At 66.6% G+C, this 103,679-nt stretch carries 100 protein-coding genes and 1 tRNA gene (2 of these 101 only partly in view); 30 read left to right on the top strand and 71 right to left on the bottom strand.

All coding sequences use genetic code 11. The annotated features are described in order from the left end of the window. The 9 genes from ACP15H_RS03460 to ACP15H_RS03420 form a co-directional block, all read right to left on the bottom strand. Nucleotides 1–212, bottom strand: the 5' end (the start) of a protein-coding gene (locus tag ACP15H_RS03460) for a sulfite oxidase-like oxidoreductase (RefSeq protein WP_425064832.1). Its footprint begins 463 nt before the window's first position; 212 of the gene's 675 nt are visible here — the first part of the coding sequence; it begins with the start codon at nucleotides 210–212; the stop codon falls past the left edge of the window. Nucleotides 213–220: 8 nt separating this feature from the next. Further along, nucleotides 221–1,756, bottom strand: coding sequence for an acyl-CoA synthetase (locus ACP15H_RS03455; protein ID WP_425064831.1), 1,536 nt, complete (start codon nucleotides 1,754–1,756; stop codon nucleotides 221–223). After that, nucleotides 1,753–2,376, bottom strand: a complete 624-nt coding sequence (locus ACP15H_RS03450; RefSeq protein WP_425064830.1) for a TetR/AcrR family transcriptional regulator — start codon at nucleotides 2,374–2,376, stop codon at nucleotides 1,753–1,755. Before ACP15H_RS03450 ends, ACP15H_RS03455 begins: the two co-directional genes overlap by 4 nt. A gap of 56 nt (nucleotides 2,377–2,432) precedes the next feature. Continuing rightward, entirely contained in the window at nucleotides 2,433–3,494 is a 1,062-nt protein-coding gene (locus ACP15H_RS03445; protein WP_425064829.1) for a hypothetical protein, read from the bottom strand. A 1-nt stretch (nucleotide 3,495) separates the two neighbouring features. After that, a complete protein-coding gene (locus tag ACP15H_RS03440) occupies nucleotides 3,496–4,668 on the bottom strand; it encodes an isovaleryl-CoA dehydrogenase (RefSeq protein ID WP_425064828.1) in 1,173 nt (390 codons plus the stop codon). Between the two features lie 26 nt (nucleotides 4,669–4,694). Further along, entirely contained in the window at nucleotides 4,695–5,138 is a 444-nt protein-coding gene (locus ACP15H_RS03435; protein ID WP_425064827.1) for a hypothetical protein, read from the bottom strand. 25 nt (nucleotides 5,139–5,163) lie between these two features. Further along, nucleotides 5,164–6,525, bottom strand: coding sequence for a magnesium transporter (gene mgtE, locus ACP15H_RS03430; protein ID WP_425064826.1), 1,362 nt, complete (start codon nucleotides 6,523–6,525; stop codon nucleotides 5,164–5,166). Further along, entirely contained in the window at nucleotides 6,522–8,804 is a 2,283-nt protein-coding gene (locus ACP15H_RS03425; RefSeq protein WP_425064825.1) for an NADP-dependent malic enzyme, read from the bottom strand. Before ACP15H_RS03425 ends, mgtE begins: the two co-directional genes overlap by 4 nt. Before the next feature lie 86 nt (nucleotides 8,805–8,890). Further along, a tRNA-Leu gene (locus ACP15H_RS03420) sits at nucleotides 8,891–8,975 on the bottom strand. A gap of 89 nt (nucleotides 8,976–9,064) precedes the next feature. Between ACP15H_RS03420 and lipB the strand changes: the two genes are divergently transcribed. Further along, the gene (gene lipB, locus ACP15H_RS03415) at nucleotides 9,065–9,742 is read left to right on the top strand and encodes a lipoyl(octanoyl) transferase LipB (protein WP_425064824.1); all 678 of its coding nucleotides are present in this window, start codon (nucleotides 9,065–9,067) and stop codon (nucleotides 9,740–9,742) included. Here lipB and ACP15H_RS03410 read toward each other — a convergent pair. The 10 genes from ACP15H_RS03410 to ACP15H_RS03365 form a co-directional block, all read right to left on the bottom strand. After that, nucleotides 9,720–10,001 carry an acylphosphatase gene (locus ACP15H_RS03410; protein WP_425064823.1) on the bottom strand — a complete coding sequence of 94 codons (282 nt, stop codon included), beginning with the start codon at nucleotides 9,999–10,001 and terminating at the stop codon, nucleotides 9,720–9,722. The two genes, lipB and ACP15H_RS03410, sit on opposite strands and share 23 nt — an antisense overlap. A 5-nt stretch (nucleotides 10,002–10,006) precedes the next feature. Next, complete coding sequence (locus ACP15H_RS03405; protein ID WP_425069855.1) at nucleotides 10,007–11,959, bottom strand: acetyl-CoA carboxylase biotin carboxylase subunit; 1,953 nt, start codon at nucleotides 11,957–11,959, stop codon at nucleotides 10,007–10,009. Nucleotides 11,960–12,069: 110 nt separating this feature from the next. Next, the gene (locus ACP15H_RS03400) at nucleotides 12,070–12,264 is read right to left on the bottom strand and encodes a hypothetical protein (protein ID WP_425064822.1); all 195 of its coding nucleotides are present in this window, start codon (nucleotides 12,262–12,264) and stop codon (nucleotides 12,070–12,072) included. Between the two features lie 34 nt (nucleotides 12,265–12,298). Continuing rightward, a complete protein-coding gene (locus ACP15H_RS03395; protein ID WP_425064821.1) occupies nucleotides 12,299–13,831 on the bottom strand; it encodes an acyl-CoA carboxylase subunit beta in 1,533 nt (510 codons plus the stop codon). Nucleotides 13,832–14,065: 234 nt separating this feature from the next. Further along, on the bottom strand, nucleotides 14,066–14,323 hold the full coding sequence (locus tag ACP15H_RS03390) for a hypothetical protein (RefSeq protein ID WP_425064820.1): 258 nt from the start codon (nucleotides 14,321–14,323) through the stop codon (nucleotides 14,066–14,068). Beyond that, nucleotides 14,320–15,192 carry a phosphonopyruvate hydrolase gene (locus ACP15H_RS03385; protein ID WP_425064819.1) on the bottom strand — a complete coding sequence of 291 codons (873 nt, stop codon included), beginning with the start codon at nucleotides 15,190–15,192 and terminating at the stop codon, nucleotides 14,320–14,322. Before ACP15H_RS03385 ends, ACP15H_RS03390 begins: the two co-directional genes overlap by 4 nt. A gap of 8 nt (nucleotides 15,193–15,200) precedes the next feature. Beyond that, nucleotides 15,201–15,917: an ATP12 family chaperone protein gene (locus ACP15H_RS03380; protein WP_425064818.1), complete on the bottom strand. Its 717-nt coding sequence runs from the start codon at nucleotides 15,915–15,917 to the stop codon at nucleotides 15,201–15,203. Nucleotides 15,918–15,990: 73 nt separating this feature from the next. After that, on the bottom strand, nucleotides 15,991–16,557 hold the full coding sequence (locus ACP15H_RS03375) for an STM3941 family protein (protein ID WP_425064817.1): 567 nt from the start codon (nucleotides 16,555–16,557) through the stop codon (nucleotides 15,991–15,993). Next, the gene (locus ACP15H_RS03370; protein ID WP_425064816.1) at nucleotides 16,554–18,563 is read right to left on the bottom strand and encodes an AsmA family protein; all 2,010 of its coding nucleotides are present in this window, start codon (nucleotides 18,561–18,563) and stop codon (nucleotides 16,554–16,556) included. The genes ACP15H_RS03375 and ACP15H_RS03370 overlap by 4 nt, the downstream gene beginning before the upstream one ends. Before the next feature lie 37 nt (nucleotides 18,564–18,600). Further along, on the bottom strand, nucleotides 18,601–19,605 hold the full coding sequence (locus ACP15H_RS03365) for an RluA family pseudouridine synthase (protein ID WP_425064815.1): 1,005 nt from the start codon (nucleotides 19,603–19,605) through the stop codon (nucleotides 18,601–18,603). Between the two features lie 35 nt (nucleotides 19,606–19,640). Between ACP15H_RS03365 and ACP15H_RS03360 the strand changes: the two genes are divergently transcribed. Then, nucleotides 19,641–20,531, top strand: coding sequence for a dienelactone hydrolase family protein (locus ACP15H_RS03360; protein WP_425064814.1), 891 nt, complete (start codon nucleotides 19,641–19,643; stop codon nucleotides 20,529–20,531). Nucleotides 20,532–20,566: 35 nt separating this feature from the next. After that, nucleotides 20,567–22,054, top strand: coding sequence for a L,D-transpeptidase family protein (locus ACP15H_RS03355; protein ID WP_425064813.1), 1,488 nt, complete (start codon nucleotides 20,567–20,569; stop codon nucleotides 22,052–22,054). Nucleotides 22,055–22,145: 91 nt separating this feature from the next. Here the strand turns inward: ACP15H_RS03355 and ACP15H_RS03350 are convergent, their stop codons facing one another. Both ACP15H_RS03350 and ACP15H_RS03345 read right to left on the bottom strand, forming a co-directional pair. After that, nucleotides 22,146–23,435, bottom strand: coding sequence for a replication-associated recombination protein A (locus tag ACP15H_RS03350; protein WP_425064812.1), 1,290 nt, complete (start codon nucleotides 23,433–23,435; stop codon nucleotides 22,146–22,148). 20 nt (nucleotides 23,436–23,455) lie between these two features. Further along, nucleotides 23,456–24,829: a Do family serine endopeptidase gene (locus ACP15H_RS03345; protein ID WP_425064811.1), complete on the bottom strand. Its 1,374-nt coding sequence runs from the start codon at nucleotides 24,827–24,829 to the stop codon at nucleotides 23,456–23,458. Nucleotides 24,830–24,965: 136 nt separating this feature from the next. Between ACP15H_RS03345 and ACP15H_RS03340 the strand changes: the two genes are divergently transcribed. Then, the gene (locus ACP15H_RS03340) at nucleotides 24,966–25,967 is read left to right on the top strand and encodes a Bug family tripartite tricarboxylate transporter substrate binding protein (protein WP_425064810.1); all 1,002 of its coding nucleotides are present in this window, start codon (nucleotides 24,966–24,968) and stop codon (nucleotides 25,965–25,967) included. 5 nt (nucleotides 25,968–25,972) lie between these two features. Here the strand turns inward: ACP15H_RS03340 and ACP15H_RS03335 are convergent, their stop codons facing one another. Together ACP15H_RS03335 and ACP15H_RS03330 are read right to left on the bottom strand one after the other, a co-directional pair. Then, nucleotides 25,973–29,413 carry an LAGLIDADG family homing endonuclease gene (locus ACP15H_RS03335; RefSeq protein ID WP_425064809.1) on the bottom strand — a complete coding sequence of 1,147 codons (3,441 nt, stop codon included), beginning with the start codon at nucleotides 29,411–29,413 and terminating at the stop codon, nucleotides 25,973–25,975. A gap of 44 nt (nucleotides 29,414–29,457) precedes the next feature. Beyond that, nucleotides 29,458–30,192 (bottom strand): lysophospholipid acyltransferase family protein, encoded by a 735-nt coding sequence (locus tag ACP15H_RS03330; protein ID WP_425064808.1) that lies wholly within the window; start codon nucleotides 30,190–30,192, stop codon nucleotides 29,458–29,460. 33 nt (nucleotides 30,193–30,225) lie between these two features. On the opposite strand from ACP15H_RS03330, the gene ACP15H_RS03325 reads away from it, so the two are divergent. Further along, entirely contained in the window at nucleotides 30,226–30,984 is a 759-nt protein-coding gene (locus tag ACP15H_RS03325; RefSeq protein WP_425064807.1) for a DUF3426 domain-containing protein, read from the top strand. 23 nt (nucleotides 30,985–31,007) lie between these two features. Then, on the top strand, nucleotides 31,008–31,562 hold the full coding sequence (gene hpt, locus ACP15H_RS03320) for a hypoxanthine phosphoribosyltransferase (protein ID WP_425064806.1): 555 nt from the start codon (nucleotides 31,008–31,010) through the stop codon (nucleotides 31,560–31,562). Here hpt and ACP15H_RS03315 read toward each other — a convergent pair. From ACP15H_RS03315 to argH, 3 genes are read right to left on the bottom strand one after another with little or no spacing between them, the layout of a single operon-like run. Next, nucleotides 31,559–34,165 carry a TIGR02302 family protein gene (locus ACP15H_RS03315; RefSeq protein ID WP_425064805.1) on the bottom strand — a complete coding sequence of 869 codons (2,607 nt, stop codon included), beginning with the start codon at nucleotides 34,163–34,165 and terminating at the stop codon, nucleotides 31,559–31,561. The genes hpt and ACP15H_RS03315 overlap by 4 nt on opposite strands. A gap of 13 nt (nucleotides 34,166–34,178) precedes the next feature. After that, nucleotides 34,179–35,453, bottom strand: a complete 1,275-nt coding sequence (gene lysA / locus ACP15H_RS03310; protein WP_425064804.1) for a diaminopimelate decarboxylase — start codon at nucleotides 35,451–35,453, stop codon at nucleotides 34,179–34,181. A 2-nt stretch (nucleotides 35,454–35,455) separates the two neighbouring features. Continuing rightward, entirely contained in the window at nucleotides 35,456–36,904 is a 1,449-nt protein-coding gene (gene argH, locus ACP15H_RS03305) for an argininosuccinate lyase (protein WP_425064803.1), read from the bottom strand. A 35-nt stretch (nucleotides 36,905–36,939) separates the two neighbouring features. On the opposite strand from argH, the gene ACP15H_RS03300 reads away from it, so the two are divergent. From ACP15H_RS03300 to nadC, 4 genes are all read left to right on the top strand, one after another. Next, the gene (locus ACP15H_RS03300; RefSeq protein ID WP_425064802.1) at nucleotides 36,940–37,527 is read left to right on the top strand and encodes a TlpA disulfide reductase family protein; all 588 of its coding nucleotides are present in this window, start codon (nucleotides 36,940–36,942) and stop codon (nucleotides 37,525–37,527) included. Nucleotides 37,528–37,569: 42 nt separating this feature from the next. Beyond that, nucleotides 37,570–38,502 carry an NUDIX hydrolase gene (locus tag ACP15H_RS03295; RefSeq protein ID WP_425064801.1) on the top strand — a complete coding sequence of 311 codons (933 nt, stop codon included), beginning with the start codon at nucleotides 37,570–37,572 and terminating at the stop codon, nucleotides 38,500–38,502. 72 nt (nucleotides 38,503–38,574) lie between these two features. Next, nucleotides 38,575–39,564 (top strand): quinolinate synthase NadA, encoded by a 990-nt coding sequence (gene nadA / locus ACP15H_RS03290; RefSeq protein WP_425064800.1) that lies wholly within the window; start codon nucleotides 38,575–38,577, stop codon nucleotides 39,562–39,564. Between the two features lie 7 nt (nucleotides 39,565–39,571). After that, on the top strand, nucleotides 39,572–40,423 hold the full coding sequence (gene nadC, locus ACP15H_RS03285; RefSeq protein WP_425064799.1) for a carboxylating nicotinate-nucleotide diphosphorylase: 852 nt from the start codon (nucleotides 39,572–39,574) through the stop codon (nucleotides 40,421–40,423). A gap of 131 nt (nucleotides 40,424–40,554) precedes the next feature. On the opposite strand, the gene ACP15H_RS03280 is transcribed toward nadC, so the two are convergent. From ACP15H_RS03280 to ACP15H_RS03225, 12 genes are all read right to left on the bottom strand, one after another. Beyond that, on the bottom strand, nucleotides 40,555–41,016 hold the full coding sequence (locus tag ACP15H_RS03280) for a hypothetical protein (RefSeq protein ID WP_425064798.1): 462 nt from the start codon (nucleotides 41,014–41,016) through the stop codon (nucleotides 40,555–40,557). A gap of 28 nt (nucleotides 41,017–41,044) precedes the next feature. Next, nucleotides 41,045–42,145, bottom strand: coding sequence for an NADH:flavin oxidoreductase (locus ACP15H_RS03275; protein WP_425064797.1), 1,101 nt, complete (start codon nucleotides 42,143–42,145; stop codon nucleotides 41,045–41,047). Next, nucleotides 42,142–43,626, bottom strand: coding sequence for a M81 family metallopeptidase (locus tag ACP15H_RS03270; RefSeq protein ID WP_425064796.1), 1,485 nt, complete (start codon nucleotides 43,624–43,626; stop codon nucleotides 42,142–42,144). Before ACP15H_RS03270 ends, ACP15H_RS03275 begins: the two co-directional genes overlap by 4 nt. 16 nt (nucleotides 43,627–43,642) lie before the next feature. Continuing rightward, nucleotides 43,643–44,515, bottom strand: a complete 873-nt coding sequence (locus ACP15H_RS03265; protein ID WP_425064795.1) for a 3-hydroxybutyryl-CoA dehydrogenase — start codon at nucleotides 44,513–44,515, stop codon at nucleotides 43,643–43,645. A 21-nt stretch (nucleotides 44,516–44,536) separates the two neighbouring features. After that, nucleotides 44,537–45,472 carry an electron transfer flavoprotein subunit alpha/FixB family protein gene (locus ACP15H_RS03260; RefSeq protein WP_425064794.1) on the bottom strand — a complete coding sequence of 312 codons (936 nt, stop codon included), beginning with the start codon at nucleotides 45,470–45,472 and terminating at the stop codon, nucleotides 44,537–44,539. Between the two features lies 1 nt (nucleotide 45,473). Beyond that, nucleotides 45,474–46,223: an electron transfer flavoprotein subunit beta/FixA family protein gene (locus ACP15H_RS03255; RefSeq protein ID WP_425064793.1), complete on the bottom strand. Its 750-nt coding sequence runs from the start codon at nucleotides 46,221–46,223 to the stop codon at nucleotides 45,474–45,476. 154 nt (nucleotides 46,224–46,377) lie between these two features. Continuing rightward, entirely contained in the window at nucleotides 46,378–46,974 is a 597-nt protein-coding gene (locus ACP15H_RS03250; RefSeq protein ID WP_425064792.1) for a cob(I)yrinic acid a,c-diamide adenosyltransferase, read from the bottom strand. Between the two features lie 3 nt (nucleotides 46,975–46,977). After that, a complete protein-coding gene (locus ACP15H_RS03245) occupies nucleotides 46,978–47,190 on the bottom strand; it encodes a twin transmembrane helix small protein (RefSeq protein ID WP_298310613.1) in 213 nt (70 codons plus the stop codon). Between the two features lie 6 nt (nucleotides 47,191–47,196). After that, the gene (locus ACP15H_RS03240; RefSeq protein WP_425064791.1) at nucleotides 47,197–48,636 is read right to left on the bottom strand and encodes a flavin monoamine oxidase family protein; all 1,440 of its coding nucleotides are present in this window, start codon (nucleotides 48,634–48,636) and stop codon (nucleotides 47,197–47,199) included. Then, nucleotides 48,621–49,274, bottom strand: a complete 654-nt coding sequence (locus tag ACP15H_RS03235) for an HAD family hydrolase (protein ID WP_425064790.1) — start codon at nucleotides 49,272–49,274, stop codon at nucleotides 48,621–48,623. Before ACP15H_RS03235 ends, ACP15H_RS03240 begins: the two co-directional genes overlap by 16 nt. 12 nt (nucleotides 49,275–49,286) lie before the next feature. After that, the gene (locus ACP15H_RS03230) at nucleotides 49,287–50,171 is read right to left on the bottom strand and encodes a TauD/TfdA dioxygenase family protein (RefSeq protein ID WP_425064789.1); all 885 of its coding nucleotides are present in this window, start codon (nucleotides 50,169–50,171) and stop codon (nucleotides 49,287–49,289) included. Between the two features lie 9 nt (nucleotides 50,172–50,180). Next, a complete protein-coding gene (locus ACP15H_RS03225) occupies nucleotides 50,181–51,149 on the bottom strand; it encodes a Bug family tripartite tricarboxylate transporter substrate binding protein (protein ID WP_425064788.1) in 969 nt (322 codons plus the stop codon). A 99-nt stretch (nucleotides 51,150–51,248) separates the two neighbouring features. Between ACP15H_RS03225 and ACP15H_RS03220 the strand changes: the two genes are divergently transcribed. Then, nucleotides 51,249–51,977 (top strand): helix-turn-helix domain-containing protein, encoded by a 729-nt coding sequence (locus ACP15H_RS03220; protein ID WP_425064787.1) that lies wholly within the window; start codon nucleotides 51,249–51,251, stop codon nucleotides 51,975–51,977. A gap of 26 nt (nucleotides 51,978–52,003) precedes the next feature. After that, nucleotides 52,004–53,533, top strand: a complete 1,530-nt coding sequence (locus ACP15H_RS03215) for an arylsulfatase (protein WP_425064786.1) — start codon at nucleotides 52,004–52,006, stop codon at nucleotides 53,531–53,533. A 39-nt stretch (nucleotides 53,534–53,572) separates the two neighbouring features. Here the strand turns inward: ACP15H_RS03215 and ACP15H_RS03210 are convergent, their stop codons facing one another. The 6 genes from ACP15H_RS03210 to ACP15H_RS03185 form a co-directional block, all read right to left on the bottom strand. Beyond that, complete coding sequence (locus ACP15H_RS03210; protein ID WP_425064785.1) at nucleotides 53,573–54,856, bottom strand: PepSY-associated TM helix domain-containing protein; 1,284 nt, start codon at nucleotides 54,854–54,856, stop codon at nucleotides 53,573–53,575. 13 nt (nucleotides 54,857–54,869) lie between these two features. Beyond that, nucleotides 54,870–57,248 carry a TonB-dependent siderophore receptor gene (locus tag ACP15H_RS03205; protein ID WP_425064784.1) on the bottom strand — a complete coding sequence of 793 codons (2,379 nt, stop codon included), beginning with the start codon at nucleotides 57,246–57,248 and terminating at the stop codon, nucleotides 54,870–54,872. Between the two features lie 205 nt (nucleotides 57,249–57,453). After that, nucleotides 57,454–58,479: a FecR family protein gene (locus tag ACP15H_RS03200; protein ID WP_425064783.1), complete on the bottom strand. Its 1,026-nt coding sequence runs from the start codon at nucleotides 58,477–58,479 to the stop codon at nucleotides 57,454–57,456. A gap of 42 nt (nucleotides 58,480–58,521) precedes the next feature. After that, nucleotides 58,522–59,064 (bottom strand): RNA polymerase sigma factor, encoded by a 543-nt coding sequence (locus ACP15H_RS03195; protein WP_425064782.1) that lies wholly within the window; start codon nucleotides 59,062–59,064, stop codon nucleotides 58,522–58,524. Nucleotides 59,065–59,170: 106 nt separating this feature from the next. Continuing rightward, complete coding sequence (locus ACP15H_RS03190) at nucleotides 59,171–59,887, bottom strand: SDR family NAD(P)-dependent oxidoreductase (protein WP_425064781.1); 717 nt, start codon at nucleotides 59,885–59,887, stop codon at nucleotides 59,171–59,173. After that, the gene (locus ACP15H_RS03185) at nucleotides 59,871–60,173 is read right to left on the bottom strand and encodes a hypothetical protein (RefSeq protein WP_425064780.1); all 303 of its coding nucleotides are present in this window, start codon (nucleotides 60,171–60,173) and stop codon (nucleotides 59,871–59,873) included. The genes ACP15H_RS03190 and ACP15H_RS03185 overlap by 17 nt, the downstream gene beginning before the upstream one ends. Before the next feature lie 156 nt (nucleotides 60,174–60,329). On the opposite strand from ACP15H_RS03185, the gene ACP15H_RS03180 reads away from it, so the two are divergent. Beyond that, nucleotides 60,330–60,542: an HIG1 domain-containing protein gene (locus ACP15H_RS03180; RefSeq protein WP_425064779.1), complete on the top strand. Its 213-nt coding sequence runs from the start codon at nucleotides 60,330–60,332 to the stop codon at nucleotides 60,540–60,542. 52 nt (nucleotides 60,543–60,594) lie between these two features. On the opposite strand, the gene ACP15H_RS03175 is transcribed toward ACP15H_RS03180, so the two are convergent. Both ACP15H_RS03175 and ccrA read right to left on the bottom strand, forming a co-directional pair. Next, nucleotides 60,595–62,235 carry an acyl-CoA dehydrogenase family protein gene (locus tag ACP15H_RS03175; protein ID WP_425064778.1) on the bottom strand — a complete coding sequence of 547 codons (1,641 nt, stop codon included), beginning with the start codon at nucleotides 62,233–62,235 and terminating at the stop codon, nucleotides 60,595–60,597. Between the two features lie 141 nt (nucleotides 62,236–62,376). Continuing rightward, the gene (gene ccrA, locus ACP15H_RS03170) at nucleotides 62,377–63,666 is read right to left on the bottom strand and encodes a crotonyl-CoA carboxylase/reductase (protein ID WP_425064777.1); all 1,290 of its coding nucleotides are present in this window, start codon (nucleotides 63,664–63,666) and stop codon (nucleotides 62,377–62,379) included. Between the two features lie 209 nt (nucleotides 63,667–63,875). On the opposite strand from ccrA, the gene ACP15H_RS03165 reads away from it, so the two are divergent. From ACP15H_RS03165 to ACP15H_RS03155, 3 genes are all read left to right on the top strand, one after another. Next, nucleotides 63,876–65,150, top strand: a complete 1,275-nt coding sequence (locus ACP15H_RS03165) for an LLM class flavin-dependent oxidoreductase (protein ID WP_425064776.1) — start codon at nucleotides 63,876–63,878, stop codon at nucleotides 65,148–65,150. A 4-nt stretch (nucleotides 65,151–65,154) separates the two neighbouring features. Beyond that, entirely contained in the window at nucleotides 65,155–65,946 is a 792-nt protein-coding gene (locus tag ACP15H_RS03160) for an alpha/beta fold hydrolase (RefSeq protein ID WP_425064775.1), read from the top strand. A gap of 83 nt (nucleotides 65,947–66,029) precedes the next feature. Beyond that, on the top strand, nucleotides 66,030–66,629 hold the full coding sequence (locus ACP15H_RS03155) for a hypothetical protein (protein WP_425064774.1): 600 nt from the start codon (nucleotides 66,030–66,032) through the stop codon (nucleotides 66,627–66,629). Nucleotides 66,630–66,686: 57 nt separating this feature from the next. On the opposite strand, the gene ACP15H_RS03150 is transcribed toward ACP15H_RS03155, so the two are convergent. The 4 genes from ACP15H_RS03150 to ACP15H_RS03135 are packed head-to-tail and all read right to left on the bottom strand — an operon-like array spanning nucleotide 66,687 to nucleotide 68,481. Continuing rightward, the gene (locus tag ACP15H_RS03150; protein ID WP_425064773.1) at nucleotides 66,687–66,968 is read right to left on the bottom strand and encodes a DUF427 domain-containing protein; all 282 of its coding nucleotides are present in this window, start codon (nucleotides 66,966–66,968) and stop codon (nucleotides 66,687–66,689) included. Nucleotides 66,969–66,984: 16 nt separating this feature from the next. Beyond that, nucleotides 66,985–67,677, bottom strand: coding sequence for a DUF899 domain-containing protein (locus ACP15H_RS03145; protein WP_425064772.1), 693 nt, complete (start codon nucleotides 67,675–67,677; stop codon nucleotides 66,985–66,987). Next, the gene (locus ACP15H_RS03140; RefSeq protein ID WP_425064771.1) at nucleotides 67,674–68,138 is read right to left on the bottom strand and encodes an SRPBCC family protein; all 465 of its coding nucleotides are present in this window, start codon (nucleotides 68,136–68,138) and stop codon (nucleotides 67,674–67,676) included. Before ACP15H_RS03140 ends, ACP15H_RS03145 begins: the two co-directional genes overlap by 4 nt. Next, the gene (locus tag ACP15H_RS03135; RefSeq protein ID WP_425064770.1) at nucleotides 68,116–68,481 is read right to left on the bottom strand and encodes an ArsR/SmtB family transcription factor; all 366 of its coding nucleotides are present in this window, start codon (nucleotides 68,479–68,481) and stop codon (nucleotides 68,116–68,118) included. The genes ACP15H_RS03140 and ACP15H_RS03135 overlap by 23 nt, the downstream gene beginning before the upstream one ends. 152 nt (nucleotides 68,482–68,633) lie before the next feature. Here ACP15H_RS03135 and ACP15H_RS03130 point away from each other — a divergent pair, with 152 nt between their 5' ends. Continuing rightward, a complete protein-coding gene (locus tag ACP15H_RS03130) occupies nucleotides 68,634–69,407 on the top strand; it encodes a thioesterase family protein (protein ID WP_425064769.1) in 774 nt (257 codons plus the stop codon). A gap of 139 nt (nucleotides 69,408–69,546) precedes the next feature. On the opposite strand, the gene cysS is transcribed toward ACP15H_RS03130, so the two are convergent. Continuing rightward, nucleotides 69,547–70,878 (bottom strand): cysteine--tRNA ligase, encoded by a 1,332-nt coding sequence (cysS, locus tag ACP15H_RS03125; protein WP_425064768.1) that lies wholly within the window; start codon nucleotides 70,876–70,878, stop codon nucleotides 69,547–69,549. 334 nt (nucleotides 70,879–71,212) lie between these two features. Here cysS and ACP15H_RS03120 point away from each other — a divergent pair, with 334 nt between their 5' ends. Beyond that, nucleotides 71,213–71,929, top strand: a complete 717-nt coding sequence (locus tag ACP15H_RS03120) for a dienelactone hydrolase family protein (RefSeq protein WP_425064767.1) — start codon at nucleotides 71,213–71,215, stop codon at nucleotides 71,927–71,929. 28 nt (nucleotides 71,930–71,957) lie between these two features. Next, entirely contained in the window at nucleotides 71,958–72,932 is a 975-nt protein-coding gene (locus ACP15H_RS03115) for a Bug family tripartite tricarboxylate transporter substrate binding protein (protein ID WP_425064766.1), read from the top strand. A gap of 9 nt (nucleotides 72,933–72,941) precedes the next feature. Here the strand turns inward: ACP15H_RS03115 and ACP15H_RS03110 are convergent, their stop codons facing one another. The 5 genes from ACP15H_RS03110 to ACP15H_RS03090 form a co-directional block, all read right to left on the bottom strand. Next, a complete protein-coding gene (locus tag ACP15H_RS03110; protein ID WP_425064765.1) occupies nucleotides 72,942–73,379 on the bottom strand; it encodes a hypothetical protein in 438 nt (145 codons plus the stop codon). 9 nt (nucleotides 73,380–73,388) lie between these two features. After that, nucleotides 73,389–74,003: a hypothetical protein gene (locus tag ACP15H_RS03105; RefSeq protein ID WP_425064764.1), complete on the bottom strand. Its 615-nt coding sequence runs from the start codon at nucleotides 74,001–74,003 to the stop codon at nucleotides 73,389–73,391. 71 nt (nucleotides 74,004–74,074) lie between these two features. Then, a complete protein-coding gene (locus ACP15H_RS03100; protein WP_425064763.1) occupies nucleotides 74,075–75,763 on the bottom strand; it encodes a long-chain-fatty-acid--CoA ligase in 1,689 nt (562 codons plus the stop codon). 86 nt (nucleotides 75,764–75,849) lie between these two features. Continuing rightward, nucleotides 75,850–76,275, bottom strand: a complete 426-nt coding sequence (locus tag ACP15H_RS03095) for a phasin family protein (RefSeq protein ID WP_425064762.1) — start codon at nucleotides 76,273–76,275, stop codon at nucleotides 75,850–75,852. Between the two features lie 15 nt (nucleotides 76,276–76,290). Beyond that, nucleotides 76,291–77,550, bottom strand: coding sequence for a DUF445 domain-containing protein (locus ACP15H_RS03090; RefSeq protein ID WP_425064761.1), 1,260 nt, complete (start codon nucleotides 77,548–77,550; stop codon nucleotides 76,291–76,293). Nucleotides 77,551–77,719: 169 nt separating this feature from the next. Here ACP15H_RS03090 and ACP15H_RS03085 point away from each other — a divergent pair, with 169 nt between their 5' ends. Then, nucleotides 77,720–78,610 (top strand): NAD(P)-dependent oxidoreductase, encoded by an 891-nt coding sequence (locus tag ACP15H_RS03085; protein ID WP_425064760.1) that lies wholly within the window; start codon nucleotides 77,720–77,722, stop codon nucleotides 78,608–78,610. Nucleotides 78,611–78,683: 73 nt separating this feature from the next. On the opposite strand, the gene ACP15H_RS03080 is transcribed toward ACP15H_RS03085, so the two are convergent. The 9 genes from ACP15H_RS03080 to ACP15H_RS03040 form a co-directional block, all read right to left on the bottom strand. Next, a complete protein-coding gene (locus ACP15H_RS03080) occupies nucleotides 78,684–79,286 on the bottom strand; it encodes an alpha/beta fold hydrolase (protein ID WP_425064759.1) in 603 nt (200 codons plus the stop codon). Then, nucleotides 79,283–79,936, bottom strand: a complete 654-nt coding sequence (locus ACP15H_RS03075; RefSeq protein WP_425064758.1) for a glutathione S-transferase family protein — start codon at nucleotides 79,934–79,936, stop codon at nucleotides 79,283–79,285. Before ACP15H_RS03075 ends, ACP15H_RS03080 begins: the two co-directional genes overlap by 4 nt. 25 nt (nucleotides 79,937–79,961) lie before the next feature. After that, nucleotides 79,962–81,221, bottom strand: coding sequence for an Nramp family divalent metal transporter (locus ACP15H_RS03070; protein WP_425064757.1), 1,260 nt, complete (start codon nucleotides 81,219–81,221; stop codon nucleotides 79,962–79,964). A gap of 144 nt (nucleotides 81,222–81,365) precedes the next feature. Beyond that, nucleotides 81,366–82,160: a phosphodiesterase gene (locus ACP15H_RS03065; protein ID WP_425064756.1), complete on the bottom strand. Its 795-nt coding sequence runs from the start codon at nucleotides 82,158–82,160 to the stop codon at nucleotides 81,366–81,368. Beyond that, a complete protein-coding gene (locus tag ACP15H_RS03060; RefSeq protein ID WP_425064755.1) occupies nucleotides 82,160–82,531 on the bottom strand; it encodes a hypothetical protein in 372 nt (123 codons plus the stop codon). Before ACP15H_RS03060 ends, ACP15H_RS03065 begins: the two co-directional genes overlap by 1 nt. Then, nucleotides 82,528–84,204 carry an NAD+ synthase gene (locus ACP15H_RS03055; RefSeq protein ID WP_425064754.1) on the bottom strand — a complete coding sequence of 559 codons (1,677 nt, stop codon included), beginning with the start codon at nucleotides 84,202–84,204 and terminating at the stop codon, nucleotides 82,528–82,530. The genes ACP15H_RS03060 and ACP15H_RS03055 overlap by 4 nt, the downstream gene beginning before the upstream one ends. Before the next feature lie 8 nt (nucleotides 84,205–84,212). Next, complete coding sequence (locus ACP15H_RS03050) at nucleotides 84,213–84,983, bottom strand: gamma-glutamyl-gamma-aminobutyrate hydrolase family protein (protein ID WP_425069854.1); 771 nt, start codon at nucleotides 84,981–84,983, stop codon at nucleotides 84,213–84,215. Nucleotides 84,984–85,329: 346 nt separating this feature from the next. Then, nucleotides 85,330–85,638, bottom strand: coding sequence for a hypothetical protein (locus ACP15H_RS03045; protein ID WP_425064753.1), 309 nt, complete (start codon nucleotides 85,636–85,638; stop codon nucleotides 85,330–85,332). A 20-nt stretch (nucleotides 85,639–85,658) separates the two neighbouring features. Continuing rightward, a complete protein-coding gene (locus ACP15H_RS03040; RefSeq protein WP_425064752.1) occupies nucleotides 85,659–86,045 on the bottom strand; it encodes a RidA family protein in 387 nt (128 codons plus the stop codon). Between the two features lie 48 nt (nucleotides 86,046–86,093). Here ACP15H_RS03040 and trmFO point away from each other — a divergent pair, with 48 nt between their 5' ends. The 9 genes from trmFO to ACP15H_RS02995 all read left to right on the top strand — a co-directional run bounded on the left by trmFO (nucleotide 86,094) and on the right by ACP15H_RS02995 (nucleotide 97,372). Then, on the top strand, nucleotides 86,094–87,464 hold the full coding sequence (gene trmFO / locus ACP15H_RS03035) for a methylenetetrahydrofolate--tRNA-(uracil(54)-C(5))-methyltransferase (FADH(2)-oxidizing) TrmFO (RefSeq protein WP_425064751.1): 1,371 nt from the start codon (nucleotides 86,094–86,096) through the stop codon (nucleotides 87,462–87,464). 13 nt (nucleotides 87,465–87,477) lie between these two features. Then, nucleotides 87,478–88,443, top strand: a complete 966-nt coding sequence (locus ACP15H_RS03030) for a hypothetical protein (protein WP_425064750.1) — start codon at nucleotides 87,478–87,480, stop codon at nucleotides 88,441–88,443. Between the two features lie 110 nt (nucleotides 88,444–88,553). Then, complete coding sequence (locus tag ACP15H_RS03025; RefSeq protein WP_425064749.1) at nucleotides 88,554–88,838, top strand: acyl carrier protein; 285 nt, start codon at nucleotides 88,554–88,556, stop codon at nucleotides 88,836–88,838. Nucleotides 88,839–88,904: 66 nt separating this feature from the next. Further along, nucleotides 88,905–90,254 (top strand): MATE family efflux transporter, encoded by a 1,350-nt coding sequence (locus tag ACP15H_RS03020; protein ID WP_425064748.1) that lies wholly within the window; start codon nucleotides 88,905–88,907, stop codon nucleotides 90,252–90,254. Between the two features lie 78 nt (nucleotides 90,255–90,332). Continuing rightward, nucleotides 90,333–91,472, top strand: coding sequence for a zinc-binding dehydrogenase (locus ACP15H_RS03015; protein ID WP_425064747.1), 1,140 nt, complete (start codon nucleotides 90,333–90,335; stop codon nucleotides 91,470–91,472). Nucleotides 91,473–91,660: 188 nt separating this feature from the next. Continuing rightward, on the top strand, nucleotides 91,661–92,557 hold the full coding sequence (locus ACP15H_RS03010; RefSeq protein WP_425064746.1) for a polysaccharide deacetylase family protein: 897 nt from the start codon (nucleotides 91,661–91,663) through the stop codon (nucleotides 92,555–92,557). A gap of 256 nt (nucleotides 92,558–92,813) precedes the next feature. Then, nucleotides 92,814–94,007 carry an efflux RND transporter periplasmic adaptor subunit gene (locus ACP15H_RS03005; RefSeq protein WP_425064745.1) on the top strand — a complete coding sequence of 398 codons (1,194 nt, stop codon included), beginning with the start codon at nucleotides 92,814–92,816 and terminating at the stop codon, nucleotides 94,005–94,007. A gap of 4 nt (nucleotides 94,008–94,011) precedes the next feature. Further along, entirely contained in the window at nucleotides 94,012–97,143 is a 3,132-nt protein-coding gene (locus ACP15H_RS03000) for a multidrug efflux RND transporter permease subunit (RefSeq protein WP_425064744.1), read from the top strand. Nucleotides 97,144–97,150: 7 nt separating this feature from the next. Further along, nucleotides 97,151–97,372, top strand: a complete 222-nt coding sequence (locus ACP15H_RS02995) for a hypothetical protein (protein WP_425064743.1) — start codon at nucleotides 97,151–97,153, stop codon at nucleotides 97,370–97,372. Between the two features lie 56 nt (nucleotides 97,373–97,428). Here the strand turns inward: ACP15H_RS02995 and ACP15H_RS02990 are convergent, their stop codons facing one another. Genes ACP15H_RS02990 through ACP15H_RS02980 form a run of 3 tightly spaced genes read right to left on the bottom strand, consistent with a single transcriptional unit; the run spans nucleotide 97,429 to nucleotide 100,238 of the window. Then, the gene (locus ACP15H_RS02990; RefSeq protein WP_425064742.1) at nucleotides 97,429–98,661 is read right to left on the bottom strand and encodes an LLM class flavin-dependent oxidoreductase; all 1,233 of its coding nucleotides are present in this window, start codon (nucleotides 98,659–98,661) and stop codon (nucleotides 97,429–97,431) included. Between the two features lie 10 nt (nucleotides 98,662–98,671). After that, nucleotides 98,672–99,556, bottom strand: a complete 885-nt coding sequence (locus ACP15H_RS02985) for an alpha/beta hydrolase (RefSeq protein ID WP_425064741.1) — start codon at nucleotides 99,554–99,556, stop codon at nucleotides 98,672–98,674. Nucleotides 99,557–99,578: 22 nt separating this feature from the next. Next, nucleotides 99,579–100,238, bottom strand: coding sequence for a squalene/phytoene synthase family protein (locus tag ACP15H_RS02980; RefSeq protein ID WP_425064740.1), 660 nt, complete (start codon nucleotides 100,236–100,238; stop codon nucleotides 99,579–99,581). A 107-nt stretch (nucleotides 100,239–100,345) separates the two neighbouring features. Between ACP15H_RS02980 and ACP15H_RS02975 the strand changes: the two genes are divergently transcribed. Continuing rightward, nucleotides 100,346–100,942, top strand: a complete 597-nt coding sequence (locus tag ACP15H_RS02975; protein WP_425064739.1) for a hypothetical protein — start codon at nucleotides 100,346–100,348, stop codon at nucleotides 100,940–100,942. Between the two features lie 61 nt (nucleotides 100,943–101,003). Here ACP15H_RS02975 and ACP15H_RS02970 read toward each other — a convergent pair whose 3' ends face one another. The 3 genes in view from ACP15H_RS02970 to secD are tightly spaced (at most 9 nt apart) and all read right to left on the bottom strand, a layout consistent with a single transcriptional unit that may run on beyond the window. Further along, nucleotides 101,004–101,408 (bottom strand): Mth938-like domain-containing protein, encoded by a 405-nt coding sequence (locus ACP15H_RS02970; RefSeq protein ID WP_425064738.1) that lies wholly within the window; start codon nucleotides 101,406–101,408, stop codon nucleotides 101,004–101,006. Next, nucleotides 101,405–102,598, bottom strand: coding sequence for a protein translocase subunit SecF (secF, locus tag ACP15H_RS02965; protein ID WP_425064737.1), 1,194 nt, complete (start codon nucleotides 102,596–102,598; stop codon nucleotides 101,405–101,407). Before secF ends, ACP15H_RS02970 begins: the two co-directional genes overlap by 4 nt. 9 nt (nucleotides 102,599–102,607) lie before the next feature. Then, nucleotides 102,608–103,679 carry the 3' portion of a protein translocase subunit SecD gene (gene secD, locus ACP15H_RS02960; RefSeq protein ID WP_425064736.1) on the bottom strand. The gene runs 599 nt beyond the window's last position, so 1,072 of the gene's 1,671 nt are visible here — the last part of the coding sequence; its start codon lies beyond the right edge, outside the window; it ends in the stop codon at nucleotides 102,608–102,610.

The following is a 103,679-nucleotide window of genomic DNA, read 5'->3' as shown; positions in this document are numbered from 1 at the left end:
ACGAACAGGCGCCAGGCGTGCGTCGGAATCTCGGGCTTGATGCCGAGGTCGAGCACCGGCCAGGTCTCGACCTCGCGCTGGCCGGGCGGCAGGCGTTCCGACGGTGCCGCGGTCTTGCCGGTGAGCAGGCGGCCTTCCTCGGCCCACTTCTGCTTGCTGTCGACCAGCTTGCCCTTCAGTTCGCCGGACAGGGTGACGTCGTCGTCGGCCATGGAACTCCTCAGATGCTGCGACCCGCTTTCTCCCAATATGGCGCGCGCAGCTTGCGTTTGAAGATCTTGCCCGAATCCTCACGGGGAAGTGCGGCGGTGAGCTCGACCACCCGGGGCACCTTGTAGCGCGCCAGGTGCTCGGACAGATAGGCGCGCACGGAAGCCGCATCCAGGGAAGCGCCGGCAGCCGGTTCGACATGGGCGCAGATCTGCTCGCCGAACTCCTCGTCGGGAATGCCGAACACGGCGCAGTCGCGCACGCCCGGCATCTGGATCAGCACCCCCTCGATCTCCGCCGGGTAGATGTTGACGCCGCCCGAGATGATCATGTCGCGCTTGCGATCGCACAGGAACAGGAAGCCGTCGGCATCGACGTAGCCCACGTCGCCCACCGTGACGAGCTGGCCGAGCGAAATCTCGCGGCGCTTGGCGTCGTCGTTGTTGTAGGTGAACTCCGAAAGATGAGGCCCGCGCAGGTAGATCTCCCCGACCTCGCCCTGCTTCACGTCCTGCCCATCCTCATCCACGATTCGCAGGACGCCCCCGGGCACCAGGCGGCCGACCGTGCCGGGCTTGCGCAGCGCCTCTTCCGAGCCGTGCCAGACCACCACCCCGGTCTCGGTCGCGCCGTAGTACTCGTTGATGACCGGGCCCCACCATTCGATCATCTGGCGCTTCACGGCCGGCGCGCAGGGGGCGGCGCCGTGGCTGACGAAGCCGAGCGACGAGACGTCGTAGCGCGCCCGGACGTCCGCCGGCAGGCGCAGCAGGCGCACGAACATGGTCGGCACGATGTGCATGTGGGTGACCCCGTGCCGCGCAATCAGGCGCAGCATGTCCTCGGCCTCGAAACGCGGCTGCAGCACCATGTGCAGGCCGAGCCGCGCGCTCGCCATGCCATAGGCGGCTGGAGCGGAGTGGTACATCGGGCCGTTCATCAGCACGACGATCGCGGGATCGGGCTTCAGGCCCCAGAACAAGGCGGCTTCCTGGGCCCCGGCCGCCTGCTGCTCGGGCGTGCTCGGCTGGCGCCGCACGCCCTTGGGCCGCCCCGTCGTGCCGGACGTGTAGATCATGCTGCCGCGCGACGGACGCGGCGGCTCGGTGCGAGGCGCGGAGGCCGCGAGGAAAGCGTCCCAGGCCTCGGCGCCGGCCGGCATGCGCAGCTTCTCGGCAGGCACGCCGTAGGCGGCGGCGATCTCGTCCGGCGTGGGGACGGCGAAGACCTTCACGCCCTCGGGCACGCCGCCAGCGATCTGGGCCAACAGGTCGGTATGGGCCACCAGCACGCTCGCGCCGCTGTCGCGCAGGATGTAGTTCGCTTCCTCGGGAGTGAAGTGCCAGTTGATCGGCACGGCATAGGCGCCGAGCTGGCTCGCGGCCATGTTGACTTCGAAGGTCGCAAAGTCGTTGCGCAACATCAGGGCGACGCTGCCATTCTCGCCGACGCCCAGCGCCTCGAGCCCGCCGGCCGCGCGCGCGGCATTGGCCTGGATCTCCGCCCAGCTCCGGAATCTCTCGCCCGCCGTAACGCCTGCATTCATTTTTTTCCTCCCTTCTTTTTGGGCGGCACGAGTGCGCCCTTGAACATCAGCGCCCCGTGATAGCCGGCCAGCGTCCGGATATCGGGCGCGTGATCGAGCATGCCCGCCTGTTTCAGCATGACCAGTCCGTGGGTGGCGGCCCACATCGACCAGCCGAACAGCAGTGGATCGGCATCGATCAGGCCGCCCTTGACCATATCCTCGGCCTGCTGGGTCACGAAGGTGCGGGCACGCTTCGACTCGCGCAGCAGGTCGGGATGCTCGTCGCCGATCGGCTGGTCGATCTCGAACATGATGCGATAGGCATGCGGATGCTCGTCGGCGAACCGCAGATAGGCGTCGCCCACGCGGCGGGCCTTGTCGAGTGGCCCCTCGCCGTCCGCCGCCGCGGCTTCGAGCGTGTCGGCGAAGCGGGCGAAGGCCTCGGCCCGCACGGTCGCCAGGATGTCGGCCTTGTCCTTGAAGTAGCGATAGGGCGTCTTGGGGCTGCAACCCAGCGCCTCGGCCAGCTGGCGCATGGTGACGCCCTCATAGCCGAAGCGCGCGAACCGCTCGGTGGCAACCCGGCACAGCGCGGCCCGGAAATCGGCGATGTCTTGTTCGGTAAGATAACGCGGCATGGTTTACGTACACAGTGTGTACGCATGCGCCCCTTACGTCAAACGACTGTTTCAGCCTAAGGATTGACCTTCCAGATCACCCGGATCGAGGGCCCCCCAAGCAAGACCACCACAGTATCCCTTTCAGGATCGACCAAAGCCAGGGACCGAATTTCCTTCGAGTCATCGTGGAGCGGGTCAATTGGATCGTATTCAATCACTTTGCCCATGTACTCGATCGAGCCGGCAATCAGATGGCGCTTGTCTCGGCGGATCGTTCCAAAGCCAACGACATCCGCCTGATCCACCAGCGTCAACCTGTAGGACGTTTCAGGCCTGTCGATGTAGTCCGTGGTGCCAACAAAGGGGTCGTCCGCGCGCCACATATTGCCGCCGCGGTAAACAAGGTCACCGCGCAATCTTGCGCCGGGCAGTGTTTCGAATCGCGTCAACATAACTCCATCGATGCCGATCACGGCGGGCTTCGTGAGCTTACCTATCAGGGGGCCAAACAAAGGGTCGGACCGAAACGCCGACGTTTGCAGAAAAGTCGCACTCAGCTTAGCGAACAGCATCGGCTTCGGAAGCGTCCAGCCGAACTGGCGAATTTCTTCGTATCTGGCAGGTCCACGACGAGCCCACAGATTACCGCCGGCCTGAACGGCACCGATGTCAACCAGTCCGTCTTGGAGGCGGGTCACCTGAGCCGTAACCTTGCAATCACGAATGGGTTGATCGATTGGACAGCCTCGCCCTCCTTGAGCAGGCATGCTGTAGCTCGTCAAAATCATCGGCTCGTCCAACGAATCGAGGAGATGATAAACAACACGCGACCAATCGCGTGGATACAGGAGCAAGTCTCCAAGCCATTCATACTCGACGCCGAGTGCCTCTCCACCAGGCAGTCTCAGATAGACGGTATCAAACGGCGATTGGACGCTTCGAAGCCCGGCTCCGGGGCGGAAATCCCAACGCCAAACGGCCGGCAATATCCATTCGGAGGATGTCTGCTTTCCATCGACCGTCGTTTTGATGTCCACTCTGATACGAGGAACGACGCCGCCTTTCTGATCGATGGCAAAGAAAAGGAAAGCCACCGCGAAGAACGCGCAGATGGCGATGGCTCCCCTGCCGAGCAAGTCAGGCCGTCTCGGCGAACAGCTCGCGGCCGATCAGCATGCGGCGGATTTCGCTGGTGCCGGCGCCGATCTCGTAGAGCTTGGCGTCGCGCAGCAGGCGGCCGGTCGGATAGTCGTTGATGTAGCCGTTGCCGCCCAGCAGCTGGATTGCGTCGAGCGCCACCATCGTGGCCTTCTCGGCGGCATAGAGGATCGCACCGGCCGAGTCCTTGCGTGTGGTCTGGCCGCGGTCGCAGGCCTTGGCGACGGCGTACACATAGGCCTTGCAGGCGTTCATCGTGGTGTACATGTCGGCCAGCTTGCCCTGCACCAGCTGGAACTCGCCGATCGCCTGGCCGAACTGCTTGCGCTCGTGGACATAGGGCACGACGATGTCCATCGCCGCCTGCATGATGCCGATCGGCCCGGCCGCCAGCACGGCGCGCTCGTAGTCGAGCCCGCTCATCAGCACGTTGACGCCCTTGCCCACTGCGCCCAGCACGTTCTCCTCGGGGATCTCGCAATCCTCGAACACGAGTTCGCCGGTCGAGGAGCCGCGCATGCCCATCTTGTCGAGCTTCTGGGCGACCTTGAAGCCCTTGCGATCGGTCTCGACGATGAATGTCGTGATGCCGCGCGAACCCGCCGCCGGATCGGTCTTGGCGTAGACCACGACCAGCTGCGCATCGGGGCTGTTGGTGATCCACATCTTGGTGCCGTTCAGGACGTAGCGGTCGCCCTTCTTCTCGGCCCGCAGCTTCATCGACACGACGTCGGAGCCCGCGCCCGATTCGCTCATGGCGAGGCTGCCGACATGCTCGCCGGAGATCAGCTTGGGCAGGAAGCGCTTCTTCTGCTCGTCGGTGCCGGTGCGGCGGATCTGGTTGATGCAGAGATTGGAGTGGGCGCCGTAGCTCAGCCCCACCGCGGCCGAGGCGCGGCTGATCTCCTCGACCGCAATGACATGTTCGAGGTAGCCGAGGCCCGATCCGCCGAACTCCTCCTCGACGGTGATGCCGTGCAGACCGAGTTCGCCCATCTTCGGCCACAGCTCGCGCGGGAACCGGTCGGTCTTGTCGATCTCTGCCGCGATCGGCGCGACCTCGGCCGAGGCAAATCGCTGGACCTGCTCGCGCAACGCGTCGGCGGTTTCGCCCAGGCCGAAATCGAACGGCGGCATCGCATTCGGGATCATTTTGTCTTACCTGTTGATGGACTGGATCAGGACTTGGAGCCCAGCTTGACGTGGATCCGTATCAGTTTCCACTCGCCGTCCGACGGGATGAACTCCAACTCGAAGAGCAGGCGCGACGGCTCCGTGGGAAAGCTGCCCTTCACCACCAGCTTGCCGTCCTCGTCGACCACGGGCCTGGGGTCGTAGGTCGGCGGCATGGCTGCAATGATGTCGAAGTCGGCGTTGCCCTGGCTGAACTCCTTGAACGTGTCCTTGAGTTTCTCAGGTGGGAATTGCTCCCGAAACGGTTTGGACAGCTTGGCGTGCAGGACGGCGTAGTTGCCGGTCACGTTGGCGTCGTTGAGGCTGAGCAGCGAACTCTTGACCAGCGCTTCCAGCACGCGGTCGGACGGGACCTTGTTCTGCGCCTGGACCGCGGAAGCGCAAAGCAGCAGGAGAAATGCGGCAACGAGGCGAAGGACAGTCGACACGGAAACCTCCGCTGGAGACGTTACCTCAAAGCAGGAAAATCGTCGCCAGCCCGAGGAAGGTCAGGAAGCCGGTCACGTCGGTGACCATGGTCAGGAACACCGTGGAGGAGACGGCCGGATCGACGCCGAATTTCTGCAGACCGAGCGGAATCAACGAGCCGGCCAGCGACGCGGCCATCAGGTTGCAGACCATCGAAGCTGCAATGACCGCGCCCAGCCGCCAGTCGTGGAACACGAGAACGACCCCGACCGCGAGCAAGGTGGCGAACAACAGCCCGTTCAGGCTGCCGACCACCGCTTCCTTGCTGATGAAGCGCAGCGCGTTGGCCGCCGTCAGTTCGCCCATTGCCAGCGCACGGACCGTAACGGTGACGGTCTGGATTCCGGCATTGCCGCCCATCGATGCGACGATCGGCATGAGGGCCGCCAGGACCACGATCTTCTCGATCGTGTCCTCGAACCGGCTGATGACGAATGACGCGACAAGGGCGGTCGCGACGTTGACCAGCAGCCAGGGCGCCCGGAGGCGCGCCGTGCGCACGGTGTCGGCGTGCATGTCGTCGGAGCCGACGCCGCCCATCTTGAGCAGGTCTTCCTCCGCCTCCTCGTCGATCACGTCGACCACGTCGTCGACCATGATCACGCCGAGCAACCGCCCGTCATCGTCGACGACCGGGCATGAGACCAGGTTCTTGTCGCGGAAGACGTGCGCCACCTCGGCCTGGTCGGCCATCACCGGCAGCGACGGGATATCGGGATCGACGATGTCGAGGATCGGCACGGGGCGCTTGGTGCGCAGCATGCGGCCGAGCGGCACCGAGCCACGCAGATGGCCGCCCGCATCGACCACGAAGATGTCGTAGACGTCGTCGGGCAGGTCCGTGGCCTCGCGACAATGGTCGATCACCTCGCCCACGGTCCAGGTGTCGGCCACCTTGACCAGAGACCGCTGCATGAGGCGGCCGGCGGTGTCCTCGGGATAGGCCAGGGCGCGTTCGATGTCGGCGCGTTCGTCGGCGGGAATCTCCGCCAGGACTTCCTGCCGTTCCTCTTCCGTCAGGTCCTCGAGGATGGTGGCCGCATCGTCGGCCTCGAGTTCGCGCGCGGCGGCCGCGATCTCCTTGCTGTCGAGCTGGTCGAGAACGTCCTCGAGGACTTCCTCGTCGAGCTCGGTCAGGGCCTCGGGATCGAGGTCGCCCTTGAGGATGCCGACCAGCTTGTCGCGTTGATCCTCGGAGATCTGCTCGAGGATGGAGGCCTGGCCGGTGGCGCTGAGATTGTTCAGCAGCGCCCGCGCATCCTCGTGCCTGTCTTCGGTGAGCGCCGCCTCGACGCGCCGGACGAGTTCCGGCGTCACTTCGTCGAGATGGTCGATCTCCACACTCATCCACGCGCCTCGGCGAGGCGTTGCGCTTCGACCACGGCCAGCGCGGTCATGTTGAGGATTCCGCGGGCGGTGACCGACGGCGTGAGCACATGTGCCGGCAGATCGGTGCCGAGCAGGATCGGGCCGATATGCAGCCCGTCGGCCGCCTCCTTCAGCAGGTTGAAGGAGATGTTGGCGGCATCGAGCGACGGGCAGACCACGAGGTTGGCAGTTTCCTTGAGCCTGGAGCGCGGAAAGACGCTGTTGCGGATATCGACGTTCAGCGCGGCGTCGCCATGCATCTCGCCGTCGACTTCCAGGGTCGGCGCCCGCTGGTGCAGGATCTTCACCGCGGCAGCCATCTTCTTGGCCGAGGCATGCTCGGAGCCGCCGAAGCTCGAATGCGAGATCAGCGCAACCTTGGGCTGGATGCCGAAGCGCAGGACCTCGTCCGCGGCCAGCAGGGTGATCTCGGCCAGCGTCTCGGGATCGGGATCGTAGTTCACGTAGGTATCGGCGATGAACAGCGCGCGGGTCGGCATGACCAGCAGGCTGAGCGCCGCCATGTTCTTCGCCCCCTCGCGCAGGCCGATGACGTCGCGCACATGGGCAAGATGCGTGCGGAAACGGCCATAGGCGCCGGCGATCATCGCGTCGGCATCGCCGAGCTTCACCGCCAGGGCCGCGATCAGGGTCGGGCTGGACCGCACGAGGTTGCGTGCCGTCGGCTCGGTGACCCCTCGCCGTGCCATCAGCTCGTGATAGGCGCCCCAGTACTTGTCGTAGCGCGGGTCACTGGACGGATCGACCAGCTCGACATCGACGCCCGGCTGGAAGCGCAGGCCGAGCCGCTCGGCGCGCCGGCGCACGATCTCGGGCCGGCCGATCAGGATCGGCTTGGCGATGCCCTCGTCGAGGATGATCTGCGCGGCGCGCAGGACGCGATCGTCCTCGCCGGCGCTGAAGATCACCCGCTTGGGATCGGAGCGCGCCTGCGCGAACACCGGCCGCATGACCAGACCGGACTTGAAGACGAACTGGCTGAGCTGCTGGCGATAGGCGTCGAAATCCGTGATCGGCCGCGTCGCCACGCCGCTGTCCATGGCGGCCTTCGCGACGGCCGGGGCCAGCTCGACGATCAGGCGCGGGTCGAAGGGCTTGGGAATGATCTGGGTCGGGCCGAAGCCGCCGGCCTGCTCGCCGAAGGCGCGGGCCACGACCTCGGAGGGCTCCTTGCGCGCCAGCGCCGCCAGGGCGCGCACGCAGGCGATCTTCATCTCGTCGTTGACGGTCGTGGCGCCGACGTCGAGGGCGCCGCGGAAGATGTAGGGGAAGCAGAGGACGTTGTTGACCTGGTTGGGATAGTCGCTGCGGCCGGTCGCCATGATGGCGTCGTCGCGAACGCCCGCGACATCTTCCGGCGAGATCTCGGGATTGGGATTGGCCAGCGCGAAGATCAGCGGCCGGGCGGCCATCCGGGCCACCATCTCGGGCTTCAGCACGCCAGCGGCCGAGAGGCCGAGGAACACGTCGGCGCCGCCGATCACCTCACCCAGGGTGCGGGCCTGCGTGTCGCGGGCATAGCGCTCCTTCCACGGGTCCATCTGCTCGTTGCGGCCCTTCCAGACCACGCCGGCGATGTCGGTGACCCACATGTTCTCGCGCGGCAGGCCGAGCTTCTCCAGCACGCCGAGGCACGACAGGGCCGCCGCGCCCGCGCCCGACACGACGAGCTTCACCTTGGCGATGTCCTTGCCGACCAGCGACAGGGCATTGAACAGCGCGGCGCCGACGATGATGGCGGTGCCGTGCTGGTCGTCGTGGAACACCGGGATCTTCATGCGCTCGCGCAGCTTCTGCTCGACGTAGAAGCACTCCGGCGCCTTGATGTCCTCGAGGTTGATGCCGCCGAAGGTCGGCTCGAGGGCCGCGACGATGTCGACCAGCTTGTCCTGGTCGAGTTCGGCCAGTTCGAGATCGAAGACGTCGATGCCGGCGAACTTCTTGAAGAGGACGCCCTTGCCCTCCATCACCGGCTTGGCCGCCAGGGGTCCGATCGCCCCCAGCCCCAGCACGGCGGTGCCGTTGGTGACGACGGCGACCAAGTTGGCGCGGGCCGTGAGTTCAGCGGCCATCCCGGGATCGCGCACGATCTCGTTGCAGGCGGCGGCTACGCCGGGCGAATAGGCCAGCGACAGGTCGCGCTGGGTCGCCAGCGGCTTGGTCGGGACGACCTCGATCTTCCCGGGTCGAGGCAGGCGATGGTAACGGAGGGCACTTTCGCTGAGATCGTCGGCCAAAGCACTCTCCCACCTGCAAACAAAAAGGGCCGCCCGTTGGCACTTGCCAACAGGCGGCGACCTTACCTTTTCGTTCGAACCGGCGATGGTGCGGCCAAGAAGACTCGAACTTCCACGCCTCGCGGCACTAGCACCTCAAGCTAGCGCGTCTACCAATTCCGCCATGGCCGCGCCGGTTCGATGGCGCGGGGGATACCAAATCGCTCCCGCAGTGGCAAGGCGGGCTTGCACGAACGAGCAGAAGTGCCGATTTTGCCACAATGAAAAGGCTCGAATGGCGCATCTCCGACGACGCCGTCCCCTATGACGAGGCTTTGTCCACCATGGAAGCGCGCGTCGCCGCCATCCGCGCCGGCACGGCGGGCGAAATGGTGTGGCTGCTGGAGCACCCGCCGCTCTACACGGCCGGCACCAGCGCCCGGACGCAGGACCTGCTGCAGCCCGCACGCTTTCCGGTCCATGTCGCCGGCCGCGGCGGGCAGTACACCTATCACGGCCCCGGCCAGCGGGTGGCCTATGTGATGCTCGACCTCCGGGCGCGCCGCCAGGACGTGCGCCGCTATGTCTCCGACCTCGAGGAATGGACGATCCGAACGCTCGGCCGCTTCAACGTCAAGGCGGAGCGGCGCGAGGGCCGTGTCGGCGTCTGGGTCGTGCGGCCGGACAAGCCGGCGCTGCCCGATGGCAGCCCGCGCGAGGACAAGATCGCGGCCATCGGTGTGCGCATCCGCCACTGGGTGGCGTTCCACGGCATCTCGATCAACGTCGAGCCCGACCTGTCGCACTATGCGGGAATCGTTCCCTGCGGCATCGCCGACCATGGCGTCACATCGCTGGTCGATCTCGGCCTGCCGGTGACGCTGGCCGATCTCGATGCGGCGCTGACCGAAACCTTCCAGGAAGTGTTCGGCGAAATCAGGCCGTCGGCAGCCGCGTAAAGCCCGACGGCAGGACGTCGAGGTCGATCAGTTCGACGTCGACGGCGTCGACGCGCGCCAGTGAAGGGCCGCGGCGGCAGGCTTCGATCATCCGGCCCACCGCCTCATCGTCGCCGACCACCAGCGCTTCGACCGAGCCGTCGGCGCGGTTGCGCACCCAGCCGCTGAGGCCGAGCCGCTGAGCGGTCGCCAGCGCCCAGTCGCGGTAGCCCACGCCCTGGACCCGGCCGGTGATCGCGAGACGCGCCTGCAAGGCCATCCGGTTCAGGCGAACTCGATGATCTTCTGGTCGACGCGCAGGCTGTCCCCGGCCTTGGCGTGCAGCGTCTTGACCGTGCCGTCGCGCGTGGCGCGCAGCACGTTTTCCATCTTCATCGCCTCGACCACGGCCAGCGCCTCGCCAGCCTTGATCTCCTGCCCTTCGCTCACCGCCACGGAGGCCAGCAGGCCCGGCATCGGCGACAGCAGGAACTTCGAGGTATCGGGCGCCGCCTTGACCGGCATCAGCGCGTAGAGCTCGGCCTGGCGCGGCGTGAGCACCAGCACGTCCGCCTGCCCGCCTTCATGCGTCAGGCGCCAGCCGGAGCCCAGCGTATCGACCTGCACCACGACCGGATGCTGATCGACCTTCGCCCGCAACAGCGGCTCACCCGGCATCCAGGCGGTCTCGATCTCGATCCTGCGGGCGTCGATGTCCACGGCGAATTCGAGGCCGCCGCCACTCACGGAAACCGGCATCGCGGTGCGATTGAGCATGACGACGCGCTCGGACTGAGGTGCCCCTGCCCGATGAGCATGAATGCGATCGACCACGGCCGCGACCGCCGCCAGCACCGCCGCGTCCTTCGGCGGCAGATGCTCGGCCGTGAAGCCGCCCTTGAACTCCTCGGCGATGAAGTTCGTGGTGAGCTTGCCCGCCCGGAACCTCGGATGGGCCATCAGGGCCGCCAGGAACGGGACGTTGTGCGACACGCCGCGGACGTAGAACTCGTCCAGCGCGCGGCGCATGCGGTCGATCGCCTCGTCGCGAGTCTTCCCGTGCGTACACAGCTTGGCGATCATCGGGTCGTAGAACATCGAGATCTCGCCACCCTCGTAGACGCCGGTATCGACGCGGACGTCGGGTCCCGCCTCGGGCTCGCGGTACTTCACGAGCCGTCCGGTGGACGGCAGGAAGTTGCGGAACGGGTCCTCGGCGTAGAGACGCGCCTCGACGGCCCAGCCCTGCAGCTTCACGTCCTTCTGCTGGAACGGCAGCTTCCCGCCCGCCGCCACGCGGATCATCAGCTCGACGAGGTCGAGGCCGGTGATCAGCTCGGTCACCGGATGCTCGACCTGCAGGCGCGTGTTCATCTCGAGGAAGTAGAACTTGCGATGCTTGTCGACGATGAACTCGACGGTGCCGGCGCTCTTGTATTTTACCGCCTTGGCGAGTGCCACGGCCTGCTCGCCCATCGCCTTGCGCGTCTTGGCGTCGAGGAACGGGCTCGGCGCCTCCTCGATCACCTTCTGGTGGCGGCGCTGGATCGAGCACTCGCGCTCCCAGAGATAGACGCAGTTGCCGTGGCCATCGGCGATCAGCTGGATCTCGATGTGGCGCGGTTCCTCGACATACTTCTCGATGAACACGCGATCGTCGGCGAACGAGGCCTTGGCCTCGTTGGTTGCCGAACCGAAGCCTTCATGCGCTTCGGCATCGTTGTAGGCGATGCGCATGCCCTTGCCGCCGCCGCCGGCCGAGGCCTTGATCATGACGGGGTAGCCGATCTTCTGGGCGATCTTCACGGCCTCTTCGGCATTGGGAATCGCCGCGAGATAGCCGGGAACCGTGCTGACGCCAGCCGCCTGCGCGAGCTTCTTGGATTCGATCTTGTCGCCCATGGCGTAGATGGCGTGGGCATCGGGACCGATGAAGGCGATGCCGGCCTCGGCCAGCGCCTTCTGGAAGGCTTCCTTCTCGGACAGGAACCCGTAGCCCGGATGAACGGCCTGGGCGCCGGTCGCCTTGCAGGCCTCGACGATCTTGTCGATCAGCAAGTAGGACTGCGCCGAGGGCGGCGGTCCGATCAGCACCGCCTCGTCGGCCTCGCGCACATGCAGCGCGTCGGCGTCGGCTTCGGAGTAGACCGCCACGGTCTTGATGCCAAGACGCTTGCAGGTCCGGATGACCCGGCAGGCGATTTCGCCGCGATTGGCGATCAGGATCTTGTCGAACAGCGGTCCGTCGGCGGCCGGCTTCGCGGCCGGCGCCTTCTTCGCAACCGCGACTCTCTTGGCGGGCGCGCTCTTGGCGGCGACCTTGGCGACCTTCTTCTTGGCGGCCATGCTCAGATTCCTTCTTTTCTGCGATCGAAGAAGCCCCTGGCCCACAGTGAGTGAGCGCCGATCAGGGGCAGCCAGACGATGAGGACCCAGAGCCACCACGGATACTGGCGGCTCACGATGAAATTCAGCGGAATGATCACGAGCAGCGCGAGAAGCCCGACCATCAGGTGCTTGCGCACGATCCGGCCGCGCCTCATGCGCTCCTCGGGAGACAGGTGCACGGCGTCGCCGTCACAGAGGCACGTTGCCGTGCTTGCGCCACGGATTCTCGAGCTTCTTGGTCTCGAGCGTGGCCAGCGCCTTGCAGATCCGGCGCCGCGTGCCGTGCGGCATGATCACGTCGTCGATGAAGCCGCGGTTGGCCGCCACGAACGGGTTGGCGAACTTCTGGCGGTATTCCTCGGTGCGCGCCGCGATCTTGCCGGCGTCGCCGACGTCGGAGCGGAAGATGATCTCGACCGCGCCCTTGGCGCCCATCACCGCGATCTCGGCGCCCGGCCAGGCATAGTTCACGTCGCCCCGAAGGTGCTTCGACGCCATCACGTCGTAGGCGCCGCCATAGGCCTTGCGGGTGATCACCGTGACCTTCGGCACGGTGGCCTCGGCATAGGCATAGAGCAGCTTGGCGCCGTGCTTGATGATGCCACCGAATTCCTGCGTCGTGCCCGGCAGGAAGCCCGGCACGTCGACGAAGGTCACGATCGGGATGTTGAAGGCGTCGCAGAAGCGCACGAAGCGCGCCGCCTTGCGCGAGCTGTCGATGTCGAGGCAGCCCGCCAGCACCATCGGCTGGTTGGCCACGAAGCCCACCGTGCGGCCGGCCATGCGGCCGAAGCCCACCACCATGTTGGCGGCCCATTCCGGCGACAGCTCGAAGAAATCGCCCTCGTCCACGACCTTCAGGATCAGCTCCTTGATGTCGTAGGGCTTGTTGGGATTTTCCGGCACCAGCGTGTCGAGCGAGAAGTCGTCCCGATCGGTCGGATCGAGCGTCGCGCGGACCGGCGCCTTCTCGCGATTGTTCGAGGGCAGGAAGTCGACGAAGCGGCGAAGCTGCAGCAGCGCTTCGATGTCGTTCTCGTAGGCGAGATCGGCCACGCCCGACTTCTGCGTGTGCGTGAGCGCGCCGCCGAGCTCTTCCTGCGTCACCGTCTCGTGCGTGACGGTCTTCACCACGTCGGGGCCGGTGACGAACATGTAGGAACTGTCCTTCACCATGAAGATGAAGTCGGTCATCGCCGGCGAATAGACGGCACCGCCGGCGCAGGGGCCCATGACCATCGAAATCTGCGGGATCACGCCGGAGGCCAGCACATTGCGCTGGAACACGTCGGCATAGCCCGCGAGCGAGTCGACACCCTCCTGGATGCGCGCGCCGCCCGAGTCGTTGAGGCCGAGCACAGGCGCGCCGACCTTCATGGCCATGTCCATGACCTTGCAGATCTTGGTGGCGTGCATGCCGGACAGGGCGCCGCCGAACACCGTGAAATCCTGGCTGAAGACATAGACCAGCCGGCCGTTGATCGTGCCGTGGCCGGTGACCACGCCGTCGCCCGGGATCTTCTGGTTCTCCATGCCGAAATCGATCGAGCGGTGCTCGACGAACATGTCGTATTCCTCGAACGACCCGGGATCGAGGAGCGCATCGATGCGCTCACGCGCCGTCAGCTTGCCCTTGGCGTGCTGCGCCTCGATGCGGCGCTCGCCTCCACCCAGACGCGCCGCTGCCCGCCTGCGCTCGAGTTCTTCCAACATTTTCTGCATTCACTTCACTCCGGCTCGCCGGCCCGTTTTCAGGCAAAATCTTCGGGGCGTCCAGTTCACGAATTCGGCTTTTCGCGCGGCGGGCAGATATCCTCGAGCCGGCCCGAGGCCGTATCGGGAAGATCGCCGGTGCGCCGAAGGGCGAAACTCGTGGGTTCCCGGTGCCCTGCCGCATCGCGGTTGTAGCATACGAGCGACGAACCGCCCGATGCGGTGCAGATGAAGCGGTCGGGGCTACGCCCGGGAAGCCGCCACCTTGGTGAAGACGATCTCGACGCGCTCGACGTCGATGCGAACGAAGCCGCATTGAGCATATTCCTGTACCGGGCCGCGGGCGGTGCTGCGCGCGTCGTCACCTTCGATCACGACGATGCCGGCATGACGGCCGTTATGCCCCTGCCGCTCGAATTGCCACACACCCTGCAAGCTTTGCGCCATCGCTGGAGAGGCCAGGATTGCCAGAGGGATGACGAGCCCCGGCAGGCCGATCATTTCAGGAAGCGCTTCTCGTTGTCCTTGACCGTTCCCATGCCCTGCAGATCGAACACCTCGTCGACCGTGGCGATGCTGCCTTCGACGCCGTGGATGCCGCCATCCTTGCGGATCTGGGCGAAGGTCGCCCGCATGGCGCCGACGGCAGCCCTGATGGCATGGTTGCCCCAGATGAGCAGCCCGACCTTCTTCAGTTCCTTCACCCGCGCCACCGTCATCTGCGGATAGGCGGTCGGCACCAGCGCGATCGGCACCTTGCCATCCCAGGCCTTGATGAAGGCCTCGATCTCGTCCGGCGTCTTCTGCTTGGAATGGACGAGGATCAGGTCGGCGCCGGCGGCTTCGTAGGCCCGCGCCCGCTTCAGCGCCTCGTCCTGGCCGAGGCCGGCGATCAGCGCCTCGGTGCGCGCCACGACGACGAGGTCCGGATCGCGCCGGGCCGAACGCGCGGCCTCGATCTTGCCCTGGAACTCCTCGATGCGGACCATGTCCTGCCGGCCGCCGGCGATCAGGCTGGTGACCTTGGGGAAGCTCTTGTCCTCCATCACGATCGCGCCCACGCCGGCGCGCTCGTACTGCTCCACCGCATAGAGGACGTTGATGGCATTGCCGAAGCCGGTGTCGATGTCGGCCACCACCGGCAGGCCCGACCGGTCGACCATGGCGCGCGTCATGTCGAGATGCTGGGTCATCGATACGATGCTGACGTCGGGCACGCCGTAGAGCGCCGACAGCTCGAAGCCCGAGGCCCAGATCGCGTCGAAGCCCGCCTCGGCGGCAAGCATCGCCGACAGCGGGCTGTGCGCCGCCATCGCCTCGACGAGTCCCTTGTCGGCCATGATCTTCCGCAGCCTGGTGCCCGCTCCCATGATCCCTCTCAGCCGCGCAGACGCGCGTTCTCCAGCAATGAAAGAAAACGGGCGCACGCCTCGATGTCCCGGCGCACGCCTTCGCGATGCTTCTCCGCCAGCGGATCGTCGCCCCAGCGATCGACCTGGTAGAGCTCGTCCATCTGGGCGGCAGCAAAGGCGCCGGCCGCATCGAGCCGCCCCTCCGACACCGCCAGCCCGATCACCACCGATCCCGCCGTGTGCGTGAGATTGTAGAGCGCCGACAGCGCCAGATCGCCGTGTGCCGACACCGCCGCGTGAAGCCGCGCCTTCGCCTCTTCGGGCTGATCCACGAAGCCGATGCCTTCGGCGGTGACCAGCCGGGCGCCATGGCGCTCGGCCGCCCAGTCGAGCAAGGGCTGCCACAGCTCCAACTGCAGCTTCACCAGGCTCTCCGGCGCCGTCGCGCGATAGCACAGGAGATCCGAGCCGGCATACTTGGCCGTATCGGCGATCACCTCGTCGCGCCGCGCCACGACGCGGTCGATGGCGGTTGCGGCCAGGCGCGTCAGCGGCAGGTGGGCGGCGTTGATCTCGGCCTTGTCGGGCACGCCCGCCCATTCGGCGGCGATGGCCTCGGCAAGCGCCCGCGTCGGCACGACCAGAGTGGCCTTGGCGGGCGTCCGCATGGGCTTGCCATCGAGCAGGACGCGAAAGCCGCCCTCGCCCTCATCGACGCCCGTATCCTTGTAGAAGCGCTTCATTCAGCTCCCGAGCCGGGCAAGGCGTCCACGATACGAAACTCCCGGATCGCACCGTGCGACCTGCGCGAAGGGCTTACATGGGAGATGGGCCGGGCGACAAGGCCCCCGATTCGGTCCGTTTCGCCTCCGAAAAGAACATTCGGACGATTTGCAGGAACTCGGCGGGGTCCGCCTGCAGCGAACCGCTGGTGAAGGTGACGGGACTTCCCGACAGGCGCCAATTGATTGTCTTCGCCAACCGCTGAAGGCCATTGCCACGTGAGATGTACTTTTGAGGATCGCGCAGCCTGATCGAGAGAAAGGCTCCGCCCCTCCCCAGGCCTTCCCTGATTTCGGTCACGTCCGCCCAATCGACCCAGCCGAAGGCGAGGCCGGTCGGCCGAAAAAAGAACCCCTGTCGATTGATGACGAACCCTGGCTCTTTCGCTGTCAGGGTTCTCAGATGGCCATAGGCAAGCAGCAGGAAGAAAAAGATACCGAATCCCAGGACGAACTGGTGGAACGAATTCGATCCGACACCCGGCGCCGCCAGCAGCATCCAACCCGCCGCCACCGCCATCGCGAGACTGGCAATCGCGAGAAAGCCGACCTTCGACCGGCTGACGGGGATCGCGACTTCGGGACTCTTTTCTCCACTCACGGCCGGCTCTGGCCGCGCTGCGGAGCCGGCGTCTGCCCCTGCGGCCGCGACGCCCGCTGACGGATATCCGACGTCGGCGCTGGCATTTGCGCCCGAAGCCCCGGCCGCAGCGCTTCGACCCGCGGCGCCAGCACGGCGCAGGCGTTGGCGCCGGCCTGCCGGCCGGACTGCGCCACCTGGGCGACCAAGCTCGGGATCGGGCCGCCGCCCACCAGCAACTTGGAGAGGTTGGGATCGACCGCGCTCGCCGTGGCCTTGCCGGCGCCGCCCTTGATGCGCATCGGCGTGGCGAGCGAGGCGTTCTGATGGTCGCGTGCCTCGGGGGCGACGATGAACTCCCAGCCTTCGGTGCGCAGATGCAGGTAGCCGCCGCCGACCAGCACGCCGCGCGGCGTGTCGACGACCAGGCGCCGCAGGTTGGCGACACCGCCGCTCACCTCGAACCGGCCGGCGATGCAGTTGAACGGCACGCCGGCCTCGGTGCCGCCGAGGAGCCGCTGGGTCTCGGGCGGCCAGTTGGCGAGCTGGCTCTGCGGCCACATGCCCTTGCCCATGGCGACGTCGATCGAGCCGTTGGCCGTGTTCAGCGCGTCGCGCGTGGTGCGGCCACCGCCGCGCAGGCGAAGGTCGACATCGGCGACACCGTCGCGCAGGCCGAGATCGAGGCCGAGAAGGGTCGACAGCTCGCCCAGGGAGACACGGTTGGCGGTGGCCGTCAGCGTGGTCTGGCCGATGCGCCCGGCCGGGTCGTAAACCAGATCGACGCCGGCCGAGCCGCCGCCGACGGTCGCCGCCGCGCGGAAGGTGAAGCGCGTTTCACCGGACACCAGCGTGACCGATGCGTTCTGCATCTTGGCACCGAGGCCCACGACCTCGCCCAGCCGCACCGTGACGGAAAGCGCCGACCGGCCGAGCCAGCTTGCGGAGAACGGCAGGGCCGGAATGAGGCGCGGCTGCTGCATCGGCGCCGTTGCCGGTGCCGCGGGCGCGGCGCTCGCGGGCGGCGCCTTCAGCTCGGAGACATCGAGGCGCGTGATGTCGGCATTCACGATGATGGTGGGCGTGCCCTTGCGATCCACGCGGAACAGCGCCTCGCCGGCCGCCTCGCTCGAGCCGACCTTCAGCGCCGTGACCTCGACCTTGAAGCCGTTGCGCTGGGTCGATGCCTTCGCATTCATCACGTACGGACCGCCCGCCGGGACGGGAAGGCGAATGTAGGGTCCGAGGACCGAGACGTCGGCGCCTTCGGAATTGACCTGCAGCGACGTGCCCTTGGCGTTGATGCTGCCCTTGATCGAAATCTTGCCGTCGCCGAACCCGCCCTGAAGGTCGATGTTGCCGGGCAGCCCGGCCATCCAGCCGTTGAACGAGCCGGCGGTGCCCGTGAGGTCCATCGGCACGCCCTGCGCCACCCCGAACCGCCCCTCGACCTGCAAGGTCTGGTTCGGGGCCTGCGCCTTGAAGGTCGCATTCGGCACGTCGATTACCACCGGCGGGCGGCCGGCTCCTTCCGAGACGGTCAGGACGGAGTCGCGGACTTCGACCGTGCTGATCCAGGGAAAGGCCGAGGCCGTGCGGAGCCGGAGCGACCGGTTCTCGCCGGGATGCGGGCCCGACCCGTCGGGCGGCGGCAGCATCTCGAGGCTGGAGTCACCCACCTCGTTGCGCTCGACCAGGATGTCGGCGCCTTCGAGCAGGATCCGTCCAATCTTGACGTCGCCCAGGAACAGCGAAAACGGGTCGAGAAACAGCGTCATGCGGCGCACGCGCGCCAGATCGGGCCGGGACCCCCAGGCTGCATTGGAGAGCGTGACGCCTTCGGCGACCATCGCGGGCTCGCTGCCCAGCCTGACGCTGAGCGGCACGCGGGCGGCCAGTTCGCGCCCCGTGACCTTGCGGACCTGCTCGGTCAGCCGCGCCTGATAGCTCGACAGGTCGCGCGTGGCCGCCCAGATGACGCCGACCACGGCGGCGACCGGCACCGCCACCGCCGTGATCACGGCCACTCGCCTCCAGGGAATCCGCATCCTGACCGATTCTCGCTCAAACACCGTCCGTCGAGAAGCCAAATGCCTCGACGGTGCGGCGGAAGTGAGGAGGCAGCTCGGCCTCGGCCTTCAGCTCCCCCCTGCCCGACGGATGCGGCAGCGACAGGCGGCGGGCATGGAGATGCAGCCGGCGCCCCTCGGCGACCGCCGACAGCAGCGCTTCCTCGCCGCCATACTTGCGATCTCCCAGGATCGGGCAGCCCATTTCCGCGCAATGAACGCGGAGCTGGTGAGTGCGCCCGGTCCGCGGCCACAGCGCCAGCAGCGCGGCGCGCCGGCCGGCGCGATCGACTTCGCGAAAATGGGTGATCGCCTTCAGCCCGTTCTCCTCGTCGACCTGCATGAGTTCGCGATCGCGGGCGCCGGGTCGCTTGGCCAGTGGCAGGTCGATCGTGCCTTCCTTCTTCGGCGGCACGCCCACCACGATCGCCCAGTAGAGCTTCTCGGTCTCGCGATCCCTGAAGGATTCCGTCAGGCGCTTGGCGGCCTGCCCCGTTCGCGCGATCAGCAGCAGGCCGCTGGTGTCCTTGTCGAGCCGGTGGACCAGGCGCGGCCGCTGCTCGAAGCCGAACCGCAACGCGTCCAGCATCCCGTCGATGTGCTTGTCCGTGCCGCTGCCCCCCTGCACCGCCAGTCCCGGCGGCTTGTTGAGCACGATCACGTGGTCGTCGCGATGGATCACCATGCGCTGGATCTCGGCGGCGTCGCGATCGGAAACCGCCGGCTTCGCCTCCGTTCGCGGCTTGGGCGCCGGCGTATTCGTGACGCCGGGCGGCAGGCGGATCGACTGCCCGGGCTCGACCCGGTCCTTGCCCTCGGCGCGCTTGCCGTCGATCCGGACCTGCCCGGTGCGCAACAGCTTCTGCAGCGCGCCGTGGGTCAGTTCGGGGAAGTGGCGCTGGAACCACCGGTCGAGGCGCATGCCAGTCTCGTCGTCCGTGACGGCGCGATTCTGGACCTTGGTCTGTTGGCTACCACCACTGGCAGGGCTGTCACTCATGGCGCACAAACTACGGGACAAGCTACACAGGGTCCATGGAATCGGTGTCCTTCGACACGCTGACGTTCGACCATCCGACCGCCTCCCGGCCGGCGCGAATCTCCGCGACCCTGCACATTCCTCCCGACCGGCCGGAGCCGGTGCCCTGCATGGTCATCCTCACCAGCAGCGCCGGCGTCCAGCGCCATCGCGAGCACTATTACGCCGACCTGCTGAACGCCGCGGGCGCGGCTGCGCTGATCGTCGACAGTTTCAGAAGCCGTGGGGTCCGACGCACCGTGGCAGACCAGAGCCTGGTTTCGGCGGCCCAGATGGAGGGCGACGCCTTTGCAGCCCTCGCGCTGCTCCGCGCCGACCCCCGCATCGATCCGGCACGGATCGGCATCATGGGCGTCTCCAAGGGCGGCGTGGCGACGCTCAATGCCGCCCTTGCCGTGCGCCAGCGCTGGCGGCGCGGCTTCCCGCACCTGTTCGACATCCACGTCGCCCTCTGCCCCGGTGCGACCGCCCAGCATCGCGACGCCACCACCCACGGCCGGCCGATATTCTTCATGCTGGCCGCCCGGGACGACTACACGCCGGCCGAGCTGGCGATCGAATACGCCGAGCGCATGCGGGCGGCCGGCAACGACCGGATCAAGGTCAAGGTCTATGGCGGCGCGCATCACGGATGGGAATCGCTGGGGCCCGTCTTCGACATCAAGGATGCCGAGAACTGGTCGTGCTGCCGCAACATCATCGAGGATGACGGCCGCCATTTCGTGCCCTCGCTGGGACAGGCGTTGGACGAGCCCGAGTTCCAGGCCTGGGCGCGACAGCACTGCGTCACCCGGGGCGCCCGTGCCGGGGGCGGGACGGCCGATCTGAAGCAGCGCGCCAGCGCCGACCTGATTGCTTTCCTGGCCGTTCACGGATTCGTGCGCTGATGGACGAATCGGCCGGTTCTCCCTATACTTCCGGTGTGATTCGAATCAATTTTTTCGCCGCTTTCCTGGCGCTCGCACTCTCCTTCTCGGGAGCATCGTCCTCCTACGCCTCGGGCGTCTTGTGGACCGGATCCGGCCTCGCGACGGCACGTGCCGAGGCCTTGCTGAAGGCACTCCGCAGTGCCGGCGATCACGGGCTGGATCCCTCCTGGTACAACCTCGCCGAGGTAGAGAAGGCGATGGCGCCGGGCGCCGATCCGAGCGCGGCCGAAGCTCTGATGTCCGCCGCCTTCGTGGCCTATGCCAGCGACGTCTCGACCGGCCGCGTCCGCGCCAACAGGGTCGACAAGGAAATCGACATCATCCAACGCAAGGTCGACAAGGCCGAGCTGCTGCAGGCTGCGGCCGACGCGCCCGACTTCGCGGCCTACCTCGCCTCGCTGCCGCCCAAGGGCGACTACCCGGCGCTGCAGAAGGCGCTGGCGGCCTGGCGGGAGAAGAAGACCCGCACGACCTACACCGCGATGCCCGAAGGCAGCGCGCTGAAGCCCGGCATGATCGACGCCCGCGTGCCCATCTTGCGCAAGCGCCTGGCCGAACTCGACTTCACGGTGCCGCCGGCCGGCGCCGTTGCCGATCTCTACGACGAGCCGCTGGTCGGCTTGGTCAAGTCGTACCAGGAGATGAAGGGCCTGACGGTCGATGGCGTCATCGGCGCCAAGAGCGTCCGCTCGCTCAACACCACGATCGACGAACGGATCGAACAGATCGTCGCCAACCTCGAGCGCCGCCGCTGGCTGCCGGAGGATCTCGGCAGCCGCTTCGTCTACGTGAACACCGGCGACTACTCGATGGTGTTCGTGAACGAGGGCAAGATCGCCTTCCAGAGCCAGGTCATCGTCGGCACGCCGAAGGACCCGACGCCCGAGATTCAATCGACCATGCGCGGCTTCCAGACCAACCCGTACTGGACGGTGCCGCCGTCGATCGCCGGCGAGGAATATCTGCCGATCCTGCGCCGCGACCCCAACGCGCTTTCCGGTAGCGGCTTCAAGATCTTCGCGAGCTGGAGCAACGACGACGAGATCGACCCCAACACGATCGACTGGAGCTCGATCCATCCCAAGGCCTTCCCGTACCGCATCCGGCAGGATTCGGGGGCGTCGAACGCGCTGGGCTACATCTTCTTCCCGTTCAACAACAAGTACGGGATCTACATGCACGACACAGCGAGCCGCTGGCTGTTCACCGAGGGCAGCCGCAACTTCAGCCATGGCTGCATCCGTCTGCAGAACCCGCTCGACTTCGTCGAGAAGGTCTTCAACGGCAAGAACGGCTTCAACAAGGACCGGGTCCAGCAGGTGATCAAGGACGGCCAGCAGGCCCACTACACCTTCCCCGAGCCGATCACGCTCTACGTGACCTACCGGACCGTCAGCGCCAATGCCGACGGCGTGCCGACCTTCCGCGACGACGTCTATGGCCGCGACCGCCGCGTCGTGCGCGCGATGGCGAAGCCGTAAGACGAACGGCTCAATGGAGCACGCCACTCCAGTGGCGCTCTAGCTCGGTCGACAAAGGCATGAGCGCCACTGGAGTGGCGCACTCCAATGATTAACGCTTCTTGTCCCTGAGCTTTTTCCAGTACTCGAGCCGCTTCACGATCTCGCGCTCGAAGCCGCGCTCGACCGGCTGATAGAACTCTTGGCGGTTCATATTGTCGGGGAAGTAGTTCTGGCCCGAGAAGCCGTCGGCGGCATTGTGGTCATACTCGTAGCCCTTGCCGTAGCCGATCTCCTTCATGAGCTTTGTCGGCGCATTCAGGATGTGCATCGGCGGCGTCAGCGACCCGTGCGTCTTGGCGGCACGCTTGGCGGCCCCGAAGGCGACATAGGCGGCGTTCGATTTCGGCGCGGTGCCGAGATAGATCACCGCCTGGGCGATCGCCAGTTCGCCTTCCGGTGAGCCCAGCCGCTCATAGGTCTCCCACGCGGCCAACGTCTGGGTCAGCGCCTGCGGGTCGGCCATGCCGATATCCTCGACGGCGAAGCGCACGAGGCGGCGGGCGATGTATTTCGGATCCTCGCCGCCATCCAGCATGCGCGCGAACCAGTAGAGCGCGGCATCGACGTCCGACCCGCGCAGCGACTTGTGCAGCGCGCTGATCAGGTTGTAGTGCGCCTCCTGGGCCTTGTCGTAGAGCGGCGCGCGCTTCTGCAGGAGCGTCGCCAGCCGCGACGGCGGCACCGGCCCCTTGTCCTTCAGTTGCGCGAGCTGTTCGGCGAGCCCGATCATGTAGCGGCCGTCGCCGTCGGCCATGGCGAACAGGGCCTCACGGCCGGTCTCGTCGATCGGAAGCGGCCGGCCGAGGGCTTCCTCGGCACGCCCCAGCACGGCTGCCAGCGCCGCGTCGTCGAGACGGCGCAGCACCAGAACCTGGCAGCGCGACAGGAGCGCGGCGTTCAGCTCGAAGGACGGGTTCTCGGTGGTGGCGCCGATCAGCGTCACCGTGCCGTCCTCGACATAGGGCAGGAAGCCGTCCTGCTGGGCCCGGTTGAAGCGATGGATCTCGTCGACGAAGAGCAGCGTGCCCTTGCCGTCCTTGCGGCGCTGGCGCGCCGCCTCGAACACGCGGCGCAGGTCGGCCACACCGGAGAACACCGCCGACAACGGCTCGAAATGGAGGTCCACGGCCTCGGCGAGCAGGCGGGCGATGGTGGTCTTGCCGCAGCCCGGCGGTCCCCAGAGGATCAGCGACCCGAGCTTGCGCGCCTCCAGCATGCGGCCGAGCGGCCCCTCGGGGCCGAGCAGATGGTCCTGCCCGAGGATCTCACCCAGCGACTTGGGACGCAGGCGTTCGGCCAGCGGCGTCGGAGCGAGCGAGGCGAAGAGTTCAGCCGGCACGGCCCGACGCTTTCATGGGGTCAGCGGAACTGGACGGGAAACACCACGCCGTCGCGGCCCACGTTGATGCTGTTGATGCCGCTGGCGACGCGCTTCTTGAGCTCGGCAACGCTCTTCACTTCCTGGCCGTTGACCGCCAGGATCATGTCTCCGGGGCGCACGAAGCGCCCGGCATAGGCGCCGTTCTTCACGTCGACGATGACGATGCCGGGACGCCATTCGGCCAGTCCCATCTCCTCGGCGACGGCCGGCGACATGTTGACGACGGAGGCGCCGGACAGAGGCTGCCGGCCTTCCAGCACCGACAGGTCGCGCGGCGGATCCTCGGGCGGCGCCGCGAGCTTCAACTCCACGACCACTTCCTTGCCGCCGCGCATGACCTTCACCGGCACGACCGAACCGACGTTGAGCGTCGACAACCGGAACCGCAGTCCCGCCTCGTCGTCGATCACCTGTTCGCGAATGCCGACGATCACGTCGTTGCGCTTCAGCCCCGCATCCGCCCCCGGACCGCCGGCGAAGACATCCTTCACGACGAGGCCCGCCGGCCGTGACAGGCCGAAGCCCGAGGCGAGGTCGGGTGTCACGCGCTGCATGCTGACGCCCAGCCACGGCCGCACGATGCGACCGCCCTTCGTGCCGGTCGAGATCATGCGCTCGACGATGTTGGAGGGCGTGGCGAAGCCGATGCCCACCGAGCCGCCGCTCTGCGAGTAGATCGCCGTGTTGATGCCGATCAGCCTGCCGTCGAGCGCGACCAGCGCGCCGCCCGAATTGCCCGGATTGATGGCCGCGTCGGTCTGCAGGAAGAAGTTCGAATCGTTGATCCCGCCGGCGCTGCGCGCCACGGCCGAGACGATGCCGCTGGTGACGGTCTGGTTCAGGCCGAACGGATTGCCGATCGCCAGCACGACGTCGCCGACCTCGATCGAATCGGAGTCGCGCAGTTCGAGGAACGGGAACTTCTCGTCTGAGCTCTCGATGCGCAGCAGCGCCAGGTCGTAGCGCTCGTCCTGCGTGATGAGCTTCGCCTCGTACTCGCGGCGGTCGGCCAGCACGACGCGGATCTCGTCGGCGCCCTTCACGACATGGGCGTTGGTGACGATCAGACCGTCCGCGCCCACCAGGACGCCGGACCCCAGCGAGTTCTGCACCCGCTCACCGCCCTGCTGGGGCACGCCGGGAAACGGGAACGGCAGACGGCGCTGCACGCGGGCCGTGGTGGTCGTGTAGATGTTGACCACGGCCGGGGAGACGCGCTTGACCAGCGGCGCGAACGAATAGGCGAGCTCGCTGCGCGAGTTCGGAAGCCCCTGCGCCATGGCGGCCGGGGCCACGGAAGTCGCCGCACCGCATCCCACGAAAACCGCCGCCAGAACCAGCCGCCGCATCATATAGACATCTCCTTGCTCGGCCCGGATTTGCGGACTCTCTTGCGGCAAATCAAGGGCGGATATCCGCTGGCATATCGATTGCAGGGCTTCGGCACAACACGCCAGCCATTGGCGTGAGAGGAAACCGGAGCGCTTCATGAAACTGACCCGCCGTACCGTCCTGGCCGCATCGGCCGCCACCCTGGGCTCTTCGCTGGCCGCCCCCGCCGTCAAGGCAAGCCCCGGCTGGCCGACCAAGCAGCCGATCAAGCTGATCGCCACCTTCCCGCCGGGGGGCACGGCCGACACGATTTCCCGCATCCTCGCGCCGAAGCTTTCGGCCGCACTCGGCACCCAGGTGGTCGTCGAGAACCGGCCCGGCGCCGGCGGCACGATCGGCTCCGACCTGGCGGCCAAGGCCGCGCCGGACGGCTACACGCTCGTCATCTCGCATGCTTCGCCGCTCGGCATCGCGCCGGGAATCTACCCGAAGCTTCCGTACAACGTGGTGACCGACTTCACCCACGTGACCCTGATCGGCCACACGCCCAACGTCCTGATCGTGCCCGGCGATTCGCCCTACAAGACGCTGGCCGACTACATCGCCGCCGCCAAGGCCAAGCCCGACGAGATCGCCTTCGGCAGCTCCGGCATCGGCTCCAACACCCACCTGATGGGCGAGCTGCTGGGCAGCCTGGCCGGCATCAAGCTGAAGCATGTCCCCTATCGCGGCTCGGCGCCGTCGCTGCAGGACATGCTGGCCGGCGCCATCCCCTCGATGTTCGACCCGATCACGACCAACGTGCCGCACATCAATTCGGGCAAGGTCCGGCTCCTGGCGGTCAGCTCCGACAAGCGCCTCGACATGTATCCGAATGCCCCGACCTTCGCCGAGCAGGGCTTTCCCAAACTCACCACCTCGACCTGGGTCGGCGTCTCCGGTCCCAAGGGCATGTCGCCCGACGTCGTGGCGCGGCTCTACGACGAGCTGCAGAAGGCCTACAAGGCCCCCGAGGTCGTGGAGCGCTTCAAGGACGTGGTGCTGCTGCCCGGCGACAAGCCGATGACCCCGGCCGAATACACCGCCTTCGTCGGCGACTTCGCCACCCTGTGGGCCGGCGTCAGCAAGTCGGCCGGCATCGAACTCGAGCTGGGCTGAGCGCCTCACCCGCAGCGGGAATGGCCGCAGTTGAGGCAAACGTCGCAGCCTTCCTGGTGGGTGAGCGCCGCGGCACCGCAATTGGGGCACTGCCCCATCGACTTGGCTGAACCACCGCCGGCCGCCGGCTCCTTCGCGCCGGCGGCGAGGCGCATGCGCTCTTCGATCGCGTCGATCAGGCTGGGCTGCTCGGTCGGCGCCAGGAAGCCGATCTCGACCAGGTGCCGCTCGATCACGCCGCCGATCGCCGCCAGCAGCGACGGCACGTAACGGCCCCCCATCCACTGGCCGCCGCGCGGATCGAACACGGCCTTCAGCTCCTCGACGACGAACGACACGTCGCCACCGCGGCGGAACACCGCCGAGATCATACGCGTGAGCGCCACCGTCCAGGCGTAGTGCTCCATGTTCTTGGAGTTGATGAAGATCTCGAAGGGCCGGCGGCGGCCCTCCTGCACCACGTCGTTGACGGTGATGTAGATGGCGTGGTCGCTGCCCGGCCATTTGATCTTGTAGGTCCGGCCCGGCAGCTCCTCCGGCCGGTCGAGCGGCGGGGCGAGATAGACGACGTCGCTGTCGCGTGGCGCCACTGCCGGGACCGGCTTCTCGGTCTCCGCCGGCTTTACCTCCAGAACCGCGCCGGTCACGTCGTTGGGACGGTAGGTCGTGCAGCCCTTGCAGTTCTGCGCATAGGCCTCCTCGTAGACGCCCTTGAAGGCGTCGAAGGAAATGTCGCGCGGCAGGTTGATGGTCTTGGAGATCGAGCTGTCGACATGGTCCTGCGCCGCGGCCTGCATCGCCAGATGATCGGCGGGCGACAGGGTCTGGGCATCGACGAAGACGTCCGGCGGCGGCGCCTCGTTGCCTTTCATCTCGCGCCAGACACGGAAGGCATAGTCGTCGACGCTCTCCTCGCGCTTGGACCCGTCCGGCTGCAGGACATGACGGACGTAGCTGAAGGCGAAGACCGGCTCGATACCGGACGAGACGTTGTCGGCCAGCAGGGAGATCGTGCCGGTAGGCGCGATCGAGTTCAGCAGCGCGTTGCGGATGCCGTAGCGGCCGATCGCCGTCCGGGCCTCTTCAGGCAACGCCTTGATCGTCTCGCCCGCCAGGTACTTGCCGCGCTCGTAGAGCGGGAAACTGCCCTTCTCCGCCGCGATGTCGGCCGACGCCATGTAGGACAGACGCTGCACGGCGCCCAGCCATTCGCGGGTGAGCCGTACCGCCTCGGGCGAGCCGTAGCGCACGCCGCAGAAGATCAGCGCATCGGCGAGCCCGGTCACGCCGAGCCCGATGCGGCGCTTGGCCTTGGCCTCCTTCTCCTGCTCAGGCAGCGGAAAACGCGACACGTCGATCACATTGTCGAGCATGCGCACGGCCAGCGGCACCAGCCGCTCCAGTGCCTCGTCGTCGAGCTTCGCCTCGGGTGTAAACGGCGCCTTCACCAGCGCCGCGAGATTGATCGATCCCAGGAGACAGGCGCCGTACGGAGGAAGTGGCTGCTCGCCGCAATTGTGAACGTAAAGTCCGTTGGCATCGAAGGCGTTGATACCCGGAACCTGCACGTCGTAGACCTCGGCCACACCACCGGCCTCGACGCTCTCGATTTCGACGACGAAACGCTCGCGATTGAGGGCCCGGCGATAGCCGGCCAGGGCAGACTGCAACCGCAGCATCTTATTACGGTCGGCAAACCCGATCCGCTCGGCAAACACGCCGACGTTGTCGCCGGCAACCACCAGCTCGTGCTGGGCTGCGCAGTCATAGAGACGCAGCCCCCCGGCCCCGTCGGGCATCGGACGCTGGCCGGCCGGCCGCCGGTCGCGATAGATCGTGGCCGCAATTCCGAAGCGCAACAGCATGCGCTGCACCGCCTCGAGCAGGGGCAGGTCGCTCTGGCTCAGCCGGACGCTGATGCCCTTCGCCTGCGTCCCCTGAATTGACCCGTCGCTGTCGAAGAGGCCACGCAGCAGCCCACGATGGAAGTCCGACGAGGTCTTCTCCATCGTCGGCGCCACGGTCTTGTGGCCTGGCGAAAGGCCCATCACCTCCGCAAGCGCCTTGACCGCCGCGAGCGACAGGCGCCACTCGTTGCGCCCCTTCACATGAACCCAGCCCGTGAAGTCGGCCCGATGCGGCAGGGTCCGCGCCGCGGCCAGCGCCGCTTCCATGACGCCTTCCGGTCCAGCCATCTGCGGGCCGCCATGGGCGACCTGCGCCGGCTTCCAGACGCTGAGCACCGCCTTGTCCTGCTTCAAGGTGCCATCGCCCACCAGAAGGCCGAGCAGGTAGCCCTCCGCCTCGGTGTGACGGCCTTCCCAATGCGGTGCGGTTCGATGATCGTGCAGGACGATATGGTCGCCCGGCGCAAGGTCGCCGGCGGCCACCCACTCGACATCGCGCGACCAGCGTGTGAAGCGCGTCACCTTCCTCACGAGATGATCTGCGGTCAGGCGCAGTTCGTGGCCTGCCCGCGTGCGCAAGCGGCGCACCTCTTTCGTACCGGTAGGGAAGAAGCCGGCCTCGCCGCTGGCGAAAGCCTTGCCATCGACCAGGGCCGTGAACGGCCGGCCGATCAGGTCGGCCACCTGGCGCGGTCCGTCGGCCGTGTGGACCCAGGTCTCCGCGGTCACGCAAGGGTTCGTAGCCTGGATGGTTTCGCAATAACGCAGGTTGTTCCGGCGGTTCACGCGGTCGATGAAGATCACGCCGGGCTCGGCCACATCGTAGGTGGCGCGCATGATGCGTTCCCACAGCGCCTTGGCCTTCACCGTCCGGAAGGTCCTGCCGCCGAACACCAGCGGCCAGTCGGCATCGCTCTCGACCGCCTTCATGAAGGCGTCGGTGACCAGCACCGAGACGTTGAACATGCGCAGCCGCTTCGGATCGCGCTTGGCGTCGACGAAGGCCTCGATGTCGGGATGGTCGCAGCGCAGCGTCGCCATCATGGCACCGCGCCGCGAGCCCGCGCTCATGATGGTGCGGCACATCGAGTCCCACACGTCCATGAACGAGAGCGGTCCCGACGCGTCGGCGCCGACACCCACCACGGGCGCGCCCTGCGGACGAAGGCTCGAGAAATCGTGCCCGATGCCGCCACCCTGCTGCATGGTGAGGGCGGCCTCGCGCAGGTTCTCGAAAATGCCCGACATGTCGTCAGGGATCGTGCCCATCACGAAGCAGTTGAAGAGGGTCACCGTACGGCCGGTGCCGGCGCCCGCGATCACGCGCCCGGCCGGCAGGAACTTGAAGCCCGACAGCGCCTCGTGGAAGCGCCCGGCCCAGAGCTCCGGGTCGCGTTCCGGCACCGCCAGCGCTCGCGCCACACGCCACCAGGTCGCGTCGAGATCGGCATCCGGCGTCGCCGTGGCGCTGCCGCCGGGTGCACTCTTGAAGCGATATTTCATGTCCCAGATCCGCTGGGAGACGGGAGCCCATTCCATTCCGAAAAACTAGGCCCAAGGCCGGTCGATATCAACAGATCGTTCTATTTTTGTTCGCGCCTGCAGGCTGCGGCAACGAGCCGGCCCGTGGCGCCCTCGATGCGCTCGCGCAAGGTGTCCATGAACACCTCGCGGCCCAGGCCTGGCGGAATGGCGGGCAGGATTTCCACGTCGATCACGCCCGGCCACTTGATGAACTTGCGGCGCCCCCAGAACACGCCGGAATTCAGCGCGACCGGAACGACGGGTACGCCAAGCTGCCGGTAGAGCGCCGCCGTCCCCACCTGGTAAGGCTTCTCGTCGCCGACGGCGACGCGCGTGCCCTCGGGGAAGATCAGGATCGACCGTCCTTCGGCCAACGTCGACTTGGCCTGCTTCACCAGCCCGCGCAATGCCTTGGCGCCGTCGCCGCGTTCGACGGCGATATTGCCGGCCCGCGCCATCGCCCAGCCGACGATCGGAATCAGCACCAGCTCGCGCTTCATGACGGTGGCGGCGCCGGGAAACAGGCGCGAGAAGGCCAGCGTCTCCCACGAGGACTGGTGCTTGCAGGCGAAGATGACCGGCCCCGTCGGCATGTTCTCCAGCCCACCGACGCGATGCGTCAGCCGGCAGGTGATCCGCAACCACCACAGGCAGAAGTCGATCCAGACCAGCGACCAGGCGACCACGAAGCGCCGCGGCATCAGCAGGATCGGCGAACCGACGATGGCGAGGATCGTGGTGCCGACATACCAGCCGACATTGAAGAAGAACGAGCGCAGCCGGAGGCCAATCATCTCAAAAGTATTCACGTGCGACGTGTTGCTTGTATGCCAACTTGTAGTGGCCTAGTGTCGCCCCGCAAAGGACATCTGGTGGGGTATACCCCGCTCATCATGCAGCTTACCTGTTCCAACTGCGGCGCTCGATACGCCGTCGACCCCATGGCAATCGGCCCGACGGGTCGCACTGTCCAGTGTGTCCGCTGTAGCCATCGCTGGTTCCAGGAGCCGGCTGTCACGCCGGTCACCGAGACTGCGTCGCAAGCGCCGCCTGCGCCGGCCGCTGCCGCGCCCGTCCCCGACGTCGTCATCCGGCCGTCCACCTCCGGTGCCGGCCTGCCGGCCCTGACCACGCCTCCTCCGCCCCGGAAGAGAAACTGGGGCACCTGGATTGCCTATGCGATCGTCCTGATCGTGCTGCTGGGGGGCGCGGCCTACGCCTATCGCGACCAGCTCATGTCGCGCCTGCCCGCCTCCTGGCGCACTCTGCTCCATCTCGACGCCGCGCGGGCAAAAACCAACGCGCCTCAGGTGGCGCAAGCGCAGGTCGGACTCGACATGACGACGACCAAGATCAACGTCATCGACGGCCGCTACGTGGTGGCGGGCGAATTGATCAATACCGGTACCGCCCCCGGCTCTACCCGCCGCCTGAAGATTGTCTTCCGGGCCGGCGACCAGATCCTGGCCGAGCGCGAGATGCCGCTGGTCGAGGGGCCGATCGCGCCCGGCGCGCGCCTGAGTTTCAGCCTGCCGCTTGAAGAGCCTCCCTCCGGTGCGACCAGCATCGTGCCGACCGTCGACTAGCGACCCACTGACGAGAGTTTGCATTGCCCGACCGCACCACTTCCGACCGTCCGGTCGTTTCGATCCGATTCTCGGCCGCCGAGATTGCCGCCCGCGTCGAGGAGATGGCGATCGACCTTTCCGACAAGCTCGAGTCCGACACGCTGGTCGTCTCCGTCCTCAAGGGCAGCTTCGTCTTTGCCGCCGACCTGATCCGCGCGCTGAACCGCGCCGGCGCCGACTGGTCGATGGATTTTCTCACCCTCTCGAGCTACGGCAGCGGCACCGAGACGAGCGGCAATGTCCGCGTCGTACGCGACATCGTCGACGACGTGCGGGGTCGCGACGTGCTGCTGGTCGACGATATCCTCGAGTCGGGCCTGACGCTCAGCTTCGCCAAGAAGCTGCTCGAGGAGCGCGGCGCCCGCCGCGTATCGATCTGCACCCTGCTCGACAAGCCCGCCAAGCGGCGAACCGACCTCAAGGCCGACTTCGTGGGCTTCGAGGCGGGTGACGAGTTTCTCGTCGGCTACGGGCTCGACTGGGCCCACCGCTTCCGCGGCCTGCCCTATATCGGCGTGGTCGAGAAGACGGCTTAGTACGTCTTCAGCAGACGATCGATGTAGTCGAGCTCTTCCTTCGGGCGCAGCTGGTCGCCGGCGCGGCGGCGCAGTTCGTCGAGGATTTCGCGACTGCGCTGGCGGTCGAGTTCGAGCGGCACCTTGTCGGCGCCGGAGTCGATCGCGTCGCCGTAATTGCCGTCGGACCGGCCCAGCGGATCGCGATCCTCGCTGCGGCGCTCGCGCTCCTCGATTTCGGCGATGTCCTGGTTGTTGCCCGGACCGCGCTGCTGCCGCATCTGCTCGGCCATGTCGCCCATGCCCTGCTGCAGGTTGTCGAGCGCCCGGCGCTGGGCACGGGACGCCTCGCGCGGGTCGCCGCGGCGGAGCGCCTCCTCGGCCTCACGCATCGAGCGCTCGGCCCGTCCCAGCGATTCCGGCATCTGCAGGCCGTTCTCGTCGAGCTTCTTCATAAAGTCGCCAAGCCGGCCGCGCAGGCCTTCCTGCTGGCCGCGCTGCTGATCGCCCCACTGGCCCTGCCCCTGGCCCGGCTGTCCCTGCTGCCCGGGTTGGCCCTGCTGACCCTGCTGTCCTTGCTGGCCCTGTTGTCCCTGCTGGCCGCGTTGACCCTGCTGTCCCTGCTGGCCACGCTGTCCCTGCTGCTGACGACCCTCGCGCTCGGACTCGCCCAGAAGCTGGTTCTGCCGGCGCGACAGCTGGTCGAGCTGGTTCATCATCTCGCGACCCTGCTGGCTGCCCTGGCCCTGCTGGCCGCGCTGTCCCTGCTGCTGACGCTGCTGCCCGTTGGGGTTCGCCATCATCGGGGTGGCGTTCTCCATCATCTTGCGCAGCTCCTCGAGCATGCGCTTGGCTTCCTCGCGCTGGCCGTTCTTCGCCATCTCGCGAATCTTGTCGAGCATCTTCTGCAGATCGTCGCCGGTGATGGTGTTGTTCGGATCCATCTTCTCCGCCTGCTCTTCCATGCGGCGGCGCTCGTCGGGATCCTTCATCTTCTCGGCCAGCTCGCGCTGCCACCGCGCCATGGCGTCGTAGAGCTGCTGGATCAGCTTCTCGATTTCCTCGTCGCCCGCCTGGCGCTGCATGGCGTCCTGCAGCTGCTGCCGCGCCTGCTCGACGGCGCGCTCGGCGTCGGACGTGGCGCCGCTTTCGAGGCGCATGGCGAGGTCCCAGAGGAGCTTCTGCGTGTCGGTGATCGTCTCCTTGTTGTCGTTCTGCGCGAGCCGCACCGCGCCGATGCGCAGGCCGAGCTGGACGACCGGGTCCTCGCGATAGCTCGACGGGTTCGCATGGATCATGCGCATGCCGTCTGCGACATCGATGCGGTAGCCCTTGGGATCGCGGGTCAGCGCCTTGCGCAGCACGATCAGGGCGCGCGCCGTCGGATCGTTGAAGACCCGCTCGGGCAGCAGGAAGGTCTCGACCGAGCTGCGGCCCTTCTGGCCCAGCGCATCGGTGGCGAACAGCATCACGGTGACCTTAAGGCCGGCCCAGGGATGGCTGGTGAGGTCGCGCACGAAAGTGTCGGCGATCTTCTTGGCATTGCCCGCGACCGGCAGGTCGACGCGCAGCACCTCGGGCTCCTCGTCGCTGCTCAGCGCATCGTCGCCCAGGACGCTGCCATGGAGGCGCATCTGGAGCTGGACGCCGGTCACGCCGAAATCGTCGCCGGCGACGTAGTCGATCTTGGTCGACCACTTGTCGACGCCGATCGGGCGGGTGAAATCGATGGTCGGAGCGAGGTCGGGAATGACGTGGAGCGTCCAGTGCGCCTGCTCGTCGCCGCGCGCCTGTAGGGTGATCTGCTTGCCCTCGGTGATGACCTCCTCGACCTGGTACTTGCCCTTGCTGACGGTCGAGAATTCGGTGGCCTTGCCGTCGATCAGCAGCTGCGGCGGCTTGCGGCCCCGCACGTCGTCGACGAAGCCCGCGATCTTGCTGCCGACAGGAACGCGCAGCACCTTGTCGTGCTCGGCCATGTCCAGATAGACCGGCGGCTTGCCGGTATAGGCCGGCGGCGCGATCCACAGGTTGGCGACGACCGGCGGCGGCGGCGGGAAGGCCGGCGTCACGGCGGCGGCAAGGCGGTCGCTGCGCCAGCCGCCTGCAATCGCGATGGCGACGACGAGGGCCAGCAGCGGCACGAAGCGCAGCGCCCAGGTGTCGAGGACGGCGAGGCCCGGATGGGCCGGCCGGTTGGTCAGGCCAGCGAGGCGCTCGGCCTCGCGGCGGCGATGGGCCTCCCAGAGGGCCACGGCCATCGGGTCGGCGTTGCCGGCGGCCAGATGATCCTGCACGGCGATGAGCGGACGGTGCGGAATGTCGCTGTCGCGCTCGAGCCGGCGGATCGACGCGTCCCGCGTCGGCCAGGAAAAATCACGCAGGCGCCACCAGGCGAGACCGGCGAAGGCGACCGCAATGGCCGCCAGGATGCCGGTATGCACCCAGGGATCCAGTCCGGCGAAAAGGTCGAGATGGGCGGCGGCAACGAAAAGCGCCACGAACGACAGCAGCGGCACCAGACGTGGCCAGAGGCTTTCCCATGCCAAGGCCGCCCGCGCCAAACCGATCTTGCGTCCGAGCCCGGGGGCCTGGATCGTCGGGGTGGTCTGGCTGGCGTCCATCGACGTCCTTTCGTTAGGCCTTTTGCGGCTCCATCCAGGGCGGGAACCGCTCGGCGGAGATCATCTCTTCGACGGTAGGCCTCGGCCGCGTAACCGCAAACCTCGTGCCATCCACCATCACTTCGGGCGCCAGCGGACGGCTGTTGTAGCTGGAAGCCATCACCGCCCCATATGCGCCCGCCGACCGTACCATCACGAGGTCGCCCGCCGCCAGCGGCGGCAGATCACGATTCTGCGCAAGGAAGTCACCGGATTCGCAGATGGGACCGACAATGTCGCAACGGATCGTGGCGGCATCGGGGCGTGGCTGGCGGACCGGCAAGATATCGTGCCAGGCCTCGTAGAGTGTGGGGCGGATGAGGTCGTTCATCGCCGCATCCACGATGACGAAAGTCTTGGCGGAGCCGGGCTTCACGAGGATCACCTCGCCCACCAGCACGCCCGCCTCGCCGACCAGCCGACGCCCCGGCTCGAAAGCCAGTTCGCAGCCTAGCCCCTCGGTTTCGCGCGCCACGACGGCCATGAATTCGGCGATCGAGGGTGGCTTCTCGTCGGCATAGACGATCCCCAGCCCGCCACCGATGTCGAACCGGTCGATCGTATGTCCATCCTGGCGCAGCTGCACGATCAGTTCGCGCACCCGCACGATGGCGTCGCTATAGGGCGTGAGCGACGTGAGCTGCGAGCCGATATGCATGGCCACGCCGACGACATTGAGGTTGGGCAGGCGGCCGGCCAGCGCGAAGGCCTCGCGCGCCAGGTCGATGTCGATGCCGAACTTGTTCTCCTTGCGGCCCGTCGTGATCTTGGCGTGCGTCTTGGCGTCGACGTCGGGATTCACCCGGATGGTGATGTCGGCCTTGAGGCCAAGCTGGCCCGCCACCGCGTTCAGCGTCTCCAGCTCGGCCGAACTCTCGACGTTGATCTGGCCGACGCCCGCTTCGAGCGCCGCCATCAGCTCCGACGGCTTCTTGCCGACGCCGGAATAAATGATGCGCTGGGCCGGAATGCCGGCCGCCAGCGCCCGCTTCATCTCGCCCACCGAGACGATGTCGGCACCGGCGCCCATCTCGCCGAACAGGCGGATGACGGCCAGGTTGCTGTTGGCCTTCATCGCGTAGGCGACGCTGGCGTTCATCCCCTTGATGGCGTCGGCGAACTCCTGCCAGCCGGCGCGCAGCGCTCCGGCCGAATAGCAGTAGAACGGCGTGCCGACCTGGGCCGCGATGGCCGCGAGCGCGACGCCCTCGGCGTGCATCTCGCCGCCCTTGTAAGCGAAGAAGCTCATACTCAGCGCCCCCCGGCCTTGCCGAGGAAGCGACGCCGCGCTTCGGCCACGGCCCGCGCGACATTGGCCGGCGCGGTGCCGCCCAGGCTCTTGCGGGCGTTGACCGAGGCCTCGACGGTCAACACGCGATAGACGCTGCGGTCGATCTTGGGCTCGACCGCCTGCATCTCCTCGAGCGACAGCTTGTCGAGGTCGATGCCCTTGTCGGCGGCGATGCCGACCAGACGGCCCGTCACGTGATGGGCCTGGCGGAACGGCAGGCCGACCTTGCGCACCAGCCAGTCGGCGAGATCGGTCGCCACGGAATAGTCCGCCGAGGCCACGGCACGCATGCGTTCCGGATTGGCCTTGAGGTCGCGGATCATGCCGGTCATCGCCGCAATGCCGAGTTCCAGCGAATCGGCGGCGTCGAACAGCGGCTCCTTGTCCTCCTGCATGTCCTTGCCATAGGTCAGCGGCAGGCCCTTGAGGATAGTGCACAGCGCCACGAAGGCGCCGACGATGCGGCCGACCTTGGCGCGCGTCAGCTCGGCGGCGTCGGGATTGCGCTTCTGCGGCATGATCGAGCTGCCGGTCGTGAAGGCATCCGACAGCGCGATGAAGCGGAACGGCGCGGAGCACCAGATCACGATCTCCTCGGAGAGGCGCGACAGGTGCACGGCGGTCGTCGAGGCGGCGGCGATGAACTCGACCACGTAGTCGCGATCCGACACGGCATCGAGCGAGTTGGCCATCGGCCGATCGAAGCCCAGCGCCCTGGCGGTCTTGCGCGGATCGATCGGATGCGGCGAGCCCGCCAGCGCCGCGGCGCCCAGCGGCGATTCGTTGAGACGCGCGCGGCAGTCGGCGAAGCGGCTGCGGTCGCGGCCGATCATTTCGACGTAGGCCATCAGGTGGTGGCCGAAGGTGATGGGCTGGGCCGTCTGCAGGTGGGTGAAGCCCGGCATGATGGTCGCCGAATATTCGTCGGCCCGGTCGATCAAGGCGGCCTGCAGGTCGCGCAGCATCTCCTCGAACTTGTCGATCGTGTCGCGCACCCACAGGCGCACGTCGAGCGCGATCTGGTCGTTGCGCGAGCGCGCGGTGTGCAACCGCCCGCCGGTCGGCCCGATGATGTCGGTCAGCCGCTGCTCGACGTTGAAGTGGATATCCTCGAGCTTGGTCGAGAACTTGAACTTCCCGCTCTCGATCTCGGCCTTGACCTGGGCGAGCCCGCGCTTGATGTCGCGTCCGTCCTTGGCCGTCAGGATCCCCTGGGCCACCAGCATGTCACAGTGCGCGACGGAGCCCGCGATGTCCTGCGCATAGAGCCGCCGGTCGAAACCGATGGAGGCGTTGATCTTCTCCATGATTTCCGCGGGCCCGAGCTTGTAGCGGCCGCCCCACATCGTGTTGGAGCGACGATTGGAGCCACCTTTGGCCGCTCGCGCAGTCGTGTTCTTCCGTGCCATGAATTCAGCCATATATCCCTGTAGGAACGCGGCTTATGGCACATCCTGTCCCCAATTTCCTCCTTGGCCGGCGCTACATTCTTTGCGGCGCCCTGGCGGCCGCCGCGCTCCCCGCCATGGCCACGCCGAGCCTGGCCGGCGTGAAGCCGGACATGGCCAGGGGCGCCATGGAGCGCTTCAAGGTCGCCAAGACGCCGAAGCCCCTGCCCGATCTCGAGATCCAGAACGCCGACGACAAGCCGCTGAAGCTCGGCGACTTCAAGGGCAAGGTCGTGCTGCTGAACTTCTGGGCGACCTGGTGCGCGCCCTGCGTAAAGGAAATGCCGAGCCTCGACCGCCTGCAGGCGGCGCTGCCCAAGGACAAGTTCCTGATCGTGCCCCTGTCGATCGACGGCCCGTCCAAACCCAAGGTCGCGCCCTTCTACAAGGATCAGAAGCTGGCCAACCTCGGCATCTATTTCGACAAGGGCCGCAAGACCATGCAGGGGCTCGACGTCACCCTGCTGCCGACCTCGATCCTGGTCGATGCCCAGGGCCGCGAGCTCGGCCGCATCGAGGGTGACGCCGACTGGGACATGCCCGAATCGATCGCCCTGATGAAGGCGGCAATGGGCAAAGGCTGACGGGCGCGAAGCCGCCCTGCATTCGTGCATAATGCGGCCGACATGACGCCGCCTCCTGCGCCTTCCGACGCCGTTGCCATCGAACTCAATGCGGTGCTGGTCGCCCTGACGGCGGACCAGCCGCTGGTGCTGACCCTGGAAGACGGCACTCTTTTGCCATCGGGGCCCTTCGCGACCGGGCATCCGACCCTCCAGAGCGGCCTGCGGGCCTGGGTCGAACGGCAGACCCATCATCCGCTCGGCTATGTCGAGCAGCTCTATACCTTCGCCGACCGCAACCGCCTTGGCCTGGACGGCCGGCAGCGCGTCGTGTCGATCAGCTATCTCGGCCTCACCCGAGAGCGGCTGGCCGCCGGCGCGCGCGATCCGGAATGGCGTAGCTGGTACCGCTATTTCCCCTGGGAGGACTGGCGGACGGGCCCCTCCCCGATGGTCGCTGAGGTCATCCTGCCGAGGCTCGCAACGTGGGCGGAGGCCGGCGGTGATGCGGCGAGCCGGCGCGAGCGGCAGCAGCGGGTCGAGGTGAACTTCGGCGACGGCGTCGAAAACTGGAACGAGGACCTGGTCCTGCAGCGCTACGAGCTGCTCTACGAGGCCGGTCTGGTGCCCGAGGCGAAGCCGCCGGCGGCCGATCCCGTGCCGGGCATGCCGATGCGCCACGACCATCGCCGCATCCTCGCCACTGGCATCGCGCGGCTGCGGGCCAAGATCAAATACCGGCCGGTCTTCTTCGAGCTGATGCCGCCCGAATTCACCCTGCTGCAGCTCCAGCGCGCCGTCGAGGCACTGGCCGGCCGCCCCATGCACAAGCAGAACTTCCGCCGGCTCATTGATGCGCAGGGGCTGGTCGAGCCGACCGGCGCGTCGACCGCCGAGGCGCGGGGCCGCCCGGCGAAGCTGTTCCGCTTCCGCCGCGAGATCGTCCTCGAACGCGCCGTCGCCGGCAGCAAGCTCCCGATCTCCCGCCCGATCTGAAACCTTGACCTGATTAATGCTCATTCTTAGTATAAATAATTAATACTCCCATTGAGCATAATGAGGTTGGAGATGTCCCTGTCCTTTGCGCCGGACCTGATGGCCCGCACCGCACCGCTCTATGACCGCGTGAAATCGGTGATCCCGTCGATCGAATGGCCGGCCTTCGCCGAGGACATCGACGCCATCCTGGCGCTGAAGCGCGAGCGGGACGCCGTGATCCTGGCGCACAACTACCAGACGCCCGAAATCTTCCACTGCGTGGCCGACATCGTCGGCGACAGCCTGGCGCTGGCCCGCGAGGCCATGAAGGTGGATGCCGGCACGATCGTCCTGGCCGGCGTCCATTTCATGGCCGAGACGGCCAAGCTCCTCAATCCGGCAAAGCGCGTGCTGATCCCCGACCTTGACGCCGGTTGCTCGCTCGCCGCCTCGATCACCGCCGCCGATGTCCGGCTGCTGCGCCAGCGCTATCCCGGCGTGCCCGTCGTCACCTACGTGAACACGTCGGCCGCGGTGAAGGCCGAGAGCGACGTCTGCTGCACCTCCGGCAATGCCCGCAAGATCGTCGAGAGCCTCGGCGTCCCGAAGGTCATCATGCTGCCCGACGAATATCTCGCGCAGAACATCGCAGCCGAGACCGGCGTCGAGATCGTCACCTGGGCCGGCCATTGCGAGGTGCACGAGCGCTTCACGGCACAGGACATCCGCCAGCTGCGCGCCGGCCATCCCGGCATCGTGGTGCTGGCCCATCCGGAATGCCCGCCAGAGGTGGTGGGCGAATCGGATTTCACCGGCTCGACCGCGGCGATGATCGACTATGTCGACGTCCGACGGCCGGCACGGGTCGTCCTCGTGACCGAATGCTCGATGAGCGACAACGTCGCCGTCCAGCATCCCGAGGTCGAGTTCATCCGGCCGTGCAACCTCTGTCCGCACATGAAGCAGATCACCCTGCCGAAGATCCGCCGGACGCTGGAGACGATGCAACACGAAGTGACCATCGATCCCGCCGTGGCCGAGCCGGCCCGGCGCGCGGTCGAACGCATGCTGGAAATGTGAGGCCCCGATGATGATCCCCTCCCTTCCCCCTCTCATGGTCGAACCCGTGGTGCGTGCCGCCCTCCTGGAGGATCTCGGCCGCGCCGGCGACCTGACGACCGACGCGATCGTGCCGGCGACGGCGCGGGCCAGGACGGCCCTGGTCGCACGCCAGCCGGGCGTCGTAGCCGGACTCGGCGCGGCTTCGATGGCCTTCCGGCTGGTCGACCCGTCGATCGAGATTGCGATCGAGCGGCCGGACGGCACGCCTCTGGTGCCCGGCGACCGCATCGCCACGATTGCCGGTCCGGCGCGCGGCATGCTGACCGCCGAGCGTGTCGCGCTGAACTTCCTCGGCCATCTCAGCGGAGTCGCCAGTGGCGCGGCCACGCTGGTGGCGGCCGTGCGCGGCCACAAGGCGCGCATCTGCTGCACCCGCAAGACGATGCCGGGACTGCGGGCCTTGCAGAAATACGCCGTTCGCGTGGGCGGCGGCATGAACCACCGCTTCGGCCTCGACGATGGCGTCCTCATCAAGGACAACCATGTCGCCGTGGCCGGCGGCATCCGGCCGGCGATCTTCGCGGCGCGCCGCGGCGTCGGCCATCTCGTGAAGATCGAAGTCGAGGTCGATACGCTGGATCAGCTCGAAGAAGCGCTGGCGACCGGCGTCGACGCGGTCCTGCTCGACAACATGACGCCCGAGCAGCTCGCCATCGCGGTTCGCATGATCGACGGACGCGCCCTCGCCGAAGCCTCCGGCCGAATCACGCCGCATACGGCGCCGGCCATCGCGGCCAGCGGCGTCGACCTGATCTCAGCCGGCTGGCTGACGCACAGCGCCAGCGTCCTCGACATCGGCCTCGACTGGGAAAGCTAAGCCACCCTCACCCTGAAGAGCGCTCCGCAGGAGCGCGTCTCGAAGGGTGGGCACGAGCACCCGCCTGTTGCCTATCCTTCGAGACGGTCGCTGCGCGACCTCCTCAGGATGAGGTCGTGGAGGTTCTTCGATCAGTTACTGACTTCGCAGTGCTTGCCCATTTCCTTGCAGACCCGCAGCACAGCCTGAACCACCAGCGACGCGGTCGAGCTTTCGCCCGCGCCGGCATGGCCTGCGATCATGAGCTGCGAGACGTCGTCGTTGAACGGGACGACGTTCAGGGTAGCGGTGCGGTCGCCCTCGGCGATCTGGATGCGGCGCGCGCCGGGATCCTGCATCAGGATGCGGACCGAGGGATTCTTCCGCGCGAGGTCGAGCGCGGTCGAGAAGATCTTGTCGGCGTGGGCATCGAGCAGGACAGTCGCGAAATCGTAGCCGGGCCGGCCGTCCGGCTGGCTGCCTTCGGTCATCTGGTGGATGCGGCCCAGCGCCTTGCGGGCGACGAACACCCATTGCGCCTCGGCCGGCGCGAAGGGCAGCGCCAGGCTGGCGAGCACGGCCCCCGCGACGAAAGGCTTGATGAACTGGCGCATGCAACGACTCCCTTTTGGGAGCGGCATTTTACGCAAGTGTCGCCAGCGATGAAGCCGAGAATGGCGCCAGGTCGCTGAAGCGGCCCTCGCGCACCTTGGCCGCCCAGTGCGGATCGGCCAGCAAGGCGCGGCCGACCGCCACGAGATCGAATTCCTCGCGCTCCAGCCGGGCCTCGAGTTCGCCGAGATCGCCGATCTCGGAATCCTCGCGCGTCCGGAACGTCTGCACGAAATCCGCCCCCTTGAGGCCGACCGAGCCCACGGTGATGGTGGGCTTGCCGGTGAGCTTCTTGGTCCAGCCCGCGAGGTTCAGCGTCGAGCCCTCGAATTCGGGCTCCCAGAAACGGCGCGTCGAGCAGTGATAGATGTCGGTGCCGGCGGCGGTCAGCGGCTCGAGGAACCGCGCCAACTCGTCGGGCGTCAGCGCCAGGCGTGCGGTGAAGTCCTGCTGCTTCCACTGCGAGAAGCGGAAGATGATCGGGTAGTCCGCGCCGACGCGCGCGCGGATCGCCTTGACGATCTCAGCGGCAAAGCGCGTGCGCTGGACGAAGTCGCCGCCCCAGGCATCGCCGCGCTTGTTCGCCCCTTCCCAGAAGAACTGGTCGATGAGGTAGCCGTGCGCGCCGTGGATTTCGACCGCATCGAAACCGATCTCCTTGGCAGCACCGGCCGCACGGGCAAAAGCGTCGATCGTGTCGGCGATGTCGGCCTCGCTCATCGCCGGGCCGACCTGCTTGCCCGAAGCCGACAGGCCCGACGGACCGTCGGACGGTGCCTCGGGGTGCTGGCCGGTCCCCGTCTTGCGCATCATGCCCTGGTGCCAGATCTGCGGGGCGATCTTGCCGCCGGCGTCATGCACTTCCTCGACCACCCTCCGCCAGCCCGCGAGGCTCGCGGGGGAGTGAAAGTCCGGCACGTTGGTGTCGTTGGAGGCGGCCGGCCGGTCGACGGTGGTGCCTTCGGTAATGATGAGGCCGACGCCGCCTTCCGCGCGGCGGCGATAATAGGCCGCGACGTCGGCGCCCGGGATGCTGCCGGGGCTCTTGGAGCGCGTCATCGGCGCCATGACGAGACGATTGGGCAGCGACAGCGACTTGGTCGCGAAGGGGCGGAAGAGCGGGCTGGTCATGGACGTCTCGCTTGCGGGAATTCTACGTCGCCGTAGGGATAGAAATTCTTCAGATCGACGTTGCGATACGGCAATCCATCGAGCCGCACGGTGCCGAGGAAAGGCTCGACCGGTTCGACCAGCAGGATCGTCCTGGCAAAGCCGCTATCGTCGAAGCCGCGGCGGAAGTGCACGCGCGACTTGATGGCGATCGCCTTGAACTGCGCGAGGTCGAAGGCCGGGCCCGCAAGTTCCGAGGGCTCGACGATCTGTGTGAGATAGCGGCTGATCAGCACGACGTTGCCGCGGCCGAAGGCGACGCTGACCCACAGGGTGCCATGGGCTTCGTGTGCGCCGATCACCGTACCGGTGACGCGGACCGGCTGGCCCGCGGATTCGTCGGCGAGGCCGCCGATCTCACGGTCGAACGCATCGCCCACCTTCACGCCCTCGGCCTTCAGCGCATCGATGACCTTGGCATCGGCGATGGTGGCGATCAGCACATCCGACAGATCCTGCTCGATCACTTCCTTCAGGATCCAGGTCGCGTAGCCCGACCGGTCGCTATGGTCGGCCAGCACGACCGGCGTCTCGCCGCGCGCCATCGCCTCCTTGGCGAGCCGGACACCCTCAGGAATCGGATGGACCTTGGCTGTGTTGAGCAATGCTTCGCGCCGCCGCCACGCCCAAGACGCCATGTCGTCGGCGACCTTCTGGGCCAGCGCCGCATTGCCGTTGGTCATGACCTGGAAGCAAAGGCCGACATCGGGCACGTCGGCGAAGGGAAAGCCGAAGAAGACGTTCACATAGACATCGGGCTCGCGCGCTTCCCAGACGAGGGCGCGCTGCACCAGGTCCATCCACGGCGAGGCGCCGGTCCATTGCAGCACGGTCGGCGTGATGATCGGCACTTTCACCGTCACCGTGGCGGGGACGTAATCGCCGCGGATCGCGCGCACCAGCATGCGCGCCGCGCGCTCGCCCTGCAGGTGGCTGTCGTAGTGAGGGAAGTATTTGACCGTGAAGCCCATGTCGGCCTGGGCGAGGAACTCCGCATCCTCGTTGCCGTGCGGATCGAAGGTGCCGACGATGAAGGCCTTGCGCCCGACCACCTCGCGGACGCGGCGGGCGATATCGGCCTCCGGTCGCGCGACGCCGCGCACGCCCATCGCCCCGTGCAGGCTGAGATAGACGCCGTCGAACGGCCCCTGCTCCTTAAGGCCGGCGACCATCCGGCCGACAAAGGTCTCGTAGGCTTCTTCGGTGATCCAGCCCGAGCCCGTGCCGGTCCGCGGCCAGAGCGGCGATTCGATGCCGACCAGCTCGACGCCGTCATACTCGCGCGCCACCTTCACGAACCCGCCCATGTAGGACCTGGGATCGTGCGCCAGCAGCGCTTCGCCGCTGGCGGGCGAGCCGGGATATGTGAAATCGGCGAGCGTGGTGTCGTTCGGAAGGAACGTCACCGTCTCGTGGGCGAACTGCAGGACGGCGATACGCATCGCGCCGCCCGCCCCGTCAGCGCGTCGGGACCGGGCGCTCGCCGGAATAGTCGTAGAAGCCGCGCTTGACCTTGCGGCCGATCCAGCCGGCCTCGACATACTTCACAAGCAGCGGGCACGGCCGGTACTTCGAATCGGCCAGACCCTCGTGCAGCACCTGCATCACCGACAGGCAGGTATCGAGGCCGATGAAGTCGGCCAGCTCGAGCGGGCCCATCGGATGGTTGGCGCCCAGCTTCATGCCGGTGTCGATCGCCTCGACGTTGCCGACGCCCTCGTAGAGCGCATAGACCGCCTCGTTGATCATCGGCAGCAGGATGCGGTTCACGATGAAGGCCGGGAAGTCCTCGGCATTCACCGGCTTCTTGTCGAGCTTGACCACGACCTCGCGCACCGTGCGGAAGGTCTCCTCCTCCGTGGCGATGCCGCGGATCAGCTCGACCAGGCCCATCAGCGGGACCGGGTTCATGAAGTGCATGCCCATGAACTTGCCCGGCCGGTCGGTGACCGCCGCAAGCCTCGTCACCGAGATCGACGAGGTGTTGGTGGCGAGCAGGACGTTAGCCGGCAGGCCCTCGCAGACCTTCTTGAAGATCTCGCGCTTCACCGCCTCGTTCTCGGTCGCCGCCTCGACAATGAGGTCGCAATCGGCGAACGGCTTGTAATCCGTGGCGGTCGAGATGCGCTTGAGCGCCGAGTCCTTGTCCTCCGGACGGATCATGCCGCGGCCGATCTGCCGATCCATGTTGCGGCTGATCGCGTCGATGCCCTTGTCGAGATGAGCCTGGTCGATATCCGCGAGCCGGATATCGAAGCCCTTCAACGCGCAGACATGGGCGATGCCGCTGCCCATCTGGCCGGCACCGATGACTCCGATGCGCTTGATCATGATGGGTACCCTCGGGTTACTTTACTTTTTCTCGATCGCGGCGGTGAGCTCGGGGACGATCTGGAAGAGATCGCCCACGAGGCCGTAGTCGGCCACCTGGAAGATCGGGGCCTCCTCGTCCTTGTTGATCGCCACGATCGTCTTGCTGTCCTTCATCCCGGCGAGATGCTGGATGGCGCCGGAGATGCCGATGGCGATGTAGAGATCGGGCGCGACCACCTTGCCGGTCTGGCCGACCTGATAGTCGTTCGGCACGTAGCCCGCATCGACCGCGGCGCGGCTGGCGCCGAGGCCGGCGCCGAGCTTGTCGGCCAGCGTCTCGAGCATCTTGAAGTTCTCGCCGCTCTGCAGGCCGCGGCCGCCGCTGACGACGATCTTGGCGCTGGTCAGTTCGGGGCGCTCGCTCTTGGAGAGCTCGGCGCCTGCGAAGGACGAAAGGCCCGCGCTGCCCGTGCCCTCGATCTGCTCGATCGCGGCCGAACCGCCGCCCGCCGCCGCCTTGAAGTTGGTCGGGCGGACCGTGACGATCTTGATCTTGTCGGTGCTCTGGACCGTCGCCATCGCGTTGCCGGCGTAGATCGGGCGCACGAACGTATCGGGCGAGACGACCTGGATCGCCTCGGAGACCTGCGCGACGTCGAGCAGCGCCGCAGCCCGCGGGGCCACGTTCTTGCCGACCGAGTCGGCGGCCATCACGATGTGGCTGTAGTTCGGCGCCAGCTTGACGACCAGCGGCGCGATGTCCTCGGCCAGCCAGTTGGCGTAGGCCGCGTCCTCGGCCTGCAGCACCTTGGCGACACCCTGGATCGCGGCCGCCGACTTGGCGGCCTCGCCGGCGTTGCTGCCGGCCACAAGCACATGGACCTCGGGGTCCATCTGGGCCGCAGCGGCTACGGCGTTGGCGACATTGGCGCGAACGGTCTTGCCGTCATGCGCGGCGACAACGAGGACGGCCATCTCAGATCACTCCCGCTTCGTTGCGCAGCTTCTCGACCAGCTCCGCGACGGTCTTCACCTTGATGCCCGACTTGCGCTTGGGCGGCTCCTCGACCTTGAGCGTCTTGAGGCGCGGCGCGACGTCGACACCCAGCGCGTCCGGCGCCAGCGTCTCGATCGGCTTCTTCTTCGCCTTCATGATGTTGGGCAGCGACGCGTAGCGCGGCTCGTTCAGGCGCAGGTCGGTGGTGATCACCGCCGGCATCTTGATCTTGATGTTCTCGAGGCCGCCGTCGACCTCGCGCTTCACCTCGACCGAGCCGTCGGCGACGTTGAGCTTGTTGGCGAACGTGCCGATCGACCAGCCGAGCAACGCGGCCAGCATCTGGCCGGTGGCGTTGGAATCGTCGTCGATCGCCTGCTTGCCGACGATCACCAGACCGGGCTGCTCCTTGTCGACCACGGCCTTCAGCAGCTTGGCGACGGCCAGCGGCTGCAGTTCGGCGTCGGTCTGGACCAGGATACCGCGGTCGGCGCCCATGGCGAGCGCGGTGCGGATCGTCTCCTGGCACTGGGCCGGGCCGGCCGAGAAGGCGATGATTTCGGTAGCGGCGCCCTTCTCTTTCATGCGGATCGCCTCTTCCACGGCGATCTCATCGAAGGGATTCATGGACATCTTGACGTTAGCCGTCTCGACACCCGTGTTGTCGGCCTTTACGCGGATCTTGACGTTGTAGTCGATGACCCGCTTGACCGCGACCAGCACTTTCATCGCGTTGCGCCTATCGGTGAGTTGCGGCCGGACTGACCCGTCCGGCGAAGGGGTTTTCGTGTAGGGGTGTTGAGCCGATCATGTCAAGGCTATGGCGCACTGCACAAGACCGCAGGGTGGAAGCTTTTTCCTCAATTTTTCAACAGCTTGACGGCTAGCGCGCCGCGCCCGGTACCCACAGCACATCTGCCGCACCATTGTCGTTGACCCGGCGGGCCAGCACGAACAGGTGGTCCGAGAGGCGATTGATGTACTTGATCGCCTCCGGATTGATCTCCTGCTCGGCTGCCAGATGCGTCATGCAGCGCTCGGCCCGCCGCGCCACGGTGCGGGCGAGATGCAGCCACGAGGCGGTTTCGCTGCCGCCCGGCAGGATGAAAGACTTGAGCGGCTGCAACTCGGCGTTCATCGCATCGATCTCGCGCTCGAGGCGCTCGACCTGCGAGGCCACCATCCGCAGCGCCGGCTCGTCGCGCTTGGTCTTGCCTTCGGGCGTGCAGAGGTCGGCGCCGAGGTCGAACAGATCGTTCTGGATGCGGGCCAGCATGGCGTCGGCTTCGGCGAGGCGCGGATCGGCACTGCCGGCGCGGGCGATGGCGCTGCGCGCCAGTCCGATCACCGAATTGGCTTCGTCGGTCGTGCCATAGGCCTCGACACGGATATCGTGCTTGGCCACGCGTTCGCCGCGGCCGAGCGACGTCATGCCGGTGTCGCCGCCGCGCGTGTAGATGCGGTTGAGGGTGACGGCCATCGCCTAGCTCCTGCTCGCCAAGTACCAGAGGATGATCAGCACGACGGTGAGGAGCTGCAATCGCACGCGCCACCACATCATGCGGTTGCTGCGGCGGCTGCCCTCGATGTTGCCGTCCTGGTTGCGGCTCATGTTGATCAGGCCGGCGAACAGTGTGCCCAGCGTCGCAAAGGCAGACACCAGCACGAGGACGAAAAGAACGTTGGCGAGAGTCATGAGGGCTTATCCCGCATTGTGCCTGCCCGCGCCAGTCCGGGCGCCCGCCCAGGGTCGCGCATCGCGCGAGGCTGCCGTGCCGGTGGCGAGGCGGAAGATCGTCTCGGCGGTCTGCTCGGCAGACCAGAGGGCCGCATGCACCGTGCCGTACTCGACCGGCTCGGTCGCCTCGCCGGCAAAGAACACGCGATTTCCCAGCGGCCGCGCATGTTCGGTGCAGTCGTCGGGATCGCTGCCGACACCGGGATAGGAATAGCCGCCGCGCGACCAGGGATCGCTGAGCCAGCGCGGAAAGGCCATCGCCTCGGGCTCCGGAATGTCGTCGCCGAACATCGCGCGCAGGGATCGAATGGCAACAGCGGTCACCTCCGCGTCGCTCGCCTCACGGTCGAGATGGATCGCGGTGTGGCCGTTGCAGAAACTCAGCAGAATCGGCAGGCCGGTCTCCTGCTCGTGACTGACCCACGTGTTGAAACCGCCGCGTCGCTCCGGCGAATCCGGAAGCCGCCCGAACCACTTCGGCGAGGCCGGCCAGAAGCGGTGCGGAAAGCGCAGATAGATCTTGCCGAGGACGCCGGCGCCGTAGCCGATCCGGCCGATCGCCGTGCGCTGCACCTCCGGCGGGAGGGGATCGAGTGCCGGCAGGCCGGCGCGCAGCAGCCCCACCGGCACGGCGATCACCGCGCGATCCGCGTCGATGCGCTCGCCGTCCCGCAGGATCGCCGTGACGCCCTCACCCGTCCACACGATCCGCTCGACCGCCGCGCCCTGGCGAATCTCGAGCCCGTGCGCGACGTCTTCGACCAGGGACCTGTAGCCGCCCCTTGGCTGGGCGTTGCGTTCGAGTCCTTCGGTCGGGAACCACTCCTCTGCGGCGACCGCGTCCCAGGGCGCGCTCTGCACGCCCTCGCTCATTTCGACGAAGGTCGCCACCACCAGCCGGTCGATCTCCGGCAGCCATGACGCCGTCAGCAGCGGCTCGACGGCGTCACGCACCGAGATCGAGCGCGGACCGCGGACGCGGGTCAGCGCCTTGCTTTTCCAGCCCGCCCATTCGATGGCCGCCTTGAAGGCGAGCCGCCCCATCACCGCACGCCGACGCTGACCCTCGCGAGTCGGCGAGGTCGCCCGCTTGTCGATCAACAGGCGCTCGCCCTGCGATTCGACCAGTTGAATGCCGAGCTTCTCGCACCAGAGCGTGAGCGGATTGCCATCGACACCGTGCACCCACGAGCCGCCGAGATCGACCGGCGCACCGACGCGATCGTCCGTCCAGGTCCGGCCGCCGATACGTCCCCGCGCCTCGAGCACGGTGACGCCAAAGCCCGAATCCTGCAGCAACCTGGCAGCAACCAGACCCGCCATCCCCGCACCGACGACGACGACGCGCTCGCCGTTGCCCGATCCCATCGACCAAGAACCCGTGCGGCTCACCGTCCGGCCCATGCGAGCATCGGCAGCAATGACATGGAATCGAACGTCCGACCGCCCGCAGCGCGCAACGCCTCGGCATCGCTGTACGGGGCGCCGACATAGGCGAGCGCGCGCATGCCGGCGGCACGGGCCGCCTGGATACCCGGCAGCGAATCCTCGACGACGACGCTGTCGAAAGGCTGCTCGTTCATCTCGATCGCGGCGTGAAGGAAGAGGTCCGGGAACGGCTTGCCACGGGACACCTGGGTCGAACTGAAGATGCGGCCCTCGAAGCGAGACCACAGGCCAGTGATGCCGAGCGTGACCCGCATCTTGTCCAGGCTGCCCGAGCTGGCGACGCAGGTCGCGATTCCCGCCGCCTCGATCGCATCGATCGCCTCGACCACGCCGGGGACGGTGCGCAGCGGCGCGTCCCGGAAAGCCTGCATTGTGTCGGCCTGCAGGCGGTCGACGAAATCCGCCGGCAGGGCGCGGCCGAGTTCGCCTTCGACGATCTCGACGCACGACTTCATCGAGCGGCCCATCAGGCGCTGCATCGTGTCCTCGACATTCCAGTCGAGACCCTCGCGCTGGAGCGCGCGGGCAAAGCAGGTGTTGGCGAGGGGCTCGCTGTCGACCAGCACCCCGTCGCAATCGAATATGACCAGCACCCCGCAGGAGTATCAGTAAGGCTTGTCGCCTGCCACCGTGACCCGGTTGCCGCTGCGGGTGTGCGGCCAGTAGTCCCACATCGCGCGATGCTGGACGCAGCGATTGTCCCAGAAGGCGATGGAATTCTCCTGCCAGCGGAAGCGGCACTGGAACAGCGGGTTTTCCATGTGTTCGTAGAGATAGCGCAGGATCGCGTCGCTCTCGTCGCGCGGCAGGCCGACCAGCGAGCGGGTGAATCCGCGATTGACGTAGAGGCTCTTCTTGCCCGTCACCGGATGGGTCCGCACCACCGGGTGGATGGCCCGCGGGTACTCCGGCTTGTCGACGACGTTGTAGTTCTTGTAGAGGCCGCGATAGACCGACTCGCCGTCATGCACGGCGGTCAGCCCGTCGAGATAGGTCTTCATGCGATCCGACAGCGCCTCGTAGGCGGCATACATACTGGCGAACAGCGTGTCGCCGCCCTTCGGCGGGCACTTCTTGATGTAGAGAATGCTGCCCATCGGCGGCTCGAGGTCGCAGCTCACGTCGGTGTGCCAGCCCTCGCCGTTGGCGCGCGGCGAATCCTTGTCGGCATGGATAATCATCAGCTCGGGCTTGCCGGGTTCGCTCGGCGCCGCGGGATGGGTGTGCAGATCGCCAAACAGGCGGCCGAACGCCAGGTGCTGATCCTGGCTGATATGCTGGTCGCGGAAGAAGATGACCAGGTTCTCGGCCAGCGCGCGATGGATCTCATCCTGCTGGCGGTTGGACAGCGGCTGGCTGAGGTCGATGCCGCCGATTTCGGCGCCCAGGATCGGCGTCAGCTTGTCGAGGGTGATCGTCTCGTAGGGGGCGCTCTCGTCGGCTGTGTGCCGGTAGCGCGGGCCGGCATTGGCGTTCAGGGATCCTTGCATCGGTCTCTCCTATTCAACCTTGATGTTGGCTCGACGGATGATCTGCCCCCAGCGTTCCTTCTCGGCGCTAGCAAAGGCCGCGAACTCGGCCGGACGCATGAGCTTCGGGGTGCCGCCCAGCGCCGTCAGGCGCTCGATGACCTCAGGCATCGCCGACACGGTGTAGAGGTCCGCGTTGATCCTGTTCACGATCTCCGGCGGCGTTCCCTTCGGCGCATAGAAGCCCGTCCAGGTCGTCAGCAGAACCTCGGGAAGACCCGCTTGCGCCGCCGTCGGCATCTCAGGCACGGCGGCGTAGCGTTCGCTGTCGGTGACGAACAAACCCTTGAGCGCGCCACGGTCCATCGCGATCTTGGCGTTGACCGTGTCGATCATCATGAAGGTGAGCAACCCGCTCTGTACGTCGGGGATCGCCTGCGGGTTGCTCTTGTAGCCGACATAGACCGCGTCCACGCCCGCCGCCATCTTGTAGAGTTCGGAGGCCACGCGGGCCGGCAGCGATCCCGCGCCGTAATTGTACTTGCCGGGCTCTGCCTTCAGCTTCGCCGTCAGCTCCGCCGCGGTGTTGATCGGGCTGTTCTTGTCGACCAGCAGCACGAAGGGCGAGGTGCCCATGCGCGAGATCGGTGCGAAGTCGGCGATCGGATCATAAGGCAGCTTGTCGTAGATCGCCGGATTGACGACCTGCGTCATCGCCGAGGTGGCGAACAGCGTCAGCCCGTCCGGCCTGGCGCGCGCCACCGATTCGGCCGCCGGGATGCCATTGCCGCCGCCCTTGTTGTCGATGACCACGGGCTGGCCCCACAGCGCGGAGAGGCGCTCGGCATAGACGCGGGCGCTGATGTCGGTCGCCGCCCCCGCCGGAAACGGGACGACCATGGTGACGCGACCGGCGGGAAATTTCTGCGCGCGCACGATGGAAGGCGCCGCGAAGGCCGCAACGCCCAGCCCCATCCCGAACTGCCGTCTGCCGATCATGTTTCCTCGTCTTTTTTCGTCTGCTGCCTATAGACCCTTTTGTCGCCGGGTGCGGGGCCCAAGTCGACAGAGTCCGTATTACGGAATAACGTCGTGCCCATGGCCATCGAGCCCGTTCGCCGCAGTTTTGCAATTCTCGAAGCGCTCAGCCGGCGTCCGCACGGAACCATCGCGGCGCTGGCGAACGAGACGGGCCTGCCCCGCCCCACCGTTGCGCGCCTGCTCGGTACGCTGGTCGAACTGGGATACGCGACCCAGGTCTCACGGCTGCTGGGCTATCGCCTCACCGATCGCGTTCTTGCCCTCGCGCAGGGCATTCGTTTCATCGATCATCTCGTCGACATCGCCGCGCCGCACATGCAACGGTTCACGCAGGAGCACGGCTGGCCGCTCTATCTCGGCTCGATCAGCCACCGCGCCATCACCATCCGCTATTCGACCGCCGCCGAGAGTCCGATGTCGTTCGAGCGGATGGCCCTCCAGCGCCGCAGCCCGATCCTGTCGGGCGCCCTGGGACGCGCCTGGCTGGCCTTCTCGACGGACGATGAGTGCCGCGCGATCCTGCGCGATCTCGGCGTGCGCTACGATGCGAAACTGGCAGCGGCCTTTGCGCGGATCCGGCGAGACGGCCACGCCTTTTCGGTCGTGACGCGTACGGCGCGCCTGCAGGGTATCGCCGTCGCCATTCACAGGAATGATCGCGTTCTCGGCTGCATCTCGATGCGATTCACGCGCTCTGCCATGACCGAAGCCGAGGCCGGCGCGCGCTACGGGATGCCGCTGACTGCGCTCGCACGCGCCATCGCAATCGACGTGGCAAGCGAGTAGCCTGCGCGCAAATCAACGGAGGAAACATGCCGGCTTTCGACGCCATCGCAACGCAGACCGTACGCAAGGCGAACCATCTCGAACCCGCTTTCGTGCACAAGGAAGACGTCGAAGCCGCAGCGCGAAAACTCGCCGCCCGCAAAAAGAAGCCCAACATCCTGATCTATCTGATGGACGATGTCGGCTGGGGCGATTTCGGCTGCTATGGCGGCGGCGTGGCCGTCGGCGCACCGACGCCGAACTTCGACAGGATCGCGCGCGGCGGCCTGCAGCTCACCTCCTGCTATTCCGAACCCTCCTGCTCGCCCTCGCGCGCCACGCTTCACACCGGCCGCGTTCCGAACCGCCACGGGTTGCACCGTCCGCCGATGTACGGCGAACCCGGTGGGCTCCAGGGCGAGATCACGTTGCCGATGCTGCTCGGCCAGGCCGGCTACACGACGCAGGCGGTCGGCAAGTGGCATCTCGGCGAGAATGTCGAGAGCCAACCGCAGCATGTCGGCTACGACGATTTCTACGGCTTCCTCTCCGTCTCCGACATGTACACGGAATGGCGCGACCCGCACTTCTTCCCCGAGATCGTCTATTCGGACGCGCGGACCGAGTGGATCAAGAACATGCCCTTCAACCGCTGCTTCGTGCACGCGACCAAGGGCAAGGAGCTGACCAACGTCGAGGAGGTGACCATCCCGGTCCTCTCCGAGCTCGACGAGAAGTGGTGCAAATACTCCGAGGCGTTCATCGAGAAGCAGGCCAAGTCGGACAAGCCGTGGCTGCTCTATCACTGCACGCGCGGCGCCCACTTCGATAATTATCCAAGCGAGAAGTTCCTCGGCAAGTCGCCGGCCAAGCATCCCTACAAGGACACGCTGCTCGAACTCGACGAGATCATGGGCCGCCTCGTCGAGGCGCTGCGCAAGTCGGGCCAACTCGAGGACACGCTGATCTTCATCTCGTCCGACAACGGGCCGCACATGGAGACCTGGCCGGACGCCGCCTTCACGCCGTTCCGCTGCGCCAAGGGCTCGACCTGGGAAGGCGGCGTGCGCGTCCCCGGCCTGATGTACTGGCCGGGTACGATCGAAGCCGGCCGCCAGAGCGACGGGCTGTTCGACTTCAACGACATCGTGCCGACCGCGCTCGGCCTCGCCGGCGCGTCGGATCTGCTGCCGTCCGACCGCTACATCGACGGCGTCGACCAGAGTTCGTTCCTGCTGGCGCCCGACGGCCTCTCGAACCGCAAGTATCACTACTACTGGCTCAGCCAGACCTTCTCGGGCATGCGCTGCGGCGAATACAAGATGGTGCTGTCGGCCACCAGCGACAACGCGACGGACGCGTTCGGCACCGGGGGCTTCACCGGCGTGCTGGAGCGTTACACCTATCCGAAGCTGTTCAACCTCTATCTCGACCCGAAAGAGCAGCACAATTACCTGACGCGCAAGCTGGCCTACATCGAGGCCTTTCAGCTCGGCATGCGCAACCATCTCGGCACCTTCAAGAAGTACCCGGCCAAGAAGATCATGGGCATCAAGGTGGACGACAAGCGCGAGTAGTCTCGGCAGGCACGGCGCCGGGGCGCGAAGCGATCCCCGCTAATCCCCCGCCGTCAGGCCGGCAAGACCGGGCGCATGCCGACGGATGGCGAGGCGCGCCCGGCGTTTGCGATACCAGATCACGACGCCGGTCACGGACAGGGCAGCGACCACGACGCCCATGACCGAGATCAGGATGCGGCCCGGCAGGCCCAGAATGCGACCGGAATGCAGGGGGAACTGCGCCTGCACGAAGATGTCGGCCGCCGTGCCCTTCCAGGGTTGGCGGTCGCCGACCAGGCGGCCGTCCTTGCCATCGAAGTATAGGCGTGCCGGTCCCACGCCCGCGCTGCCGTGATCGTCGCCGGGATGGAAGAACATGGCGCCATAGATCCCGTAGTGCTGGGCGTAGAACACGCCTCCGACCGGCTCCGCCCAGCCGCGACGTGCCCCCTCCGCCCGCGCAAGGTCGATCACTTCGGCGAAGCCGACCTGCGGATCGAGGGGCCGATGCTTGTCGGCCATGGTTCGCAGTTCGAAGGGGCCCGGAGTCACTTTCGAGATCAGCGACATGATCGGATAGAAGGCTTCGCGGTAGAGGTTCAGCGAGAACCCCGTGAAGGCCAGGATGAACAGCAGGAGCCAGGTCCAGAGCCCGAACGCCCGATGAATGTCGAAATTGATGCGATAGGCGCTACCATTCGTCTTGATCCTCCATGCAGGCTTCCAGCGCGACCACCAGCCGCGTCGCAGAGCGCGCTCGACGACCGCGGGCCGTCCCGGGCGAGGCGGATGACGAACCGGCAGCGTCAGATAGAAGCCGATGAAGCAGTCGATGGCCCAGATGGCGGCGACGACGCCCAGCAGCCACAAGCCCCAGCGGTCGATGCCCCACATCTCCGGGATGTGCAGGCTGTAGTGCAGCTTGTAGAGGAACGAGACGAAGGTTTCCGACGTGATCGGCCAGGCCTGGCCCCATTGACGCCTGCCCAGTTCAGTGCCGGTCGCCGGATCGAGGAAGATCTGATTGTAGCCCGGTTCGTACAGGCGGCCCGTGGCGGCATCCACCCGCGGCTGTACGCTGAACGACAGCGATTCGCCCGGCTCGGCGGCCAGCGGCACATAGGTGACCCGCACGCGCGCATCACGCGCTTCGATCTGCCGTGCCAGTTCAAGAGATGGGATTGCGGGACCGTTGCCGACCGCCTCGTGAAGATGCGCGTTCAGCAGATCGTCGAGTTCGTGATCCCACGAAATCACCGCGCCGGTCAGACCTGAGAGGAATAGAAAGGCCGCGATCGCGAGGCCGATCCATCGGTGAATGAGCGTGAAGGCATGGCGCATGGTGCCGTCCCGATCAGAAGTCGGCCGTCAGGGAAACGTAGATGGTCCGGGGAGTGCCACGATAGACGATGCCGCCGGTATAGGCCGACTGCCATGAACTCTCGTTGAACAGGTTCTCGACATTGGCCCGCAAGGCGAGCGGCTTGTGGTCGACTTCGAAGCGATAGCGCGCACCGATGCCGACCAGCGTATAGGCGGAGATGGCCTGGGTATTGGCTTCGTTGATGTACTGACCGCTGAAGAAGTTCACCCGGCCGGTGAGGGTCAGGGCCTTCATGAACGGCGTGTCCCATTCCGCACCCAGCTTGACCGTGACGTCGGGCGATGCCGGGGCCTTGCGCCCGTCGTAGGTGCCGCCCGCGGTCTGGGTCAGACGGGCATCCAGCAGCATCAGCCCTCCCAGGATCCGAATGCCCTCGATGGGTTCACCGAATACGTTCAGTTCGATGCCCTTGTTGACCTGCTGTCCGTCCACCGAGAAGACGTTCGTCGAAGGATCGGTGATCCCCGCCGGCCTGGTGATCTGGAACAGGCCCAGGGTGGTCGACCATTTTCCGAAGTCGACCTTGGCGCCGGCCTCGATCTGCCACGATTGCGTCGGTGCGAAGATCTGCCCCGCATTGGCCGCCGTGGTGGGTGCCATCGGACCCTGCTCCAGCGCCTGGATGTAGTTGCCGTAGATCGAGACGTTCTTCCACGGCTTCACGATCACCCCGACGGCGGGCGAGAGGGCGCTGGCAAAGTAGCTGCTCGAGAGGGCGCCGGTCGTCGTGAAGTTGTCGTTCTGAATCGACTGGTTGCGCGCGCCGAGCATGAGCTGCACGCGCTCGTCGAAGGCCGACAGCGTGTCCGTCAGGGCGAACGAGCCGAGCGAGGTCGCCGAGGCTTTCGGCGGGTTGTAGTTGAACGCGCTGCTGGCCGGCGCACTCGTCATGACGGGATTGTAGAGGCTGGTCGACTGGGAGAAGGTGAAGGGCAGGAACGTGCTGCCGACGACTTCCCAGTAACCGGTGGCCACCATGGCCAGCGAATGGCTGATCGGGCCGGTCTCCATCTTGCCCCGGACGCCGACCTCGCCGGTCTGCTTCCAGAAGGTCCGGGAATATTGCTGGCCGGACGCCAGAAAGTTGCCCTGCGCGGTCATGTTGCGGCCGATGGTGCGCAGCCAGTTTTCCCGGAAGTAGGACTGGCCATAGGCGGCGAAGGCCGTCCAGTCGTTGGCGAGATCGACTTCGCCCCGCGCCATGCCGTAGACGAATTCGGTATCGATGGTCTCCCAGGGCTGCTGCACGGCCGACATCGCATTCGGTGCGGCAGGAACCTGCTGGTTGGCCGACATGACGAAGAGCTGGTTGCCGCCCATCGTGTCCTGCTTCGTGTAGCCGAAGTACGTCGCGAGGCGGACGCTGGGGCCGGCATAGTCGAGCGCGAGAGCCGCGTTGCCGATCCGCTCCTTGTTGTTCTGGAGCGGCGTGTAACCGTCGCGATAGAGCCCGTTGAAGCGAATGCCGAACGCGCCGTCCTTGCCGAAGCGCCGGCCGACATCGGCCAGCGCACCGACCTGACCGTTGGTGTTGTAGCTGGTGCCGGCGGACGTGATCGGTTGGGCACCGGCCTTCTTCGGCGCCAGGTTGATCGTGCCGCCGATGGCGCCGACATAGCCGTTCAGGAAGGCGCTCGGCCCGCGGAAGACCTCGACGCGCTCGAATGCCTCGACGGGCACCCGGTCCTCCTGCACCAGGCCATACAGGCCATCGAACGAAACGCCGCCGGCCCCGAGCTCGAAGCCGCGGATGCGGAACTGGTCGAACATCGACAGCCCGTACTTCGTGGCCGCCGCGTCGTTGGCGACGACGTCCGCGATCGTCCGGGCCTGCTGGTTCTGAACCAGCGTCGAGGTGTAGCTGGTGCTGGTGAACGGCGTGTCCATGGTATCGCGGTTGCCCAGGAAGCCCTCGCGGCCACCGGTTGCAACCTGCCCGCCGGCATAGGGCGGCGGCAGGTTGTCGATCGTCGATTGCGCCACGCCCGCGCCTTGCACCTGGACGGCATCGAGCTGTACGGCTCCCGCACCCGACTCCGGCGCCTTGGTGAGCGTCACGGTGTTCGCGCCGGTGAAGGCATACGATATGCCCGTGCCGGCCAGCAGCTGCTGCAACGCCTCGCGCGGCGTGAGCGTGCCGGTGACTCCGGGCGAGCGTATCGCGGACAGATCCCCCGTCCTGTAGGCAAAGGAAACACCGGCCTGATCTGCGAACCGGTCAAGCGCCGAAGCGAGAGGCTGGGCCGGAATGGCGAAGCTGCGCGGCTGGCTCGCCTGTGCGACCTGCTCGCCCGCCACAGGGGGAGCTAGGTGATCGTCCGCCCGCGCCGATGCCTGCACAATCAGCACGGCACTCGCCGCCATCGCGCCGGCCAAACGCCAATGCCTCTTTTTCTGCGACCTGATTTCGATCTCACGCATTGTCGTGCCCTCAACGCTTCACGCCGGGGCCTCGACGCAAACAAGTCGAATTCGCGCGCTCCCCATCTCTAGATCGAGCGAGGCCTGAACAATCGGTGCCGACTCAGTGATTTTTTTGACGCCTCTGGCGGCGTCAGCGCACGATCATCAGATAGTTGGTAACACGCGTCACCGAGAGACCGTGAGTGGCGGCGATCGCATCGATGCCTCCGTTGAGATCGGCCAGAGCCACCCGCGCCGTCACCGCACCGTAGCGCGACGGATCTCCCATCAGCACGATCCTGCCATCGTGGTAGCGACCGATTTCCGCCAGGGCCTCGGCCAGGGGACGACCGCGGATGACGATGGCGCCATGACGCCAGGCCGTTGCCGCCGTCGGATCGAGCGTACGGATGGGCCCGGGTGCTTCGCCGCGGCGATAGCTGACCTGCTGCCCCGCTTCGACCGTCGCGCCACCTGGCACCGGGGCCGCACCGGAGCCCGTATCGGGAGACGTCACGCGCACAGTGCCTTCCGTGACGGTGACGGTAGCCCCTCCGTCCACGTCCTTCACTGCGAAGGCCGTGCCGACGGCGGTTGTCCGGCCATCCGCCGCCACGACATCGAACGGGCGGACCGCATCCTTTTGAACCTCGAACAAAGCCTCGCCATGGAGCAGCTTCACGCGGCGGCGCTCGCCGGTATAAGCGACGTCGATGGCCGTATCGGTGTTCAGCCAGGCGATCGATCCGTCGGGCAGGGATACCATGCGCTGTTCGCCCGCCGCCGTGCTGTGGTCGGCCAGCAACCTCGCGGGCAGGCGCGAGGCTGCTGGCCCAAAGACGAACAGTAGAAGGCAAGCTGCCGCCAACCCGCTGACGAGCGAACCAGCCCCCAGCCAGCCCCGCCGAGGCCGCCGTCGCGGCGGCGTCTCGAGCCGCCGCTCGCGGCCCTTCGGCGCGAAGGCGGGTTCGAGCGGGCCAAGATCCGACCAAAGGCTGCCGAGTTCTTCGTAAGCAGCGCGATGACGCGGATCCGCGTCGCGCCAGGCCCTGAAGCAGGCATCTTCTTCCGACGAGAGATCGCCGGCGCCGCGACGCAGAAACCAGTCCTGAGCGGCGGCGTCGATGTCGTCGACAATGCTGTGGTCGTTGCCGGGCGGGTTCACTTGTCGCTGCACGTCTCTTCGCTATCGTCCTCATCTTATAGACGAGTGAGGCCGCTACTTCCCGTGCGTCCCGCCGTCGGAATCCGGTTCGGCGGCGCGAAAGCGCCGGCGCGCCCGCAGCAGCGTATCCATCACCAGCTTCAGATCCCGATAAACGGTCGTTGCCCCTAGCCCGAGAATGTCGGCGATCTCGGCCTGCGACCTGTCTTCATAGCGATGGAGATGGAAGACCTGCCGGCAGCGCTCGGGGAGACCGGCAATCGCGGCTTGGAGATACCGCAGCTCGTCTCGCGCCAGCGCATGACGCTCTGGTGTGAGTTCGTCACTCTGGTGCCACGCCGTACCGCCGGATTCGGCCAGGATCACGCCGCGACGGCCTTCCACGCGCAGGTGGTCGGTCGCGAGGTTGGCCGCCACGCCGAATACATAGGCCTTGCGATCCCGGATTTCTGAATGATCGGCGACACCCATCAGCTTGAGGTACAGATCGTGGGCGATGTCCGAGGCGAGTTGCACGGAGCCGAGGCGTCTGGCGAGAAAGCGCTGCAACTCCCACTCATGCTCGCGATATGCCTGCAACAGCGCTGATTCCTGCATCTGCCTCCGCCCCTGCCTCTGGCGTCGGCACGCAAATTAGCCTAATTGCGAATTACTATCAATTGCGCAACTTCATCGTGCCCTGTACGGGGATGAACTCAGCAGGTCACCAAGGCACCGGATCGCCGCGGTAATCGAAGAAACTGCCGCTGCTGCCGGGCGGCAGGCGGTCGATCACGTCGAGCAGCCGTCCGGCCGCCTGGTCGGGCGTCTGCACGTCCAGACCTGCCTTGACGAAGGGGGACGAGAGCGGTGTGGCCACCGTCCCGGGATGGAGCGCTACGCAAAGGGCGGCCGGCTGGCGGCGGCCGAGTTCGATGGCCGCCGTGCGCACGAACTGGTTGAGCGCCGCCTTCGACGCGCGATAGCTGTACCAGCCGCCCAGCCGGTTATCGCCGATGCTGCCGACCCTCGCCGACAAGGTGGCGAATACCGAGCGCCCCTGGCGCGGCAGCAACGGCAGGAAGTGCTTCATCAGCAGAGCCGGCCCGATGGCATTCACGGCAAAGGCCTTGGCCATCTGCGCCGCATCGAGATCACGCCAGCTCTTTTCAGGGGAGAGCCCATCATCGTGAAGGATTCCGCTCGCATCGATGATCAGGCGGACGTCTCGCCCGAGCCCGGCAACATGGCGGGCCGCTCCAGCAATGCTCTCTTCGTCCGTCAGGTCGAGGGGCGGTGAGCTTCTTCGACCCAATCCCAACACCGCGCCGAAGCGGGATTGCGCCGAGAGGCGTTCATGCAATGCGCTGCCGATGCCTCCCGACGAGCCGACAACGATGGCGATGCCTCCCGGGAGGTGGGCGTCAACCGCCCCAGACATCGTCGTAGCGGGCAGTGCCGTCCTTCAGGGGGAAATGACGGTAGGTGCGATAGGCGGAAGTCATCGAGGCCTGCCGGAAGACGAGCCCCGTGATGATGACGCCGGCCGCGACGAGGACATGGAACACAATCAGTTCGCCGTACCAGATCCATGCCCCCGCACTGAGGCAGAAGATGTTGGTCCACATGACGCTGAGGAACAGCATGAGCTGGAATCGCTGAGCCGCCGGCAGCGTTCGAAGCGGGTTGACGCTGGAGTCCATGACGGCGCGATAAAGAGAACTCATGTTTTGATCCTTGTGAACACTGCAACCAGTACGCGTCGGGAGCGGTGGCGGATCATGCGTGCGACATGGCAGCCCCGGCCATCGTGAGGACTTGCCGCCGAACGCTTGCACAACCAACTGTCAGGCAACCGACCGCCGCGTCGGTCTGGAGCCCTCATGACACTGGCAAACGTCCTCTTCGTGCTCGTCCTCGTTTCTGCATTTGCAACTCTGGTCGTCCTGTTCGTCGGCGTGCTCTCGATGGGGCGCGCTGAAGCCGACGCGACGGCCGGCGCAAGCCGCAGCAACCGCCTGATGGTCTGGCGCGTCCGTCTGCAGTTGATCACCGTCCTGCTGATACCGCTTTGGTATCTGGCCAGCCGCGCCTGAGGCAAAGCTCGGGCTGCACGGCCCGACCGGCCAGCCCGGAGCGAGCGGATGTCTAGTTGCGGCCCTCGATCAGGCCTCGGCAGACGACCTGGGCCTGGATCTCGGCCGCACCCTCGAAGATGTTGAGGATGCGGGCGTCGCACAGGACGCGGCTGACGGGATATTCCATCGCGTAGCCGTTGCCGCCGTGGATCTGCAGCGCATTGTCGGCATTGCTCCAGGCGACGCGGGCGGCCAGCAGCTTGGCCATGCCGGCCTCGATGTCGCAACGCCGGTCGGAATCCTTCTCGCGCGCGGCGAAGTAGGTGAGCTGGCGGGCGATCATGGTCTCGACGGCCATCCAGGCGATCTTCCCGGCGACGCGCGGAAACGCGTAGAGCGGCTTGGCGAACTGGACTCGGTCCTTGGCGTAGCGGAGGCCGAGTTCGAGCGCGTTCTGGGCCACGCCGACGGCGCGCGCCGCGGTCTGGATACGCGCGCTCTCGAAGGTCGCCATGAGCTGCTTGAAGCCCTGCCCCTCCTTCTCGCCCAGCAGGTTGGCGGCCGGCACCTCGAACCCGTCGAAGCCGATTTCGTATTCCTTCATGCCGCGATAGCCCAGCACCCTGATCTCGCCGCCGCTCATGCCCTTGGCGGGGAACGGCTCGGCATCGGTGCCGCGCGGCTTCTCGGCGAGGAACATCGACAGGCCCTGATAGCCGGGCTTGGAGGCATCGCTGCGCGCCAGCAGGGTCATGATGTCGGCGCGCGCGGCGTGGGTGATCCAGGTCTTGTTGCCGTTGATCTTATACGTGTCGCCCTCGAGCACGGCGCGGGTGCGCAGGCTCGCCAGGTCGGAACCGGTGTTCGGTTCGGTAAAGACTGCCGTCGGCAGCAGCTCGCCCGAGGCGATGCGCGAAAGGTACTTCTGCTTCTGCGCCTCGGTGCCACCGGAGCGGATCAGCTCGGCCGCGATCTCGGAACGCGTGCCCAGCGAGCCGACTCCGATATAGCCGCGCGACAGTTCCTCGGTGACCACGCACATGGCGAGCTTGCCCATGCCGAGCCCGCCCCACTCCTCGGGGACGGTGAGGCCGAAGACTCCGAGATCGGCCATCTGCTGGACCACCGGCAGGGGGATCAGCTCGTCGCGCAGATGCCAGCCATGGGCGTGCGGCGCCACCTCGGTATCGACGAAACGGCGGAACTGGCGGCGCACCTCTTCCAAAGCCTCGTCGTCGAGCCCGAGCGCACCGAAGCCGCCGGTGTCGAGACCGTCCGAAATGAGTTCGGCGATGCGGCCGCGCAGCGAAGGCGTGTTGCCGGCGATCAGCTTCGCGACGGCGGGCGTCTCGAGCGCCGAACCGTCTAGCCCGAAGTCGCCCGGGCGCACGATCTCGACCTGGCTGATGGCAATGCCGCCCTTGAGCTGGGCGAGGTACTCGCCGTAGGCCGACTGCAGGATCAGGCTTTCGAGTTCTCCGCCCGCGCCCGCTTCGGCCCAGCGCCGCATCTGGCGCAGCGCCGCCACATAGGTCGCGATCCAGGCAAAGCCATGCGCGGCGAATTGCTCGCGCTCCAGCAGCTTCGCATCGACCTTGCCCTGCGGCGCCACCATCGCCCGCACCGCTTCTCGCACAGCGGTCTCATGGCGGCCGGCCGCGTCCTCGGCCTCGGCGCAAAGCGGGAGAAGGTCAGCGAAAATCAGGGACATGGGAGGCTCAAATCATATCCTCCCCCGTCTCACGGGGGAGGTGCCCCGGAGGGGCGGAGGGGAAATCAACAAAAACCGGACGGGGGCTTTCCCCCTCCGGCCTTCGGCCACCTCCCCCGCGGTGCGGGGGAGGCAGAACTCTTACTCGTCCAGCGCGTCCTCGAGGGTGCGCAGGCCGGGACGCTTGGCCGAAACCAGCACGGCCATGTTTCCGGGCTTGTGCTGGTTCTTCCACATCTTGGTGTGGGCCTTGGGAATGTCGGCCCATTCGAAGACTTCGCTCATGCACGGATCGATGCGACGCTCGATCACCAGCTGGTTGGCCTGGCTGGCCTGCAGCAGGTTGGCGAAGTGGCTGCCCTGGATGCGCTTCTGGCGCATCCACACGAAGCGCGCGTCCATCGTGAGGTTGAAGCCGGTGGTGCCGGCGCAGAAGACGACCATGCCGCCGCGCTTCACGATGAAGCAGGAGACCGGGAAGGTCTGCTCGCCGGGATGCTCGAACACGAAGTCGACGTCGTTGCCCTTGCCGGTGTGCTCCCAGATCGCGGCGCCGAACTTGCGGCACTTCTTCATGTACTCGGCATAGCCCGCCTGGTCGTCGACGTCGGGGAGCTGGCCCCAGCAGTCGAAGTCGTTGCGGTTGATGACGCCGCGCGCGCCGAGCGACATCACGAAATCCTTCTTCGACGGATCGGAGATCACGCCGATGGCGTTGGCGCCGGCCGTGGCGATGAGCTGGATCGCCATCGAGCCCAGGCCGCCTGCCGCGCCCCACACCAGCACGTTGTGGCCGGGCCGCAGGATGTGCGGGCGGTGGCCGAACAGCATGCGATAGGCGGTGGCGAGGGTGAGCGTGTAGGAGGCGCTCTCCTCCCAGGTGAGATGCGCCGGGCGCTTCATGAGCTGGCGCGCCTGCACCTTGCAGAACTGGGCGAACGAACCGTCGGGCGTCTCATAGCCCCAGATGCGCTGGCTGGTGGAGAACATCGGATCGCCGCCGTTGCACTCCTCGTCGTCGCCATCGTCCTGGTTACAGTGGATGACGACCTCGTCACCGACCTTCCAGCGCTTCACCTTGGCGCCGACCGCCCAGACGATCCCCGAGGCATCGGAGCCGGCAATGTGGAAGGGCTGCTTGTGCACGTCGAACGGCGAGATCGGCAGGCCGAGTCCGGCCCACACGCCGTTGTAGTTCACGCCCGCCGCCATCACGAGGACCAGCACCTCGTCCTCGCCGATCGCGTGAGTCGGCACGACTTCGAGCTGCATCGACTGCTCCGGCGGCCCGTGCCGGTCGCGCCGGATGACCCAGGCGTACATGTTCTTGGGCACGTGTCCGAGCGGCGGAATTTCCCCGACTTCGTAGAGATCCTTCTTCGGCTGGTTGGCCGTGGGATGAGGGCGAGCCGCGAAAGCGACGACGGACATGGCAAATCCTCCTGCGTTGCGGCGAAACTATTGCTGCATTCGCGAGAGTGCAATGCACAAATACGAATCGGAACGGTTGGCACGGGGGAAAAACAACAAAATTACCCACGCCCTGCGGAAATTCCGCATTGCCGGCTCCCCGAACTCGCGGCAGGCTTGCGAGGTAAACGGTTGTTTACCAAGCAGCTCGAGTTTAGGGAGAGCGCACGATGAAGCTCATGTGGTTTCACCTGATGCCGTACACGGAGCTTCCGGAAGACTTCAACCGGAAGCACCCGTCGGTATGGGTCGACATCCATTCCTCGCTGTTCGACCCCAAGCGCGCGCATCACATGTACAACGACTTCATGGACGAGCTCGAATACGCCGCCGAGCTCGGCTACGACGCGGTCTGCGTCAACGAGCATCATTCCAACGGCTACGGGCTGATGCCCTCGCCCAACCTGATCGCCTCGTCGCTGGCGCGTCGCACCACCGACACCGCGCTCTGCGTCATGGGCAACTCGCTGGCGCTCTACAATCCGCCGACGCGCGTCGCCGAAGAGTTCGCCATGATCGACGTAATCTCGGGCGGCCGGCTGATCGCGGGCTTCCCGGTCGGCTCGCCGATGGACACCTGCTACGCCTATGGCCAGAATCCCAGCCTGCTGCGTGAGCGCTATCTCGAGGCGCATGACCTCGTGAAGCGCGCCTGGACCGAGAAGGATACCTTCGCCTTCAACGGCCGCTACAACCAGCAGCGCTACGTCAACATCTGGCCGCGCCCCATCCAGAACGACCCGCATCCGCCGATCTGGATTCCCGGCGGCGGTTCGGTGGAGACGTGGCGCTGGTGCGCGGAGATGGACTACGTCTACTGCTATCTCTCGTACTACGGCTACAAGGCCGGTCTCACGACGATGCAGGGCTTCTGGAACGAAATGGAGAAGCTCGGCAAAGACCGTAACCCGTACCGCGCGGGCTTCCTGCAGTTCGTCGGCGTAGCCGAGAGCCGCCAGCAGGCGCTCGACCTCTACACCGAGCCGGCAGAGTATTTCTACGGCCGCTGCCTGCACGTCGATGCGCGCTTTGCGACGCCGCCCGGCTACACGACCGAGGCCACGCAGCGCGCCGGCATCCAGAGCATGGTGAGCAAGGCGGCCAATACGGCGAGCTACTCCAGCAAGCTCAGCATGAAGGCCACCAACATGAAGGACATCGTGGATGGCGGCTACGTCATCGTCGGCTCGCCCGACGAGGTGGTGGAGCAGATCCGCCACGTCGCGACCAGCCTCAACGTCGGCCATCTCATGCTGCTGCTGCAGTACGGCAACATGAGCAAGGACACCACCAAGTACAACACGCGCCTGTTCGCCGAGAAGGTGATGCCGAAGGTCAAGGACCTGTTCGGCGACTGGGAGGACAAGTGGTGGCCGAAGCCCATGGCCAAGGGCCAGCGCGCCGCCGTTCCCGCCTTCCGCCCCCAGACCGTCGCCGCGGAGTAGTCGCGTGTCCCAGCCCGCTACGACGACCGTCGAGGTCAACGGTCATCCCTGCCGCGTCTGGACCAAGGGCACCGGCCCGAAGCTCGGCTTCCTGGCCGGCCTCGGCGGCCTGCCGCGCTGGCTGCCCTTCCTCGACAGGCTCGCCGAGACCCGGACGGTGATCGCGCCGTCCCTGCCCGGCTATCCCGGCGCGACCGGCCATACCGAGCTCGACAGCCATCTCGACTGGGTGCTGGCCGTGCGCCAGATCGTCGACGGAGCGGGCCTTGCGGGGGCCGACCTGGTTGGCGCCTCGGTCGGCGGCGCCTTCGCGGCCGAAATGGCCGCGATCTTTCCCGGCCATGTTCGCCGGCTCGCGCTGATCGCCCCCTTCGGCCTGTTCGACGACAGGGAGCCGGCGGCCGACCCCTGGGCGCAGCGCAAGGACGTGCTGCCGGGCCTCATGTGCGCCGCTGCCGCCAACTGGAACGAACTGGTCGCCCCGCCCGAGGGCGCCAATTCTGTGGAATGGCCGATCGAGATGACCCGGGCCTCCGAAGCCGCCGCGCGGGCCTTCTGGCCGCTCGGCAACACCCGCCTGGAAAGGCGCCTGGGATTGATCGCGGCGCCCACCCTGATCCTGTGGGGCGATCGCGACGCCATTCTGCCCCCCAGCTATGCCGGCAAGTTCGCCCAGGCAATAAAGATGGGGACCAACGCCCCGACTCGGGTCGAAACCGTGCCCAATGCCGGCCATCTGGCCTATCTCGACCAGCCCGATGCGGTCGCGCGGGCGATATTGGCCCATTTTGCCTGAGAGGCTCACGCCCTTGGTGGTTGCTTCGCCGGTTCGGATCGCTATTGTCCGGCGCGTTAGGGGTTTTGCGAGGTAACACGGCAATGACGATCCGTTCGATGAAGATGACCGCAGGCGTCTCCTTGTTCGCGGCGGTCCTGGCGATCGGTGCCAGCCTGCCCGAGCGGCAGGCGTCGGCCCAGGTGAGGCCTGTGCCGCGCGAAGGCGTGGCCTTCAACGACGTGGTCACGCAGCGGGTCAAGGTCGAGTCTGCGGACCCGGAGAGCCGCACGGTGGCCTTCACCCTGCCGAACGGCCAGCTCCTGATTCTTCCCGTGGCCGACAGCGTCAAGAATCTGGATTCGATCGACGACGGATCGATGGCCAACGTCACCTATTCCGAGGTGATCACCATGCTGAACCTGCGCCAGAAGGGCCCCGGTGCCCAGCTCGCCCGCAAGGATCAGATGGGCCAGACAGCGAACCAGACCGACGTCGAGGCCGGCCGCTTCACGCTGACGGTCGTGGGCGTCGACCTCGCCAAGAACACCGTCTCGGTCATCGACGGTCGCGGCGGCGCGGTCCGCACCTACGCGGCCAACTCGATCGCCAAGCAGGACATGCTGAAGAAGATCAAGGTCGGCGATGTCGTGATCGGCATGACGACGCCGCTGACGATCACGGCGATCTCGCCGGCGCGCTGATCTCTCCTCACAGACGTTCAAACGGCCGGCATTCGCCGGCCGTTCTCTTTTGGACTGTCAGCGAACGGCGACATCCTCCCAGAAGCCGATCCAGTGATCGACGGGCTGCATGCGCGCCTGCGGGGCTTCATAGGACCAGGCGGCGCGCGGGCTGAGCGCCTCGCCCTCAACGAGGTCATAGAACTGAACCCCATGCGGACATTGCAGGTCGCTGCCCGTCCGGGGCGTCTGCTTCAGCAGGTCCATGCGCACCGCTTCGCGCGGAAAGTAGTGGTAGCCATCGACTTCGAGCGTACGGTCGCTCTCGGCGATCACCTTGCCCTGCCACACGGCCTTCATGGCTGCCTTTCCTTTCTCAATACTGGTCGCGACGCTTCACCCAGCTCATCGTGAAGGGAAGTCCCGACTCGTCCCGGCCCTTCGAGGTCAGATCCAGCAGGTGGTAAGCGCCGTTGAGCATGTCAACGCCGCGCGCGTAGGTCGAATAGGTGTGATAGATCGCGCCGTCGTCGTCGCGGCGGAAAGCGCTGAACCCCGGCATCTCCCCCGGGCCGACCTTCATCGTCCCGAAATTGTAGTCCAGCGCATCCTCGCCGGGCCGCGAGCTCACCTTGTAGTCGAAGTTGAAGTCGCCTTCTCCCGACGATACCCAGCGGAAGCTCCAGCCCATCCGCCTGGCGTAGGCTTGGAGCGTGGCGAGCGGGGCCCGCGAGACGGCGACCAGTGCCGTGTCGCGATGCGCCAGATGAACGTCGACGCCGTTGAAGTTGTCGGCCCAGAATGAACAGCTCTTGCACGCCTCGGTCCAGTCCGGACCGAACATGAGATGGTAGACCAGAAGCTGGCCGTGTCCGCCGAACAGCTCGGCCAGGTCCACGCGGCCTTCGGGCGCCTCGAAGAAATATGCCTTCTCGACCCGCTCCCAGGGGAGCGCCCGGCGTTCGTTCGAAAGCTCGTCCCGCAACCTCGTGAACTCTTTCTCCTTCGCGAGAAGTTCGCGGCTGGCGGCGAGCCACTCCTGGTGGGAAACGACGGGATGGGCAGTCATGCCGGCCTCCCGAGAAAGGCGATGAGCTTGTCGAAGCTGCCGGCCCAACCCTCATTGTGGCAGGCGAAGTCCTCGGTATCGGCAAACGGACCGTGGATCAGGATCAGTTCGGTGCGATCGCCCAGGGCGCGCAGTTCGACCCTCACCGTCGTCTCGTGGCCGCGCGCCCGGCTGTAATCGCCATCCGCATGATGGGCCCAGGTGAACACCAGCCGCTCGGGCCGGGCAACCTCGAGATAGACGCCCGACGAGGAGAAGACTCCGCGCTCGTTGCGTCCATCGATGCGCCAGGCGCCGCCGCGCCTCGCATCGACCTCGCACAGCGTGATTTCCACGCCGGGTGGGCACATCCAGCGCACGAACTGGTCGCGGTTCACCCAGGCGTCGAACACACGTTCGCGCGGGGCGTCGAAGATCCGGCTGAGATGCAGCGTGTTGCTATCGAGCCTTGCGTCGGGCATCTGACTTTCCTTTCGTCGGCTTGGAATCGGCTTCGGTACTCTTCAGGAAAGCGTCGAGGCGGTCGAAGCTCGCTTCCCAGAACTTGCGGTAATGCTCGATCCAGTCGGCCGCCGCGCGCAGCCCCTCGCCGCGCAGCTCGCAGCGCCGCCACTGCGCTTCGGTGTGGCGCTCGATCAGCCCGGCCTCGGTCAGCACCTTGAGATGGCGCGACACCGCCGGTAGCGACATGTCGAACGGCTCGGCCAGCTCTCCGACCGTGGCACCGCCGCTGGCGAGCCGCGCGAGAATGGCGCGCCGTGTGGGATCCGCGAGTGCGGAGAAGGTCTGGGAGAGAGCATCCATATTTAACGTATATGTTAAATACACAAGATCGTCAAACCGTTACCTCCCGCGTCGTCGCCCCGCGGGATTGCCCGTGCGCATCATCGCGGCCCCAGATTGCAGCTCGTGGCGTCGACTTCTATGAAAGCGCGCCCTACACGGAGTTGAAGCGAATGGAGTCGATCTACCGCGTCGAAGGTGCCATGGCCGAGACGAGCGCGTTCGCCGGCGGGCCGTGGAGCCCGAAGCTGCAGCACGGGGCTGCGCCCTCTTCGCTGATCTGCTGGGCGGTCGAGAACCTGCCGTCACCGGTGCCGATGCGCGTCGCCCGCCTCACCGTCGACCTGATGCGGCCGGTGCCGGTGGCGCCGCTCACGATCGCGACCGAGATCGTTCGCGAAGGCCGCAAGATCCAGCTTGTGTCGGTGCGGCTGCTGGCCGACGGCGCCGAAGTGGTGCGGGCAAGCGCGCTGCGCATCCGCATCGCTCCCAAGGAGATGCCGGCGATCGCCAACGGGCCATCGGTCGAGCTTCCGATGCCCGAGCAGTGCAGCCCGCCCGACTTCTTCGCGACCGAGACGCCCTTCCTCAAGGGCATCGAGATGCGCACGGCCAACGGAGGCTTCCGCATCCCCGGCCCGGCAGCCGTCTGGTACCGCGCGACGCGGCCCCTCGTGGAAGGCGCGGAGATCTCGCCGCTGATGCGGGCGGTCATCGCCGCCGACTTCTGCAACGGCACCTCGTCGGTCTTCGACATGAACGAGTGGACGTTCATCAACGCCGACCTGACCGTCAGCCTCGGCCGCGAGCCGGTCGGAGAGTGGGTGCTGCTCGACGCCGAGACCTGGATCGGGCCGGACTCGGTTGGCATCGCCGCCGCACGGCTCGCCGACCGCCAAGGCTATTTCGGCCGGGCGGTGCAGAGCATCATCTTCGAACAGCGGTGAAGGGTCTCTCCCATCCTCCCCATTCAGATGCGAAAGTGCCCGCGTCAGCGCGGGCGGAGGCGTCAGCCATGCCTTTTCTGCACCATGCGGGCTCATGCGCCTCAGAAGGCGCTGCCGCCCGCCAGCGCATCAGAATGCGCTAACCCCGCTTCCAGCTCGTGCCCTTCGGGCCGTCCTCGAGGATCACGCCCTTGGCTTTCAGGTCGTCGCGGATCCGATCGGACTCCTTGAAGTCCTTGGCCTTGCGCGCCGCCTGACGGGCCACGATGGCGGCCTCGATTTCAGTATCGGAAGGACCGTCGGCAGCCGCCGCCGGCGTCCAGCGGAACCAGGCGTCAGGATCCTGTTGCAGGAGGCCGAGTGCGGAGGCGCCCGCCTTCAGCTCCGACGGATCGCGCAGCTGGTGCAGCGCGCTGATCGCAAGCGGCGTGTTGAGATCGTCCGACAGCGCCTCCTCGACCGGAGCCGGAATGGGCTTCGGCTCGATCGCCTTGCCGCGCAACAGACCATACCAACGATCCAGCGTGCCCTTGGCCTGGGCCAGCCCCTCGGGTGTGAAGTCGAGCGGCTGGCGATACTGCGCCGACAGCAGCAGCAGGCGGATCACCTCACCGGGATACTGGTCGAGCAGCTCGTGCACGGTGAAGAAGTTGCCGAGCGACTTGCTCATTTTCTCGCCGGAGATGTTCAGGAAGCCATTGTGCATCCAGTACTTCGCCATGATGGCGTGTCCGAAGGCGCTGCGGCTCTGCGCGATCTCGTTCTCGTGGTGCGGGAAGATCAGGTCGAGGCCGCCGGCATGAATGTCGAAGGTCTCGCCGAGCAGCGCGCCGCTCATGGCGGAGCACTCGATATGCCAGCCCGGACGGCCGCGGCCCCACGGGCTTGGCCAGCCCGCCTGCGCATCGGTCGACGGCTTCCACAGCACGAAGTCGGCGGCGTCCTTCTTGTAGGGCGCGACCTCGACGCGGGCGCCCGCAATCAGCTCGTCGTGCGAGCGGCGCGACAGCCGGCCATAGTCTTCCATGCTGGGCACGTCGAACAGCACATGACCTTCCGCTTCATAGGCATGGCCGCGGGCGACCAGTCGCTCGATCAGCGCGATCATCTCGCCCACATACCTGGTGGCGCGCGGCTCGACGTCGGGCGACAACGCCCCGAGGCGACCCATGTCACTCTGATAGGCGGCGGCCGTGCGCGCCGTCAGCGCGTCGATCGACTCCTTGTTCTCGGCGGCGCGCACCATGATCTTGTCGTCGATGTCCGTGATGTTGCGGACATAGGTGACGCGCGGATAGCGGCGCTTCAGCAGACGGTACAGCACGTCGAATACGACGACCGGCCGCGCATTGCCGATATGGACATAGTCGTAGACCGTCGGGCCGCAGACATAGAGGCGCACATGGGCCTCATCGAGCGGCACGAACGGCTCTTTCTCGCGCGACAGCGTGTTGTAAACGACGAGGGACATCGCCCCTATCTCCCGACTCAAAAACGAACGAAGGCTACTGCGGCCCGCTGGGCCTCAGGCCTCGATACATCGCGCGAGGGACGCGCCGGGAAGAAAGAACTGCGACATGGCGATAATCTATACGAGGGGTTCTTGCCGCGCAATTCGCCGCCCATGGCAACACTTTCCAGGCCTCTTGCCCGTGAAGCCGGTCGGTCGCGCGGGCGCGGCTGCGAAAACGGACGACAGGCTGGGACGCGGGCGTGACCATGGCGGCGCCTTGTGGCCGGCCGGTCGTTGGCGGGTCAAGCCGGCTCCGCTACTCTCCAGCCCCCAAGCGGAGGAAACCGACGAGATGCGCACCGAGGACATCGAGTACCGGGCCGATGGAGTCCGCATGGTCGGGCAGTATGTGGTCGACGACGGCAAGCCCGGCCGCCGCGCCGGTGTGCTGGTCTGCCACGAGGGGCCGGGCCTCACCGACCACACGAAGCGGATCGCCGCCCGGCTCGCGGGCCTGGGCTACGCTGCCTTCGCGATGGACTATCACGGCGACGGCAAGCCGCTCGCCGATCCCAGCCAGACGATGTCGCGGCTGCAGCCGTGGATGGCCGACCCGACCGGCATCCGCACGCGGGCCCTGGCAGCGCTCGACGTGCTGAAGGCCCAGAAGGAGGTCGATCCGGCGCGGCTCGCGGCCATCGGCTACTGCTTTGGCGGCACGACTTCGCTCGAGATCGCCCGTAGCGGCGCCGATGTGAAGGCGGTCGTCGGCTTCCATTCGGGCCTCGCGACGGCGCGGCCGCAAGATGCGACGAACATCAGGGCCAGGGTGCTGGTCTGCATCGGCGCCGACGATCCGATCATCCCGGCCGAGCAGCGTCTGGCCTTCGAGACGGAAATGAAGTCGGCCGGCATCGACTGGCGCCTGCAGCTCTTTGGCGGCGCCGGTCACAGTTTCACCAATCCGGCGGCCGATTCGCGCGGCATGAAGGGGTTCTTCTATCATGAGGCCACCGACCGCCGGTCGTGGAACGCCATGATCGAGTTGTTCGACGAGACACTGAACTAAGAACTGGAAACACCAGGGAGGAAAGAAGATGAAACGCCGCCAACTGATCGTCGCCGGGGCTGCGGCGCTGGCCGCCCCGTCCATCGCCCGTGCCCAGGGCAAGTATCCCGACAAGACGATCCGCTTCGTCATTCCCTTCGCGCCGGCCGGACCGACCGACATCATCGGCCGCATGGCCGCGGAGAAGCTCACCGCGATCCTGGGCCAGCAGGTCATCGTCGACAACAAGGCGGGAGCAGCCGGCTCGATCGGGGCGGTGGACGTGAAGAACGCCAAGCCCGACGGCTACACGCTGCTCTGTGCCCCTTCCTCCACCCATGCCATCAACCCGACGGCCTTCGTGAAGCCGGCCTACGATGCAGTGAAGGATTTCACGCCGATCGCCTCGATCTGCGTCAACCCGCTGGTGCTGGTGGCCCGGCCCGACATGCCCGGCACGGTGATGGGCCTGGTCGAGCTGATGAAGAAGAACCCCGGCAAGTACTCGTACGGTTCATCGGGCGCCGGTTCGATCATCAATCTCGCCGGCGAGTACTTCAAGCGCGAGGTCGGCGGCATGGACGTCGAGCACATCCCCTACAAGGGCTCGATGCCGGCCCTGCAGGACATGATGGGCGGACAGACCGCCTGGATGTTCGAGACCTTCAGCACGACGCTCCAGCTCCACAAGGCCGGCAAGGTCCGCATTCTCGCCTACGCCTATTCCAAGCGTGCGCCGATCGCGCCGGAGATCCCGACGATGATCGAAGCCGGCGTGAAGGGCTATGAGGCCTATACGTTCAACCTGATCCTGGGCCCGGCCAACGTGCCGAAGCCGGTGGTCGACGTGCTCGACCAGGCGGCGCGCCAGATGATGAAGGATCCCGCCACCATCAAGTTCCTGGAGGACATCGCCGCGGTGCCGACGACCGACACCTCGCCCGAAGTCACGGCGAAGTTCATCAAGGACGAGATCGCGAAATGGGCGCCGGTCATCCGCGAGGCCGGCGTCAAGATCGAATAGGGAGAATTCCTACCGGTAGCCGGCCGGCGGCGGCACATTGCCCGGCGCCGGCGCGATCGGCGCCTGCTGCGGCATCTGGGCGGGCGTCGGCACGTTCGCCGCGCCGGGCCCGGTTCCTACGCCCGAGCCCGCCCCTTCGCTCGGAGAGGCCACGCGGCCCGGGGCATCCGCGCCGATGTTGCTGATGTAATAGCCGGCGACGGCATTGGAATTATCCCCCGCCGTCTTGGCCGGGACGTCGATGATGCCCACGCGGGCACCGCTCTTGTCGATCCGGTAGCCTTCCGGATCCATCTGGAAGCCCTCATTGTCGACGCGGACGCCCCCCGGCTGGACGCGATAGGCCGGGGGCGGCGTCGTCTCACCGTAGAGGGGCTGGGGCAGCGGATCGCAGGCGGCGAGCATCGAAACGCCGAGCGTCGCGGCCATAAAACGTCTCGCAGCCATCAAGCCCCCTCATCGTGTGGTCGACTGCGGGCTGATGATGTTGCCGTTGCGGTCGAGCCTGTTTCCTTGGCCATCATAGCGGAAACCATACTCGTCACGGAAGGCCTCAACGCCGGCCGACGGGGTCGGCTGGGCGGCGACCGGCGGGGTGCTGTAGGTAGTGGTCGATACGGTCGTGGCCGGGCCGTAATAGGTCGGGGCGGCCGGCGCTGTCGTGTAGTAGGTGGTCGTCGAGGAGCCGGGAGCCGGCGCCGGGACCGGGTTTCCGTAGGCCTGATCGCGGTAACGCCGGGCGTCGATCTCACGCCCCACGCAACGGTCGTAGGTCGAGCTGCCGGGCGTCAGACCGTAGGAATAGCAGGCATTGCGGGCGTCGGCGTCGAGGGTTGCGACGGTGTAGCCCACCGGCACGCGGCCCTGGGCGCGGGCGGCGGCCTCGCGGGAAACGCAGCGATTGTAGTTGTCGGTGCCGGCGCGGAAACCGTAGTCCACACAGGCCTGCTCGGAGCTGGTGACCGCGTAGCGAGCACCGGCCGGGCGGGCTTCATAGGTGGTGCTGGTGCTGCTGCAGGCGGCGGCCGACAGGACGAGAGCTGTCGCGGCGAGAATCTTGGGGGCGTTCATGCGGTCCTCCGGGGGAATTGGTGGCCACAGAACGTGGCTGCCCCGCGAGGGTTGCAGGTTCCCTGCAGGAGTTACGCCGGCTTCCGGGCGACGCCGTCCCGCAATTCGCGGCGCAGGATCTTGCCGACGTTGCTCTTGGGCAGCTCGGATCGGAACTCGATGTACTTCGGCCGTTTGTAGCCGGTGAGCTCCTGGTGACAGTACGCCGCCAGCGCCTCCTTGGTCAGCGAAGGGTCCTTCCTGACCACGAACAGCATCACCGCCTCGCCGGAGTTGGTATCCGGCACGCCGACGACCGCGCATTCGAGCACGCCGGGATGGGCGGCGACGACCTCTTCGACCTCGTTGGGATAGACGTTGAAGCCCGAGATCAGGATCATGTCCTTCTTGCGATCCACGATCCTGGTGTAGCCGCGTGCGTCCATGATGCCGATGTCGCCGGACTTGAAGAAGCCGTCCGGCGTCATGACCTTCGCGGTCTCTTCGGGCTGCTGCCAATAGTCCCGCATGACCTGCGGACCGCGGATCGCGATCTCCCCCGCCTGCCCGATCGGGACTTCCTTGCCGCTCTCGTCGACGATGCGGATCTCGACGTTCGGCAGCGGCAACCCGATCGTCCCCGTGTAGGCCTCGGAGTCGGTGGGATTGCAGGTGACACCCGCGGACGTCTCGCTGAGCCCGTAGCCTTCGCAGATCGGACAGCCGGTGATGGCCAGCCACTTCTTGGCGACCGCCTCCTGCACCGCCATGCCGCCGCCGTTGGAGATGACCAGCTCGGAGAAATCGAGCCTGGAGAACTCCGGATTGTTGGCGAGCCCGTTGAACAGCGTGTTCACCGCCGGAAAGACGTTGATCTTGTACTTGGCCAGGTCCTTGATCGTACCGGCCAGGTCGCGCGGATTCGGGATCAGGACGTTCAGCGCGCCGGTGCGCAGGCCGAGCAGGCCGCAGGTCACGAAGGCAAACACGTGATAGAGCGGCAGCGCACAGGCGATCGTGAGCTGGCCGCTGATCTTCCTGCGATGCAGGCCGGGCTGCATCCAGGCCTCCGATGCCAGCAGGTTCGCAACCAGGGTGTGGTGCAGCAGGGTCGCGCCCTTGGAAACCCCGGTCGTGCCGCCCGTGTACTGCAGGACCGCGACGTCGCTGGGGCCGAGCTGCGGCTTCGCCAGCACCATGCCGCGCCCCGCCCTGAGTGCGTCGTTGAACTTCACATGGCCCGGCAGCGACCAGGCCGGCACCATCTTGCGCATGGTGCGGACGACGAAGTTGACGATCAGGCCCTTGGGGAATCCCAGCAGGTCGCCCATCGAGGCAACCACGACATGCTTGATGCCGGCCTGCGCGATCACCCGCTGCAGGGTCGTCGCGAAGTTCTCGAGGATGATGATGGCCTCGGCGCCGGAGTCCTTTAGCTGGTGCTCGAGTTCGCGCGCCGTGTAGAGCGGGTTCACGTTGACGGCGACGAATCCCGCCCGCAGCACGGCGGCGACCGCCACCGGATACTGCAGGACGTTCGGCATCATGATCGCGACGCGCGCGCCGCGCTGCAGGCCGCGCCCCTGAAGCCACGCGCCGAGCGCCGTCGACAGCGAATCGATTTCGCCGAAGGTCAGGGCCTTGTCCATGCAGACATAGGCCTTCTTGTCGCGATGCCGGGAGAAGCTCTCCTCGAACAGCGACACCACGCTGGGATAGGCCGACGGATCTATATCCGCCGGTACGCCCGGCGGATAACTCTTTAGCCAGAAGCGGTCCACGTCGTCTCTCTCCCAGAACCCTTTGAGGCCAGTGAGGCGGCGCGCTTCCGGAAAGACGGCGCTACCTCCGGCTCAGGTCGCGCGCGCTACGATTTCTTCTCGACCGAAGTGCGAATCTCTTCGTACGACTCCTTCATCCGATCTTGCACGATCTTGAAGGCCTCGGTGCTCGACTTCTGGACCAGCTCGGCGATGTCCTTGGTATTGGCGATCGCCGCCTCCATGGCCTTCTTCGCGAACTCGGCCTGCTTGGCCATCACTTCCTGAGGATTGCCGCCCGGCTTGTAGGACTGCGCCATCTCGGCCATGTCCTTCATCGCGGCCTCGAAGATTTCCTTCTGCTTTTGCGCAATCCCGCTCGCGCCTTCCGCCATCGCCTGCCACGACTTGGTCATCGCTTCCAGGTTCTTCTGGTGATGCTCCATGATCTTCGTCATGTCGAAAGGCTGGACCTTGAGCTGCTCGCCGAATTTCTTGAACATGTCGGTGAAGCCCTGTGCTGGGTCGGCCATGCGAACCTCCTGTGGTTACAGGCCCAGCTTCAACCCCTGCTCCAGCGCGTGCAAGGCCAAACCGGCAAGCCCGCCGATCATGGCGCCATTGAAACGGATATATTGCAGATCGCGCCCCACCGTCAGTTCGATGCGGCCGATCAGCACGTCGATGTCCCAGGATTTCACCTGGTCGGCGATGAAGCGGCCCACGCCGCTCTTCTGACTCTGCACGAAATCTGCGAGGACGCGGACCATGCCGCGATTGATCTCGGCGCGAATCGCCGGATCGCGCGCCAGCTGGCTGCCGACATCGACCAGCATCGCTTCGAGCTGCCGTCGAACCTGACTGTCGCCGGCTTGGGCATCCGTTTCGAGAAACGAGCGCACGCTCTCCCACGCGCCCTCGGCCATGGTCGCGATTTCCGGCCGGGCCAGCAGGTCGCGCTTCAGCCCCTCGGCACGGCGGGCGAAGGACTCGGAGGTACGCAGTTGCTCGATGAAATTCGCAACGAAGCTGTCGAACTCCCGCCGCAGCGCATGGTCGGCATCCTCGCGCGCATCCTTGATGAAGGCCGTGGTCGAGGCGACGATCTTGCGTAACAGGTAGGCGTCGGCCCGGTAGAGATTGAACAGCGCCGGCAACTCTCTGCGAATCTTCTCGCGCATCGCGGCCAGCGTGTCCTCGTTCGCCAGCACCTTTTCCAAGGCCACCAGCAACTCGTCGAGAACGCGTTGGTGCCGTCCTTTCTCGGTGACGGCGCTCAGCAGCCCCGCCGCCAGCGGCGCGAGCTCGATGCGCTCCAGCTCGGCCATCGCGCGTTTGCCGAGAAAGCCCTTGAGTCCGGATTGCTCGACCGCGGCCAGGGCCTGCGGCACCAGCCGCACCATGAAGCCGGCGAGGGCAGCACTGCGCTCGCGGTCACTCAGCCAATCGGCCACCAGGGCAGCGAAGTCGACGTCGCGCAGACGCGCCTCGACCGGCTCGGGTGCCAGGAAGTTGGTCTCGATGAACTCGCCGAGATTCTCCGCGATGCGATGGTGATTGCGTGGCACGATCGCAGTGTGCGGGATCGGCAGGCCGAGCGGCCGGCGGAACAGGGCCACGATGGCGTACCAGTCGGCCAACCCGCCCACCGTGGCCGCCGCGGCAAACGCCGCGACGTACCCCCAGGACCAGTGAAGCGGCTCGTAGTGCCGGGCCACTACGAACAGCGCGGCGGTCGCCACGAGCAACAGCGTGGCCGCGAGCTTGATCCTTCGCAGGGACCGGGCGCGTTCGGCATCGCGGGTCAAAGGCGCCCCCGCACGCCGTTCTCCGGTCGGCGTAACCGCATCGGGACAGAATCGGACGGCTTGTTTCGCGGCATGAGGCGTCGGGTCTCCCGGTGTCGTGGTGGTTATAGCAAGGGCAGGCTGTTTCTGTCGTATAGTCGCGGCAACTGCATGTTCCCGGGAGGAAGCGATGAAGGTCGGATATATCGGTGTCGGCAATATGGGCGGTCCCATGTGCCGCAACCTCATCAAGCGCAGCAATCATTCGGTCACGGTATTCGACCTGAACCCCGAGGCGGTGAAGACCTGCACCGATCTCGGCGCCAGCGCCGCGAAGTCCGTCGCCGAGGTGACCAAGGGCGCCGACATCGTCATGACCTCGCTCCCGATGCCGCGCGACGTCGAGGCCGTGACCCTGGGCGACGATGGCATCCTGGCCAATCTCGGCAAGGGCCAGACCTATATCGACCTCAGCACCAACGCCCCGTCGATGGTGAAGAAGATCGGCGCCGCGATGGCTGCCAAGGGCATCGCCATGCTCGATGCGCCGGTAAGCGGCGGCACGGTCGGCGCCGAGGCCGCGACCATCGCCATCATGGTCGGCGGCGACAAGAAGGTGTTCGACGACGCGCTGCCGGTGCTTCAGTCGTTCAGCGCCAACGTGATCCACATGGGCGAGCTCGGCACCGGCACGGTGGCGAAGCTGGTGAACAACATGATGGCCTTCTGCAACGCCGCCGCGGCGGCCGAGGGCCTGATGCTGGGCGTCACCGCCGGCCTCGATCCGCAGAAGCTCGTACAGGTGATCGCGAGTTCCAGCGGCAATTCCTCGGTGTTCAAGGCCTTCTCCGAGCGTGCCCTTTCGGGCCAGTTCTCGCCGCCCTCCTTCGCGCTCAACCTCGCCCACAAGGACCTGCACCTCGCGATGGAACTGGCCGACGAACTCGACGTGCCGCTGCCGCAGGGATCGGCCACCCACAATCTGCAGCGCATGGCGCGTCGCATGGGCCTCGGCAACAACGACAGCTCGGCGATCCTGCAGGTCTACGAGTCGGTGCTGAAGAAGACCGTGAAGCCTTAGGCAACATACGATTCCGTCGTCTCGACTGGAGCCGATCGCAGCGCGGCGAAGAGGAGAGACGACGGGATTTCTTTCAAGTCAGATGTTTGGCGATCAGACGCGCGACGAGGTCGGCATGGGTGCTGGCCACGTCGTGATCGCCGCCCGGCACGATCTCGAGCCGGGCCTGCGGCAGGCGTTCCTCGAGATGGCGGCCGACGGCGACGGGGCTGATCGGGTCCGCGTCGCCCCAGATCAACAGGGTGGGTGCCGCGATCTTCTCGATCTGCAGTGGCGGCGTCGGACTCCCGTCGGTGATCCACGCGGCGGCCTTCGGGAACGAGCGACGATAGTCGGCACGCCACTCGGAGGCGCCGAGGCCCGCCATGTCGACGCCGCCCGACGTCACGCAGAGAACGAGGCGACGCACCAGTTCCGGATGCTCCAGCGCGATCCGCGCCGCGATCACGCCGCCCATCGACTGCGCCACCAGATCGACCGGCTCGTCCATCCTTGCCGTCACCAACCGCTTCAGGTCGTCGAGGCCACGGATTGCCGGATCGTGCGGCTGTGCGCCCAGGCCCGGCCAGCCGAAATGCTCCTTGGGCCAGGTCGCAGGCAGGGCCTCGGCGACGGGCCTCCAGAAGTGCGGCGAGCCGCCGGCCCCCGGCAGGAACAGAATCCGCGGTCTGGTCATTGAGCCAGCCCCAGCTTGCCCATGAAGGGCGGCAGGGTGCGGCCGATCGACAGGAGATAGCGCCCCATGGCCCCGGCCACCTGTCGCACCGCCGGACGGGCGCTCATGCGGTCGCGCCAGGCGTGCAGACGCGTCAGGCCGGCCGGAATCGGCGCCCCCATCCGCTCACCGAAGAGCTGTGCCATGTAGAAGGCGATGTCGACATAGCTGTAGGCGCCGGCGATCCACTCCTGCCCGTCGATCGTGCGCTCCATCTCCTCGTAGAAGCGCGCCGCCGCGTCGTGCGCTCCCGGAGCCGCGGGATCGCTCATCAGACGGACGATGTGCGGGAAGTAGACCTCGTCCGATTTGTGCTCGAGCAGGCGCGCCCGGGCACGCGCCCGCGGTTCCGCCGGCCATAGAGCGGGATTGCGTTTGAGCGTCTCCAGGTACTCGAAGATCTGCGTCGAATCGAACAGTTCGAGGTCGCCATCGATCAGGACGGGAACCTGGCGCTTCGGATTGATACGCACGACCTCGGGGTGCTTGGGCTCGTAGAGCGTCTTCATCTCGAAGGGCACCATTACGAGTTCGAAGGCAATGCCCTTCTCGCGCAAGGCGATCTCGGCCTTGGCGCCGAACATGCTGAGCGGCCCGGAATAGAGTTTCATGGCGCCAGCTTACGCAGGCGCCATCCTACATCAAGACGAACATGCCCACGGCAGCCGCCGCCATCAGCACCAGCGTGAGCCAGCCCAGGATGCGTTGCCAGAGATTGGCCGTGAACTCGCCCATGATCTCGCGACGGGACGCCACGATCATCATGGCGCCGATGATGGGCACCACGATGACGCCATTGAGGACCGCGCTCCAGATCAGCGCCTTGATCGGATCGATCGGCAGCAGCACCACACCGAGACCCGCCAGGATCGCCGCCGTGATGGTGATGTAGAAAGGCCTGGCCTCGCCGAACGCGTGCTCCAGCCCGATCCGCCAGTTCCGCACTTCACCCAGCGCATAGGCCGCCGATCCGGCCAGCACCGGAACGGCCAGCAGGCCGGTGCCGATGATGCCCAGGCTGAACAGCAGGAAGGCCGCGTCGCCCGCGATAGGCCGCAACGCCTCCGCCGCCTGCTGCGTGCTCTCGATGTCGGTCTTGCCGGCAGCATTGAGCGTGGCGGCCGTCGTCAGGATGATGAAGAACGCCACGAGATTCGATACGCCCATGCCGATGCCGGTTTCCCAGCCGATGCGCGTCAGCTCGCGCGGCGCCTGCTCGGGATTGTCGGTCAGGGGCCCCGCCTCGTCATCCCCCTCCTCTTCCTCGACTTCCTGGGAACTCTGCCAGAAGAAGAGATAGGGGCTGATCGTGGTGCCCAGAATCGCGACCACGAGCATCAGCGTGTCCTTGTCGAGGGCGAACTTCGGCACGACCGCGCCGATGCCGACCGCGCGCCAGTCGATGTGAGCCGTGAACACCACGCCGACATAGGCGAACAACGAGAAGGTCAGATATTTCAGGAAGCCGACATAGCGGCTGTAGGGAATGAACACGATCGCCAGCACAGAGGCGAATGCGAAGACGAAGGTGAAGAAGATCTGGCCCCAGCCGACCAGCATCGCCACCGCTGCGCCCATCGCGGCGAGGTCGGCCCCGATGTTGATGGTGTTGGCGACGAACAGCAGCATGACCGCCCCCAGAACCACAGGCCGGGGAAACGCCCGGCACATGTTGGCGGCCAGGCCGCGACCGGTGACTCGACCGATGCGGGCGCTGACCGATTGCACCGCGACCATCAACGGCCAGGTCAGCACGACCGTCCAGAGAAGCCCGAATCCCGCATGGGCGCCCGCCTGGGAGTAGGTCGCGATACCGCTTGGATCGTCGTCGGCAGCACCCGTGATCACGCCGGGACCGAGCCTCTTGATCAATCCCTGTGTGTTTGTCGCGACCATCCTGCCTCCGAAACGGAAGAACACCCCGCGAGTTCCACCTGGATGAGAAACCGGCAGGCAAGCGGCGATAACGTCCGACAGCGATGGGCTGACCCGACGCGAGAGTCCACCTGCATTCCCCTTCCGACCGACTGCAACAGACGGTCAGCTGAACGGGCGCGGTCCTTCATAGGAGCCGACATAGCTCACATGGGTGATCAGACCCGTGGTGGGCCGCCACAGATGGAGGGCCACGCCCGGCGGATCCATGGTCATGGTGAGCTTTGCCCCCTCACGCAGATCCAGCGTGGCCTGATGGGCCGTGCTGGGGGCGATCGACGCCATCGTGCCCGCCCAGCGCACCTGGATCGGCCGATGCACGTGGCCGCACAGCACGCGTTCGATATTGCCGTGGGCGCGAACCAGCGCCTCCAGCCGTTCGCCGCCTTCGAGGAGGCGCGCTGCATCGAGCGGCGCGATCCCGACATCGAACGGCGGATGATGCATGAAGAGCAGCGTCGTGCGGTCGCTCTCCGCCAGGCACGTCTCGAGCCAATCCAGCCGTTCGCCACACAGCGCGCCATGGCCCTTGCCTTCGACGAGCGTATCGAGGGCAATCAGGCGCAGCGGCCGGTCTTCCACGACATACTGCAGGAAGCCGTCCTTCGGCAGGTAGGCATGCTCTGGAAAGGCCCCGCGCAGCGCGTCCCGCGCATCGTGATTGCCAGGGATCAGGTAGAAAGGACTTTCGAGCTTCGACAGCAGGCGCTTCAGGTTGGCGTATTCCGCGGGCGCGCCCTTGTCGACCAGATCGCCCGTCACCAGAGCGATGTCGGGCCTCGGATCGAGGCCGTTCACATGCGCCACCGCCCGCTCGAGAAAGCCCTGCGTGTCGATGCGACCATAGAGCAGCTCGCCCTCGCGCTTCACATGCGGATCCGAGATCTGCGCGATCAGCATCACGACGCATCCTTGAGGTGGAAGGGCAGCGATGCCAGCTCGGGCGCCACATCCTTGATCTCGTCGAAAAACACGATGAAGTGGCGCGCAACCAGTCGCTGGAGATCGCCACCGGGTTGATCGTCGCCATCCGCCGTCGTCATCTCCATGCCCTCCCTGGTTCGCACCCAGAGGAGCGCACTGCGCGGCGCGTCGGGCAGCTCCGCGAAGCTCAGCAGGCCGAAGGCGACGGCTTTCCGCCGGCGGGCATGCTGGGCCAGCGCATTGTCCTTCGCGAGATCGCACAGCGCGAAGGCGAGCCTCCCCTTCGTTCCGTCCGGCAGGGTCACGTCATATTCGCGGGTGGCCAGACGCCCGAGTTCGTCGCTCACGTCGTGACTCCTGCGCCCTGCCCCCTGAACCCGTTCACGATCGGATAGCGGCGCTCGCGGCTGATGTTGCGGGAGGTGATCTTCACGCCGGGCGGGGCCTGGCGACGCTTGTATTCGGCGCCTTCGAGCAGGTGCCAGACCCGGTCGACGGTCGCCGGATCGAGGCCTTCCTTGGCAAGGGCCGCCGTGTCGAGATCGCGCTCGATCAGGCCCTTCAGGATGGCGTCGAGCGTCGGATAGGGCGGCAGCGAGTCTGAATCCTTCTGGTCGGGCCGCAGTTCGGCCGAGGGCGGCTTGTCGACGATGCGCGGCGGGATCACCACGCCGGCACGCCCCAGCGCGCCCGCCGGCAGATGCGCGTTGCGCCAGCGGCAGAGTTCGAAGACCGTGGTCTTGTAGACGTCCTTCAGCACGTTGAAGCCGCCGCACATGTCGCCGTACAGGGTGGCGTAACCGACGGCCATCTCCGACTTGTTGCCCGTCGTCACCACCATGCCGCCCAGCTTGTTCGACACCGCCATCAGGGTGACGCCACGGGCGCGGCTCTGGATGTTCTCCTCGGTCACGTCCTCCGGCCTGTTGCCGAACAGCGGCGCCAGCATCCCGCGGAACGCCTCCATCGCCGGTCCGATGTCGACGATGTCGTAGCGCACGCCGATCGCCCGCGCACAGGCCTCGGCGTCCTCCAGCGACTCGCGGCTGGTATAGGGCGACGGCATCATGATCGCGTGCACGCGTTCGGGGCCCAGCGCGTCGGCCGCCACCGCCGCCGTGATCGCCGAATCGACGCCGCCCGAAAGACCGATCACGACCGAGGGAAAGCCGGTCTTGTTCACATAGTCGCGCAGCCCCAGCACCATCGCCTGATAGATGGATTCGATTTGGTCGAGTTCGCGGGCGATCGGACCGGGCTGGCACTCCCAACCGCCGGCGCCGCGCCGAAACTCGATCGTCGCGACCTCTTCCACGAAAGAGGCGAGCTTGGCCTTGAGCGAGCGGTCGGCGCCCAGCGCGAAGGAGGCGCCATCGTAGACGACCTCGTCCTGGCCGCCGACCTGGTTGAGGTAGACGAAGGGCAGGCCGCTCTCGATCACGCGCTTGACGCCGAGCTGCACGCGCACGTCGGTCTTGCCGGCCTCATAAGGCGAACCATTGGGCACCAGCAGGATTTCGCCGCCGGTCTCGGCGATGCATTCGACGACATCGGGTGTCCAGACATCCTCGCAGATCGGCACCCCGATGCGCACGCCACGAAAAACCAGCGGTCCCGGCATGGGACCGGGCGCGAAGATGCGCTTGTCGTCGAACACGCCATAGTTCGGCAGGTCGACCTTGAAGCGCTTGCCGATGATCTCGCCCTTGTCGAGCGCGATGATCGCATTGTGCAGCTTCTCGCCCTCGCGCCACGGCGTCGTGACGAACAGCGCCGGACCGCCGTCATTGGTGTCGGCGCGCAGGGCTTCGACCGCATCGTGGCAGGCCTGCTGGAAGGCGGGCTTCAGCACCAGGTCTTCGGGCGAGTAGCCCGCAAGCACCAGTTCCGTCGTTAGCACGAGGTCGGCGCCCTGCCGGGCCGCTTCCGCGCGGGCGGCCCGCACCTTGGCGAGATTGCCTGCCACGTCGCCGACCTTGGGATTGAGCTGGGCCAATCCCACTTTCAGTTTGTCCGTCATCATAAGCCTCAGGAGGAGCGCATACGCTCGCGGAGAGCCTGGCCGAAGGCCTGGAACAGGGCGCGGTTGATCGGGTTGCTCTGCGGGTCGTACTCGGCATGCCACTGGACGCCGACCGCAAAGGCCGGAGCCTCCGAAATGCAGATCGCCTCGATCGTGCCGTCCTCCGCGACGCCTTCGATGGCCACGCGCCCGCCCGGATCGAGGATCCCCTGTCCATGGAGGGAGTTCACGCGGATACACTCGCAGCCGAGCAGCCGGGCGAAATAGCCATCCTTCACGAGCTGCACCTCGTGCCGGTCGGCGAACACCACGGTGGGATCGGGATGGACCTCGCCGTTCTCCAGCCGCGGCATGCGATGGTTCATGCGGCCCGGGATCTCGCGGATCTCGGGATGGAGCGAGCCGCCGAAGGCCACGTTCATTTCCTGGAAGCCGCGGCAGATGCCGAAGATCGGCACGCCGCGCTCGACACAGGCGTCGATCAGCGCCAGGGCCATCGCATCGCGCTCCTGGTCGTAGGGTTCGTGGGCGGGATGCGGCTCGGCCCCGAAGCGCGTCGGATGGACGTTGGCACGGGCCCCGGTGAGCAGGATGCCGTCGACCGCGGCCAGCAGCGACTCGATGTCGGTGATGTCGGGAGTGCCCGCAAACATCAGCGGCAGTGCTTCGGCGACGTCCGCGACCGCCCGCATGTTGCGCTGTCCGACGAGCTGGACGTTGTGGCGGTCGTTGATCACGCCTGAATTGCCGATCACCCCGACCACGGGCTTCTTGATGCTGGGAACCAACGCGCGCCTGCCTCGACTTCGAAGAAACGATAATGGCACCGCATTCACCGCCCGGCGAGTCTGGCGTCACGAATCTCCGTTGACAGCCGCACCCTCCGGTGCGTGAATCCATCATCACGTTTGGCAGGGAGGTTTTGATGAATCCACCCAAGCAACGTGCCGCAGTGATTGTCGAGGCAATCGTTCGGGCATCGGCATAGCGGCAGACGCGAACGGCACGGCGGGAGCGGTCACTGCGGGTCGCATCAGTTGGGCATGACCCCGACCAGGCCGCTCCCGACGTTCCTTTCACAGACTTCCAGACGACTTCGAACACCCTGTGCAGGAACGGCGTTCACTGGAACGGCGGCACCTCACGGCGCAGGTCGCCGTTGCCCTGGGTGAAGAACAGGGTCAGGCGTACGGCGATCTCCTTCGGGCTGTTCGACGGCTCGCCAGGAAGCTCTGTCTTCAACCCGCGCACCTCGAGCTCGTCCACCAACTCGCGCAGGCGGTCGCCGGGAATCTCGAAATTGAGGACCGCCATCGCGTCGGAGAGCAGCGAATGGCCGGAGACCCAGCCACCCGCCCGCATGATCGCTTCCGACGCGGCGTTCACGCTGGCATGAAACGCGTCACGGGCGACGACTTCGAGGCGAAGCATCCTCCCCTCCGATCAGCAGCTTACTTTGCCGCCACCACTTCGACCTCGACCAGCATCGAGGGATCGGCGAGGCCCGCCACGACCAGCAGGGTCGACGCGGGATAGGGTTCCTGCCCGACATACTTGCCGCGGACCTCGCGGAAGGCCGGAATGAACCGGCTGTCGGTCAGGAAGACCGTGAGCTTGACGATGTCGCGGAAGTCCATGCCGCCGGCCTTCAGCACCTCGCCGATGTTCTTCCAGACCTGCTCGCTCTGCGCCTCGATACCGTCCTGCAGTTTGCCTGCGGAATCGACGCCGACCTGGCCCGAGACGTAGAGCACGCGCGCCTCGGGCGGGACCTCGACGCCAAGACTGTATTTGCCGGCGACGGACACGGATTTGGGATTGTGGAACTTGATGGTCATGCCGGGCACTCCATTGTAAGGGAGGCGCACGGTTTCAGGTCGGAGAGCATGACGTCAAGCACCAAGCCCGTACACGTCGTCGGCGGCGGTCTCGCAGGTAGCGAGGCGGCCTGGCAGCTCGCGCAGGCGGGCGTGCCGGTCGTCGTGCACGAGATGCGGCCGGTGCGCGGCACCGAGGCGCATCTGACCGACACGCTGGCCGAGCTGGTCTGCTCCAACTCCTTCCGCTCCGACGATGCCGCCAACAACGCCGTCGGCGTGATCCACGAGGAGATGCGCCGCGCCGGCTCGCTGATCATGCGGTCTGCCGACACGAACAAGCTGCCGGCGGGCGGTGCACTCGCGGTCGACCGGCATGGCTTCTCGGCCGCCGTGCAGGAAACCCTGCTCGCCCATCCGCTGGTGACGCTCGAACGCGAAGAGGTGGCGGGCCTGCCGCCCGAGGACTGGGACAGCGTCATCGTGGCGACCGGTCCCCTTACGTCGCCCGCGCTCGCCGACGCCGTCGCGAAACTCACCGGCGAGGACTCGCTCGCCTTCTTCGACGCCATTGCGCCGATCGTCCACCACGAGAGCATCGACCAGTCGATCGCCTGGAAGCAGTCGCGCTACGACAAGGTCGGCCCCGGCAATGTCGAGGGCAGCGATGGCGCGGACTACTTCAACTGTCCGATGGACAAGCCGCAGTACGAGGCGTTCGTCGCGGCCCTGCTGGCCGGCGAGAAGACCGAGTTCAAGCAGTGGGAGCACAACACGCCTTACTTCCAGGGCTGCCAGCCGATCGAGGTCATCGCCTCCACCGGTCCGCAGAGCCTGCGCTTCGGGCCCATGAAGCCGGTGGGCCTGCGCGATCCGCGCACCGGCCATCGCCCCTGGGCCGTGGTGCAACTGCGCCAGGACAATGCGCTGGGCACCTTGTGGAACATCGTGGGCTTCCAGACCAAGCTGAAGCACGGCGAGCAGACGCGCATCTTCCGCACCATCCCCGGCCTGCAGAACGCCGAGTTCGCCCGGCTGGGCGGCCTGCACCGCAACACCTTCCTCAACAGCCCGCGTCTGCTCGACGGCACCCTGCGCCTGAAGGCGATGCCGCGGCTGCGCTTCGCCGGCCAGATCACCGGCTGCGAGGGCTATGTCGAGAGCGCCGCCGTCGGCCTGATGACCGGGCGGTTTGCCGCGGCCGAGAGACTGGGCCGCACGCAGGCGCCACCGCCGCCCACCACCGCGATGGGCGCGCTGCTGGGCCACATCACCGGCGGCGCCGACGCCACGACCTTCCAGCCGATGAACATCAATTTCGGCCTGTTCCCGCCGATCCCCGGCAGCTTCAAGGGCAAGGAGCGCAAGCAGGCCATGGCCGTGCGGGCGCTGCGCGACTTCGACGAGTGGCTGAAGCCCACCCCGCTCGCCGCGGAGTAAGACGGAGACGTTCATGCGCCTGATGCAGCCGGAGCCCGCCGCCGCCCTCCTCGGACTGCGCGCCATGAAGACGGTCGCCTCGGTCGCCGGCGCACCCGGCAAATCGCAGCTCGCACTGATGGAAGCGGCGCGGCGAGTCCTCCTCCATATCGATGCCGACATCACCACTCTGCCGCCCGTGACTCCCACGGAACTCGCCGCAGGATTCCCGTCGGGCGACCTCCGCCACCAGTTCGTCAACGGCCTGCTGGTCCTGTCGCTGGCCGACGGCGTGCCGTCGCGCGAGACCGTGGCCAAGGTCGAGGCATTCGCCGAAGCGCTGGGCATTGCCACCCCCGAACTCACCAACCTGCGGCGGCTGGCCGAGCAGCACATGACCCTATTCAGGATCGACCTGCTGCGCCGGAGCCAGGTCGGCGACATCATGAAGAACCAGCTCGACCAGCACGGCGTCGTCGCCCTGGCCAAGAGCGTCCTGGGCATGCGCGGGCTGATCGAGGACACCGAGCTCGCCGCGCGCTACCGCGCCTGGGAGAAGCTGCCGGCCGATACGGTGGGCCGCTCGATGTGGGACTATTTCCAGACCAACAGGTTCGGCATGCCGGGCGAGCGGTTCGGCTTCCCCGAGGCCGGCCTCTATCACGATTTCTGCCACGTGCTGGGGGGCTACGGCACCGATCCGCAGGGCGAGCTGCAGGTCGCCTCCTTCACTGCGGGCTTCAAGCAGACGCGGCCCTTCTACCTGATCCTGTTCGCCGTGCTGATCTTCAGCGCCGGCGTGAACGCCCGGCCGACCGCCGCTGGCTACACGACCATCGGCGTGCTGGGCGAGCCGGGCGCGGCCGAAAGGATGTTCGCGGCGGTCGAACGCGGATCGCTGGTGAACACCGATCTGTCCGACAAATGGGACTATTGGCCCATCGTCGAACGGCCGATCGACGAGGTGCGGCGGCAGCTCAACATCGTTCACCCGGGCTGAACGGCGGAAACATTCCGTAACGTCCCGCAACAGTGGGTAACCAAACGTTATTTCACATGCGGCCGTCATCAGGACGAGAATGGCTCACCCCCCCTTTCGAGGAGTGACTCATGCAGGCCGTTCAGGAACTGGTCGCCCCCGCCGCGCTTTCGCTGCAGTACGACGTGATGCGCGAGATCTTCACCCTTCTGGCGCCGTACAATGTCGGCGCCAAGCCGATCACCCCGCAGACGGTGATCTCCAAGGGACTGACCGTCGATTCGCTCACGATCATGGATGTGATCATGGAGCTCGAGGACCGGTTCGACGTCACCATCCCGATGCACGTCGCGGCCGACATCGTGACGATCGACCAGCTCGCCGAGGCCGTCGTTTCGCAGCGCGCGAAGCGCTGACAAAACTCCCTACCCCATGAGATAAGTTAGCGAGCACGCGGCGCGACGCGTGCTAAATCGCCTGCAATGACTCCTGCAGAACGCCGGCAGATGATGCTGGCCGGGCCGATCGTGCCCACCATCCTCACCCTCGCCACCCCGAACGTGCTGAACGTGGCCATGCAGAGCCTCGTCAGCATCACCGACGGCTATTTCATCGGACAGCTCGGCGTCGTCGACCTCGCGGCGCTGGCGCTGGTATTCCCGACGCAGATGACGCTCGGCATGATGTCGGCGGGCGCCATGGGCGGCGGCATCTCCTCCTCGGTGGCCCGCGCCCTGGGCTCGGGCAACAAGGCGGCCGCCGAGGCGGCGGCGGCGCATGCGCTGGCCATCGCGATCGGCATGGCGGCACTTTTCGGCATCCTGTTCGTGGGCTTCGGCCGACAGATCTATGGCGCGCTGGGCGGCAGCGGCGCGGCGCTCGATCGCGCCGAAGCCTTCGCCACCATCCTGTTCTCGGGCTGCGTCGCCCACTGGGTCGCCAACTCGATGGCCTCGGTCCTGCGCGGCACCGGCGACATGAAGACGCCCGGCCTGGCGCTGGTCGTGACGGCGGCGATCCAGATACCCCTCACCGGCGCACTGACGCTGGGCTGGTTCGGCCTGCCCGCCTTCGGGATCCGCGGCCCCGCCATCGCGGCCGTGGTCGCCTTCGCCCTCGCCGCCCTCTGGATGCTCTCGAAACTGACGGGCGCGAAGGCCCCGCTCAGGCTGCGCTGGCCGATCGACGGGTTCCGCTGGCGGGCCTTCCGCGACATCCTGAAGGTCGGGCTGATCGCCTGCCTCGTGGTCATCCTGACCAACGGCACCGTACTGGTCGTCACCGGGCTCATCGGGCGCGAAGGCGACGCCGCCATCGCGGGCTACGGCATCGGCTCACGGCTGGAATACATGCTGATCCCGATCAGCTTCGGCATCGGCGCGACGCTCACGGCGCTGGTCGGCACCAATATCGGCGCCAGGCAATATGCCCGCGCACAGCGCATGGCCTGGACCGGCGCCTTCATGGCGGGCGCCGTCGCCGCCACCATCGGCATCGTCGTGGCACTCTGGCCCGACCTGTGGCTGGGTCTCTTCACCACCAATCCGGCCGCGCTGACTTCGGGTCGTCATTATCTAAGCATCGTCGGGCCGGCCTACGGCTTCTTCGGCCTGGCCATGGCCCTCTACTTCGCCTCGCAGGGCACCGGCGAAATGATCTGGCCGGTCGCCGCCAACCTCACGCGCATCACCATCGCGGGCGGCGGCAGCCTGCTCGCCCTCGACCATTTCGGCTGGGGTGTCTCGGGCCTCTACACCTGCGTGGCGCTGGGAATCGTGGCCTTCTCCGCCGTGCTCGCCTTCTCGACCACGCGGCGGGCCTGGACCGGCTGACCCTTCACGCCGCGATTGAGCTTGTTCGCCCCGGTGGCGCTTGGCATCGTGCGCGCCTTCAAAAACAGGAGATCTGAGATGAGCGACACCAACAAGCTATCGGGCCTGCAGCTTCGCTCCCTGATCTCAACCGAAGGTCAGCTCGAACTGTCGCTCGCCCGGGTCGACGTGCCGGAGCCCGGCCCCGATCAGGTCGTGGTGAAGGTCGAGGCGACCCCGATCAATCCGTCCGATCTCGGCCTGCTGACAGGCCCGGCGGAGCTCAGCAAGGCGACCTCGACCGGCAGCGGCGACGCGGTGAAGGTGACGGCCCCCGTACCGGCCTCATCCCTGCCCTTCCTGTCGACGCGCCTGGGCGAGTCCCTCCCGGTCGGCAACGAAGGCGCGGGTACCGTGATCAAGGCGGGCTCATCCGACGCCGCGCAGGCACTCAAGGGCAGGCTCGTCTCGATGGTAGGCGGCTCTATGTACGCCCAGTACCGTGTACTGAACGCGCGCGACTGCCAGCCCCTGCCCGCCGGCACCACGGCAGCCGAAGGCGCCTCGTGGTTCGTCAATCCGCTGACCGCGCTCGGCATGACCGAGACCATGAAGCGTGAGGGCCACAAGGCGCTGGTCCACACGGCAGCAGCCTCCAACCTCGGCCAGATGCTGGTCAAGATCTGCAACGAGGACGGGATCGGCCTCGTGAACATCGTACGCAGCGCCGAGCAGGCGAAGCTGCTCAAGGGCATTGGCGCCAAGCATGTCGTCGATTCGAGCGCGGCAAGCTTCAACGACGATCTCGTGCAGGCGCTGGTCGAGACCGGCGCCACCATCGCCTTCGACGCGATCGGCGGCGGCAAGCTCGCCAGCCAGATCCTCACCGCGATGGAAATCGCCATCAACAAGACCGCCACCACCTACAACCGCTACGGCTCCTCGGTGCACAAGCAGGTCTATGTGTATGGCAGCCTCAGCACCGGTCCGGTCGAGCTGTCTCGTAACTACGGCATGGCCTGGGGCGTCGGCGGCTGGCTGCTGACGCCGTTCCTGCAGAAGATCGGCCGCCCCGACCAGCAGCGCCTGCGCGAGAGGGTCGTGAACTCGCTCAAGACGACCTTCGCGAGCCACTACACGAAGACCATCTCGCTGCAGGAAGCGCTCGACCTCCAGAACCTCACCGCCTACGCCAAGCGCGCGACGGGCGAGAAGTTTCTGATCAATCCGAACAAGTGAGTGACAGCCTCCCCCTGCCGTTTCAGGGGGAGGCTTCGTCCCGAGCGTTGCCCGGCCCGCCGATGACACCGATGCCAGCGTCAGGCGCCGAGCCCGCCCGTCTTTCCGCCACGAAGCGAGCCAAACGGCGCGGATTTTGCTGCAGTCTTGCGTGAAATACGCACTCCTTCGTTGGAAAGCTCGAGTCGATGTCTTCAGAAGTTGGTCGTAGCGTCCGCGGGCGCACGCCGTACCTGCCGATCCACAAGCGGCCGAAGCTCACCCTGCCAGGCGATGCGCGCGTCGCCGTCTGGACGATCGTGAACGTCGAGAACTGGAGTCCGGCCGGGGCGATGCCGCGCACCGTCCTGCCGCCGCCGATGGGCGTGCCGCTTCTGCCCGACGTGCCCAACTGGGCATGGCACGAGTACGGCATGCGCGTGGGCTTCTGGCGCTTCCTCGAGACGCTGAACGCGCGCAAGCTCAAGGCGACCTTCGCCGTGAACGGCACGGCCTGCGAACTCTATCGCGAGGCCTGTGCGGCTGCGCACGACGCCGGCTGGGACTTCATGGGCCATGGCTGGGTGCAGAAGCCGATGCACAAGGTCGAGGACCAGAAGAGCGCGATCGCCGATACGATCCGCGCCATCAAGGACTTCACCGGCAAGCCGCCGCGCGGCTGGGAGAGCCCCGGCCTCACCGAGACCGACGAGACGCTCGACCTGCTGGCCGAAGCCGGCATCGAATACGTCGCCGACTGGGTGATGGACGAACAGCCGCTGCCCTTGAAGACCAAGCACGGCGAGATCGTCTCGGTGCCCTACACGGTCGAGATCAACGACGTCGTCATGAGCGCCGTGCAGCAGCAGCCCTCCGACGAGATCTTCCGGCGTGGCCGCGACCAGTTCGACCGGCTCTATCTCGACGGCAAGACCGCGCCGCGCGTGATGGCGATCTCGATCCACCCCTATCTCACGGGCGTGCCGCACCGGATCAAATATCTGGAGATGCTCTACGACTACATCCTCGGCCACGAGGGCGTCGTCATGTGGACCGGCGCGGAGATCCTCGACTGGTACAGGACGCAAGTGCCCGCGAAGCCCTAATTGTCATCTTGAGCGCAGCGAAGGACCTGTCCGAGCGACAAGAGCCCTCTGTAGCTTGAGTGAGATCCTTCGCTGCGCTCAGGATGACAATGCCCACCGTGTGCGATTGCAGTGAGCAGAAATGCAATCCCGCCTGCGTCAAAGAACATGACCTAGTCAGCTTCCTGTAAGCGCAGGGCCGCGTTGCAGCCCACTTTGAAGCGCCCACTCACCTTCCTGGTCGCTCGAGTGCGTGACGACAGAAGGCCGTTCAGAGATGAAGAAATCGACACTGACCAAGCTCGCAGGCACAGGCTTCGCGATCGTCTTGGCCGTTTCGGGTTATCTGTTCCTCCATCAGTCGGGCAATACCAGCGCACGCGCCTCTGCCTCGCCTCCCCCCGTACCGGTATCGGCAGGCGTCGCCGAGACGAAGGACGTTCCGGTTCTCGTGCGCGGGCTCGGCACCGTGCAGGCCTTCAAGACGGTGACGATCAAGGCGCGCGTTGACGGCCAGATCGTCAAGGTCCTGTTCAAGGAAGGCCAGGACGTCACCGCCGGCACACCACTCTTCCAGATCGATCCCCGCCCCTACCAGGCGACGCTCGATTCGGCGACCGCCGCCAAGTCACGCAACGAAGCGCTGCTTCTCGGCGCACAGCTCGACCTCGAGCGCTACAGCAAGCTGACCGGCTCGGGCTTCCAGTCGCGCCAGAGCGTCGACCAGCAACAGGCCACCGTCGACGGATTGAAGGGATCGATCGCGGTCGATCAGGCGGCGATCGACACGGCCAAGCTGAATCTCTCCTACACCGACATTCGCGCGCCGATCGACGGCCGCACCGGCCAGCTTCTCGTCGACCTCGGCAATCTCGTCCAGTCCTCGCAGAGCACGAGCCTGGTCAGCATCACCCAGATCAAGCCCATCTTCGTGAACTTCACCGTTCCGCAGGATTATGCGGAGGCGATCCGCCACAACCAGGCCGCCACGCCGCTGGCGGTCTATGCCTATGCCAGCGACGACAGGACTTTGCTGGCCAAGGGCGAGGTCTCGCTGATCGACAACCAGATCGATGTCGCGACCGGCACGCTGCGCATGAAGGCCACCTTTCAGAACAGCGACGAAGCCCTGTGGCCGGGTGAGTTCGTGAACGTCCGCCTGGTCCTGTCCACGAAGCACGACGCGGTGACCGTGCCGCAGCGCGCCATCATGCAGGGCCCCTCGGGCTACTATGCCTATGTCATCCGCCCCGACGGCACCGTCGAGCGGCGCGACGTCGAGACCTCCGGCATGCAGGATGACATCGCGATCGTCGAAAAGGGCATAGCGGCCGGCGAGAAGATCGTGGTCGACGGCCAGTACCGCCTGTCCAACGGCGCCCTCGTCAAGGTCGACACGGCGGCGCCCGCAGCGGCGCCTTCGGCAAAGCCACCGGCTGCACTGGCAGCGCCGACGCCCAGGGCGGGCTGACCCCATGAACATTTCCGAGACCTACATCCGCCGGCCGATCGCCACGTCCCTGCTGATGCTGGGCCTGCTGGTGTTCGGCGCGGCGACTTACAGCCTGCTGCCCGTGGCGGCCCTTCCCAATGTCGATTTCCCGACCATCACCGTTTCGGCGACCCTGCCCGGCGCCAGCCCGGAAACCATGGCGTCGTCGGTCGCGACGCCGCTGGAACAGCAGTTCGCCGCCATCCCGGGCCTCGCCTCGATGAATTCGACGAGCGGCCTCGGCACCACGTCGATCGCTCTCCAGTTCAATCTCGGCCGCAACATCGACGGCGCCGCCACCGACGTGCAGACCGCCATCAACGCGGCCAGCGGTCTGTTGCCAAAGGACCTGCCGAACCCGCCGACCTATAGAAAGGTCAACCCCGCCGACCGCGCGGTCCTCATCTATGCCGTCCAGTCCGACGACATGCCGATCTACAAGGTCGACGACTATGCCTTCACGATCCTCGCCCAGAAGATCTCGGCGATTCCCGGCGTGTCGCAGGTGCTGGTGGGCGGCCAACAGGATTTCGCGGTCCGCATCCAGGCCAACCCCTCCGCCCTCGCCGCGCACGGGATCGGACTCGAGGACGTGCGGGTGGCCATCAACAACGCCACGCTGAACCAGGCCAAGGGCAACTTCGAGAACGAGCACCAGTCGTTCACCATCGACACGAACGACCAGCTCTTCCAGGCGTCGACCTACAAGCAGATCATCGTCGCCTACCGCAACGGCGCGCCGGTCAAGCTCACCGATATCGGCGACGTGATCGACGCCACCAAGGCCCCGCGCAGCGGCGCCTGGTTCAACGGCAAGCGTTCCGAGCTTCTCCTGGTGTTCCGCCAGCCCGGCGCCAACACCGTGGAAATCGTCGACACGATCAAGGCGCAGCTGCCTCGCCTTCTCGCTTCCGCGCCCAAGGGCGTGAAAGTCGATCTGGTCTCCGACCGCTCGCAGTCGATCCGCGATTCGGTGGAGGACGTGCAGTTCACGCTGGTGCTGACCATCGGCCTGGTGGTGATGGTGATTTTCATCTTCCTGCGCCACCTGTGGGCCACCATCATCCCCAGCATCACCGTGCCGCTGTCGCTGGTCGGCACCTTCGGCATCATGTACGTGCTCGACTACAGCATCGACAATCTTTCGCTTATGGGCCTCACGATCGCCGTGGGCTTCGTCGTCGACGACGCGATCGTCATGATCGAGAACATCGTGCGCTACATCGAGGAAGGCGAGACGCCCTTCAATGCCGCGCTCAAGGGCGCGGGCCAGATCGGCTTCACGATCATTTCGATCACCTTCTCGCTGATCGCCGTGTTCATTCCCCTGCTGTTCATGGGCGGCATCGTCGGCCGCCTGTTCCGCGAATTCGCCGTCACCGTCACGGTCGCGGTCATCATGTCGGCGTTCGTCTCCCTCACGCTGACACCCGTCATGTGCGCTCAGTTCCTGAAGCGCGAAAAGGCGGGTCACAAGCGCGGCCGGCTCGACCAGATGTGCGAGGACGCGTTCGAGGCCGTCGTGCGCGGCTACGACCGCGGCCTTCAATGGGTGTTCCGCCACCAGCCGCTGATGCTGCTCTCCACCGTCGTCCTCATCGCCGTCACGGGCTACCTGTATGCGATCATTCCCAAGGGCTTCTTCCCCGAGCAGGACACCGGCTTCATCTTCGCCCAGGGCGAGGCGCGACAGGACATCTCCTTCGCCGCCATGGCCGATCTGCAGACCCAGCTCTCCACCATCATCCAGCAGGATCCGGCGGTTTCGGGCGTCGTCGGCTTCGTGGGATCGACCGGCGGCAACTCGTCGGAAAACACCGCCCGCATGTTCATTCAGCTGAAACCGTTCAGCGAGCGCGACGCCTCTGCCCAGGAGATCATCCAGCGCCTCAGGCCCAAGGTGGCGGCCGTCCAGGGCGTGAAATTCTTCATGCAGGCCGGCCAGGACATCAATGTCGGCGGCCGCCTCAGCAAGACCGAGTTCCAGTACACGCTGACGTCGACCGATGTCGCGGAGCTGAACCACTGGGCGCCGATCATCGAGCAGAACATGGCCAGGCTGCCGGAGCTGCAGGACGTCACATCCGATCAGCAGATCGCCGCGCCCCATATCTCGATCGACATCGATCGCGACACGGCCTCGCGACTGGGCGTCAGCCTCGCTCTCATCGACCAGACGCTCTACGACGCCTTCGGCCAGCGCCAGGTGGCGACGATCTACACGTCCAGCACGCAGTACAAGGTCGTGCTCGAGGTCCTGCCGTCTTTCCGGGCCGACCCGACCGCCCTCTCGCGCATCTATGTGGCCAGCAACACCGGCACGCAGGTGCCGCTGGGCACGCTGGCGCGCTTCACCAACAGGGTCGCGCCCCTCACCGTCAGCCACCAGGGCCAGTTTCCCGCCGTCACCGTGTCGTTCAACCTTGCACCCGGCGTGGCGCTGGGCGAAGCGGTCGAGAAGATCAAGCAGATGCAGGCCGACCTGCATACGCCGATCACCCTGGACGGCGCGTTCCAGGGAACGGCGCAGGCCTTCCAGTCATCGCTCTCCTCGACGCCGCTCCTGATCGCCGCGGCGATCCTGGCCGTCTATATCGTTCTGGGCATGCTCTACGAGAGCTATGTGCACCCGATCACGATTCTCTCGGCACTGCCGTCTGCCGGCGTCGGCGCGCTGGCGATGCTGATGCTCTTCCACTACGACCTCAGCGTCATCGCGCTGATCGGCATCATCCTCTTGATCGGCATCGTGAAGAAGAACGCCATCATGATGATCGACTTCGCGCTGGAGGCGGAGCGCGAGCGGGGCAAGACGCCGCTGGAAGCGATTCACGAGGCCTGCCTGCTGCGCTTCCGGCCGATCATGATGACGACCTTCGCCGCCATCGGCGGCGGCCTGCCGCTCGCCATCGGCCAGGGCGCCGGCTCCGAACTGCGCCGTCCGCTGGGCATCGCCATCGTCGGCGGCCTGCTCGTCTCGCAATGGCTGACGCTCTACACGACGCCCGTCATCTATCTCTATCTCGATCACCTCCAGCAGAGGCTGAATGCGCGCAAGCGGCGGCCGGCCAAGGAGACTTCGCCGGGCGCCGCCGGACTGCACCCGGCCGAGTAGGGCGCGAATGTCCGACGACCGGGAACGTTCCGAACGGGAAGAGGAGGAACGCGAAGCCGCGGGACGTCGCAAAAGCCTGGTCGCGCTCGTCGTCATGGCCGTGCTTCTGTTCGGAGGCGTGTTCCTGACGCACGAACTGCGCAGGACGTCCCAGCTTCAGGATTGCCTGATGACCAAGGCGACCAACTGCACGCGTCTAGACGACCCGGGCCAACCCGTTCGCCGCTGACGCGCGCCGCCCTTGCGCGGTGATCGCGTCGCCGGCGATCGCGCCGCGCAGAGCGCTCAAGCGCGCTTCGCGGCGGCTTCCTTCTCGGCCATCTTCTGCTTCAGCTGCTCGGGCGTGAGGCGGACGATGTGTTCGTTCTGGTGGCTGAAGATGTCGTACTTCGCCACGTCGAGATCCTCGAGCTCGATCTCGCGGTCGAGGACCCTCTGCTTCCAGACGGCATGCTCGGCTTCGGCCGCATGGAATTCCGGCATCACCTCGCGGGCGAAGAGATCGAGCGAGGCGCAGATGTCCTCGTGGCTGGTCTTGCCGGCCTGGTTCAGCAGGATCACCTGATCGACGCGGCTGGCCTGGAACTGGCGCAGCTTGCGGCGGATGGTTTCCGGCGAGCCGATGAGGCCGGACTCGAGGGCCTTCTTCTCCTCCGGTCCGCCGCGCCAGGCCTGGTACTCGTCCCACAGGTTCGACGTCCCCGGCGCATCGACGCCTTTGCGCCCATAGTAGGAGAGCGCGAAGATGAAGAAGGTCCAGCCGGCGGCCTTGGCCTCGGCCTCCTCGTCGGTGGCCGCGCACATGAAGCCCGAGACCATCGCGACGTTGGGATTGCTGGGATAGTCGGCCAGCTTCTTCGAGTTGTTCAGCAGGTTGTTGTAGTACTTGTGCACCCAGGCCCGAGCGGCTTCGGGCGTCACGAAGGTGAAGCCCAGCGCCCCCATGCCCCACTCGCCCGCCTTGCCGATGGTGGCGATGTTCGAGCAGGCGACCCAGAGCGGCGGATGCGGTTTCTGGAACGGCTTGGGGATCACGTTGCGTGCCGGGAAATCGTAATACTCGCCGTGGAACTCCCAGCTCTCCTTCGAGAACATCGGGACGATGGCCTTCACCGCCTCCTCCCAGCGCTCGCGCTTGTCGCGCACCCGGATGTTGAACGGATGCAGCTCGGCCGGCCCTGCGGCCTCCCCCATGCCCAGTTCCACACGGCCGCCCGAGAGCAGGTCGAGCGTGGAGACCTTCTCGGCGACGCGATGCGGGTTGTTGGTGGTGAGCTGGATCACGCCATGACCCAGCCGGATGCGCTTGGTGCGCTGGCTGGCGGCCCCAAGGAACACTTCCGGCGCGGAGGAATGCGAATACTCCTCGAGGAAGTGATGCTCGACTTCCCACGCATAGTCGTAGCCCAGCCTGTCGGCGAGCTCGATCTGGGTGAGCGAATCCTGCAGGAGCTGATACTCGCTCTTCTCGCCCCACGGCCGGGGCAGCTGATGCTCGTAGAAGATGCCGAACTTCATGGCGCGCTCCTCAGACTGTCTTGCAGAAGCTCGAGATGCTCGAGACCAGCTTGGGCACCATCTGCTCTGGCACGTCGTGTCCCCAGCCGGGGAAGGTCTCGATCTTCGCGCCGGGCACGAGGGCGGCCACGTCGCGGCCGCATTCGACCGGCAGCAGCGGATCGTCCTCGCCGTGCAATACCAGCGTCGGCACCTTGACCGTCTTCAGGAGATCGACGCGCGGGCCCGACGCCATGATCGCCAGGTACTGGCGCGCCGCGCCCGGCGGATAGTAGCGCCGGTCGATGTTGCGTTCGACCAGGGCACGCATCGCGGCAGGCTCCGTCGGATAGCCCGGCCCACTTATGACGGTGCGCAACTTGATGCCGTGGGCGATCAGCTGCTCGCGCTCCGTTCCCTCGGGCTGCGCCGACAGCATCGCCACCGCCTCGGGCTTGCCGGCCGGCAGGCCATAGCGGCCGCTGGTCGACATGATCGACACCAGCGAGCGCGTGCGCTGCGGATAGGTGGCGGCAATCACCTGGGCGATCATGCCGCCCATCGAGCCGCCGACCATGTGCGCACGGTCGATCTCGAGGGCATCGAGCAGGCCGGTGGCATCGGCGGCCATGTCGGAAAGCAGATACGGCGCATCGACCGTCTCGCCCTTCATCAGTTTGGCGAAGGCTCCCATCAGGTCGGGCATGCCCCATTCGTCGAAGTCGGTCGAGAGGCCGACATCGCGATTGTCGTAGCGCACGACGAAGAAGCCTCGAGCAGCCAGCCCCTCGCAAATTGTCTCCGGCCAAAGCGTGAGCTGAGCGCCCAGGCCCATGATCAGCAGCAGCGCCGGATCCGTCCGGCTGCCGAACGTCTCGTACTCGATCTCGATACCGTTTGCCTTCGCGCGTGCCACGCTTCCTCCCGGGGTTTCCCCGTCAGTATCGCCCGCGTCTGGCCGCCCACCAATAGGCCAGCGGCCGCCGCAACGGTCCCATGGGGCGGTCGAGCGCAAGCGCCGGCAACAGGATCGGCAGGGCGGCCGGATCGATCTTGCGCCGCAGCGCCCGCGCATCGCCCACGAGCTGGTCGCGCTCGGGGCCTTCTCCCATCAGCCAGGCCGCGCCGACCGCATGGGCGGCCTGCCGCGACGCCGCGTCCTCGACCCCGAGCACGGCGAGTTCGAGGTCGGCGAGCGCATGACCGGCCCGCATGACGTCGAGCGGCCCCTCGATCTCTTCCTCGCGCGCGTCGATCAAGGCCACCAGGCTTTCGACCGTCAGCCGGTGCCGGCGTGTCGTTTCGCAAAGCGCATCGACGATGGGCTGGGCACGTGGCTTTCCCACTCCCGACGCCTCCCCCACCGCCTCGCGCCACCATTCGAGGCGGATGCGGGCCAGCATCGGTTCTCGGGTCACGGTGCGGGTGCGTGCCAGCTCATGGTCGAAGGCAAGCAGGGTCAGCAATCCGCTGCGCTGCGGCTCCGGAGCGAACAGGGCGCCGAGGAAGCGCTCACGGTCGGCCTCGCGCACGAGGTCGAGCACGTAACGGTGCGAAGCCTCGGCGGCGCGGTAAGTGTCGGGCGGGGAGACGGGCATGGATCCCTAACGGGCGATCGAGGCGGTTTGAATCTGGCGCAGCTGGGACCTAGACTGGAAAGATTGGGGATTCATCAATTTATTCAACGGGATAGGGGGAATACATCATGGGCGGCCTGTTTGCCTCGCTCGGACGAACCGTTTCCGCCGGTGTCGTCCTTCTGGTCCTGATCGTTATGGGCGCGAGCGCCGTGACCGGCCAGTCGGTCAAGATCGACCATGCCTATGCGACGGTCATCATGCGGTGGCTGCACGTTGTTTGCGGCATCATGTGGATCGGCCTCCTCTGGTATCTGAGCTTCGTGCAGATGCCCACCCTGCCCAAGGTCCAGCCGGTGGAGAGCCGCATCGCCATCACCCGGTTCATCGCCCCGGCCGTGATGTGGTGGCTGCGTTATGCCGCCCTCGCGACCGTCGTCACCGGCCTGCTGCTGGCGACGATGAACAAGTACATTGTCCAGGCGCTCACGCTGCGTCCCGGGTTTATCATGATCGGCACCGGCATGTGGATGGCCCTCGTCATGGCGCTCGTCGTCTGGTTCATCGTCTGGCCGAGCCAACGCAAGGTCCTGGGCCTCATCGAAGCCACGGCGGAAGAAAAGGCCGTCGCGGCCTCCAGGGTCTTCTACGGCAGCCGTTTCAACACGCTGTTCTCGGTCGGCATGCTCTATTGCATGGTAGCCCAGCAGAACGCCCCGCTCTGAGGGCTGCGGAGAGCCCCGGGAACGACCGCCGCACAAGCCGGTCTTGACCGAGGCCGACGCGCTACAGCGGAATGAGGGCGGCCGCCACCCGCCGGCCTTCGGCCAGCAGCACGTTGTAGATGCGGCAGGCCGAGCCGGTGTCGACGACCTCCAGCCCCATGCCCGCGGCCTTCAGGGTCGCCCGCAGGTCCGGCGGAACGAACACGGCGCGCGCTCCGCAGCCCAGCACCAGCAGTTCCGTCGGCACCGAGGCGTCGCGCAGCGGCGCCAGGCTGTCGAGGGAGAGATCCTCGATCCGCGTGATCGCCCAAGGATGGGTGATCGTCGGCGTCACAAGGACGGGCGTTTGCCATTCCCTGTCGCTGATCAGGAAGCGACCGGGACCGTAGCTGCGAATGTATTGAACCTGTGCCGGATCCGGCGTCGGCAGGGTCTTGTCGGCGGGGCCGGGAAGCGGCGGCTTCACGCCCCGGCCTTCTCCGCCGTGTCGGTCTTGTCCGCCTTGTCGTCCTCCGGCCGAAGCCGGTCGGCGCGCAGACCGAGATAGACGAGACCGGCGCAGGCAACCCACACCGAAGAGTAGGTGCCGACGATGACGCCCCACAGCATGGCGACCGAGAAGCTGTGCAGGACAGGCCCGCCGAACAGCACCAGCGCGCCCACCGCGACGAACACCGTCGCCGAGGTCATCAAGGTACGCGACAGCGTCTCGTTGATGCTGTGGTTCAGCAGGTCGAGCAGCGGCATCTTCTTGTAGCGGCGCATGTTCTCGCGCACGCGGTCGAAGATCACAACGGTGTCGTTGATCGAATAACCGGCAATGGTCAGCACCGCGGCGAGCGCCGTGAGGCTGAAGTCGAGCTGGAACAGCACGAAGATACCGACGGTCGAGATGACGTCGTGCAGCATGGCGATCAGCGCGCCAACCGCGAACTGCCACTCGAAGCGCACCCAGACATAGACGGCGATCGCGAGCATGGTGGCGATCACGGCCCAGATGCCGCTGCGCATCAGCTCATCGCCGATCTTGGGACCGACCGACTCGGTGCCGCGAAGCTCGTAATTGCTGCCGATCGCATCCTCGACCAGCTTGATCGCGACCTGCTGGCACCACTCGGCCCGCTGCTCGACCGACATGTCGATCTTGGCCGTGTTGGTCGAGCCGCGCGGAAGCTGACGCTCCTGGAGGGTGAGCCCGGCGCGGCTCACGGCATCGCGCCAATTGGATGCATCGAGCGCGGTCGGCGACGTGAACTCGACATCGCCCGTACCGGCCGGACCCGGCTTCACCTGCCAGCCCTGGCCCGCGGTCTTCTGCATCACGCGCTGGGCGCCGGCAACGCACTGGTTGTCGCCCTCCTGGCGCTGGACGCGGATCAGGACGGTGCTGGGATCGCCGAATTCCTGCAGCGACACCTCGCCGACACCGAGGTTGCCGACGATGTTGCGCAACTGGTCGAGCTCGGCCTTGCCGTCCTTGGCCTTGGCCTGGATGGCGATGCCGCCCTTGAAGTCGATGCCGAAGTTGAGGCCGATCGTGAGCACGCCGACGATCGAGACGACGTTGATCAGGGTCGAGATGATCAGCGCGGCGCGGCGCTGGCCGAGAAAGTCGAACTTCTTCTTGAAGGCGAAAAGGCGAACGGGCTTCCACATGGCTTCGCCTCAGATCACGAGTTCAGCGGGGCGGCGCCAGCGCACCCAGACCGCCAGCAGCATGCGCGTGAAGATCGTCGAGCTGAACATCGAGGTGATGATGCCCAGCGTCAGGGTCGTCGCGAAGCCGCGGATCGGCCCGGAGCCGAAGCCGAACAGCAGGACGCCGGCGATGAGGGTCGTGAGATTGGCGTCGATGATCGCCGACATCGCCTTCTCGTAGCCGGTGGCGAGCGCGCTGAACGGGGAGCGGCCCAGCGCCTTCTCCTCGCGCACGCGTTCATAGATCAGCACGTTGGCATCGACCGCGAGGCCTGCCGTCAGGACGAGGCCCGCGATGCCGGGCAGGGTCAGAGAGGCGCCCAGGATCGACATGCCGGCGAACACCATCAGCAGGTTCACCAGCATGGCGAGGTTGGCGAAACCGCCGAACACGGGCCCGTAGGCCACGAACATGAAGACCGCCACCAGGACGGTACCCGCGAGCGCCGCCACCGTGCCCGCCTGGATGGCATCCGCGCCGAGGTCGGCGCCGACGGTGCTTTCCTGGATGATGCTGAGCGTCGCCGGCAGGGCGCCGGAGCGCAGCAGCAGCGATTGTTCCTGGGTCTGCTGGGTGGTGAAGCTGCCGGTGATGATGCCGCTGCCGCCGCAGATCGCGCTCTGCACCACCGGGGCGCTGATGATCTCGCCGTCGAGCTGGATCGCCAGCCGCTTGCCGATGTTGTTGCGGGTGGCGGTGCAGAAGGCGCGGCCGCCGGCCGAGTTGAAGGTGAAGCTGATGATCGGGCGGCCGCCCTGCTGCTGCTCGAAGGTGGCCTTGGAATCGTCGAGGTCCTCGCCGCCGACGACCACGCGCTTCAGCACGGGAAGGCACTGCGGCTGGTAGCGGCGGCAGACCTGTTCCGGCGACAGGCGCGGATTGGCGGCCTGGATATCCTCCCAGGCCTTCGGATTGGTGCGCCGCAGCTCCTGCATGCCTTCGCGCGTCGGCACCAGGAAGGTGGAGGGCGGCACGGTCTGCGGGATGTTCTGGCCGGTCGCGGCGACATCCTCGTTGACCAGGTGGAAGGTCAGCTTG

Origin of the sequence: Reyranella sp. (assembly GCF_965249915.1) — a bacterium.
Taxonomy (GTDB): Bacteria; Pseudomonadota; Alphaproteobacteria; order Reyranellales; family Reyranellaceae; genus Reyranella.
This window is presented reverse-complemented; position numbering and strand designations above follow the sequence as displayed.

Coding starts and splice junctions, on each gene's coding strand:
- ACP15H_RS03410 (WP_425064823.1), bottom strand. CDS start 10,001: ATGGCCTTGCAGGCGCGTCTCGCGATCACCGGCCGGGTCCAGGGCGTG.
- cysS (WP_425064768.1), bottom strand. CDS start 70,878: ATGTCCCTCGTCGTTTACAACACGCTGTCGCGCGAGAAAGAGCCGTTC.
- nadC (WP_425064799.1), top strand. CDS start 39,572: ATGATGATCCCCTCCCTTCCCCCTCTCATGGTCGAACCCGTGGTGCGT.
- ACP15H_RS03275 (WP_425064797.1), bottom strand. CDS start 42,145: ATGACCAGCCCGCTCTTCCGCCCCTTCGCGACCAAGTCGCTGTCGCTG.
- trmFO (WP_425064751.1), top strand. CDS start 86,094: ATGACGTCAAGCACCAAGCCCGTACACGTCGTCGGCGGCGGTCTCGCA.
- ACP15H_RS03240 (WP_425064791.1), bottom strand. CDS start 48,636: ATGGGCCGGACGGTGAGCCGCACGGGTTCTTGGTCGATGGGATCGGGC.
- secF (WP_425064737.1), bottom strand. CDS start 102,598: ATGTGGAAGCCCGTTCGCCTTTTCGCCTTCAAGAAGAAGTTCGACTTT.
- ACP15H_RS03345 (WP_425064811.1), bottom strand. CDS start 24,829: ATGATGCGGCGGCTGGTTCTGGCGGCGGTTTTCGTGGGATGCGGTGCG.
- ACP15H_RS03180 (WP_425064779.1), top strand. CDS start 60,330: ATGACACTGGCAAACGTCCTCTTCGTGCTCGTCCTCGTTTCTGCATTT.
- ACP15H_RS03000 (WP_425064744.1), top strand. CDS start 94,012: ATGAACATTTCCGAGACCTACATCCGCCGGCCGATCGCCACGTCCCTG.
- ACP15H_RS03335 (WP_425064809.1), bottom strand. CDS start 29,413: ATGGAATGGGCTCCCGTCTCCCAGCGGATCTGGGACATGAAATATCGC.
- ACP15H_RS03010 (WP_425064746.1), top strand. CDS start 91,661: ATGTCTTCAGAAGTTGGTCGTAGCGTCCGCGGGCGCACGCCGTACCTG.
- ACP15H_RS03455 (WP_425064831.1), bottom strand. CDS start 1,756: ATGAATGCAGGCGTTACGGCGGGCGAGAGATTCCGGAGCTGGGCGGAG.
- ACP15H_RS03140 (WP_425064771.1), bottom strand. CDS start 68,138: ATGCCCGACGCAAGGCTCGATAGCAACACGCTGCATCTCAGCCGGATC.
- ACP15H_RS03075 (WP_425064758.1), bottom strand. CDS start 79,936: ATGAAACTCTATTCCGGGCCGCTCAGCATGTTCGGCGCCAAGGCCGAG.
- ACP15H_RS03330 (WP_425064808.1), bottom strand. CDS start 30,192: ATGATTGGCCTCCGGCTGCGCTCGTTCTTCTTCAATGTCGGCTGGTAT.
- lipB (WP_425064824.1), top strand. CDS start 9,065: ATGAAAAGGCTCGAATGGCGCATCTCCGACGACGCCGTCCCCTATGAC.
- ACP15H_RS03380 (WP_425064818.1), bottom strand. CDS start 15,917: ATGAAGCGCTTCTACAAGGATACGGGCGTCGATGAGGGCGAGGGCGGC.
- ACP15H_RS03260 (WP_425064794.1), bottom strand. CDS start 45,472: ATGGCCGTCCTCGTTGTCGCCGCGCATGACGGCAAGACCGTTCGCGCC.
- ACP15H_RS02975 (WP_425064739.1), top strand. CDS start 100,346: ATGGGCGGCCTGTTTGCCTCGCTCGGACGAACCGTTTCCGCCGGTGTC.
- ACP15H_RS03145 (WP_425064772.1), bottom strand. CDS start 67,677: ATGACTGCCCATCCCGTCGTTTCCCACCAGGAGTGGCTCGCCGCCAGC.
- ACP15H_RS03185 (WP_425064780.1), bottom strand. CDS start 60,173: ATGAGTTCTCTTTATCGCGCCGTCATGGACTCCAGCGTCAACCCGCTT.
- ACP15H_RS03315 (WP_425064805.1), bottom strand. CDS start 34,165: ATGGACGCCAGCCAGACCACCCCGACGATCCAGGCCCCCGGGCTCGGA.
- ACP15H_RS03280 (WP_425064798.1), bottom strand. CDS start 41,016: ATGCGCCAGTTCATCAAGCCTTTCGTCGCGGGGGCCGTGCTCGCCAGC.
- ACP15H_RS03130 (WP_425064769.1), top strand. CDS start 68,634: ATGGAGTCGATCTACCGCGTCGAAGGTGCCATGGCCGAGACGAGCGCG.
- ACP15H_RS03150 (WP_425064773.1), bottom strand. CDS start 66,968: ATGAAGGCCGTGTGGCAGGGCAAGGTGATCGCCGAGAGCGACCGTACG.
- ACP15H_RS03175 (WP_425064778.1), bottom strand. CDS start 62,235: ATGTCCCTGATTTTCGCTGACCTTCTCCCGCTTTGCGCCGAGGCCGAG.
- ACP15H_RS03300 (WP_425064802.1), top strand. CDS start 36,940: ATGGCACATCCTGTCCCCAATTTCCTCCTTGGCCGGCGCTACATTCTT.
- ACP15H_RS02990 (WP_425064742.1), bottom strand. CDS start 98,661: ATGAAGTTCGGCATCTTCTACGAGCATCAGCTGCCCCGGCCGTGGGGC.
- ccrA (WP_425064777.1), bottom strand. CDS start 63,666: ATGTCCGTCGTCGCTTTCGCGGCTCGCCCTCATCCCACGGCCAACCAG.
- ACP15H_RS03255 (WP_425064793.1), bottom strand. CDS start 46,223: ATGAAAGTGCTGGTCGCGGTCAAGCGGGTCATCGACTACAACGTCAAG.
- ACP15H_RS03020 (WP_425064748.1), top strand. CDS start 88,905: ATGACTCCTGCAGAACGCCGGCAGATGATGCTGGCCGGGCCGATCGTG.
- ACP15H_RS02980 (WP_425064740.1), bottom strand. CDS start 100,238: ATGCCCGTCTCCCCGCCCGACACTTACCGCGCCGCCGAGGCTTCGCAC.
- ACP15H_RS03110 (WP_425064765.1), bottom strand. CDS start 73,379: ATGGCTGCGAGACGTTTTATGGCCGCGACGCTCGGCGTTTCGATGCTC.
- ACP15H_RS03005 (WP_425064745.1), top strand. CDS start 92,814: ATGAAGAAATCGACACTGACCAAGCTCGCAGGCACAGGCTTCGCGATC.
- ACP15H_RS03265 (WP_425064795.1), bottom strand. CDS start 44,515: ATGATCAAGCGCATCGGAGTCATCGGTGCCGGCCAGATGGGCAGCGGC.
- ACP15H_RS03155 (WP_425064774.1), top strand. CDS start 66,030: ATGACGATCCGTTCGATGAAGATGACCGCAGGCGTCTCCTTGTTCGCG.
- ACP15H_RS03045 (WP_425064753.1), bottom strand. CDS start 85,638: ATGCTTCGCCTCGAAGTCGTCGCCCGTGACGCGTTTCATGCCAGCGTG.
- ACP15H_RS03055 (WP_425064754.1), bottom strand. CDS start 84,204: ATGACGGACAAACTGAAAGTGGGATTGGCCCAGCTCAATCCCAAGGTC.
- ACP15H_RS03120 (WP_425064767.1), top strand. CDS start 71,213: ATGCGCACCGAGGACATCGAGTACCGGGCCGATGGAGTCCGCATGGTC.
- ACP15H_RS03105 (WP_425064764.1), bottom strand. CDS start 74,003: ATGAACGCCCCCAAGATTCTCGCCGCGACAGCTCTCGTCCTGTCGGCC.
- ACP15H_RS03165 (WP_425064776.1), top strand. CDS start 63,876: ATGAAGCTCATGTGGTTTCACCTGATGCCGTACACGGAGCTTCCGGAA.
- ACP15H_RS03325 (WP_425064807.1), top strand. CDS start 30,226: ATGCCAACTTGTAGTGGCCTAGTGTCGCCCCGCAAAGGACATCTGGTG.
- ACP15H_RS03390 (WP_425064820.1), bottom strand. CDS start 14,323: ATGATCGGCCTGCCGGGGCTCGTCATCCCTCTGGCAATCCTGGCCTCT.
- ACP15H_RS03025 (WP_425064749.1), top strand. CDS start 88,554: ATGCAGGCCGTTCAGGAACTGGTCGCCCCCGCCGCGCTTTCGCTGCAG.
- ACP15H_RS03065 (WP_425064756.1), bottom strand. CDS start 82,160: ATGCTGATCGCGCAGATCTCGGATCCGCATGTGAAGCGCGAGGGCGAG.
- ACP15H_RS03230 (WP_425064789.1), bottom strand. CDS start 50,171: ATGCAAGGATCCCTGAACGCCAATGCCGGCCCGCGCTACCGGCACACA.
- ACP15H_RS03085 (WP_425064760.1), top strand. CDS start 77,720: ATGAAGGTCGGATATATCGGTGTCGGCAATATGGGCGGTCCCATGTGC.
- ACP15H_RS03340 (WP_425064810.1), top strand. CDS start 24,966: ATGAAACTGACCCGCCGTACCGTCCTGGCCGCATCGGCCGCCACCCTG.
- ACP15H_RS03220 (WP_425064787.1), top strand. CDS start 51,249: ATGGCCATCGAGCCCGTTCGCCGCAGTTTTGCAATTCTCGAAGCGCTC.
- ACP15H_RS03295 (WP_425064801.1), top strand. CDS start 37,570: ATGACGCCGCCTCCTGCGCCTTCCGACGCCGTTGCCATCGAACTCAAT.
- ACP15H_RS03015 (WP_425064747.1), top strand. CDS start 90,333: ATGAGCGACACCAACAAGCTATCGGGCCTGCAGCTTCGCTCCCTGATC.
- ACP15H_RS03070 (WP_425064757.1), bottom strand. CDS start 81,221: ATGGTCGCGACAAACACACAGGGATTGATCAAGAGGCTCGGTCCCGGC.
- mgtE (WP_425064826.1), bottom strand. CDS start 6,525: ATGAGTGTGGAGATCGACCATCTCGACGAAGTGACGCCGGAACTCGTC.
- ACP15H_RS03195 (WP_425064782.1), bottom strand. CDS start 59,064: ATGCAGGAATCAGCGCTGTTGCAGGCATATCGCGAGCATGAGTGGGAG.
- lysA (WP_425064804.1), bottom strand. CDS start 35,453: ATGAGCTTCTTCGCTTACAAGGGCGGCGAGATGCACGCCGAGGGCGTC.
- ACP15H_RS03365 (WP_425064815.1), bottom strand. CDS start 19,605: ATGAGTGACAGCCCTGCCAGTGGTGGTAGCCAACAGACCAAGGTCCAG.
- ACP15H_RS03215 (WP_425064786.1), top strand. CDS start 52,004: ATGCCGGCTTTCGACGCCATCGCAACGCAGACCGTACGCAAGGCGAAC.
- ACP15H_RS03030 (WP_425064750.1), top strand. CDS start 87,478: ATGCGCCTGATGCAGCCGGAGCCCGCCGCCGCCCTCCTCGGACTGCGC.
- ACP15H_RS03250 (WP_425064792.1), bottom strand. CDS start 46,974: ATGGCCGTCACCCTCAACCGCATCTACACGCGCGGCGGCGACACCGGC.
- ACP15H_RS03040 (WP_425064752.1), bottom strand. CDS start 86,045: ATGACCATCAAGTTCCACAATCCCAAATCCGTGTCCGTCGCCGGCAAA.
- ACP15H_RS03400 (WP_425064822.1), bottom strand. CDS start 12,264: ATGAGGCGCGGCCGGATCGTGCGCAAGCACCTGATGGTCGGGCTTCTC.
- ACP15H_RS03210 (WP_425064785.1), bottom strand. CDS start 54,856: ATGCGCCATGCCTTCACGCTCATTCACCGATGGATCGGCCTCGCGATC.
- ACP15H_RS03115 (WP_425064766.1), top strand. CDS start 71,958: ATGAAACGCCGCCAACTGATCGTCGCCGGGGCTGCGGCGCTGGCCGCC.
- ACP15H_RS03135 (WP_425064770.1), bottom strand. CDS start 68,481: ATGGATGCTCTCTCCCAGACCTTCTCCGCACTCGCGGATCCCACACGG.
- ACP15H_RS03225 (WP_425064788.1), bottom strand. CDS start 51,149: ATGATCGGCAGACGGCAGTTCGGGATGGGGCTGGGCGTTGCGGCCTTC.
- nadA (WP_425064800.1), top strand. CDS start 38,575: ATGTCCCTGTCCTTTGCGCCGGACCTGATGGCCCGCACCGCACCGCTC.
- ACP15H_RS03450 (WP_425064830.1), bottom strand. CDS start 2,376: ATGCCGCGTTATCTTACCGAACAAGACATCGCCGATTTCCGGGCCGCG.
- ACP15H_RS03360 (WP_425064814.1), top strand. CDS start 19,641: ATGGAATCGGTGTCCTTCGACACGCTGACGTTCGACCATCCGACCGCC.
- ACP15H_RS03440 (WP_425064828.1), bottom strand. CDS start 4,668: ATGATCCCGAATGCGATGCCGCCGTTCGATTTCGGCCTGGGCGAAACC.
- ACP15H_RS02995 (WP_425064743.1), top strand. CDS start 97,151: ATGTCCGACGACCGGGAACGTTCCGAACGGGAAGAGGAGGAACGCGAA.
- ACP15H_RS03395 (WP_425064821.1), bottom strand. CDS start 13,831: ATGCAGAAAATGTTGGAAGAACTCGAGCGCAGGCGGGCAGCGGCGCGT.
- ACP15H_RS03190 (WP_425064781.1), bottom strand. CDS start 59,887: ATGTCTGGGGCGGTTGACGCCCACCTCCCGGGAGGCATCGCCATCGTT.
- ACP15H_RS03270 (WP_425064796.1), bottom strand. CDS start 43,626: ATGCGTATCGCCGTCCTGCAGTTCGCCCACGAGACGGTGACGTTCCTT.
- argH (WP_425064803.1), bottom strand. CDS start 36,904: ATGGCACGGAAGAACACGACTGCGCGAGCGGCCAAAGGTGGCTCCAAT.
- ACP15H_RS03095 (WP_425064762.1), bottom strand. CDS start 76,275: ATGGCCGACCCAGCACAGGGCTTCACCGACATGTTCAAGAAATTCGGC.
- ACP15H_RS03245 (WP_298310613.1), bottom strand. CDS start 47,190: ATGACTCTCGCCAACGTTCTTTTCGTCCTCGTGCTGGTGTCTGCCTTT.
- ACP15H_RS03080 (WP_425064759.1), bottom strand. CDS start 79,286: ATGACCAGACCGCGGATTCTGTTCCTGCCGGGGGCCGGCGGCTCGCCG.
- ACP15H_RS03385 (WP_425064819.1), bottom strand. CDS start 15,192: ATGGGAGCGGGCACCAGGCTGCGGAAGATCATGGCCGACAAGGGACTC.